The following is an 89,128-nucleotide window of genomic DNA, read 5'->3' on the forward strand; positions in this document are numbered from 1 at the left end:
GCCATGCTGGCAGGCTGGTTGCATGGCACGAGCAGTCGAGCAGAAGGTGGTGCGGCGCTGACGGTTGCCGGGGCGACGGCGGGGGCGTGATGGTTCCCGTCTGTCTGAAACCGCGTCGGCTCGCCTGGGAGGGGGGACGGAGGATGGCTGGCGGAGGACCCGCCGGGGGGGGCGGCGGGTGCCCTACAGCCGCCGTCGTGGGGGCAAAGCCGAGCGGCGGGTGCCGTTGCGGGGCGCACCGTGCGGGCTCGCCGGCTCGCCGAAATCCGTTTTGCGGTAGCGCCGAGGTAGCGCCGAACCGTTTTCGCTCCCCGCGCCGCCCGTCGCCGGCGGTGCGGAATCGCCTTGTTTTCCCGAGTGAAACCGCGAATCGGGGCGGTGGGATTCGAACCCACGACCTCCTGGTCCCAAACCAGGCGCGCTAGCCAGACTGCGCCACGCCCCGAACTGCCAAGAGTCTACCCGTTCAGGCCGGCAACGCGACCGGGCTGCCCGCTCGACACCCGCCGCCCGCGACGGCGCCCCGCCGCCTTGGTCGCCGCGATCACCGCGCGAGCTGGTCGAGGAGGCGCTGGAACTCGGCGTGGCTCGAGAACGGGACGACGATCCGCCCAGCCCCCTTGCCGTTGACGTGGACCACCACCTTCACACCCAGCGCCCGGCGGAGTTGTTGCTCGACCGCCGCGACCTGCGCGGGGCGACGCGTCGCCGGGCGGCCGGGGCGGCGCGGGGCGGGAGCGCTCGAAGCGATGCCGCGCGAGCCGTCGCGCTCGCCGGCGTCGGACGGCTCGTAGAGCGGCGCGTCGTCGAGGACCTCGGTCATGTCGTCGGCCTGTTCCTCGCGACGGAGGAGCTCCTGGACCTCGGATTCGACGACGCGGACGCTCAAACCCTCGGCCGCGACCCGGGCGGCGAGACGGTCCTGCTCGGCTTCGTCGCCGAGCGGCAACAGTGCCCGGGCGTGGCCCATCGACAGTTCGCCGCGACGGAGCCGCTGCTGGACCCCGGCGGGGAGGTCGAGGAGCCGGATCAGATTGGCGACGGTCGAGCGATCGATCGAGAGCCGCTTGGCGAGCTCCTCCTGGGTGCAGTTCCAGGCGGCCAGGTAGCTGCGGAAACTCGCCGCCTTCTCCAGTGCGTCGAGGTCGCGGCGCTGGAGATTCTCGACGATCGCGATCTCAGCCATCTGCCGGTCGTCGACGTCGAGGAGCCGGGCGGGGATCTTCTCCCATCCCAGCCGGCGCGCGGCCGCGAGACGGCGCTGGCCGGCGATGAGTTGGTAGCGCTCGCCACGGGACCGGACGACGATCGGCTGCACCAGCCCGTGGGAACGGAGGCTGTCGGCCAGTTCGGCAAGGGCCGCGTCGTCGATCGTCGTCCGCGGCTGCCAGGGATTCGGGTCGACCAGCGCGATCGCCACTTCGTCGAGCGGTGCGGCGGCCGCCGCCTCTTCGAGCTCCGCAGGGGAATGGAGAAACAGCCGGGCAGCCGTCGCCCCGAGGCCGGGGACGGGGGCGGGAGTGGGGGCCTCGACGGCAGCGACGGCACCGGTGCCGACAGCGACCGGTGGCCGTTCCACGCCGGCGCGCCCGAGGAGCGCTTCGAGCCCGCGGCCGAGTCGTCGTTCCTTATTCACAGTCACGTACCTCCATGCACAGTTCGGTGTAGGCCCGGGCACCACGCGACCGCGGGGCGTGATCGATGACGCTACGGCCGTGGCTCGGCGCTTCCGCCACGGCGACGTCGCGCGGGATCACCGTCTCGAAGACGATCTCGCCGAAAAAGTCGCGCACGTCGTCTTCGACCTCGGCGGTGAGCTCGAGGGAGGCGTCGTGCATGGTGAGGACGATGCCGCTGAACCGCAGCCGCCCGGGGCGCTCCGCCATCACGTCGCGGATCACCTCGATCATCTGCGTCAGCCCTTCGAGGGCGAAGTACTCGCACTGGATCGGCATCAACACCTCGGTGGCCCCGGCGAGCGCGGTGCGCGTCAGTTCGCCGACCGACGGCGGGCAGTCGACGAGGCAGTAATCCCAGTGGTTGAGTCCGTGGGCGAGATGGCGCTCGAGGACGGCGGCGCCTGCCCGGGCCCGCGCGGCGATCCGCTCGACATCGCGCACCGCGCGGCTCCCCGGCACGATCGCCAGTCCTGGCACGGCGGTGGCCAGCACGCTTTCCGCGAGCGGGGCCTCGGCCACGAGGGGATGCTCGGCGGCCGGTGCGATCCCCAAGCCCGTCGTGGCGTTGCACTGCGGGTCGAGATCGACCAGCAACGTGCGGAGGCCGCCGCGGGCGAGAGCGACTGCCAGGTTGGAGGCGGTGGTCGTCTTGCCCACGCCCCCCTTCTGATTAGCCACGCAGAGAATCCGTCCCACGCCGTCGATCCCCGGTGCCGCGCCGCACGACGGGCGCAAGCGGTGTATCGGCTTCCTGCCGCACGACCCTCACGACCGGGCGCACGACCGCGCCAACCGGCGCGGTGGGAAAGGTCCGCCGGCGAGGAAAGCGTCACCGCATCCCACGCGCCGGTTTCACGTGAAACCGGCACGCCTTCTCCAGGCTGCCTGTTTCATGTGAAACTCCTGGCTTGCCGGATCGACCGCGCTCACTCCAGCGCGTGAAACACCATCCCGCTGGCGAGCTTGGGATAGAAGTAAGTGCTCTTGGCCGGCATCCGTTCGCCGGTCTCGCTGACCAGCCGGATGTCGTCGACGGTAGCCGGCATCACCAACGCCCCCAGGGGGTAGCGGCCGGTCCCCAGGCCCTCGACCACCTCGCGGACGAGATGGACGTAGGTCGGTGTAGCGATCGCCGGTGCAGCCAGAAGGTCGCCGATCACGAGGCGATGGAGGATCGAGACCCCCAGGGAGCGCCACGCCGGTCCATGGTCGGCGGCGACGGCATCCATCCGCCGCTGGCCGGCCGGGGTGATCCGGGCGAGCGTCCAGGCCTGGTCGCCGGCCGTGTACAGGCCGAGCGTGCCCTGGTCTCCGTCGACCTCGATCCGCGACCAGAGGGCATCGGCCGCGGCGGGGCCGTGGCCGGCCGGCTCGGTGGTGAAACAGTCGCCGAGACGGGAGCGGAGCGTGGCCGCGTCGGCGACCGCAGGCTCGACGAACAGCCGGTGGGTGGGGAGGACCACGAGCCCCGGATCACTCATCCCGACGAGCATCATCAGGACGTAATTGGCCGGATGGTGGTCGGGGAGCGGCGCCCCGGAGTGGCTCGCCGCCCAGGCGGCAGCGACCTCGTCGCGGTAGTTGCAGGCGGTTTCGTAGCGGTGGTGGCCGTCGGCGATGAACACCGGCCGGCCCGCCATCAGCCCCGCCACCCGGGTCGCGACCGCCTCGTCGGTGAGTGGCCACATCCTCCCCGAGACACCGAGGTGGTCGACCGCCTCGAGGGGCGGCTGGCCGGCGACGGCACCGTCGAGCAGGGCCTGGACCTCCCCGCCCGGATCGGGGTAGAGGCCGAAGACCTGCGACAGGTTCGTCCGGCAGGCGCGGGTGAGGAGGAGGCGGTCCTGCTTCGGGCCCGACATCGTCTCCTCATGGGGATGAATGCTCCCGCTGCCGAAGCGCTCGAGCCGGATGCGGGCCATCACGCCGCGGCGGACGTGCGTCTGCCCCTCGACGGTGAACTGCTGGTGGTAGACGTAGAGGGCCGCCGCCGGCTCCTCCATGATCACCCCCTGCTCGCGCCACGAGCGGAGGAACCGGGCGGCGCGGGAGTATTTGTTGGTGGTGGCGCCGTCTCCCGGCTCTTCGCGGTTGAGCTCGAGGCGGATGACGTTGGCCGGGTGCTGCTCATAGAGCCGCGTCTGCAGGGCACCGTCGATGACGTCGTACGGCGGAGCGATCACCAGCGACAGACTGCCGACGTGCTTGGGGTCGTAGCGGAGGCCGCGGAACGGGGCGACGACGGGCATGGAGGGTCGATCCTCGGAGTGACGGGTTTCGGGACGCCGCGCGGGTGAGTGTAGCAGCGGCGGGCGGCGCCCCGTTCCACGGGAAACGGGCGCTGCAACGTGGCCGACAGGGGGCGGGAAAACGACGACGGAGGCGACGCCTTCGTCGCCTCCGTCGGTTGTCGAGTCGTCCGCCGGGCGGCCCGGAATCCGGGCCGCGAAAGCCGCCGGCTCAGTAGCGGTAATACTCGGGCTTGAACGGCCCCTCGACCGGCACGTGGAGGTACTCGGCCTGCTCTGCAGTGAGCTTGGTGAGCTTGACCCCGAGTTTGTCGAGGTGGAGGCGAGCCACCTCCTCGTCGAGCTTCTTGGGGAGACGGTGAACGCCGATCTCGTACTTGTCGGTCTCCGTCCAGAGAGCGATTTGGGCGAGGACCTGGTTGGTGAAACTGGTGCTCATCACGAACGACGGGTGCCCGGTGGCACAGCCGAGGTTCACCAGCCGACCCTCGGCCAGCACGATCACCGACCGGCCCGAGGGGAGCGTGTAGCGGTCGACCTGGGGCTTGATCTCGATTTTCTTGACCCCCTTGGTGTTCTCGAGCCAGGCGACGTCGATCTCGAGGTCGAAGTGGCCGATGTTGCAGACGATCGCGTCGTCCGGCATTTTCGCCAGATGATCGCCACGGATCACGTCGCGGCAGCCGGTGGCGGTGACGAAGATCTGGCCGCGGGAGGCGGCCTCGTCCATCGTCGTCACCTCGTAGCCCTCCATCGCCGCCTGCAGGGCGTTGATCGGGTCGATCTCGGTGATGATCACCCGGGCCCCGAGAGCCTTCAGCGAGTGGGCGCTGCCCTTGCCGACGTCGCCATATCCACAGACCACGACGACCTTGCCGGCGACCATCACGTCGGTCGCCCGCTTGATGCCGTCGGCGAGGCTCTCACGGCAGCCGTAGAGGTTGTCGAACTTGCTCTTGGTGCAGGAGTCGTTGATGTTGATCGCCGGCAGTTTGAGCTCGCCGTTCTCGTGCATCTGGTAGAGGCGGTGAACCCCCGTGGTCGTCTCCTCGGAGAGACCGCGGATCCCGCCGATCAGTTCCGGATACTTGTTGTGAACCATCGCGGTCAGGTCACCGCCGTCGTCGAGGATCATGTTGAGCGGCTCGCCGTTGGGGAAGAACAGCGTCTGCTCGATGCACCAGTCGAACTCCTCATTGGTCATTCCCTTCCAGGCGTAGACCGGGAACCCCGCCTTGGCGATCGCGGCGGCGGCGTGATCCTGGGTGGAAAAGATGTTGCAGCTGCTCCAGGTCACCTCGGCTCCCAGCTCGCGGAGGGTCTCGATGAGCACCGCGGTCTGGATCGTCATGTGAAGGCAACCGGCGATCCGTGCTCCCGCCAGCGGCTTGCTGCGGCCGTACTTCTGCCGCAGCGCGATCAGGCCCGGCATCTCGTTCTCCGCCAGCATGATTTCCTTGCGGCCCCACTCCGCGAGAGCGAGGTCGGCGACTTTGTAGGGAAGGCGGGTTTCGACGTGGGCCACAGGGAAACTCCTGAAAGGCGGGAGGAAAGGCAGAAGAAAAAGGGGCGGCACCGACAGCAGACCGTGCATCAAGTGACCGGCCGCCGGATGCGGCCGACGGCGACCCGGGAAACCGTTGGCGTTTCCCACGGTCGCCTGAGTGGACACAGGCCACGGTGGGCTTTGTCCACGGACGAACAAGAGATCTTAGCCGTCCGGCAGTCCCTGCAAAGGGCACCGCGATCCCCTCTGCCGACCGGGTCAGCGCCCGGCGAAGGCCGTCCGGGCGGCGGCGACGAACCGCTCCATCGCCACGCGGTCCTTCCGGCCTGGCGCCGATTCGACGCCACTGGCGACGTCCACGGCGACCGCGCCGCTATTCCGGATGGCGGTCGCCACGGTGTCGGGGCGTAGTCCCCCTGCCAAGCCGACCGGCACCGGCAGCCCGCCGGCATCGCGCAGCGCCAGCCAGTCGACAGTCCGCCCCGTGCCGCCGAGCGTCGCGGCGGTGGCCGGGCCGGCCGGTGCGGCGTCGATCAACATCAGCACCGGCGCGTGGCCCAGTGCGTCGGCCCGCGCCAGCCACTCGCGCGCGGGGTCGAGGGCATCCGGCCCGGCACCGGGCGCGAAATGGACCGCGCGGATCACCGGCAGCTCGGCCAGTGCCGCGCAGGTCTCGGGAGGATCGGCGAGCGTGGGATCGGCCGCCGGCCACCGGCCGTGGAGTTGGACGGCGTCGAGCCCGACGGCGGCGACGCATCGACGGATCTCCGCCGCGGTCGCGCCGACGAACACGCCGACGCGCAGCATGTCCGGGGGGACGGCTGCGGCAATGTCGCTGGCGCGCTCGATCGACAGGCAGCGAGGCGACCCGACGACGAAGTTGAGGCCGATCGCGTCGGCCCCGGCCGCCGCCGCGTCCTTGGCGTCGGCGGCGCGGGTGATGCCGCAGATCTTCACTCGGAATGGTGCGGATCGCTCGCTGCTCATCGCTCTCGGGGGTCAGCGTCGCTGCCGGCGGCGTGACCGGCAGAACCGGCAGCATCGCCACCAGCGGCAGTCTACCCCGGCCCCCGGGCCGATCGTTCAGGTCCGCTGCGGCGGGAGTGCTCCGGCGGCCGACAAAGGATGTGGGGCGGCGAGGTACGCCGCCGTCCCCCCGGGAGACGAACCGAGCCGATGCACCAGCGACGCCACCCTTCGAGCCGCCCGTTTCTCGCCGCCCCGCGAACGGCGTTTTACCACCCGGCGCGGCAGATCGACGCCGCCCTCACCGGGCTCGAGCGCGGGGTGCGACGGGCCGAGGGGGTCGGCCTCGTCGTCGGACCTCCAGGCACTGGAAAGTCGTTGCTCCTGCTGGCGCTGGCCGACAACCTCGCCGAAGATTTCGCCGTCGCATTGTCGTGCGGTGCGCGGATCTGCACGCGGCGCGCCCTCTGGCAGGCGATCCTGTCGGGAATCGGCGAACCGTTTCGTGGGATCGACGAGGGGGAGCTGCGTCTGGCCGTCGTCGAGCGGGTGCGCGGCCTGGCAGCGACCGGCGCGGGGCTCGTGATCCTCGTCGACGAGGCCCACACGCTGCCGCTCCGGCTGCTCGAAGAGCTCCGCCTGCTGACGACGATCCCGACGCCGCTCCCTGCCGTGCACCTGGTGCTCGCCGGAACCGTGGCCCTCGAGGAGCGGCTCGCCAATCCGCGGCTGGAGAGCCTCGCGCAGCGGATCGGCGGTCGGTTCACGCTCGAGGCGCTGGACCATGCCGAGACGTGTGCGTACGTCCGGACGCAGATGAAGGCCGCCACGCGGCAGTGGGAGACGGTGTTCGCCGCCGGGTGCGACGATGTCGTCTTTCAGGTGACCGATGGTGTGCCCCGGCTGATCAATCAGGTGTGCGACCTGGCGCTGGTCCGGGTCGCCGACGAGGGACGGGCCCGGGTGCTGCCGGCCGACATCGAATCGGCGTGGGCCGACATCCAGCGTCTGCCCGTTCCCCACGGGCGGCGCCTGGCGGCGCCGTCGGTCGTCGAGCGACCCGACGACGAGGGGGAGATCGAGTTCGGCGTGCTCGACGGGGCGGTCTCCGCGCCGCTGGTGGAACCGCCGGTGATGGTGCCGGGCCCCCCGGTCGCCGCACTGCCCGGGGCCGATCCCTGGGCGGGGCCCGACGTCGAGTTCGTCACCGAAATGCATTCCGATCCGTTCGCTTCCTGTTTCGCCGGGGACGACGCCGAGGTGGAGCGGATCGTCCGCGACGGGCCCCAGGGATTCACCGGTCACGGCTCCGTCGCCAGCGACGAGGGCCGGCGTCTGGCGACCACCCTCGCCCGGCTCGATCACCAGGAGGCCGGATCCCCCCCGGTGGCGACGGTCACGGCCGACGACGGCGACGAGGCGGACGATGGCGACGACGGACTGATGGTGATCGAGGAGGATGTCGTCCCCCAGCCGAGTCCGGTCCGGGCGGGCCGCTACCGCGACCTGTTCGCACGCTTGCGCCGCGGAGGAGGCTGACGGCCGGGCTCGTTCCGGCGACAATCGGCAGGCGATGAGTCAGCCCACCCCGTTGCCCGACCCGCTCCCCGGCGACGACCGGTCTACCCCTGCCTGGCCTCCGGGGCGCGTCCTCGCCGTCGCCGCCACCTACAACGAATCGGCCAACCTCGCCACGCTCGTCAGGCGCGTCCTCGCGGCCGATCCGGCGATCCAACTCCTCGTCGTCGACGACGACTCCCCCGACGGCACCGGTCGCAGTGCCCTGTCGCTGGCGGAGACCGAGCCGCGGTTCCACGTTCTCGTCCGCCGCGGACGGCGTGGACTCGGCGGCGCGATCGTCGAGGGTTTCGGCGAGGCACGGCGGCAGGGGTTCGAGATCGCCGTCAACCTCGACGCCGATCTCAGCCATGATCCCGACGACATTCCCCGGCTGCTGGCTGCTCTCGAGCCACCTGGCGGTCGCCCGGCCGACGTGGCGCTCGGGTCGCGCCGCTTGGCGGGGGGCGCGATCGAGGGCTGGCCGTGGCGCCGCCACCTGACGCATCGGCTCGTCTGCTGGTTCACGCGGTGGGTGATCGGCGTCCCGGCGCGTGACGGCTCGACCGGATTCCGGGCCGTGCGGCTCGACACCTTCGCGCGCCTCCGCGGCGACTTGCCCACCGGGTACGCGTTTTTCGAGCACCTCCTCTGGGAGATCCACCGCATTGGCGGCCGGATCGTCGAGGTGCCGATCACGTTCGTCGAGCGCCAGCGCGGCAGCAGCAAGGTTCGCCCGGGCGTGATGGCCGAGGGGGCGCGCGACCTGCTCCGCATCGCCTGGGCCCGGTGGCGGTCGTAGCCGAGCGGGCCCCGGCGGCAGCGCTCCCGGTCGCGTCGCCACCGGCTCAACGCGGCGTCGACAGCGGCAGCGACGTCGCCCCGGGCAGCGGCGGGGGGCCGAGAGTCGGCGACGGCGGCGCCATCGTCGGCGACACCGGACCCCCCTTGGCGGGGCGCTCCGCCGGCGGCGCGCCGGCCTCCGGTCTGGCTGCCGGGATGGGCAGGCCGACCGCCGACTGCGTCTTTGCCAGCTCCTCGCGGATTGTCGCCAGGTTCTTCTTGGCTTCCTCGTAATCGGGTTTGATCGACAGCGCGCGCTGCAGGCTGGCGATCGCGCCCTTGGCGTCGCCGCTGCGGTGGAGCGCGAAGGCATAGTTGTTGTAGAGCGTCGGATCGTCGGGCCACTGCTGGAGCATCTTCGCGAACACCTGCTTCGCCTCGTCGACACGCCCCGACTGCATGCAGGTCATGGCGAGGTTGTTCTGGAAAACGATGATTTGCGGCTGGATATCGGCCGCCTTGCGGAACTCGGCCAGGGCCTCGTCGATCCGACCCTTCGAGGCGAGGGCATTGCCGTAGTTGTTGTGTGTCTCGGCGAGATCGGGGCGGAGCCGCTTCGACTCGGAAAAGTGGAAGAACGCCTCGTCGAGCTTGCCCTGGGAATATTTCCGGGCGCCGAGTCGGCTGTTGGCCTGCCAGCAGCCGCAGTGGGTCAGCCGGCAGGGGACGGCGTGGCGGAGCAGCGTGTAGGTCCACATCGGCTCCTCGTCGGACCAGACGAACGAGTAGCGGAACGACCCGATCGCCAGGATGCCGACCAGCGCGGCAGCGCCACCCGCCGCCGCCAGCCGCTCACGCGGCTCGAGCTGGTGTGCCCAGGCGGTGGCAGCGGCCGCGGCGAGCATCAGCGGGCCGATCATCGGAGCGTAGACGAAGTGGTCGGCCACCCAGGTGATCCGCATGTAGGAGATCGTGATGAAGCCGAGGATCGGCAGCAGCATCAGCACGAAGAACCCGATGGCGAAAAGCACGTGGCGACCCCACGTCTGCCGGTTCACCCAGCACCACGCCGCCAGGCCGGCGAACACCGGCAGGGGGAGGAAGTGCCAGAGCTTCGGGACGTCGATCTCCCAACGCGGGTAGATCGGCATCAGGCCGTAGGGCAGGAACACCTTGCCGAGGTAGAAGGGCACCGCCAGCGACGCCATCGCCAGCCGTGACCAGAACCCGCCGACGAGGATCGTCTCGGCGCCGATGGCGCGGCCGTGCTGGAAGTAGATCGTGATCAGCCCGTAGACCAGCGAGATGAGGAAGTAGGGAGCTGTCCGGACGAGGTCGGCCAGGCCGATCCAGTTCCGTTTCCACCACACGTAGAGGAGCAGCGTTGGCGGCAGCATCACGACCGACGTCTTGGCGAACATCGCCATCAGGAAGCAGACGAGCGAAATCGCGTAGTCGACCCACCAGCCAAGCCGCGCGGTGGCGCCGTCGGCGCCGGTGACACGGTCGTCGGCGCGGACGAAGTGGATTGCCGCCAGGAGCATGAACGGCAGCGAGAGGACGTTCTTCAGCTCCGACACCCAGGTGACCGATTCGACGGCGAGCGGATGGACGGCGAACAGCAGCGCGGCGAACCAGCCACCCGGGAGCCGCATCACCGTCATCAACCGCCACAGCATCAGCGCCCCGATGGCGTGGAGCGCGGTGTTGACGACGTGGTATCCGGCGCTGTCGGGACCGAACAGGTGCCACTGCATCCAGAAGCCGGTCTGGGTCAGCGGCCAGTAGTCGGTTTCGCCGAAGGCGCACGGCGCCGGCGGTGGCGGGGGGGGGCCGTAGCCGAGCCAGTGCAACCCCTGGGCCGTCATCGCCTCGAACGCGTCGCCGACAGGGCTGACCCAGATCTTCCTGAACGAGAATGGCCCCTGGGTGATCGGGTTTTGCGTCACCGCCTGGTCGTCGTCCCACAGCCACGTGCCCTTGGTGGCCGGGGAGTAGCACCAGCCGCACAGCAGGACGACGGCGAGCACCTTGAGCACCGGCATCAGCCAGCGGTCGATCACCGCATCGCCGCTCGGCGCGGCGGAGCGGAGCGGGCGCGGCGTCCCCGGACGGACATCAGCGGGTGGACCGGGACGGTGACGACTGGGGAAGCTCATGGTGGACGCCGGGCGGTGAGGACGACGGGACGGCAGGCACGACCCGCCCGACCGCTCCGGGATCCTAACGGAGGGGGGACGGCGAATGAAGCGGCACCGGCGGTTTGGGGATCCTGGCGTGGACAGCCGTGGATCGCCGGTCGCTACGGTGCCGCCCTGCGGCGGGCGAGAAGTCGTTTCAGCTCGTCGGCGTGGGGCCGCTCCATCGCCTTCACCGCGACGCGCCCGTCGGGGTCGGTAAGTTTGGGATTCACCTCGAGAGCCCGGTCGAGGTGGGCGAACGCCTCGTCGGTCCGCCCCCGTTCGGCGACGATCAGTGCCAAGGTCGCCCACACATCGCCGAAGCCGCCACCGGTCAATTCGACCGCCCGCCGCGCCGCCGCTTCGGCCTCCTGAAGCCGGCCGGCCTCGCGGAGCGCTTCTGAGCTCCCGGCCGACGCGGTGAACGACAGCGGATTCTTGCGGGCCGTGTCGGTCCACAGCGCGAGCGAATCACGCCAGACCGTCTGTCGGGAGATGCAGGCCGCGCCGAGGACGACTGCCAGCCCCGCGAGGATCCGCGCGGCGTGGCCGCGCCACCGGGGACGACGCGCCAGCCACGGCGCGTCGAGTGCCACTCCGACGGCGAGGGCGAGGCCGGCGACGGGGAGATAGAGGTAGCGGTCGGCGGCGGGGCGGTAGATGGGGACGAGGTTGGCGACCGAGAGCAGCGGCACGACGACGAGCGTCGCGGCGATCGCGAATCGTCGATCGGCGCGGATCGCCACGACACCCGCGATGGCGGCCACGGCGTCGATGACCAGGGCCACGGGCAGGGGGAGGTGGGCGAGCGAATGGAGGCCGTAGTCGGCGCAGAGATTCACCGGAAGGACGACGAGTTGTGCGTAGAGGGCGAGGATCCGCGGTTCGATCAGCAGCGCCGCCGCCAGTGAACCCCCCGGGTAGCTCGGCCGTGCCTCGAAGATCTTCGACGGGTTCGGCTCGAGGACGAATCGTGCGGCCAGGAACGCCACGACCACCGCTGCCGCCCCACCCCCGGCCAGTTTCCAGAACGCGCCGCGGTCGTCGCGCCGCAGGGCGAGCCAGGCGACGGCGATCACTGCCGGTGCGGCGATTCCTGATTCCTTGCTGCCGATCGCCAGCAGTGCGCAGCCGATGCAGCCGAGCGCCCGCCAGACGTCGGGGAGGCCCGGGGCTGACCGGTGCCCGAGTGCGAGCGACAGGCCGGTCAGCGTGAACAGGGCGACGAGGATGTCCTCGCGGTAGCTCGGTTCGCAGACCGCCTCGGTGACCAGTGGATGGACGGCGAACAGCAGCGGAGCGACCACGCCCGCGGCCAGCGGCAGCGCCGGGGCCAGTTGCCGCAGGAGCCGCCAGACGAGGACCACGTCGAGGGCGTGGAGCAGCACGCTGGTGAGGTGGTACCCGAACGGCTCGCGCCCCCACAGTGTCGCGTCGAGCATCAACGACGCGAGGTTCACCGGGCGATTGAAGTCGAGGACGTCGAGCGCGAGCGTCTGGAACGACAGCACCGGCACCCAATTGGCCGGATCGAACAGAAACGAGTCGGTCAGGATCTGCATCCGCGAGTCGTAGACCAGCTCGGCCGACAGTGTCGGCCAGAACACCGCCACGGTCACCACGGCGAGGCCGAGGGCCTCGAGCCAGGGGCGGCGGGCGGGTGCGGAGGGCGGTGCCGCGCCCTGCCTGACTCGGTTCGGGAGCGCGACGGAACGGGGCACAAGGTCACCGGGAAAGCTGGCGGAAGCGGCGGGAACACCCGAGCCCCAAACTACAGCCGGAGGGCGGGCTCTGCGACGGAGAACCGTGGCGGCCGGCCACGCCCTCTCGAGGGCCGCCTTGCGGGCAGCGGCGGCCCGAGGCAGGGCGGACCGACGAGCCGTCGGGCCGCAACGCTGTCGCGGTGCCTGCAGAGCATCCTGCCGCCATGCGGTAAGACACTTCCAGGGAGGGGCTCGGCAAGCTACCTTCGGTCGCACATCGGCCGGGCCGAGGCCTGGCACGATTCGGAAGGTCCGGTATTCTCCGCTCCGTCGGACCGCCACTCGAAGGCACGGAATGAAGGCCGCCACGATCCGGATGGTCGACGCCTGGTTGGGGATCCCCGCCTGCGCCGTGCTGACGGCGTGGCGCCGGTTGTTCGGCAGCCGCCGCCCCGCCGGCCCGGTGAAGCGAATCCTGTTCTTCAAGCTTCTCGAGCAGGGGGCGACGGTCCTCGCCTACCCCTCGCTCCGCGCCGCGATCGACCGCGTCGGGGCGGAGAACGTGTTCTTCATCGTCCTCGCCGAGAACCAGCCGATCCTCGATCTTCTCGGGATCATCCGTCCCGAGAACGTGATCACGATCCCCAAGGGGGGTGCGGTGGCGACGTTCGTCGCCCTGTGGCGGGCGCTGTGGCGCGTCCGTGGCGAGCGGATCGACTCGATCGTCGATTTCGAGTTCTTCGCCCGATCGTCGGCGGTGTTCGCCTACCTCGCCGGGGCGCGGCGTCGGGTGGGTTACCACCGCTTCCAGGGCGGGGGGCCGTGGCGCGGCGACTTGATGACGCACCGGCTCGTCTACTCGCCGCACGTCCACTCGCTGCGGGCGATGCGGGTGATGGTCGAGGCCTTGTGGATGGATCCCGACCGGCTGCCGACGCTCGACCTCGACCAGTTCGCGTTCGACGAGTCGCTGCCGCTGCTGGCGCCGGCGGCTGCCGACGTCGCCGCGGTCCGTGAGACGATCGCGCGGGCCACCGGTGGCGTCCAGCCCCCGCGGCTGGTGCTCCTCAACGCCAACACCAGCGACCGTGACCTGGTCCCGCTGCGGCGCTGGGATCCCGAGCGCTACGCCGCCCTGGCGCGGCGCCTGCTCGCCACGCACGACGACGTGTTCATCGCGTTCACCGGCGCGCCGTCGGAGGCGGCTGAGGTCGAGCCGTTGGTGCGCGAGCTGGCGCATCCGCGCTGCTTCTCGATGGCCGGCAAGACGACCATGCGGCAGTTGCTCGTGCTCTACTCGTTGGCCGAGGTGATGGTCACCAACGACAGCGGCCCCGCCCATTTCGCGGCCGTCACCGGGGTCGACGTCGTCACGCTGTTCGGTCCGGAGACGCCCACGCTGTGGGCGCCCCTCGGCCCGCGCAGCCACGTCATCTGGCTGGCCCTGCCCTGCAGCCCCTGCCTCAGCGCCTACAACAACCGCCTCTCGATCGACTGTCGGGAGAACGTCTGCATGAAGGGCATCGGCGTCGAGCGCGTGTTCGACACGGTGCGCGGCATCCTCGCGGCACGGGCCCCCGCCCCGGCCGGGAACTGACGGCAGCACGATGGCGACCTCCGCCGGCGTCCGGTTTCCCGCCGCCGTGTTCCTCGACCGCGACGGCACGCTCATCGAAGACCGCCACTACCTCGCCGATCCGGCCGGCGTGGCGATCCTTCCCGGCGTGCCCGAGGCGCTCGGCCGGCTCCGCGCCGGCGGCTCGCGGCTGTTCCTGTTCACCAACCAGTCGGGGGTGGGGCGGGGTTACTTCACGCTCGCCGACGTCGCCGCGGTGAACGCCCGGATGGTCGAGCTGCTCGGCCTCGGAGCCGACCCGTTCACCGCGGTGTGCATCGCACCGGAGCGACCCGACGAGCCGTCGGTGTACCGTAAGCCTTCGCCGCGTTTCATCACCGAGATGCTCGCCCGCCACGCGCTCGATCCGACGGCGGCGTGGATGATCGGCGATGCACCGAGCGACTGGGAGGCGGGGATCGCCGCCGGGATTCGCGCGGCGGCGATCGTGGCTGATCCCGCCGCAGACCGCCACCGCGCCCGCCGGGAGGAGCTCGGCGTCGCCGCCCATCCCGGCCTGCTCGACTGGTTGCAGGCGGTCGTTCGCTGAGCGGGCCGCGCCGTCTGCGGCTGCACGATCAGGGGGTTTCAGGGGCCGGTCCGTCGCCGTCGGCGCGGAGGACGATGCAGGCCAGATCACCGGTCGAGTTGCGGAGCGGCGCGGCGGTGTAGCCGAGCTCGACGAGCGCCTCTTCGAGGCCCCGGCCGCGGTCGGGGAAACCGTTGCGGTTGACGTAGATCGCCGCGAAGCCGAGACGCCTCAGTTCATCGACGGCCGCCCGGGCGTTGCCCCGGTTGATGCGGATCACCCCCGCCTGCTGGTCGATCGTCGCCCCCTCGAAGAGCTTCGCCTGGAGCGCCGGCTGCCACTTCTCGCGCTCCCGGCCCTTCATCGAGCCGAACGAATAGCGGAGGTTTTTGGTGAACAGGTAGGGGCGGAAGTGGTCGTACGGCGGCACGCCGGGGATCGGTGCTTCGGGAAAGTCCATCACGGGTAGCTGGAACACCATCGCCCCGGGAGGTAGCGCCGCCTCCATCGTGGCGGCAAACTCACGGTCGCCATCGACGGCGCGGGTGATCACGGATGCTTCCTCGGCGGTCGGTGCCCGGGGAATCTGGTCCGCGACGATCACCAGGCAGGTCACCGCGGCCGCAGCAAGCACGCGCCAGTCTGCCGTGTCACCGGATGGCCCTCGGGACGCAGTCCGTTGCCGTGCTGACAAAGCTCGCGCCGCCCACAACAGCGTGATCGCCAGGATCACGACGCTGTATCGGCAGCCGCCGCGGAACATCGTGAAACCGGTCGTGGCTGCGAACAGTGCATTCAGACCGCCGGTGGTGAACATCAGCACCAACCACAGGACCTGCCAGGCCTCCATCGGCACCTGCTTCTCGCGGCCGCTGACCATGTCGCGGACGGCGGTGGCGACCAGCGCGACCAGGCAGGCCAGGCCGACGATCCCCTGGTATGACGCCCCCTCGTCGAGCAGTGGGGCGACCTGGCGGTGGGCCGTGGCGAAGTTCGCCAGCGCGTCCCAGCGGTGTGTCAGCGGCGGGATGAACAGGTCCTTGACCTTCAGCCCGTAGATCTCGAGCCACTTGTATTCACGGACCAACGCCCCGCTGTTGGAACCGTTGGCGAGCCTGTAGGTCCAGGTGTCGACGTTCATCAGGGCGAAAGCGAGCGCCGCCGCCCCGATCACCGCCAGGGCGGCCAGCAGCGGTGGCCACCGCCGGGTGCGGAGAAACTGCAAGCCGGCGCCGAGGAGGGTGAGTTGGCACAAGGCATTGGTGAAGTAGGGGTTGTGGAGGCCGGTCAGGAATCCGATCCCACAGGCGACCCAGAACCGCCGCGACCCGGGGGCGATACCCGGCTCCGTCGACACCCAGCGCCACACGGGGAGGAACAGCGGCACCTGCCAGACCCAGGCGCAGGTGATGTGGTACGGCGACTGGGCGAAGATGAACGGGCAGACGCCGAAGGCGAGGGCTGCCGTGAACGCCCATGGCAGGGTGCAGTCCGAGACCCGGGCGACGGCGTAGAACACCAGCGCCGCGAGGACATGGCCCGCGACCATCGCCAGGTTGAGTCCGGCGAACAGTCCGAACAGCCGGGCGAGCAGGCCGAACACGGCGACCTGCAATTCCTCGACCAGCGGCCAGTCGTTCCAGTTGGCCGCGTGAGGAGCACCGAGATCTGCCGCCTGCTTCCAGGCCAGCGGCCACCACTCCCCGTTGGCCGCCATCTTCATCATGGCCAGGGCATGGATGACGTCCGATTTCTCCGGTTCGAGATACGCGGTCGGTCGCGACAGTGCCCCCGCCGACCAGACGCCGTTTGCCGAACACCATGCGATGCCGACGATGAAGATCAGGAGGGCGAACGGCCCCCACGTCAGCAGCGAGTTCTCGGCTCGATTGTTCGCCATGGCTGCAGGTCTGCCCATACGTCATTCAGGAAATGATGGACCGGGAGCGTAACGCACGTCAGCGCCACAGTCGTTCGATCCCGTCGGCGACATGTGCCGCAAACCGAATCGAGCAGGTCTAGCTCGGCGACACGGCGTTGAGCACGTGCATCGATCGCTCATCCCCTTCGAGCACGAAGTCCATTTCAAGCTTGCGGGTGCGGGTGACGAATAGTCGGGCCCGAATGCCGGAGCGGCCCCAGCGGCGGTGGTTTTCCACGCGCACGCCCTCCGCCATTCGGCGGCGAGCGCCACGAGGTGGACCCGGTCGTACTTTGCGAGATCTTCCCGGGCAAGCCGGCGAAAATCGAAGCCGGCAGCCGCTCGAGTCCCGCTGGGCAGCGTTTCCGCCTCGGGTAAACCGGGCTTTGACCGAGTCGGCGGTGGAGTAGATTTCCAAGTGAAAGACGCCAGAGTTGTGGCCGCTGGCTTGGTGGCCGCCGGCCAACTCGCTCACCAGCTCCGTGTCCGATGCGTCATGGTGACGGTAGCGCAAGTCGCTGGCGACGGTAATCCCGAAGATGCTGCCACCCACGACATGATGAACGGTGCTGCCGGTTCGTACGACTGGAACTTAACACAACCCGGAGAACGGCCGCGATGGGCGTGGAAATCGACCTGCTTGTGAATTATCCCCGGCCCGACCGAGACGTCGCGGCCCGGGCCGCGGCGAAGACGGAGGAGGACCGCGCCATCGCCCGGCGCTTCGACCGGGAGTTCTTCGACGGCGACCGGCGGACGGGCTACGGCGGATTCTCCTACAATCCCCGATTCTGGCAGCCGACGGTCCCGGTGTTCCAGCGGCATTTCGGGCTGACCGGCGATTCGTCGATCCTCGACGTGGGCTGCGCCAAGGGATTCATGATGCACGATTTTGCGGAGTTGATCCCCGGCATCACCGTCAAGGGGATCGACGTCTCGACCTATGCCGTTGAGAACGCGATCCCGTCCATGCGGTCCCATGTGCAGGTGGCCGACGCGCGGGCGCTCCCCTTCGCCGACCGGTCCTTCGACGTGGTGATCTCGATCAACACCATCCATAACCTGGAGATCGACGGCGTGAAGCAGGCGCTCCAGGAGATCCAGCGGGTGCAGCGCCGCGGCGCCTTCATCACGGTCGATGCCTGGCGCGACGCCGCCGAAAAGGAGCGGATGGACGCCTGGAACCTGACCGCGAAGACCATCCTCTCCGTTTCCGGCTGGCAGGCCCTGTTCGCGGAGGTCGGCTACACCGGGGACTACTTCTGGTTCATCCCATGACGCCAACGGTCTCCGGCCAGGACGTGCCTCGCGAGGCGTTGCTCCGGTCAATGAAGCGGTTGCGGCGCCTCGAGGAGGCGATCGCCGAACGGTATCCCGAGGGCCGGATGCGGTGCCCGGTGCACCTGTCCATCGGCCAGGAGGCGGTCAGCGCCGCCGTCGGCCTGGCGTTGCATCCGGAAGATCTGGCCGTGAGCGGGCACCGCGCGCACACGCACTACCTCGCCAAGGGCGGGTCGATGCCCCGCCTGGTCGCCGAGATCTACGGCAAGCAATCCGGGTGCAGTCGCGGCAAGGGCGGATCCATGCACCTCGTCGACGAGGCGGCGGGATTCAAGGGAAGCACAGCGATCGTCGGCGGCACGATCCCCGTGGGCACGGGTCTGGGGCTGTCGCTGGCGACGCGCGGCTCGCCACAGGTGGCCTGCGTATTCTTCGGCGACGCGGCCGTCGAAGAAGGCGTATTCTTTGAGTCGGTCAACTTCGCGGCCATCCGGCGCCTTCCCGTGCTCTACCTGTGCGAAAATAACTTCTACTCGGTCTACTCCCCGCTCCGCGTGCGGCAGCCGGAGGGGAGGCGAATCCACGAGATGGTCGCGGGGCTCGGCCTGTCGGCCGCGTACGGCGACGGCAACGACCCCGAACTGGTCTACCAGATGACGGGAGATGCCCTGGCATCCATCCGGTCCGGCGCAGGCCCGGTGTTCCTCGAGTTCACGACCTATCGCTACCGCGAGCACTGCGGCCCGAATTTCGATAACGACCTGGGCTACCGCACCGAGGCCGAGTTCCTCGAGCGGCGGTCGGCCGATCCGGTGGAGACCTACGAAATGCGACTGCTCGAGTCGGGAGTCGTGACGCGGGAGTCGTTGGCCACCATGGACGCGGCCATTGCGGCGGAGGTGGCTGACGCCTTTGCCTTCGCGGAAGCGTCGCCGTTTCCCGACCGGTCCGAGGCCTTCAGCGACCTGTACGTGGGGGAGGACGGCGCGTGACGCGGGTGCGCAGCTATGCGGCGGCGATCGCCGAGGCCACCGCCATCGCCATGGAGATCGACGAGCGGATCCTCTGTTTCGGTCTCGGCGTGGATGATCCCAAGCGGATTTTCGGGACCACCGCAGGGCTCGTGGAACGGTTCGGGCCCCGCCGCGTGTTCGACATGCCGACCTCGGAAGCGGCCATGACGGGGGTGGCGATCGGCGCGTCGCTCGACGGCGCCCGCTGCCTGATGACGCACCAGCGGCTCGATTTCTTCCTGCTCACGCTCGACCAGATCGTCAATAACGCGGCGAAATGGCGGTACATGTTCGGGGGCCAGGCCGCGCCGGTGAGGATCGTGGTGCGGCTCATCCTGGGCCGGGGATGGGGGCAGGGGCCGACGCACTCGCAGAACCTGCAGGCGTGGTTCGCCCACATTCCGGGACTGAAGGTGGTCATGCCGGCCTCCCCGGCCGATGCCAAGGGCCTGCTCTTGTCGGCGCTCTTCGACGACAATCCGGTGCTCTTCCTGGAGCATCGCTGGTTGCACCAGATGCAGGGGGAACTTCCCGAGGGGGACCACCGGGTGCCGATCGGGAAGGCCGCCGTGGTGGCGGAAGGCAGCGACCTGACGATCGTCACGATGTCCTCCATGACCGTCGAAACGCTGCACGCGTTGCCTGCCCTGCAGGAGGCTGGTATCTCGGCCGAGGTGATCGATCTGCGGTCGATCCGGCCGCTCGACCTCGACACAGTGCTGGCCTCGGTGCGGAAGACCGGTCGGCTGCTCGCCGTGGATACGGCGAGCCCGGTGTGCTCGGTGGCCAGCGAGATCGTGGCCACGGCGGCCTGCGAATGCTTCGACCGGCTCGAGGGGCCGCCGCGGCGGCTGGCATTGCCCGACTTTCCGGTGCCGACGAGCCCGGCCCTGACCGACGGCTTCTATCCGCGGGCGGAGCAGATTGCCGTGGCCGCGGCCGGGATGCTCGGCCGCACGGTGGACGTCGCGGAGATCGTCGCCTCGCGGACGTCGCCGCACGACGTGCCGGGCGATTGGTTCAAGGGGCCGTTCTAAGGAGCATTTTCGATGACCGCTGAAGGACTTATAGAGGCTTCAGAGACGCTCGGTTCAATGCTCACGGCGCTGCCGGACATGATGGCCATGCACGCGCCCGGAACGCCGACCTATCAGTTCCTCAATGTGGTGGCACGGCACGCGGTTGCCCGGGCATTTTCGTCGGTCGATCCGCCGGCGGTAGAGTTTGGCGAGTTCGGCCGCATCGTGTTCCCGTTTCGCCGCATGGGTGCGATCACGTCGCTTGACCTGTTCGGCCTGGACGAACTGGTGATTTTCGGGTTTTACCTGCGTCAGCGTGGCCGATACCGGAGGGTACTCGACGTCGGTGCCAACGTTGGGCTGCATTCGCTGCTACTGTCCCGCTGCGGTTTCGAGGTGAATTGCTTCGAGCCCGATCCCCTGACGTGCGCTGCGCTGCGGCGCACCCTGTCCGCGAACGACTGTCGGACGGTGCATGTGCATGAGGCGGCAGTCTCGTCGCAGACGGGGACCACGGAGTTCGTCCGGGTGTTGGGCAATACGACTGGCAGCCACGTCGCGGGCGCAAAGAAGCAACCGTATGGCGACCTCGAGCGGCTGGTCGTCAAGACCGTCGCGATCGGCGAACTCCTGGCGGATGTCGACTTCATGAAGCTCGACGCTGAGGGTCACGAGGCCGACATACTCTGCTGCACGACCGCGCAGCACTGGGCCGGCACGGAGGCGATCGTGGAGATCGGAAGCCCCGAGAACGCGGTGGCCGTCCATCGACACATGACGGGGCTTGGTGTAAGCCTGTTCGCGCAGCAGCGGGGCTGGCATCGCGTCGATACTGTCGCGGACATGCCACGGTCCTACCACGACGGCTCCGTCTTCATCTCGAACAACAAGGTCATGCCATGGTAAATTGCATCCCAGAGGTGTTCATCGCGGGTGCCAATGCTGACATCGGCAATGCACTGCTAAGGAACTTCGCAGCCGACGGATGGCGCGTGGGCGGCACATATCGAAACACAAGCCCAGAACTGACAGGAGCGCCAGACTCCGCAGAACCCTTCTTCATCGCCTGCGATTTTTCGCTGCCCGGATTCGCGGGCGAAGTCGCTGAACGTTATACGTCAGCGGGCCGCGAGTGGGACGTCTTCATTTCGGCGGTCGGCACGATGCTGCCTGTCGGACCCTTCATGGAGACACCGTTCGCCGACTGGGAGCAAGGGCTGCGGGTCAATCTGTTGTCACAGCTCGAGTTGGTCCACAGCCTCTATCCGTACCGCCGTCCCGACAAAGTCGCGCATGTGGTCTTGCTGGCCGGTGGCGGCACAAACGGCCCGTTTCGCAACTACTCCGCCTACTGTCTGTCGAAGATCGGCCTGATCAAGGCCTGCGAACTGCTCGACGACGAGTGCGCTGACCTGAATGCGTTCATTGTGGGCCCGGGCTGGGTGCGGACGAAGATTCACGCCGAGACGCTCGTGAGCGGTGCTCGCGCAGGGGAGAATCAGGCGCGGACGCGCGACTTCCTCGACTCGGGCGATTCGGGAACGGCCCACGACGTCATCTATCGGTGCATCCGGTGGGGCATCGAGGCCGGGCGGGAGGTCGCCGGAGGCCGCAACTTTTCGGTGGTTCACGACCCGTGGAGAGAGGCCGGATTCTCAGCACGATTGAAGGCCGATGGTAATCTCTGCAAACTGCGGAGGAGTAATCCACAGTGATCGTTCGAAAGCGAGGCCGGCGTCCGGGAGTCATCGCATGAAGCTTTCCGACTACGTTGCCGCGTTCCTCGCCCAACAGGGCATCCGACACGCCTTCGCCATCGCTGGCGGAGCCTGCCTGCATCTGATCGACTCAATCGCCGCCCGCACCGACATCGCCTACGTGTGTCCGCATCACGAACAGGCGGCGGCGATGGCCGCGGACGCATATTCCCGCGTCTCGGAGCGGCCTGGGGTGGCTATCACGACGAGCGGCCCCGGAGCGACGAATCTGATCACGGGCATTTGTTGTGCCTACTACGATTCCGTGCCGGTACTCTTCATCACCGGCCAGGTCGCGACGTTTCGCCTCAAGCAGGACACGGGCGTGCGGCAGTTCGGCTTCCAAGAGACCGACATCGTCGGCATGTGTCGTTCCGTGACCAAGTATGCCGTGATGGTGGAGGATCCGCTGAGGATTCGCTACGAACTCGAAAAGGCGGTGGCCCTGGCCACCTCGGGCCGGCCCGGGCCGGTACTGGTCGATATCCCGGACGACCTGCAGCGTCGCGACATCGACCCGGGAACGTTGGAAGGTTACTCGCCGCCACCGCCGGCTTCTTCGTCGGCCAACCATGCCGGTCAGGCCCGGGAGGCGCTTGCGTTGCTACGCCGTGCCCGCAGGCCGATCGTGATCCTCGGCTGGGGTATCCATCTCGCGAATGCCGCTGCGGATGCGGTGACCTTCTTGCGCCTTAGCGGGCTGCCCGTCGTGCCAACCTGGGGGGCCATCGATCTCGTCGCCCACACGCCGGACAACTTCGTCGGCACCTTTGGGCTACATGGAACGCGATACGGCAACTTCGCGGTGCAAAACTCCGACTGCATCCTGGCGATCGGTACCAGGCTCGATACCCACGAAACGGGAAGCCCTTTGAGCAGCTTCGCGCGCGAGGCTCGGAAAATCATCGTTGACATCGACCGCGCTGAACTCACCAAGTTCCCGAGATTCGGAATGCCGGTCGATCTACCCATCGAGGCGGACGCCGGAGATTTCCTCCGCGCCCTGTCGTTGGAACTCCCGCAGGCAGAAATGCCCGACATCACGCCATGGCGGCTGCAGATCGCCGAATGGCAGAGGGAGTTCGAAATCTGTCCTGCTAGCAACTTTAACGAGCCCACGCCGAACCCCTATGCAGCGATCAAGGCCCTTTCACGGGCCGCGGCCGCCGATGGCACCGTCGTGATCGACACGGGCTGCGTGATCGCATGGTTCATGCAGGCCTGGGAGCCACGGCCTGGTCAGCGGATATTCAGCGCCCTCAACAACACACCCATGGGATACGCGCTTCCCGGCGCAATCGGCGCTAGCTTCGCGCTCGATCGTGCGACGGTACTCTGCCTGATCGGCGACGGCGGGTTGATGATGAACATTCAGGAACTCGCGACCATCATGCACCACGCCCTACCAATCAAGATCATCGTGTTCAACAACCGTGGATACAGCATGATCCAGCAGACACAGGATCAGTGGCTTGGATCCCGCTACCATGCTTCCTCGAAGGACGGCGGGTTGTCGTTTCCAGACTTCGTCGAGGTTGCAAGAGCGCATGGTATCCCGGCCGCGAGAATAGACAGGAGTGTGACGATGCCCGACGTAATAGCTCAGGCCCTGGCCCACGACGGGCCGTTCCTTTGTGATCTGACACTTGATCCGGCTGAGCGGGTGGTTCCGCAGGTCGTGTACGGACGGCCAATCGAGGATGCGGGGCCCTTGCTGAGTCGAGACCTGTTTCTGCGAAACATGCTTGTGAAGCCGCTTGATATCTCTCTGCTGGGTGAGTGACATGCGTGGTGTCGTTCTTACACGTCCGGGAGGCGACCTCGAGATTGCGACCGATCTCGAATTTCCGGAGCCTATGCATGGCCAGGTAAGCGTGCAGGTGGCGTTCAGCGGGGTGTGCCACAGCCAGCTCATGGAGGCCCGCGGGCTGCGCGGCGAGGATCGCTACGTGCCCCACCTGCTCGGACACGAGGGCACTGGTGTAGTCCGAGCGATCGGCTCCGGCGTAACAAAGGTAGCGGCCGGCGACCGGGTGGTGCTGACCTGGATCAAAGGCGAAGGATTGGACGTCGGCGGCGGCCGTTACGGCTGGAATGGACGCCGCGTCAATGCCGGCGCGGTGACGACGTTCAACGAGGTGGCCGTTGTCGCCGAGAATCGGGTCGTACGGCTGCCGGCCGGCGTTCCCATGGATGTTGGTGTGCTCCTCGGCTGCGCGTTGCCGACGGGTGCGGGTGTCGTCTGCAATACCCTCCAGCCGGAGCCAGGGCGAACGCTGGTCGTTTACGGCCTAGGTGGCGTGGGTATTTGCGCGCTGGCGGCTGCGAGTCGTTACGGCCTGAAGCGACTGATCGCTGTCGATGTCGAGCCGGGCAAGCTGTCATTAGCGCATGATTTCGGAGCGACCGACGTCATTGACGCGTCCCGCGAGGAGCCGGTCGAGGTCATTCGCGGGCTCACTGACGGGCGGGGCGCGGACTACGCTGTGGAGGCGGCCGGCGGCACCGCAACCATCGAGCGCGCGTTCTCATCGGTTTGTGATGATGGCGGCCGATGCGTGTTCGCCTCCCATCCGCCCGCAGGGAAGCGAATCTGCCTCGATCCGCACGCATTGATTCGAGGCCGCCGGATTGAGGGCAGTTGGGGCGGGGGGTGCTTGCCCGACCGGGACATCCCACTCCTGGCAAGCCTGTGCCTCGACCCCGGGCTGCCCTTCCGTTCGCTGGTCCGCGACCGATACCCGCTTGCCGAGGTAAACCGGGCGCTCGCCGACCTCGAGACACGTCGGGCCATGCGGCCGCTTCTGGTGGTCGCCCCCGAGCTAGAGTAAAGGTTCACATAACGCGATGCGGCCGCTTCGCGAACTCCCTACGACGGGCGAACTTGATCTCGTAGACGAGTCGCAGGTAGGAGCGCACCACCTCTGTGAGGTTGCGGAGTGACAGTGACGTGCTCCCCGCGAGCCCCTTCTGCATGTACCCTGCCACCTCGTAATAGCTAGCACCCGAGCAGAGCAACTTGATCGTCGCCTCGACCACGATGCTGAAGCGATTCGCTCGCAAATTGATACGGCGGAGCCTGTCCGTGGGATAGACGCACGGGCCATTAATGTACTGCACGTAGATACCGAACGTGATCATGTAGATCGCCCCGAAGATCAGGGAGATCACGTTCCGCGCGACTCCCCTCGCCTCCTTGTTTACGAAGTAGCTCAACACCATATCGGCCCGGTAGGCGTTCTTGAACAGGGCGCAGAGCAGGTCGAGTGAGATGTCGTTGTCACCTGGAACGATGAGAAAACGGTCGCACGTGGCGATCGCCAAGGCATCGCGAAAGCCGGTGCCCAACCCCTGGTTGGTCGCGTGCTCGACCACCGTCACGTTTGCCATGCGGCTGGCAAAATCGGCGGCGATCGCGCCGGTTGCATCTCGGCTGCCGTCGTTCACGATGATGATCTGCAGGTCCGTGCAGCCGGCCCTGCCGGCCGCGGCCATGACGGTGTCTACGGTCGCCGCCAAATTGGCGGCCTCGTTGAACGCCGGAATGAACACAGAAATCACGCTCCTGCCCCCAGCATGACCCGCTTGGCCAAGCGGAACAGTTTGGCGACGTAGAGCATCCGCCTGCGCCCGGTGTAATAGCGGCCATCCTCGTACGTCAGTTGGCCGCTGCGGGTAAGCCGCCCGAGTCGGATGTCGAGGATCTTGGCGGCGTCGTAGAACTGTAGGATCTCGGGCTCGCTAAGTGGTCCGCGGGCGGCGAGCTCCTGCAAGATCCTGATGCGGACGGACGCCTCGGGGATGTGGACGAGGTGGAAGAAGACATATGAGGCGGATGCATAGGTGAGAAATGCGGCCGCAACGGTCGCAGCCCTTTCGGTGGCAGGCAGGGCTGATCCGCAGACGACCGACGCCATGATGAACGCCACGCAACCGAGGACGAAACTGCCGGCCAGGCTGCGGACGATGCTCGTGCAAAGGCGGGTACGGAGCAGGATCACGTTGGTCGCTACGTTGACGACGAACGCAATCCATGGAAACGCCGGCAGATACCAGCCGCAGGAAAGCATGAAGAGACTTCTCTCCTGTCAGCCGGCCAAGCCCCGGCGGCCTACAAGGCGGTGGTACGACAAGAATCCGTGGAGGAACTTTCGGCCTCTGGCCGTAATCCGCAGCCGCCCATCAGCACGTTCCACCAGGCCATCAAGTTCAAGGCCCCGAGCGCGATTAAGCACGAACTTATCATCGTTGATGATGGCGGCCAGATCGTCCCGGCTGGCCCCGTCACCACCCCGCTCGTCAACGCACGTCACGATCAGTGAGGAGGGGCTCTCGGATTCCAAGGCAGGCAACGATATCAGATAACTGGCCACCATGGTGCAAAAAAGGAGCCAAGCCGCGGTCAAGTCTGCGGCGGCCGGGGCAGGGCAACGCGCGCGCGCTGCCCAGACACCGACCGCTGCTCCTAGGAGCGCCGCGAGCGGCACCAGCCGCGCCGGACTACGCGGCCGCAGCATGCGCCAAGCGGCCACATGGATGGCGACGGTCGCCAGCAGGCCGATAATCGGGGCAAGGAGCGAAAACACGGCGCGAAGTGTCCCTTACAACTTATGAACGTAGTCTGCGGGAATCATCCGCAGCCGGTCGAGGTTGATCTTCATCCAGTCGATCGTTTCACCGATTACGTCGGCCACCGTGAGCTTCGGCTCCCAGCCGAACTCGCCGCGGGCCTTCGTGCAGTCGAGCAGATAGGCCGGATCCTGGGCGAGCCGCGGCGGCGTGGACTCGACGGCGTCGTCGAACCGTGCCCCGAGCTGCCGGCAGATCTCCTCGACGACCTCGCGGATCGTCTGGTTGGTGCCGGTGGCGAGGTGGTAGACGTCGCCGGCGATCCCCCGACGGGCCACGGCGAGCGTGCCCCGGGCGACGTCGGCCATGTGGATGAAGGAGCGGACGCTCGTGCCACCCCCTTCGAGCTTGAGCCGGCGCCCCGTGAGGATGCAGAACACCGTCCGGGGGATGATCCGGTACAGCGGCTGTCCTGGCCCGCAGACGTTGGCCGCCCGCGTGAACGCGACGGGGAAGCCGTAGGCCTTCCGGTAGGCCTGGAGGTTCATGTCGCAGGCCGCCTTCGACACGGCGTAGGGGGTGCTCGGGTTGAACGGCGCCGTTTCCTTCACCAGGCCGCTCGTGCTGCCGTAGACCTCGGGGGTAGAGATCTGGACGAACTTCTTGAGAAACTCGGCCTTCTTCAGCCGGTCGACCAGCCGGGCCGTGGCGACGACGTTGGTCTGGTACCAGTGCTCGGGATGGTCCCAGCTCTGGGCGACCATGCTCTGTGCGGCGAAGTTGATGACGTAGTCCGGCCGGGCCGCGTCGATCACGGCGCCGATGCCCTCGAGATCACGGTTGAAATCGAGGGCGTGGAACGTGAACCACTCGTGCGGTGCCCACCGGTAGGGGAGGAGCGCTTCGTCGGGCTCCGCGGAGCGGCTGATCCCGATCACCCGTGCGCCGTCGGCGAGCGCCTCGGCCACGAAGGTGGCGCCGGAGAACGAGTTGCTCCCGAGGACGACGAAGGTTTCGGACGGCGGGGCCATGGGCTCACTTCAGGTGGATGGCCTTCATCGTCTTGATGTTGGAATACCTGGTGTCGGTCATCGAGTCGGGGAGCTTGCCGGCCTTGAAGGCCCGGATCAGGTCGCGGGCCCCGTCTTCGACGGTGTGCCGCGGCGTAAAGCCGAGCACCCGGCGGATCTTGTCGGAGTTGATCCGGTAGGAGCGGATATCGTCCGACGGGGTGGTGACGATCTCGATCTCCCCCTTCTCCGGCATCTCCTCGCGGACCACGTTCCGCACCACCTCGGCCGTCTCGGCGACGGAATAATTCTGGTAGCCGGCGTTGAAAATCTGGCCGGCGATCGTGTCGTCGGGCGCCTCGAGGAGGAGGCAGTACAGGTCGACCATGTCCTGCATGTGGAGGTTGGGCCGCATCTGCACGCCGCCGAACACCGTGATCCGGCCGTTGTTGACCGCGTGATTGGTGAGGATGTTGACCGTCAGGTCGAGTCGCTGGCGTGGCGAGTAGCCGCAGATCGTCGCCGGTCGCACGGCGACCGTGGTGAACGACGGCGCTTGCTCGGCCAGCAGCAGCGGCTCACAGGCGGCCTTGTACTTGTTGTAGAGCGACACCGGTACCAGCGCGTGCTCTTCGGTGACCTGAGGCGAGTCGCTGACGCCGTAGACGCTCCCCGAGGAGGCGAAGACGAACCGGCGGACCCCCGCCGCCTTCGCCGCCTTCACGGTCGGGCCGAAGGAGTCGAGATTCACCGACTTGGAAAGGTCGGGGTCGAGTTCGACGCTCGGGTCGTTGGAGATGCAGGCCAGGTGGATGACCGCATCAACGCCGCGGACGGCCCGCTGCACCGCTTCGTCATCGCGGACGTCGCCCGCGATGATCTCGAGCCGCGGATGGCCAGCGACGGCCGCCAGGGCCTCCGCACCGTAGATGAACAGATCGAACACACGGACGCGGTAGTCGAGCTCGAGGAGCCGCGGCACGAGCACCGCCCCCACGTATCCCGCGCCGCCGATCACCGCCACGCTGTCGAAACGCCGTGCCACGTACGCGCACTCCCGTCGCCGCGGATCAGTTCTTGAGCAACGACTCGATCTGCCGTGTTAGCGCCACGCGGTCGATCGGGTCGCGGTTGGCCACGCTCGCCACCGCCAGCGCGCCGGCGGCGTTTCCCGCCAAGCCGACGACCTCGAGCGGCGCGTTCTGGACCGCCACGAGCGCCGACACCGAGAGAAAGGCGTCGCCGGCTCCGATCCGGTCGACGACCTTCCCCGCCACCGCCGGAATCTCGATCGGGCTGCCGAAGCGCTCGCTGCACAGGCAGCCGTGCCGGCCGCGGGTCACGGCCAGCCGGCGGCAGCCGAGCGCTCCCTGGACTTCCCGGGCGAGCTGCCGGATGTCGCCGTGCCGGTCACGGGCCTCGATGCGGATCTCGTTCTCGGTGGCGGTCATGTAGTCCGCGGCCGGATACTTGGAGAGGGCGTGGTGGCCGAGATTCCCGGCGTTGCACTGGGCGTTGACCGCCAGGAAGCGGGCCTGCTCCCGGATCAACCGCCGCGTCCGCTCGCCGAGCATGGCGTGGCCGAAGTCGATGACGATCACCAAATCGTAGCCGGGAATCTCCCGCTCCAGCAGCCGGCAGACCTCGTCCTCCTCGGCGGCGGAGGGTGCCGCGTCGTTGATCTCGTAGATCTCGAGGAGCTTGAGAAAGAAGTAGTGCTCGACGAGCCGTTGCTTGAGGATCGTCGGCGAGTCGCGGCGCGTGATGAACGTCGGCCGGACGTTGGGCCGGAGCTTCTCGGCGATGAACGCGGCGTGCGACGGGCTGTCGCCGATCTGGGCGATCACGCCGACCTCGTTGCAAAATCCGGCGACGTGGTTGGCGGCGGCGAGGATGCCCCCGGCGAAGCGCTCGGCGGACTGCCGCCTCACGACCATCGTCGGCTCCTTCGACGACTTCCCGATCGCCTCACAGTACACGTACTCGTCGATGATCGGCTCGCCGACGAGCAGCACGCGGAGGCCGCGGGCGCGCTCGAGGTAGCCGAGCACCTCGTCGGCCGGATGGCGCTGCGAGAATCCCGCCAGGTACGACTGCACCTCCGGCGCGAGCGTGCTCATGTGGCGGTTGATGAGCCGCGTCGAGCTGAAGACGTCGCCGGCGGTGAAGACGATCCGCCCGCCGACTGCCACGACCGCCCGCTCCTCGTCGTTGATCTTGCCGGTCACGTCCTTGGACATGTCGGCGTAGTCGGGGCCTTTGACGTAGCAATCGGGGCGGATCAGGGCGATCGCCTCGACGGCCGTCGGGTGCGGGTTGATCGCGACGAAGTCGACACACTCCAGGCCGGCGATGACCTCGGCGCGGAGCTGCTCGGGGAAGGCCGGACGGTGGGGACCCTTGTTGACGAACCGGTCCGTCGTGAGGGTCACCACGAGCACGTCGCCGAGGGCCTTCGCCTCTTCGAAGTAGCGGAGGTGGCCGACGTGGAGCAGGTCGAAGACGCCGTGGCAGTGGACCACGCGCTGGCCGGCCTTGCGGCAGGAATCGAGGACACGGGCCAGTTCGTCCAGACTCTTGTGTTTGCCCGACTGCTTCATCTATGGTCGCCGGCAGTGGTCACCGGCAGGGCCGGAGTGAGGCAGGGATTGCAGGGAACGGACCCGATTCGTTTGTATTGCACCACAGGCCGATTGCAAGCCGGCACCCGTGGCGCCGTGCCCGGTCGGTCCGCCTGCCGCGGACCGAGGGGTGGGAAGTCCCGCCGCCCCCGACACCTCCCAGGATCGAGCGATGGCCAACCGCAAACCCTGCATCGGCGTGCTCACCGGCGGCGGCGATTGCCCCGGGCTCAACGCCGTGATCCGCGCGGTGGTCAAATCGGCGACCCGCCTGGGATATGACTGCGTCGGCTTTCTGCGCGGCTACGAAGGACTCGTCGATCCGGTCAGCTACATGCCGCTCGACCGGCAGAACACGTCGGAGATCCTCCTCCGCGGCGGGACGATCCTCGGCTCCACCAACAAGGGCCGGTTCACGGCGCTGGTCGGGCACGGCGAGCGGGTCCGCATCGACCCTGACCTTCTCGCCCAGGCCGGCGACACGCTCCGCCGGCTCCGCGTCAGCGGCCTGATCTGCGTCGGCGGCGACGGCTCGCTGGCGATCGCCCAGCAGCTCTTCGAGCACGGATTGCCCGTCGTCGGGGTTCCGAAGACGATCGACAACGACCTCGGCGCGACCGCGTTCACGTTCGGCTTCGACTCGGCGGTGGCCACGGCGACCGACGCCCTCGACCGGCTCCACACCACCGCCGCCAGCCACGAACGGGTGATGGTCCTCGAGGTGATGGGGCGCCACGCCGGCTGGATCGCCCTCCACGCCGGCATTGCCGGCGGCGGCGACGTGATTCTGATCCCCGAAATTCCCTGGACGTTCGAGGCGGTCTGCGCGCATGTTTCGGCGCGCGAGGCGGAGGGAAGGCGGTCGACGCTGATCGTCGTCGCCGAGGGGGCGGCGCTCCCCGACGGCGGTCTCGTCCACGAGGCGACTGCCGACGCCCAGCGCCAGGTGAAACTCGGCGGGATCGGCCAGCGCGTGGCCGCGGAACTCGGCGCTCGGCTCGACCGCGAGGTCCGCGCCGTCGTCCTCGGCCACCTTCAGCGCGGCGGCACGCCGACGCCGTTCGACCGCCTCCTTGCCACGCAGTTCGGCGCCCATGCGGTGGGCTTGGTACACGACGGGCGGTTCGGAGAGATGGTCCGCTACCGGCCGCCACACATCGAGGGGGTGCCGATCGCCACCGCGATCCACGAATTGTCGGTCGTCGATGCCGCGAGCTCGGCGGTGCGCGCCGCCCGCGCGCTGGGGGTGAGCTTCGGCGATGGCGTCGCGGCGACGGAGACGGCTGCTCGCGGCACCGCCGCGCGTGGCTGACCGGCCTGCGGCAGGCTACAACTGTCGGCTTCGCGGGGTGGAATCGGCCGCCGGTTCAGCCGGCAGCCCCCGGCGGAGGCGAGGCAGTGGAGGCGAGCATGTCGGAGTCGCGACGGGCGGCGGGGCGGGTGGCGAGCGTGATGCATGAGGAGCGGGTTTTCCCGCCGCCGGCGGAGTTCTCGCGCCGTGCCCGGATCGGCAGCCTCGCGGACTACAGGCGGCTGTACGACGAGGCAGCCGCCGATCCCGGGGCGTTTTGGGATGCACGGGCCCGCGAACTGCCGTGGATCACTCCCTACGGCCGGGTCCTCGACTGGCGTCCACCCCACGCGCGGTGGTTCGTCGACGGCAGGATCAACGCCTCCGCGGTGTGCCTCGACCGCCATGTCGCGGCCGGGCGCGGTGGCAAGACGGCGCTGGTCTGGGTCGGGGAGCCGACCGGCGAGCGCTGCGTGATGACCTACGCCGACCTGCTCGCCGAGGTCTGCCGGCTCGCTGCCGGTCTCCGCAGCCTCGGGGTGGGACCTGGGCAGGTGGTCTCGATCTACATGCCGATGACCCCGGAACTTGTGATCGCGATGCTCGCCTGCGCCCGGATCGGCGCGGTCCACTCGGTGATCTTCGGAGGGTTCTCCAGCGAGGCGATCGCCGACCGCAACCAGGACGCCGCGGCAGTGGCGGTGATCACCGCCGACGGTGGCTGGCGGCGCGGGGCGCAGCTCCCCCTCAAGGCCAACGTCGACCGTGCCCTCGCGTCCCCTCACCACCCGCCGACGACGGTCAAGCACGTCATCGTCCTCGAGCGGACGGGCCAGGCGGTGGAGATGGTGCCCGGCCGCGACGTCTGGTGGCACGATCTCGTCTCCAGCCAGCCGACCGACCTGCCGCCGGCCGCGATGGATTCCGAGGATCCACTGTTCATCCTCTACACCAGCGGCTCGACCGGGAAGCCGAAGGGAATCAAGCACACGACCGCCGGCTACGTGCTGTGGGCGAAGACGACCGCCGAGTGGGTCTTCGACCTCCGTGATGACGATCTGTTCTGGTGCACCGCCGACTGCGGCTGGATCACCGGCCACAGCTACGTGACCTACGGCCCGCTGGCGGCTGGGGCGAGCATCCTGATCTACGAGGGGGCGCCCAACGCACCCCACGAAGGACGCTTCTGGGAGATCGTCGAACAGGAGCGGCCGACGATCTTCTACACCGCGCCGACGGCGATCCGCTCGTTCATGAAATGGGGGCTCCAGCACGTCGAGGGGCGCGATCTCTCCAGCCTCCGCCTGCTCGGCAGCGTCGGCGAAGGGATCAATCCCGAGGCCTGGATGTGGTACCACGAGAAGATCGGTGGCGGCCGCTGCCCGATCGTCGACACCTGGTGGCAGACCGAGACGGGCGGGATCATGATGAGCCCCTTGCCCGGCTGCACGCCGACCAAACCGGGCAGCTGCACGCTCCCCCTCCCCGGCGTCGTACCGCAGATCGTCGATGCCGCGGGCGACGCCATCGAGCAGGGCGAGGGGGGGTGGTTGGTGATCACCAAGCCCTGGCCCGGCATGCTCCGCGGCATCTGGGGCGACGAGGCGCGGTTCGTCGACACCTACTGGTCCAAGGTGCCCGGAAAATACCTCGCCGGCGACAACGCGCGGCAGGATGCCGACGGCTACTACTGGATCATGGGGCGGATCGACGACGTCCTCAATGTCGCCGGGCACCGGCTGTCGACGATCGAGATCGAGAGCGCCCTGGTCAGCCACCCTGCCGTGGCCGAGGCGGCGGCGGTCGGCCGGCCTCACGACGTCAAGGGGGAGGCGGTCGCGGTGTTCGTGACGCTGCGGTCGGGAAACCCCGACGATTCCCTCAAAGACGCGCTCCGCAAGCACGTCCGCCAGCAGATCGGGGCCTTGGCGGTGCCCGACGACATCCGCTTCACTTCCTCATTGCCGAAGACGCGCAGCGGCAAGATCATGCGCCGTCTCCTCCGCGATATCGCCGCCGGCCGTGAGACGGTCGGAGACACGACGACGCTCGAGGATTACACGGTCCTGGCGAACCTCCGCAGCAACGACGAATAACACACGGTGGCCGGCCACTGGATGCGGCCGGAGGAGCGCCGGGCTTCCCTCGCGCTCTGCCTCGCGGTCGGTACGCAAACGAAAAAAGGTCGGGCCGGCTCGCGCCGGCCCGACCCCTTCGATTCATCGCGTCAGCGTTCGTCGCCGCCGCATCTGGTCGACGGTATTCAGACGCCCAGCGCCTTGAGGACCTCGACCATCGGATTGACGACCGGGCCGAGGATCTCGCCCACGCCCGGGATCGCCATCACCTTCTCGATCAGCCCAGTCAGGCTGCCCATCCCCTTGCCGACCGTCTCCTTGACCGCCGCCCGACCGGCGTCGGGCAGGGCCGCCGTCCGATCCTTGATCGACGTCAGCGTGGGGAGGAGATCCTTGAGGGTCGGGACGATCGACTCGGCCGACGCCGCGTCGGTCACGCCGCCGAGGGTCGTGGTGAGGCTGCCGAACAGGCCGGTGAGGTCCTCGCCGATCTTGACCGCGTCGCCGAGGTTGGCGGGCAGTTCCAGGCCGCTGTCGGCCGGCTTGACCTCGATCTCGCGGGCCGGCTCGACCGAAAGCGGCATCTGCACGTTCGGGGCCGCCATCTGGTTCCCGGCTGGCTTGTTGGCGCTGTTGTTCAGGTACCACCAGGCGCCCAGGCCCACCAGCGGCAGAAGCAACAGCGGGAGCCATGCCGGGAAGCCCGACCCGGTCGGCTCCGGCTCACGACGGGTCTGCGAGTGGGAGTGTGAGTGGTCGACGTGAGTCGAACGCCGCTCCTCGCCCCGCCGCTCGTCGTGGTGGCCACCGCCGGCGACGGCGCCGGTCGCGGCACTGACGAAGTCACCCAGCGACAGCCCCTTGGGCAACGCACCGGTGATGTTCGAGGCCTGCGACGACAGCAGGCTCTGCACGCCGCGGGCGTCGATCTTTCCACCCTTGAACGAGCTGGCCACCTGCCCGAGGACGACCGGGGCCAGATACGTCAGCAGCGTCTTGGTCATTCCGGGCTTCATGCCGAGGAACGAGGCCAAGGCGTTGACCAGCATCGAGGTGCCGGCATTGCCGAACAGCGAACCGAGCAGGCTGCCGCCCATGTCGGCGGCGCGGCTGGCATTCGATCCACCGAACAGGCCGGCGAGGTTGCCGAGCATGCCCATGTCGAGGCCGCCGAGCGCCGAGGCGATCTGCCCCGCACCGTTGTCCGTCGACGCCAGCTTGGAGAGCCCGCTGAGCAGCGCCGGTACGGCTGCGGCTGTTGCCGACTTGGTCTGCCGGCTGTCGGCGCCAATCAGCGAGCCGAGGCTGCCGAGGACGGCGTCGTTGGACAGTTGGCCCGTGATCATCTCAACCAGATTCATTTGCAGCTCCAGAAGCAGAAGAAAAAACGCCGCCCGCCGATCAAGCGGTGAACGGTCATGAAAACCGTGTACCGATCCCTCTCTCAGGGATCCGTTGTCTTACCCCCTTTTTCGGGTCGCCACAAGCAGCCCGCGGAACCGTTTCGGCCGCTGAAAAGAGCTGACGGACGGGGCGATTGTGCGGGCAGGACGACTGGCTGAAGGCACCCGTTGCAGACCATGGAAACCCTTGGCGTTTCCCGCGGTCGCCCGAGTGGACAAAGGCCAGGGAGGGCTTTGTCCACGGACAGCTAGACTGCGAGACATGACCGACCGCCGCACGCCGCCGGGCCCCGAATTGCTCTCCCCGGCCGGGGACCACGACTGCGTGGCGGCCGCCGTCGAAAATGGTGCCGATGCCGTCTATTTCGGCCTCGATGTCGGGTTCAATGCCCGAGCCCGGGCGACCAATTTCACGCTCGAGGAGCTGCCCCGGCTCGTTTCCGACCTCCACCGCCGCGGGGTTCGCGGCTACGTCACGCTCAACACCCTGGTGTTCCAGGCGGAGCTCGCCGACGTGGCGCGGGTGGCGGCAGCCGTCGCCGCCGCAGAGGTCGACGCGGTGCTCGTCCAGGACGTCGGCGCCGCGCGGCTGATGAAGGTCGTCTGCCCCGAGCTGCCCCTCCACGCTTCGACCCAGATGACGCTCTCGAGCGCCGAGACGATGGTCCTCGCCCGGCAGTTGGGGATCGAGCGCGTGGTGGTGCCGCGTGAATTGTCGGTGGCGGAAATCGCGCAGATCGCGGCGGCGACCGATCTCGAGCTCGAGGTCTTCGTCCACGGCGCGCTGTGCGTGGCGTGGTCGGGGCAGTGCCTGACGAGCGAATCGCTCGGCGGGCGGAGCGCCAACCGTGGCCAGTGCGCCCAGGCCTGCCGGCTCCCCTACGAGCTGGTCTGCGACGGCCGTCCGGTCGACCTCGGCGCCCAGCGGTATCTGCTCTCGCCGCAGGATCTCGCTGCCCACGCGCTGGTGCCCGATCTGATCCGCGCCGGAGTGGCGAGCCTCAAGATCGAGGGGCGGCTGAAGTCACCCGAGTACGTGGCCGCGATCACCCGTCACTACCGTTCAGCGATCGACGCCGCCGTCGCCGAGCGGCCCGCGCCGCTCGACGCAGCCGCGCGCGAGGAGATGGAGATGGTCTTCTCGCGCGGGCTGTCCACGGGATGGCTCGGCGGCACCGACCACAAGCGGCTGGTGCCCGCCACCAGTAGCGCCAAGCGTGGGCTGCGCGTGGGAACGGTGACCGCGACGCGGCGCGGACGCGTCGAGGTGGAGCTCTCGGGGAGCCTGCAGCGCGGCGACGGCGTCGCGTTTGGCGGTGTCGCCGACGATCCGTCCGGCGGGCCCGGTGGGCCGCAAGGGGGCCGGATCTACGAAGTCTTCGCCGCCGGGGAATCGGTCGGCGGCGCGGTTGCCGCCGGGCGGGTGGAGCTGGCCTTCGGCCGCGACGCCGTCGACGTCAACGCCGTGGCACCCGGACAGGCGGTCTGGAAGACCGACGACCCACGGCTCAGCGCACGGCTGCGCGAGACCTTCGCCGGGCGAACGCCGCGCCGCCGCCGGGCCCTCGACCTGACCGTCCGGGCGGTGGTCGGCGAGCCCCTTGCGGTGACGGCCAGGGTGGCGGGCTCCCCTGGGGCTGTGACGGTGACGGCAGACGATCCCCTCGAGCCAGCGCGGCGCCACGCGCTCGACACCGCCGTGCTCGGGGAGCAGTTCGGCCGTCTCGGCGGAACGGCTTACCGTCTCGAATCGATCGCGGCCGAGATCGTCGGCGCGCCGATGGTGCCGTTGAGCGTGCTGGGGAAAGTCCGTCACGCGCTGGTCGCCAAGCTCGACGCTGCCTCCACCGACCGGGCACCGCGGGCGATCGACATTGATGCGGGAATAACGCTCGTCGCCGCGGTGGCCGACCGGTCCGCCGCCGCGCCCACCACGCTCCACATCCTCTGCCGGTCCGTCGAACAGGTCGAGGCGGCGGTCGGCCTCGGGGTCGCCGACCTGTACGCCGAGTTCGCCGACATCCGGCGCTACGCCGATGCCGTCCGGATCGCGCGTGCCTCGGGGGCGCGGCTGTTCACCGCCACGCCGCGGATCCACAAGCCGGGGGAGACCGGGATCTTCGCGCTCCTCGAGCGCCAGCGTCCCGACGGCATCCTGGCGCGGAACGCCGCCGCCCTCGACCACTTCCACGCCCGCGGCGTGCCGGTGGTCGGCGACTTCTCGCTCAACGTCACCAACGCCCTGTCCGCCGGGCAGTTCCTCGCCGCCGGCTGCCGCCGGGTGACCGCCGCCTACGACTGCGACCGCGAACAGCTCCTCGCCCTCGCCGAAGCCGTGCCCGGCGGGGCGCTCGAGGTGGTGATCCACCAGCGGATGCCGCTGTTCCACATGGAGCACTGCGTGTTCTGCGCGGTGCTCTCGCCGGGGACCGACAAGACCAACTGCGGCCGGCCGTGCGACGACCATGTCGTCCACCTCCGCGACCGAATCGGGGTCGAGCATCCGCTCACCGCCGACGTCGGCTGCCGCAACACGCTCTACAATGCCGTCCCCCAGACCGGCGCCGAGGTCGTCGCGCGGCTGCGCGCGGTCGGGGTCCGCGACCTCCGCGTCGAGGTGCTCGCCGAGTCGGCTGCCGAGGTCGCGACCGTCGTCTCCGCCTATCGCGGGTTGCTCGCCGGCACGCTCGACGCCCGCACCGTCCGCACGCGCCTCGGAGCGATGAACCGCGTCGGCGTCACGACCGGCACGCTCGAAACCCGGCGCGACCCGCTGGCGATCGTGTGACGACGCTGGCGGAGCGCGATCATGCCCTCCCCGACGGCGCCCAGCGGGCCCGTGGGCTCAGGTGCTCTTCGCGTCGATCGCCACCGGTGCGCCCGGCCGGACGTCGACCTCGATGCCCGACGTCGCCGGATCCTCGAGCTTCTTCGGCACCGCGCGGAACGTGCCCTCCAGTTCGCGCATCGACACCGGTTGACCGCCGCCCCCGCCGCGCGCCTTCTCGGCAGCGGCTGCCATCCCGGCGTACATCGATGTCTGCACGGCGACGCGGTAACGGCCGGGCGGGATCGCGTACAGCCGGAACGACCCGTCCTTCTGGATCGTCCCCGAATGCGCCTCCCCGCCCCCGGCCGGGGTGAGCACGACCATCCCCATCTCGAGCGCCGTCCCGTCGAGCCGCGCGGTGCCGGTGGTGTCGATCCCGACCGTGGCCTGACCCCCACACCCGACGAGCGCGACGAGCAGCCAGAAGGCGGCGGCGGGACGGGCGAGTCCCCACACGACGGGGAGCCCAGTCGGACGGTCGCGCATCATTCCAGCTCCAGGGAGGACCGATCCTTCGGCAGGATCGCGGCGTTCCAGGCCGTCTGGTCGACGTTGACGTTGACCGCCCGGGTGCTGCCGTCCCCCATCCCGCAGAGCACGACGCCCGGAGAGTGCCCGATCGCCCGGGTCTCCGACCAGAGGCACTGGCTGCGCTGTGGCGTCGCCAGGGGGAGGAAGAACGACCGGTAGTTGGGGTCGTTCTGGTTGCTCGTGTAGCCGACGTTGATCCGTGCGAACACCGGCCAGTAGCGGTCGTCGGCGGGGTGGCCCCAGGCGTTGCCGAAGGTGTCGGTGTTGTTGGGCTGCGGGGCCGGACCACACCCCATCCGCCGCTCCGCCAGGAAGATCGTCTTGCTCGTGCCGTCGATCACCGAGGCCATCGTCTTCTGGCCGTGGGTGTTGTGCCAGTTCCAGATGTCGCCAGGGACGTTCTCCGGCCGGCCGAACACCTGGAAGTTGCAGCCATAGCTGCAGAGGGCGACGTCGACCGGATTCCGCCACATCCATCCGGCCGAGAAGCCGCCCGCGTGAATCGACGAGGTGGCGCTGGCGTCGTTGGGTGCGACGAGCGTCGGGATCACGACGCTCATCGCGGCGCGGGTGGCGTCGATCTGCCCGAGGCCGCTCCCCTTCCAGTTGGAGATCGCGTTGGGGAGTTGCCCCTCCTCGAAGTAGGGCGTCAGGCAGAAGAAGAACGTGCCGTCGCTCTTGGTGTAGCCGCCGGTATACGTCGGGCTGCTCCACCAGAAGGCGACCGCCGGCGGGAAGCACTTCATCGCGTCGTGGGCGTTGTGGGTGGCCAGGCCGATCTGCTTGAGGTTGTTGAGGCTCTGCGACCGCCGTGCCGCCTCGCGCGCCGCCTGCACCGCCGGCAGGAGGAGGCCGACGAGCGTGCCGATGATCGCGATCACGACGAGGAGTTCGACGAGCGTGAACCCGCGGCGGCGTGAGGCCGGGAGCAGGACGGTGGATCCGGTCATGGAGTGGGCTCCGACGAAGGTCGGGAAACGGATGATCGGCGGCCCGGGCAGGCTGTGCACCGACGGGTCTCGCCGCACGGTCCGATTCTGGGCAGCCCTGCAGGCGGGGTCAACGCCACGGGCACCAGAAGGGCCGGCGGCGCGAGCCCGCCCCGCGGCCCGCCGGCGCGGTACCGGTCACCAGTAGATGTACTGGAGGAACCGCTCCCGGTCGGGCTGGGGGAGGTCGTCGAGGCGGCGCACGACCCAGCGGTTTTCCTCGGTATCGACGAGCATCTTCCCTTCGGCGCCGAACTCGACGGCCTGGCTCTGCGTCCAGCGCGTCGTGAACCGGCGCCGACCGACGTCGGTTTCGACGTCGAAGTCGAGGTAGCCGTGGCCGAGGCGTACGGCGTGGATGCGGCTGATCTCGCGGATCAGCGCCCGGCGGCGGAGCGCCGCATCGATCACCGCGCGGTCGGCCGCGGGCCAGTCGGCGAGGTCGCGGATCATCCCCAGCTCGATCTCGTCGCCGTTCTCGTACCAGCCGCGCACCGACAGCCAGGCCTGGGGCCACGACGCCGGAAAGGTGCGGACGATGAACGCCGCCGCCGCCAAGGCCGTGCCCTCCTCGAGGAGCACGATCCGGTCGTGATCGCCGCGCTGGAAGCGGTGCCGGGCCGGGTCGAGCCAGCGGATTCCCGTCGTCCGTCGGGGCGCCGGCTCCGCGGCCGGCTCGTCGCGCGGCGTGTCCTTTTCCTGCTCGGCGAGCAGCGTGTCGACCGTCGGCTGCTTGGTGACCTGCGTCTGGATGCGCACCAGCCGGGCGTAGATCCCGTCGCGGGCGAGCAATTCGGCGTGGGTTCCCTGCTCCACCAGCCGGCCGCGGTCGAAGGCGAGGATCCGGTCGGCGTTGCGCAGCGTCGACAGCCGGTGGGCGATGGCGATCGTCGTCCGGCCGCGGACGAGCTCCGCGAGCGCTTCCTGGATCGCCTTCTCGGCCTCGGCGTCGATGTTGCTGGTGGCCTCGTCGAGGACGAGGATCCGCGGGTCGTAGAGCAGCGTCCGCGCGATCGAAAGCCGCTGCTTCTCCCCCCCCGACAGTCCCGCGCCGTGCTCGCCGAGGAGCGTCTCGTAGGCCAGCGGCTGGCGGCAGAGGAAGTCGTGGGCCCCGGCCGCCTTGGCCGCCTCGAGCCCCTGCTCGATCGTCGCGCCGGGGCGCCCGTAGGAGAGGTTCTTCCAGATCGTGCCGCGGAACAGGAACGAGTCCTGGAACACGATCCCGAGGCGCTCGCGCAGCTGCCGCGTCGACAGCTTCCGGACGTCGATCCCGTCGATCGTGATCGCCCCCTCCTGCACGTCGTGGAACCGTCCCAGCAGGTTGACCAGCGTCGTCTTTCCCGACCCCGAACGGCCGACGATCCCGACCATCTCGCCGGGGGCGACGGTAAAGCTCACGTCGCGGAGGACCGGCTGGTTGCGGTCGTAGCCGAAGGTCACGCCGGAGAAGCCGAGCTCGCCGCGCACCTCCGGCCACGGCGCCGGATCCGTGGCGTCGGGGATCGTCACCGGCGTGTCGAGCAATTCGAGGACGCGCTGGCTGCCGGAGAGGAAGCTCGTCAGCCAGGTGGTGAAGTTCGAGAGCGCCCCCAGCGGCGCGTAGAACATCGCCAGGTAGGCGAGGAACGCGATCAGCTGGCCGAGCGACATCTTCGCGCCGATCACGTCGAGGCCGCCGACGTACCAGACGATCAGCCCGCCGAGGCTGAACACGATCTGCATCGTCGCCGAGTAGGTGGAGTTGGTGCGCTCGACCCACAGCCGCCAGTCGGAGAGGTGATCGCTGGCCTGCTGGAACCGCTCGCGCTCCCTCGGCTCCTGGGCGAAGGCCTTGACGACGCGGATCCCCGACAGCATCCCCGACAACGCCGCCATCTGCTTGCTCGACGCGTCCCACAGCCGGTAGTGGCGCGGGTAGACGTGCCGCCAGAAGATCCACGAGCCGAGGATCACCAGGGGCACCGGGATCAGCGTGAACAGCGCCAGCTTCGGGTTGATCCACACGAGCATCGCGCCGACGCCGACGAGCTGCACGATCTGGAGGAGGAAGCCTCCGGTGATCTGGTGCATCAGGCCGTGGAGGACCTCGCTGTCGTGGGCCACGCGGCTGATCATCGAGCCGACCTGGTGGCGGTCGTAGTAGGCGATCGCGAGGTTCTGCAGCTTGTCGACCATCTCGCGGCGCAGGGATCCGGCCAGCCCGGTGCCGATCGTCGTCGCCAGCCGCCCCTTGAGAACGCCGACCACCGAGAGCACGATCCGCGAAAACGCCAGTGCCAGCACGACCACGAGCAGCGCGGTACGGAAGTCGGCCGGGGAGGTCGTCGCGCCGTCGGCAGCGCGCGCCGCGGCGCTGCCGGTGAGGACGTCGTCGACCATGTATTGCTGGAGCTTGGGCGGCACAAGCTCCGCGACCACGCCGAGGAGCGTCAGCAGGCACAGCGCGATGGCGCCGCCCCGGTGGGGTGCGAGGATCGCGGCGACGCGCGCGAGGATCCTCCCCTTCTGCATGCAGCGCGGGCAGGATTCCTCGCGGACGGTCAGCCGCAGCGAGCACGACGGGCAGCGCGGCGGATCGAGCGGCCCATCGATCACGATCGGACCGACGATCGCCGGCGGGGCGTCGCCCTCGGTGGGGGCGGCTTCGCGCGCCAGTTCGAGGGCCCGCGACACCTTGTGGAACCGGGTCGCCAGCGCGTTGGAAAACCGGATCAGGTCGATCCAGCCGCCGTCGGCCTTCACCTGGAGCGTGCCGCCGCCGACGCCGGCGCTGGTCCGCACCTGCTCGACCTCCGGCCAGGGGACGAAGCGCACGAGCCGGGCCGCCGGGGAGGCGCCGGCGTATTCGCCGGCCGCCGGGGGGGCATCGGCGACGACCGAGAGGTGGTCGGCGGTGACGACGAGCCATTCCCGGTCGGGGGTGCCGTCGAGGGCGACGTTGCTGTCGACCGCGATGAGCACCGGGCGGTTGTCGAGCCCGGCGGCGTGCAGGCAGCGTTCGACGGCGGCGGGCGGGGGGGGGAGCGGGCTGCCCGCCGGCAGGGGCGCTGGCCCGTCGGCCGCCGGGGCGTTAGGCTCGTCGCGCTTCGTGACGGTGCGGATGGCGGCTTCCTTTCCTGACTTCCGGCGGAGTATTCCCATGGCTTACGCGGCGACTGGAGCGGCGGTTCGGCGGGTGGCGCTCGGTGTGGCGATCCTGGCCGCGGCGGCGGCCCGGGCCGACGAGCCCGGCTTCGAGCCGCTGTTCGACGGCAAGAGCCTCGCCGGCTGGAAGGTCAACGAGAACCCCCAAAGCTGGAAGGTCGAGGGGGGCGAGATCGTCTGCCACGGCCCGCGCAGTCACTTGTTTTACGTCGGTGCCGACGCCGCCAAGCCGGCCGAGTTCAAGAACTTCCACTTCAAGGCCGAGGTGATGACCCGGCCGGGGGCCAACTCGGGGATCTTTTTCCACACCAAGTTCCAGCCGGAGGGCTGGCCGGCGGCGGGCTACGAGATGCAGGTCAACAACTCCCAGGGGGATCCGGTGCGAACCGGGAGCATCTACAACGTGGTCAAGAATTTCACCGCGCCGGCCAAGGACGACGTCTGGTTCACCGAGGAGGTGGTCGTCAAGGACAAGCAGATCACGGTCCTCGTCGACGGCAAGGTGCTGTTCGAGTACGTCGAGCCCGACGGGGTGACCGGGACCCGCAAGCTCTCGGCCGGGACCTTCGCGCTGCAGGCCCACGATCCGGGCAGCGAGGTCCACTACCGCAACATCCGCGTCAAGCGGCTGCCGTAGGCGGCGGCGTCGGGCGTCCGCGGGATCGGGCCGGAGCCGACGGTGCGGCCCCCGCCAGCGCGGCGGCCGGGGCGGGGTGGATGGGGAGACGGCGGAGGGGGCGGAAACCAGGGTTGTTCGCCGGCGGCGAAAACCGTACGGTGCCCCGGTGGCGATGCTCGCCCCGCGGCGCCGCCGCGCCGGTCGCCGTGACCGGCGGCAAGGGCCGCGGTTTCCTCCGCGACGGGTGACCCCATGGTCGGTTCCGCGCACGCCTCCTCCACGCTCCCCCTCGGCATCCGCGACGACATCACGCAGTGCATCGGCCGCACGCCGCTGGTGCGCCTCCGCCGCGTCACCGAGGGCTGCCACGCCACGGTCGTCGGCAAGATCGAGAACATGAACCCGCTGTGGAGCGTGAAGGACCGGATCGCCTGCGCGATGATCGACGCCGGCGAACGCGAGGGGCGGATCGGCCCCGACACCGTGATCATCGAGCCGACCAGTGGCAACACCGGCATCGGCCTGGCCTATGTCTGCGCCGCGCGCGGCTACACGCTCCGCGTGACGATGCCGGAGAGCATGAGCCTCGAGCGCCGGCGGATGCTCAAGGCGCTCGGCGCGGAGCTGGTCCTCACGCCGGCGGCCGAGGGGATGCCGGGCGCCGTGCGCCACGCCGAGGACATCAGCCGGACCAGCGAACGCTACTTCATGCCGCAGCAATTCAAGAACCCGGCCAACCCCGAGATCCACCGGCGCACGACCGCCGAGGAGATCTGGGCCGACACCGCCGGGATGGTCGACATCCTCGTTTGCGGCGTCGGCACCGGCGGCACGATCACCGGCTGCGGCGAGGTGCTCAAGGCGAAGAAGCCGGGGCTCAAGGTGGTGGCGGTCGAGCCGGCCAACAGCCCGGTGATCTCGCAGAAGCTCGCCGGCGAGCCGATCAAGCCCGGGCGGCACACGATCCAGGGGATCGGAGCCGGGTTCATTCCCGAGATCCTCAACCTCTCGATCATCGACGAGGTAGTGAAGGTCGACGACGAAGACGCGATGGAGACCGCCCGTCAGATGGCCAAGCGCGAGGGGTTGATGTGCGGGATCAGCTGCGGGGCCGCCGCCTGGGCGGCGCTGCAGGTCGCCCGACGCCCGGAGAACTCCGGGAAGATGGTCGTCGTCGTCCTTCCCGACCTCGGCGAGCGCTACCTGTCGACGCGGCTGTTTCCCGAGTGAGCCGGCCGGTCAGGCCGGCGGGGCGTCGCCCAGTTCGAGCTTGAGGCGCCGCGGCATCCCGATCCGGCCGAACATCCCCACGCTCCCCTTGGGGAGCCCGAGGAACTCGAGCTGCTCGAACCATCCCGGCACCTCGGCGCCCAGCTTGCCGACGGCCGTGCCGCGGAGATCGAGGCGCCGCAGCCCCTTGAGCTCCTTGAGCTGGAGCAGGCCGGTGTCGGTGAGCGTGCCGCCGGCGAGGTCGAGCGTGTGGAGGTCCTTGAGCGACTCGGCTCGGAAGCCGACGAGCACCGCGAAGGCGTCATCGGCCTTCGGCCCGCGGAGCGTGATCCGGACGAGTTTGTCGGCGACGTGTCCGAAATCCTCGCCGAAGCTCTTCCGCAGCCAGTCGGTCTCCTCCATCTCGATCTCGCCGCCGCGTTCGATCGTCTCGGCGGCCACGTCCTGCTGCTGTGAATAGATCTCCACCTTCGACGCCAGCCACTCGAGCTTCGAGGCCTTGAATTTCACATACTCGTTGGCCTCCTCGTAGGCCTTCTGCAGCCGGATGAACGCCGCCGGATCACCGCCACGGTCGGGGTGGGCCGCCATCGCCCGGGCGAGGTAGGCCTGCTTGACGTCCTCGGCCGTCACCGGGGGGAGGAGACCGAGGATCGTCAGGCACGCCGGATGGTTGGGATCGGTGCCCCGCTGCGGACGGCCGTCGGCGCTCTTCTCGGTGGACATGGCGCGGGTACCTGGGGGAACTGGGGGAACGACGGGGTGGAGCGTATCGCACGAACCCAGGGTCGCCAACGTGGGTCGTTCCCGGTCGACTACGCCGCCGCGGTTCGCCTTGATCGCGTTTCCTCCGCGGCCTATCGTCGCGGTCGATGATCGGGGCCGCACCCGCGGTCTCCGCGGCGGCCATCGCGCCGGCACGACGCCGGGGAGCGGGCCGCGGGATCTGCTCGCGCGACGTGCCAGGGAGGGCGACCGTCATGCCAGGGGGAGAGTCGTCGGGTTTCGGATCGCGGTCGCTTGCCGCGTTGTCCGAGAATCAACGTGACCGCGCGACCGGCCGCTGGCGCCGGCCGTGGCTCCGCGAGGCCCTCGTGGCACTGGCGGTGATCGCCGCCGCCATCGGGTGGCGCGCGACGACCGGCGACAGCCGTGCCGTCGCCAAACCGCCGCGGCCTGCCGAGCCGGCCCCGGTCTCCCGACCGGCCGACGAACTGGTGGCGTTGGTCAACGGCGCCGAGATCCGGCGCGGGCAACTGGCGGCCGAATGCCTCGCGCGCCACGGGCGTTCCGTGCTCGATTCGCTCGTCAACAAGCGGATCATCTCCCAGGCGTGCCGGCAGCACGGGATCGTCGTCTCAGCCGCCGACGTCGATGCCGAGATCGACACGCTCACCCGCCGCTTCAACGTGCCGCGTGCCAAGTGGATCGAGATGATCGGCCGGGAGCGCGGTGTCACGCCACGGCAGTACGCCGACGAGATCGTCTGGCCGATGCTCGCCCTCCGCCGCCTCGCCGCCGGGGCGGCCGATCCGACCGCCGAGGAGATCGCCGACCTGTACGACAACCAATTCGGTCCGGCCGTCAAGGCGCGGATCATCGTCGCCGGGTCGGCGGCGGAGGCGGAATCGCTCCGCCGCCGCGCGCTGGCGGCCCCCGACGAATTCGGGGCCCTCGCCCGGCAGCACTCCGTCGACGTCGGCAGCGCCAGCGCCAACGGCTGGGTCCAGCCGGTGCGCCGGAACTCCGGCGAACCACGCTTCGAGGCGGTGGTGTTCGGGCTCGCCGAGGGGCAGATCTCCGACGTCGTCCAGGTGGCCGACCAGTTCATCGTCGTCAAGTGCGAGGGCCACCTGCCGGCCGCCGACGTCAAGCTCGCCGACGTCCGCGACCAGCTCGCCGCCGAGCTCGCCGAGCGCAAGAGCCGGGAGTCGGCGACGACGGTCTTCCGGTCGCTGCGCGACGCCGCCACCGTCGTCGACGGCCTGGCCGATGCCCGGGCGGCTGGCGGTGCCGCGGCGCTGGTCAACGGCGAGCCGATCCCGTTCGACGAGGTCCAGGCCGTCTGCCTCGAGCGCCACGGCACCGACGTCCTCGAGGTGCTCGTCTCGCGCACGCTCCTCAAGCAGGCCCTCGACCGCGGCGGAGTTTCCATCGCCCAGGCCGACGTCGATGCGGAGATCGCCCGGGCCGCCGAGCTGATGGGGTTCCGCACCGCCGCGGGCGAACCCGACGTGGCGGCGTGGCTCGACAAGGCGACGCGGGATCAGGGGGTGCCGCTGCAGCACTACCTCGAGGACATCGTCCAACCGACCGTCGCGCTCAAGAAGCTCGTCGGCACGGTCCCGGTGACGCGCGAGGACCTCGACCGTGCGTTCGAGGCCACGTTCGGCCGTCGCGCCCGCTGCCGGATGATCGTCCTCGACAGCCAACGGCGGGCACAGGAAGTCTGGCAATTGGCCCGCCAGCAGCCGACCGCGGAGCGGATCGGGGACCTCGCCGAGCGTTACTCGGTCGATCAGGCGAGCCGCGGACTGCGGGGCGAGGTGCCGCCGATCCAGCGCTTCGGTGGGCAGCCGGCGCTCGAGCGCGAGGTGTTCGGTCTCCAGGCCGGCGAGCTGTCGGGCGTGGTGCAGATTGCCGACCGCTTCCTGGTGATCTACTGCGAGGGCTTCACCGAGCCAGCGCCGGTGACGTTCGAGGAGGTCCGCAACGAACTCTACGACGACATCCACGAGAAGAAACAGCGGATCGAGATGGCGCGGATGTTCACCCACCTCCGTGAATCGGCGGCGATCGACAATCATCTTGCGGGCACGAGCCAGTCGCCCACGGCGGCTCCCGCCGGCGCCGTGATCCCCGCGACCGCCGGGGTGCCCGCCGAAGCCCCGACGCCGCGCGCCGGCAGCCGGCGCGGCACCGCATCCGGCGACGGCGTCGTCCCGGCGTCGCTCGAAGCGCCGCCGGGAGCTCGGGGCGTTGGCCGCTGAGCGGGCTCGGTGGGTGACGGGGGCCGCCGGCTGTAGAATCGGCGGCGACCGAGGAACCCATCCCGATGACGACCCCCGCCGACCTGCAACCGCCCATTGACGCCGCCGACGAGGCCGATCGCTCGACCGCCACCGCCGACGGCCCCACCGATCTGGCCGCCGACCGCGGTCCCGGCACGGCGCCGCCGCAGTTTCGCCTCGCCGATCGCGTGGCGAGCCTGCCCCCGTACCTGTTCGCGCGGATCAATCAGCTCACCTACCAGCGCCGCCGGGCCGGCCACGACATCATCGACATGAGCATGGGCAATCCGTCGGATGCCCCGAGCCACGCGGTGATCGACAAGCTCGCCGAGGCGGCCGCCGACCCGCGGAACCACGGCTATTCGCCCGCGCTGGGAATCATGAGCCTCCGCCGCGAGGTCGCGTCGCGGTATCTGAAGAAGTGGGGGGTGCGGCTCGATCCGGAGTCGCAGGTGATCGGTACGCTCGGGTCGAAGGAGGGGTTCGGCCACCTCTGCCTGGCGACGATCGGGCCCGGCGACGGCGTCGTCGTGCCGGCCCCCTCCTACCCGGCGCACGTCTACGGCGTCGCCCTCGCCGGCGGCACGGCGCACCTCTTCGACACCACCGACCCGTCCCGCTACCTCGCCGACATCGCCCGCGCCGCCGAGACGGTGCGGCCGAAGATGGTGATCGTCAATTTCCCCCACAACCCGACCGCCACGGTCGTCGGCCCCGACTTTTACCGCGAGGTGGTTCGCCTGGCGCTCCGGCACGGCTTCATGGTCGTCTCCGACCTCGCCTACGCCGACGTCACCTTCGACGGATACTCGAGCCCGAGCATCCTCGCCGTCGATGGCGGCGACCGCGTCGCGGTCGAGTTCACGACGATGAGCAAGGGGTTCAACATGGCCGGCTGGCGCGTCGGCTTCTGCGCCGGCAACCGCGAGATCGTCAAGGCACTGGGCACGATCAAGACCTACTACGACTACGGCATGTTCCGGCCGATCCAGATCGCCGCCATCGTCGCCCTCCGGCATGGCGAGGCCGACGTCGAGGCCCAGGCGAAGATTTACGAGCGGCGCCGCGACGTGCTCTGCGAGGGGCTGGCCCGGATCGGCTGGCCGGTCGCCGTGCCGAAGGCCTCGATGTTCGTCTGGGCGCGGATGCCGGAGTCGCTCACCAGCCGGATGTCGAGCATGGATTTCGCCGCCAAACTCCTCGAGGAGGCCGACGTGGCCGTCAGCCCCGGTGCCGGTTTCGGCGTTGCCGGGGAGGGGCACGTGCGGATGGCCCTGATCGAGAACGAAAGCCGGATCCGCCAGGCGGTGCGGCAGATCGGCCGCTCCCTGGCGGCCGATCTGCGCCCGTCGTTGACCGGCTGACGAGAGCTTGTCGCTCAGCCCAATTCCGGGAGGGTCGCCTCCGCGGCGGCGGCCTCGCGCAGCTTCTCGAGAGCTTTGGCCTCGATCTGCCGGACGCGCTCCTTCGTCACCCCCAGTGCCGAGCCGACCTCCTTGAGGGTCTGTGGCTCGTGGCTGTGATCGAGACCATAGCGGCGGATGATGATCGTCTGCTCGCGGGAATCGAGCCGGTCGAGGAATCGCCCCACCTGGCGGAGCCGGTCGCTCTCGACGAGCCGCGACTGGTGCTCGTCGGCGCGGGTGTCGGCGGCGGTTTGGAGAAGGTCCATGTCGGCGGCGCGGAACCGCTCCCGCCGCCGATGCTCGTCCGGAATCGTCCGGGCGAAGTTCTTCATGATCGCCCACGAGGCGTAGGTGCTGAACTTGTTGCCGCGGGCGTAATCGAACTTCTCGACCGCCTTGATCAGCGACATGTTCCCGTCGCTGACGAGGTCGAAGAAGCTGTCGCCCGACGACACCCGCCGCTTGGCGATCGACACCACGAGGCGGAGATTGGACCGGACGAGACGGTTCTTCAGCGTCACCACTTCCTCGTACAGGCGCTCGATCTGGTCCATCAGGCGGCCGCTGGGACGCTGCGGATCGAGTTGGGAGCGGAGCTCGCTCGCCTTGTACTTGAGGTAGTTGAACTTGCGGAACAGCCACACCTCCTGCTCGCGCGTCAGCAGCGGGACCTCGTAGAGGCTCGCCAGGTAGGCCGGTAGGCCCGACGGGCGGCGGACACGGCGCGTGGCATCGTCGAGCCCGGGGAACGGCTGGTTCACGACCTCCTCGGCACTGCGCCGGGCGAACAGCGCGTTGGGGATGTAGTCGAGCGGCAGCTTGAGCACCTGCTCGCAACGCTGGGCGAGGATGATCCGGTAGATGCCGGCCCGGCTGCGATGGTAGCGCTGGGCGATCGAGTCGACCGATTCACCGCCGAGGTGGAGCTGGTAGATCCGCACGCAGACTTCGGGTCGGAGGTTGCCGTCGACCGCCGGAAAGACCTCGGCACCGGGGTGCTCGCGGTCGTGCTGCTTGATCGTGTAGCGGATCGTCTCGACGCTGCGGTTGAGCCGCCGCGCGATCCGCCGGTGGATCTCGGCGGGGGTCGCACCGAGACCCGCCAACCGCCGCGCCCAGGCGATGATCCGCGCGTGTTCGTCGACGGAGAGTTGGCTGAAACGCGTGCCGCGCTCGACCCGCAGCGGGTTGTCGGCCACGAACCGATCGACAGTCGTGGGACGGAAGCCGACCCGGCGCCGCCCGCCGAGTTCGATCGTCTCCGGGACCAGTCCGTGCGTCCGCCACCGTGAGATCGTCTTGGTGGAGACGTTGAACCGTCGCGCGACGTCCTCGATCGACAGCAGCGCGGCAGAGTCGCCCCGCGTCTGTTCGGCCGGGAGGGCCACGGTGGCATGCCGTTGGCCGTCGTCACCCTGATCGAACTGATCGAACTGATCGAACTGGTCGAACTGGTCGAACTGGTCGAGATCGTGGCCGACGGTCAGCCCCGGCGCCGCACCGGCGCCCGAGAGATTCCGTTCAGCCTCGAGAAACCGGACAAGAGAATCGTCTGCTGTCGAGCGCATGGCATTCCTCCAGGTCCGGCGATCCCTCGCCGGGGGGTGGGTCGGAGCGGCCCCTGATGGCCCCGACACCGTCATCGCGGAGAAACCGTCGACGTCGTCACCGACGCATCGGAGGGCGTTCGCGGCACGGACCCGCAGGTCGATGTGGCCGCCGATCGCTCGTCCGGAAAATCGCGGGAGTCATCCCTGACACCCGTCTGCCCCGTCACGGGTCGCCAAAGTTATACGCCCATGGGCCCGAAATGTTCTGCCGCTCGGAGGGTGATCTTGACTTTTTTCCTGGCGCGGCTCCGCGGCCCCCTTCTTGCCCCGATCATCTGCTCTGAAGTTGAACCACTGCAGTGGTTTAGGACGAGGCCCTGAATGCGCCTGAGACACCTTCCCGACCGAGACGATCAAAGAGTCCGTTCGGTTTGGGAAGGCTGGGTCGATGGACACTTTGGCCGACCTTCGGCCGAAGACCTCCCGAACGGCCCGGCGGGAGGCGGTCCGCGGCTTGACTGATAGGGAAACCTGTGGGATTCTGCGAGGTTCTCAGGGACGAGTCCATCGGTCTCCGGCATTTGCCTCGACGCGTCAGCCGGTGATTCAGGACCGTTGATGATCGCCTCCGTGAGGTGGCGTTCGCGATCCTGCCGATGTGGATGATCCGGGCTGACGTCGGCTCCCGGCCCTGTCGGCAGGGCCGCGGTGTCTGGGTTGCGACCGGCGCGGGATTCCTGCGGCGTGTTCGTAGCTGGCCTCGAGTGGCAGCTTCGGGTGTGCGGCACCGCGGACGAGACGCGGTGGGTGGGACAAAACGAGTCGTGCCCCGCGGGCTCGTGCCGTCATGCGGCCGGTAACGGCCGTCGGCAGGCGCGGGTTTCATTGGTCGACGGAGTCAGCAGCCATCGAGAAGCAGCATCGCATCAACGAACAGATCCGGATCTCGCCGATCCGGGTGATCTCGGCAGAGGGGGCCCAGCTGGGCATCATCTCCACCGACGAGGCGATGGCCCGGGCCCGCGAGGCGGGCCTCGATCTGGTCGAGGTGGCACCCAACGAGAAGCCGCCCGTCTGCCGGATCATGGATTTCGGCAAGTTCAAGTACCAACAAAAGAAGAAACAGCACCGCACCCACGTCCACCAGACGAAGATCAAGGAAATCCGGCTTCGGCCCAAGACCGGCGACCACGACATCGAGTTCAAGGTCAACCAGGCCCGCGGATTTCTCCAGCACAAGGACAAAGTGATCGTGTCGGTCGTGTTCCGTGGACGCGAGTTGGCCCACATCGACGAGGGGCAGCGGGTGATGCGCAACATCCTCGAACAACTCGATCCTGTCGGGAAGGTCGAGTCGCCGCCCCAGCAGATGGGACGCCGGCTCGTTTGCACGCTCACCCCCCGTTGACAGCTGCCGCACAACGTTTCGAGTCACCCCGTTTTTCCGGAGAGTCGGCCGATGCCCAAGCAGAAGACGCACAAGGGGGTACGGAAGCGCTTCCGTCTCACCGCCAACGGCAAGGTGAAGCACCGCCGTGCCGGCACGAGCCACCTCCAGGTGAGGCTGACGGCGAAGCGGCGGCGGAATCTCCGCGGCACCGGTGTTCTCGCCTCGGTCGACACGCCGAAGATCGTGGCGGCCCTCGGCAAATACAGCTACTGATCCGCCGCGCCGTTCGGCGCCGACCATTCCCGGGGCGTTCCCCGCGGCCGGCGGCGAGTGTCATTCCCCAACCGATCCCCGTCGTGTAGCCTCTCCTCTCCAGAAACAGACCACCTCCGGGTTCATCCCGGAACGATTCCGGAAATCCGAGCCATGCGCACCAAGAGCGTCGTGCCCCGTCTGCGGGCCAAGAAGCGGCTGTTCAAGCGGGTCAAGGGTTCGGTCGGCGGACGTCGGCGCCTCCTCCGCACCGCCAAGGAATCGATCATCCGTTCCGGCGTCTTCGCCCGCCGCGACCGGCGGCGGCGGAAGCGCGATTTCCGGCGACTGTGGATCGTGCGGATCAATGCCGCGGTGCGGCAGCGTGGCATCCGCTACAGCCAGTTCATCGCCGGTCTCGAGAAGTGCGGCTGCGAGCTCGATCGGCGGACGCTCGCCGAGATGGCGGTGCTCGATCCGACCGGATTCGACGCCGTGGTCGAGCGGGTCCGTGCGGCACTCGATTTGCCGGCTCCCGCGGGCGCTGCCTGAGTTCCGGCGGCGATGGGCCCGGCGTCGGCCGCCGGCGATGTCGGAGCTGACGGCCACGGTCGTGGGCTCGCTTCAGGTCGGCCGTGGTCGCTCCCGGTGGACTGACCCGGTGGTCGTTGCCCCCACGGGAAAGGATGCTCAGTCGCGTGGCTGACGTGTCGCTCGACGAATTGATCGGGGAGATCGGCCGCTGCCGCAGCGCTGCCGAGGACCTCCTGGGCAACGCCGCCGATGCCGCCGCCGTCGAGCGCGCCCGTGTGGAACTGCTCGGCGCCCGCAGCGGCCGGCTCAAGGCGATCCAGAAGTCGCTTTCCGCAGTCGATCCGTCACAGCGGCGCGATGCAGGGAGGCACTTTAACGAACTCAAGGACTGGCTCGCCGCCGCACTGGCCGCGGCCCAGGAGCGGGTCGCGGCACGGCCGGAGCGGGTGGTGCCGATCGACGTCACGCTCCCCGGCGCGGCAGCGCCGCTCGGCCACGTCCACCCGATCACGCAGACGATCCGGCGCGTCGAGGAGATCATGGCGCGGCTCGGTTTCGAAAGCGTCGACGGGCCGGAGGTCGAGGACCAGTGGCACAACTTCGACGCGCTGGCGATCCCACCGGAGCACCCCGCCCGCGATCCGCTGGACAACTTCTTCCTCGCCGTCGCACGGGGCGCCGAGCCGCTGCTGCTGCGCTCCCAGACGAGCACCGTGCAGATCCGGGTGATGGAACGGCGCCGACCACCCCTGCGGATCGTCTCGCTGGGACGGGTCTACCGCCCCGACACCGCCGATGCGACCCACTACCCGATGTTCCATCAGGTCGAGGGGCTGCTGGTCGAGCCGGGGGCGACGATGGCCCATCTCAAGACCACCCTCCGCCTCCTCGCCGTCGGGTTTCTCGGGCCGGGAGTCCGGGTCAGGTTCCGCCCGTCGTTCTTCCCGTTCACCGAGCCGAGCGTCGAGGTCGACATGGAATGGGGCGGCCGCTGGGTGGAAATGGGGGGCGCCGGAATGGTCGATCCGGCGGTCCTCGCCGCCGTCGGACTCGACCCGGAGACCATCTCGGGATTCGCCTTCGGTCTGGGGGTCGAGCGGATCGCCGCGCGGCGCCACGGCGTGGCCGACATCCGCGACTTCTACCGCAACGACGTCCGCTTCCTGCGCCAATTCTGAGCCTGCAGCGGTTGCCGCCCCGACGCCCTCCCGCCCGCCCGGCGGGGATGACGATTCTCAGGAGCCCCCGATGCTCGTCTCCCGTGCCTGGCTGTCCGATTACGTGCGGCTCGACGAACCGGCCGCGGCGCTCGCCGAGCGGCTGCTGATGGCCGGCCTCAATCTCGAGGCGCTCCACGGCTCGGGCGACGACGCGGTCATCGAACTGGAGGTGACGAGCAACCGGCCGGACTGTCTCGGTCACGTCGGTGTCGCACGCGAGTTGGCGGTCCTCCTCGACCGGCCTCTCCACCTGCCCGACCCGCGCCCCGCGGAGACCGGCCCGCCGTCAGGTCTGACGGTCGCGATCGACGACGCCACGCTCTGCCCCTGCTACACCGCCCGCGTGATCCGTGGCGTGCGCGTCGGGCCGAGCCCCGACTGGCTCCAGTCGCGGTTGCGCGCGATCGGTGTCGAGCCGGTCAACAACGTCGTCGACGTCACCAACTACGTCCTCTTCGAATGCGGTCAACCGCTCCATGCCTTCGACCTCCGTGCTCTCCATGGCGCCCGGATCACCGTGCGCCGGGCCCGTGACGGCGAGGCGTTCACGGCGCTCAACCACCGCGACTACCGCCTCACCACCGCGATGGGCGTGATCGCCGACGAGCGCGGGCCGGTGGCGCTGGCGGGAGTGATGGGGGGGGTGGGAACGGAGATCTGCCCGGCGACGGTCGACGTGCTCCTGGAATCGGCGCAGTTCGCCCCGCTGGCGGTCCGCGCCGCGGCCCGCGGTCTGGTGCTCTCCAGCCCGTCGTCGTACCGCTTCGAGCGCGGACCCGATCCCGCCGCGGTCGACTGGGCGAGCCGCCGGGCCTGCGCGTTGATCCTCGAGCTGGCCGGCGGCGTTCTCGCCGCCGGGGTCGCCACCGCGGGCACACTCCACGCGCCCCAGGCGACGATCCCCCTGCGCGCCGGGCGGGCCGCCGAGGTCCTCGGGATCGAGATCGACCAGCAGCGGCAGCGGCGGATCCTCGGCGGCCTCGGGTTCGTCGAGGCCGCACCGCCTTCGTCGCCGGCGCGCTGGCGGGCCCCCTCCTGGCGGCGTGATTGCACCCGCGAGATCGACCTGGTCGAGGAGATCGGCCGGATCGAGGGCTATGCGGCGATCCCCGACTCGATGCCGCTGGCGACACGCCCGGTGGAGGTCGCCCCGCGGACGCGGATCGTGCGGGTGGCGACCGACTGCCTGGCGGCGATCGGATTGTGCGAGGCGCTGACCCGCAGCGTCGTGCCGGCGACCGCGGAAGAGGCAGGCAGCCCGTGGACGACCAGCCCGGCCCTGGTGATCACGCCGGCGCTGGTGCGCGGCGCCGATCGGCTGCGGAGGTCGCTCGTTCCGAGCCTGCTCGAGGCCCGGGCGGGCAACGAAGCGGTCAGCGCCGGTCCGGCGGATCTGTTCGAGGTGGCCCATGCATATCTCGCCGACGACGCCGGCGGCCGGTCGGCCGAGGAAGGCCCCGTCGACGAGCCGTTGCTCGTGGCGCTGGTGAGGAGCGGGGACTTCACCGCCGCCAAGGGGGCGGTCGATACGCTCCTGCGGCGGCTCCGGATCGGCCCCTGGGACGGCACCGCCGGCCATGCCGGTGTGGAGTGGCGCCCGGCGGATCTCGGACCGTTCACGGCGGGGCGAGCGGCCGAGATTTTCCTCCACCGGCCGGGCCACCCGGCTGAGCGGATCGGCGTCGCTGGCGAGGTCGCCGCCTCCGAGCGGACGCGGCTGTCGCTATCCGCGCCGGTGGCGGCCGCCGAGGTGCGGCTCGACCGGCTCGAGTTCGCCCTCGGCGAGGAGGTGGTGCTCGTGCCGACGAGCGACTCTCCGGTCGTGCTCCGCGACGTCAACCTCGTCGTCGGCCGCGCCGTACCTTGGGGGACGGTGTCCCGGCTGATCACCGCCGCCGGCGGCGCGCTGCTCGAGCGCTGCGAGCTGGTGCAGGTCTGGGAGGATGCCGAGCGCCTCGGCACCGACCGCAAGAGCTTCGTGGTCTCGCTCGCCCTCCGCCCCCGATCGGGGAGCATCTCGGGCGACGAGGCCAACACCGCCGTCGGCCGGATCGTCGAAGCCTGCACCGCCGGTGTCGGGGCGGAACTGCGGCGGTAGCCGTCCGGTCCGCCCGGTCAGCGGTCGGCGTAGACGCGGGTCACCTCTTCCTTGGTGATCGGCGCCGGTTGGTCGTCGGTGGTGAGCTGAATCTGGACGCGCTGGTCGCCGGGCCGACGGCCGCGGATCCGCACCCTGTAGACCGCTTCCTCGGCCGGTGCCAGCCGGGTCAACGGCTCGAACGTGATCGCCAGGTTGTCGAGCCGGTACGGCACCGGGCCCTTGGCCGCCACCGGCTCCACGTCGCCGAGCAGTGTGGCGACGAGGCGGACGCCGCTGGCCGCCTTGGTGCCCTGGTTGGAGACGCGGACGACGTATTCGGTGAGCCCGCCGACCTCGATCGGATCCTCGCTGTCGGTGACCTCGAAGGACAGTGCCGCCAGGCCTTCGACCTCGATGACGTGGACCGCCTGGTCGGCGAGTCCGCCTGTGGCCCGCGCTGCCGCGACGATCTTCTGCGGCCCCAGTTCCACCGGCATCACCACCAGCTCGACACCGCCGGTCTCGGCCGCCGGCAGTTCCTCGAGGTTCCACAGCACGCGGTGGGAGCGCTCGTCGTAATAGCCGGCGTTGTTGGTGCGGACGAACTTCAGACCGGCAGGCAGTTGGGCGACCAGCTCGACATCGCGCGCCGGCGCCGTGCCGGCGTTGTGCATCGACAGCAGGCAGGTGGCGGGGCGCTGCAGGTAGCGCCGCGCGGGGATCTCGGCGGCGACTTCGAGCGTGGGCGCGGTGACCTCGAGACGGACCGGGGTGACGACCTCGAGCGCGCCGTCGGCACGGGCGACGAGTTGGAGACTGTGAACACCGGGGCCGGTGGTGCCAAGCTCGAGGTCGATCGACCGCGACTGCCCCGGGGCGAGGCGGCCGACGTCGAATTCCAGTTCGCGGCCGGCCGGATGGGCCAACCCCTCGGGCACGACCCCCTCGAGGACCACGCCGGTGGCGGTGCCGGTGCCCGGATTGCTGACGGTGATCGCCAGTGGGAGGCTGCCGCCGACGAGCACCGGCTCGGTCGGCCGCGCCTCGAGGACCAGCGCGGGCTTGGTGGCCCGCGCCCGAACGGCCGCCTCGGCACGGAACGTCACGCTCGCCAAGCTGCCGATCTCCCCTTCGAGCGTCGGCATCAGCTCGACGGCGACGCGGACCTGCGACCCGGGAGGAAGCGTTCCGATCCGCCATACGAGGTCGCCGGTCGTGGCATCGGCCCCGGGGCTGGCCGGGGGGCTGGTCGCGACGAGCGTCGTTCCGTAGGGCACCGTGTCGTGAACGACGACGTCCTGCGCGACGGCGGCGCCGACGTTGCGCACGAGGATTTCGTAGCGGCATGCCTGGCCGACCTGCACCTCGCGTGGGCCGCGCTTCTCGAGCGTGAGTTGCGGTGTCTGCACCCCCTCGAGCTGCTTGGGGCCGGGGCGCCCCTGTCCGGCCGTGACCGTGCGCGACGCCCCTGGCATCGTCGGTGTCGCAGGGATGCCGACGGAAGGCTGCATGCCGGGCAGCGGGGAGGGAACGTTCGCGGTGCCGAGCGGGGGCGCGGCCGCGAACGGCGATCCGGCCGGGTTGCCGCTCACCGGTCCCGATCCGGGTGGCTGCCCGCCGAATTGCGGCGGGAGCGCGTCGATCGGAATCGGGGCGTCGGGATCGTCGAGGCCGATTGCCGCCTGCGGCGGTGCCACGGGAGACGACGGCGCGGGCGCCAGGGGAGCTGGCACCGCCGGTCGGAGCGATGGTTGCCGTCCCACCGCCGCGCCCGGTCCGGCCACAGGGGCCGGCTCCCCAACGGGCAGATCGCCGGAGCCGGTCAGCGGCGCCGGGGGATCGTCAACAGGCAGTTCGTCTACCCCGGGCGCGACCGGTTCCTCGTCTGTCGCCGGACCGTCAGCGAGAGCGGCGCTGGTCGTGATCGCGATCGGCACTGGCGCCAGGGGAGCGGGGGGGTCGCTTACGGGCTCCGTCCGCGGCCACGGCGGTGGCGCCGCCGATCGATCGTCGGAGGCCGCCGAAAACCGCGACAAAGGACGCTCAGAGCGGGTGTCGAGCGGCGCGGGCGGGTTTGCCATCGGAGCCGCCGCGGCGGCGACTTCATCCGGAACGGCATCCAGCGACCGAGCGTCGCTCGGGGGTTCGAGGAGCTCCGGCGCCGCGGGTGGGTCGAACGACGGCGGCGGAGGCACGGGGGCCGCGGTCAGGTCGGGAACGGCGTCGACGACGACCGGCGCGGCCGGTTGGCCCGACTCTCCCCGCGCGGTCGGCCGGAGGCCGGCGACCGTCCACAGGGTGAGAGCACCACCACACAGGCCGGCGGTCGCACCGAGCAGGTAGGGCCAGCCCAGGCTCCGTGGCCGCACGACGAGCAGCTGTCGTGACGGACGGTCGGCCATCGTCGATCCTCCCTGCGGACACCGGCTTTCGTGCGGCGGAAGGGAATACCAAAGCTGACGGGGCCGGGAGAAGGGCAACCGGGGTGACGGTCAGCCGAGACCTGGAAGGCCATGGAGCCGGAAGTGGAACTTGCCCAGCCTGCCACCGTAGTTGCCGGCGGAGATGGCGACGAGGTCGTTGCCGGCGGCGGCGATGATTCCCGCCGCCATCGCGGCAGCGACGGCCTGCTCGTCGCGGCCGTCGATCACGATCTCCAACGCGCAACAGGCCTCGGGGTGCAGCTCGGTCCGCACCCGCCCCACCAACCCCGGGCAGAATGCTTCGTTGGAACTGGCGCGGAGGGCGCCAGACCGCGACCCGACCTTGCTTCCCGACCGCACGACGCCGCCGGGAAACGGCGTGATCACACCGGGCAGCGCGGCGATCGCGGCGACTGCCCGGCGGGCCGCGGCGAGCGTGGCGGGGGCCGAGCGCCCCTGGAGGATGAGATTGCCTCCGCCGACCCCCTTCTCGATACCGGCGCTGTCCTCGACGACGAACTCGCCGTCCATCACCGGCACGCGCCAGTATCGCCGTCCGGCGATCACCTTCGTCTTCTCGAAGCCGTCACCGAAGTAGCGCACGTGGGCCCCGAGGGGGCGCCGTTCCTCCGCCGCGGGCAACCCGTCGTACACCGACACGGTCGGGCAGGTAAGGAGACATTGTCCGGTCCGGTTGGCGACCGCCCGGCCGACGTCGTCGGCGGTGAACGCGAACAGCATGATCGCCACACCGGGCCGGCCATCGGGCGTGGCATCCGATGCGAGCGGCGATTCGGCACCGACTTCGGCGTCGCAGCCGAGGACGCTCGTGCCGTAGCCGCAGACGGCGGCCGTGGCGGCGGCAAGCCAGTGGTCGTCGGCAGCGGTCACCACCAGGCGCGCGTACCGGAGGCGGAACGCCTCGGCGAAGGTGTCGGCGATCGCGGTGCCGGCGATGTCCACGGGACGGCGCGTCTCCACGGGAAAATGATCGGCTGGGAGTGAGCGGGGGGCGGTCGGCGGCCGAGCCGGCGCGGCTCTGGCGACGACCGGGGACGGCGCCGAGCCGGGACAATTCCACAGCAAACCGATTGCCCTGCCAACTTCCGATGGACTCGCGACGCGCCGGCGTGTCACACTGGGGGGTGGACTGACCTGCCCGTGCCGTTCCGGCGTGAGCCCGGCCCATGCCCTGGGTCGGCACACGCCGCGGCCCCTGTGCGGTGACGGGCCCCGTTCCCCGAGTTCGTCTTCCCGTCCGGAGTGAGCCATGAACGCTCTCCACGATCGTCGTTCGGCCCGGTTCCTCGTCGCGCTGACGAGCCTTGTCGCCGCCTGCCCGCTCGTGGTGTCGGCGTCGGGGCGTGCCGACGATGCCCTCATGACGGGGGTGGCGATGGTCCCGGCGGACGCCGCCTTCCTCTCGGCCACGCTCCGCCTCCGCGAGCAGGTCGAGAAGGTGCTGGCGAGCAACGCCTTCGCGTCGGTGAAGCGGCTTCCCGCCGTCGAGCGCGCCCTCGACGCGCTGGAGGAGCAGAAGATCCAGCCCGGCAGCCCGCTGTCGATGGCGGCGACGTTTCTCGAGCTACCGGAGAACAAGCAGGCCGTCGCCGTCCTCACCGACATGGTCTCGAGCGACGTGTTCCTCTACGGCGAACCGTCGTGCATCGCGCTCCTCGACCTGTTCCAGAAGGTGAACCGGGCCCAGCAGGCGGCCGGGTTCCTCGAGATGGGGCGCGCGACCGGGGATGGGGACGGCGCCGCCGTCGGCGGGCGATCGGCGATCGTGCCGGTGCGCCGCCAGCTGCCCGACACGGTCGATCCCGACCTGTCGCGGCTCCAGGCGCGGTTGATCGCCCAGACGCTCGTCGACAATGTCGAGTCGATCGTGGTGCCCGACCTCGTCTGGGGCTTCAAGATCACCGACGCCGCGGCCGCCAAGACCCAGATCGAGCGGCTCCGGGTGATGCTGAATCTCGTGACCCAGGGAAATCCCGATCTCGCCAAGGCGGTGTCGCGGAAGAAGGTCCGCGACGGCGAGCTGATGACGATCACGGTCGACGGGGCAATGATCCCCTGGGGCGAGTTCGTGGCGGGAATGATCGACGATCTCGACGTCGACGGCTTCGAGGCGGTGCTCGAGCGGCTCCAGGACCTCGACCTGGTGGTGGCCCTGGGCCTCGTCGGCGATCGCGTGATCCTCTCGCTGGGTGACTCGGCCGACCATCTCGACAAGCTCGCCACGCCGGGCGACGGCAAGGGCTTGGTGAGCGTGCCGGCCCTCGCGCCGCTCCGCGAGCACCGCAGCCGGCCGATCACCGCGATCAGCTACGCCAGCGAGGCGCTCAACAAACTGCAGATGGGGTCGACCGCCGACATCGAGCAGTTGGCCGAGTTGAGCGAGCAGGCCGCGCAGCGTGCCGGGCTGTCGGACGAGGCGGCGGCGGAAGCGCGGCGGATCCTCGACAAGGCCGCGGCCGCCATGCGCCGGCAGATGCCGATCGCCGGGCCGACGATGGGCTATTCGTTCATGACCGACTCGGGCTACGAGGGCTACGACTGGAACTGGTCGAAGAATCTTCCGTACGACGGGTCGAAGCGTCTCGACCTCACCTCCCACGTCGGCGGCGCCCCGCTGGCGGCGTGGGTGATCCGCGGCCGTACCGATGCCGCCCAGTTCGAGGAGTTGGTCTCCGTCGGCGGTCTGGCGATGTCGTTCCTCCGGCGCCACGTCCTGCCGCGGGTCGCCGGGGACGATCGCGACAAGGCCGAGGCATTCGACGAACGGCTCGCGCCGCTGGCGGCGAAGGCGACCGAAATCCTCCGCAAGAAGATCCTTCCGGCCACCGCCGACGGCCAGCTGGGGCTGGTGATCGACGACAAGGGACGCACGAAGCGCGTTTCGGAAGCGCTGCCGGCGTCGGCCGATCCGCTGCCGCTGGTCGAGCCGGCGATCGCCATCCGGCTCACCGACGCGGCCCTGTTCCGCGAGGGGCTCAGCGACCTGTTTTCGCTGGCCGACGAACTGGTCGAGCAGATCCGCGCGGTCGACCCGGGCGCGGTGCCCTCCGGCTACCGGATTCCGGAGCCGGAGAAGACCAAGGTTCCGGGGGGGAGCGTGTGGTCGTTCCGCCTCCGCGGCGCCGGGCTCGACGAGCAGATCCAGCCGTCGATCGGAGTCGGCGACGAGGTCGCCGTCCTCAGCTTCGTGCCCAAGCAGGCGGCACGGATCGTGGCCGGGGCACCGCTCGAGACGGGCTCCCAGTTGACGAAATACGAGGAGCCGCTCGCCTCGGCCGCGGCCCTCGACGTCGCCGGGTTGATCGACCTCGTCGAGCCGTGGCTGGTGTACGCGGCACGGTATGGATCGGTGCAGCAGGCGGAGGGGGAGGTCGACGCCGATCGGGTGCTGTCGGTGGACGACGAGAACCCCCAAGCGCGCGACATCCTCGGCCAGGTCAAGGTCGTGCTCGAGGCACTCCGTTCGATCCGTGTCGCGGTGGCCGAGACGCGCGTCACTCCCGAGGCCACGGTGACACGGTGGCGCAACGTGATCCGCGATCAGCCCTCGGGGCTGTGAGGCTCGCGGGCCGACCGATCGCAGGTGACGTCGCTTCCATCGCTCCCGGCCCATGGTCGCGTTGGAAATGGCCTCGGGCAGGAGGCGCGGAGAAGGATGTCGCCTTCGATCATCTCCACCGATTCGATCTCGAGCCCGGCGACATCGCGGATCGAGGCCGACGGGTCGGCGGCGGGAGCGTCGGTGACGAACACCCAGGCCTCGTCGACGAGACCGGCTTCGAAGGCCTCGTGGAGCAGCTGAGCGCCCCCTTCCATCAGCACGTTGGTGCAACGCCGGCGTCCCAGTTCGGCGAGGACTTCGGCCAGTCGCGCGCCTGGCGACGAGGTCGTCCCCACCCCGACGTCGGCGCCGGCGGCGCGGAGGGCAGCGACCCAGGCCGGATCGGCCGCGGCCGAGGTCACCACCAGCACAGGTGCCTCGGCCACGGTGGCCACCAGCCGTGAGGTGAGTGGAAGCCGCCCGCGGCCGTCGAGGACGACACGCAGCGGCGTCCGTGGCCCCGCGGGGCGGGCGGTGAGCAGCGGATCATCGGCCAGCGCCGTCCCGCTGCCGACGACGATCGCGTCGACCTCACCCCGGAGTCGGTGAACGAGTGCCCGCGACCCCGCCGACGACAGCCACCGCCGGCCCGGCGGAGAGGCGAGCCCGCCACTGGCGCCTGTCGCCCACTTGGCGATCACCCACGGCCGGCGGCGGAGGAGGAGCGTGCGGTAGGGGCCCGTAAGAGCCAGCGCCGCCGCCTCGCCGAGGCCGGTTTCGACGGCGATCCCGGCGGCGGCCAGCCGCGCGAGCCCCTTGCCCCCGACGAGCGGATGGGGGTCGACGGTGGCGGCCACGACGCGACGGATCCCGGCGGCGAGGATCGCGTCGGTGCACGGCGGAGTCTTGCCGTGGTGGCAGCAGGGCTCGAGCGTGACATACAGCGTGCCACCCCGCGCCTGCGTGCCGGCCCTCGCCAGCGCCACGACCTCGGCATGCGGCCCGCCGTAGCGGGCGTGCCACCCCTCGCCGACGTACCGCGGCACGGCGGCGTCCGCCACCACCGCGCCGACCATCGGATTGGGTTCGACCAGTCCGCGGCCCTGCCGTGCCAGTTCGACGGCACGCTGCATCGCGGCGGCGTCGAAGGGCGAGAAGCCCATCACCCGGGCGTCCAGATTTTCTTCTTCTCTCCCGGCGCGGCGGCCGCCTCGCCGCCGGGGGTCCAGATGCCGGTGGCAGCGGCAGGTGCCTGGGCCGCGGCGGGCGGAGCCGCTGGCGCCGGGCGGCGCCCCGGGGCCGGTGGCCGGCCGGCGGCCATGCCGGGGATGTCGACCCCCGCCTCCATCAGCACCTCCGCGAGGGCCCCGAGCACGCGCTGGTCGCTGCCATGATCGCGCCGCAGGTGGTCGAGGAGGCGCACGACCTCGGTCTGATCGCCACGCTCGATCCGGACGCGCAGCTCGGCGACGTCGAGCATCCCGTCGCCCATCGACAATTGGCGGGCGATGGCGCGCAGTTCGCCGAGGAGTTCCAGGCGGCCGACGGTCGACGGTGTGCGCTCCTCGAGGATGCTGAGGGCCTCCCAGCGGTCTTCGGGAGCCGCGTCGGGGCGGGCGGCGAGCGCCGTCGCGGCCCGCTCGGTGGCCTGCTCGAAGCCGGCGTCGGCGGCGGTGAACAGCAAGCCCCGCAGGTCGTCGAGCGGCATGTCGGCGAGGCGCAGCCGGTGCCAACGGGCCGGCGGCACGTCGACGAACGACCCGTCGGCGGCGATCTCGGAGGGCACGGGCAGGCCGAGCACCGCGCGGATCCGGCTCCAGGCGCCGGCAGCGTCGCCGCGCCGCGCCGTCGCCTCGCCCTCGCTGACCAGGGCTTCCACCCGCCGCCGCCCCTCGGCATCGGCCAGCGCTTCGCGCGGGATGCGGCCGAGTAGTTCGGGGAGGGGGGTGTCGGGCCAGAGGCTGACCAGTCGGTTCCACGCCGCCTCGCGCTGCTCGGCGACCAGCGTCTCGAACACCGTCGGCGCGCCGGGCGCCGGTGCGGCCGGCGGCGTCGCCGGGGGCACGACCCGGTACTGCGCGGCGACCAGCCACGTCGTCGGGCTGACCACCGGCAAGGAAACGCCTTCGGGGTTGCGCGGCGTGAACGTGCAGCCGAGCAGTGCCTGGACCGCGGGCGCGGCGGCGGCGAGGTCGGGGGCGAATCCCTGGAGAACGGCCTCGGCCTCGCGGTCGGTCTGCCGCCCGAAGATCATCAGCGTCCCCAGGAGCCGCGACGGCGCGCCGGCCGCGGCCGCGTCGAACACGCGCCACACCGACCGGGGTGGTGCCGCACCGCGCGAGACCCACTCCGTGCGATCGACGGCCGCCGGCTCGCAGTGGCCGTCGTGACGGATCCGGTCCTCGAGAAGGTCGAGGTCGGGGCACCCCTCGCGCGACAGTTCGGCGGCCCAACGCTCCAGTCGGATCGTCGGCGACCGCTCCGGATTGGCCTCGGTCTCCAGGGCGATCGCCCGGCCGGTCGCCTCGACGGCCGCGTCGCCGTCGCCACCCGGAAGCTTGGCGACCGAAAGCCAGGCCTCGGCGGCCTCGTAGGGCCGGGCCAGCGCCTCACAGAGGATGGCGACGTTGGTGAACACGGCCGGATGGTCGGTGGCCACGCCCCGGAGGCTGCGGAACGTGGTCAGCGCCTTGCCGAGCCGCCAGTCCTGGGCCGCCTTGAGCGCGGTGTCGAACTCGAACCGCCACGGCGAGTCGGCGGGAGTCGGCGCCAGCGGCATCCGCGCGCGGAGCGCGGGCGGCACGCCGGCACTGCCGACCACCATCGCCAGCATCCGCCGATCTTCGGCACTGCCCAGGCCGGTTTCCTCGAGCCACTCGACGATCGACTGCGCGCAGCCGGGGTGGCCCGCCTGGGCCATGGCCTGCACGAGGGTGGCCGCGATCCGGACGAGATCGGTGGGGGGCTCCTTGCCGGCGGCCTCGCGGGCCCGATCGAACAGCGCCGCCGCTTCGGGAGAGGCACCGGCGATGGCGGCGCTGATCGCGGCGTAGCCGAGGGCGACGGGATTCTCGGGATGGGCTTCGAGAAACGCCCGGCTGGCGGCGGCGGCGCCGGCGAAGTCGCGCGCCGCCAGATCGAGCCGTGTCCTTGCCGCCAGCAGGCAGGCACGCCCGGGGTGGTCGGCATCGAGCGCGCGGACCCGCTCGCGTGCCGCCGCGAGCTGGTCTCCCTCGACGAGACGCTCGATCTGCTCGAGGTCGCCGACGAGCTCGGCACAGCAGAACTTGAGCTTCTTGCCCGTCCCTCCGGGGCAGGGCGAGTAGGGATCGAGCGGCATCGGGCGGGATCTCCGGAAACGGGCGTCCGGCCCGCGCCGGACGATGGCTTGAATGTACCAGAGGGTGCGGCGCCGCTCCGGCGTCTCCCGGGGATCCCGGGGGACCAGCAGGAGCCAGGCCAGACCGCGGTGGCGCTCGCCGAGGGGATACACTTGGCCGCGCTCCGCGCCGCCGCACTCGGGCAAACGTCGGCGGGCCGGTGCGGTTTCTCCCCGTTCCCGCCATGCGCCAGCCGCGGATCATCGTCATCGACGCAGCGGGGCCGGCGGCGCTCCCCTACGCCCGTCTGGTCGCCCGGCTCCAGCCCCTCGAGCTGCGGATCGAGACGAACGTCGATGCCGCGCTGGAGGCGGTGGCGCGCGATTCGTGGGATCTCGCGGTCGTCACGGCCCGCGACGCCCTCCCCGCGGCGCGGTTGCTGGAGAGCGTGCGTGCGGCCGATCCCCAACTCCCGGTGGTGGTCATCGATTCCGAGCCGGCGGTGGCGACGGCGCGGAAGTGTCTCCAGGCGGGAGCCACCGATTATCTCGAATTGGCCCGTGTCGATGCCGAGCTCGAGGGGGCGCTGGGGCGCCTCCGGGAGGCGGCACGCCGCCAGGCGAGGGGCGAAACGCTGCGCCGTGCGGTCGAGCGTCCCTATTCGTTCGAGGAGTTCATCGGCGAAAGCGCGCCGATGCGGCAGGTGTATGCCCTCATCGAGCGCGTCGCCGCCAGTTCGATCGACGTCCTCGTCAGCGGCGAGACCGGCACCGGCAAGGAACTGGTGGCCCGCGCGATCCACAGACGCAGCCGGCGGGCGGCCGGTCCGTTCGTGCCGGTCGACTGCGGGGCGATCCCCGACACGCTCCTCGAGAGCGAGTTGTTCGGCCACGAGCGCGGGGCGTTCACCGGCGCCGACGCGCGGCGGATTGGCCTGGTGGAGTGCGCCGACGGCGGCACGCTGCTCCTCGACGAGGTCGGGGAGCTGCCGCCGGCGCTCCAGGCCAAGCTGCTCCGCGTGCTCCAGGAACGGCGCGTCCGCCGGGTCGGCGCGCGGCAGGAGACCGCGGTCGACGTCCGCGTGGTCGCGGCGACGTCACGGCCGCTCGACGCGATGGTCGAGCGCGGCCAGTTCCGCCGGGATCTCTTCTTCCGGATCAACGTCGTCCGCGTCGACCTGCCGCCGCTCCGGGCGCGCGGCGACGACATCGGCCTCTTGGCCGAGGCCTTCGCCAGCCGCGCCGCCCACGAGGCGGGGCGGCCGGTGCCGGGGCTGTCGGCCGACGCCTACCAGGTGCTCCGGAGCTACTCCTGGCCGGGTAACGTCCGGGAGCTGTCCAACGTCATCCGCCGCGCCGTGGCGATGGCGACGGGGCCGCTGGCCGGCGTCGACGACCTCCCCGACGAGCTCGTCGCCGCGGCCGGTCGCGGTGCCGAGCCGGAGGGAGCGACGGGATTCTTCGCGCAGCGTGCCGAGCACGTCGCCCGGTTCGAGCGGCAGTTCCTCGTCGAATTGCTGTCGCGCCACGTCGGCGACGTCGCCGCCGCGGCACGCGAGGCCCGGCTGCCGCGCGGCACGCTGTACCGCCTCTTGAAGGCGCACGGCCTCGACGGGGCGTCGTTCCGCCGGCCGGCGGCTGGGCCACCGGGCTGACCGTCGGCAGGCGCGGGGGCACTCCGCCTTCCGGCGACCGCGCTCAGCCGCCGGGAGCCTTGCGGTTCCAGGTGCGCCCTTCCTTGTAGCGGTTGCAACGCTCGACGAGCTCGGCGTTGGTGGTCGTCGCGATCACCCGGTCGAGGGCCTTGGTGAACTCCTCCTTGTTGCCGTCGCGCAGCTGCTGGTGGTGGGCCAGCTCGACCACGCTCAGGCAGGCGGATTCGGCGAGCGCGGGCTGGTCGAGGTAGGGCACCACGAATCGCAGGGTGTCGACGGTGCGGATCGCGTTGGCTCGCTCCAGCACGCGGCGCCGGTCCTCGTCGCGCCGGCAGAGGTCCATCGTCCGCCGCAGCAACTCGAGCTTCTGTTTGTCGTCGAGGGTGTTGTTGGGGAGCGGCGCGATGCGGATCAGCGTCCCGAGGAGCACGTCGCGCTCCTTCTCGTCGCCGGTGGCCGCGAGCAGCTCGAGGAGCCGGTCCTTGACGGTGGCGTCGGGCCAGCGCGACAGCGCTTCCAGCCCGACCGCCCGCTGCGCCGGGTCGGCGAGGAGGCGATCGACGACGCCCCGGGCCTCCGGACCGCCGATGCGGCCGAGGACTCCCACCAGCTGCCGCCGGGCGTCGGGCACGGCGCCGGCGAACTGGCCGAGGAACGCCTCCGCGGCCCGCTGGCGGTCGCGTCCGGCCGTGCACACCGCGACCAGCGCCCGCTCCGCCTCGTCGCGCTGCTGCCCGGCAGTGCTGCGGAGCAGGCCCCGGACCATCGTGGGGACCTCCGCCGCCGTGCCGAGCTGGCCGAGGGCGCGCAGCGCCGCACCGCGCAGCGCCTCGTCGTCACCGGAGGCGTCGCCGGCCAGATCGGGCGCGGCCGCCGTCACCCGCCGGGCGGCGAGGATCTCGATCAATGCCAGCCGCGTGTCGCGCGGCGCTCCGCGGGCTGCGGCCAACAGTGCCGCGGTCGCTCCGGGCCCGTCGACGAGAAGCAGACCGCGCCGCGCGGCATCGGCCTCGGGACCACCGGCACCGAGCCGGCCGACGAGCAGCGGCACGTCGTCGCCCCCCGCCAGTGCCGCCACCGTGACGAGCGCCCCGGCCCGGATCGCGGGGTCGGAGGCGGCTTCGGCCAGGCTCCTGACCCCCGGCAGCGCGGCCGGGTCGCCGCGGTCCGCCAGCGCCGCCAGCAGCGCCGGCTGACACGCCGCCTCCAGGCCCGGAAGCAGCGTCTCGGCGAGGCGGATGCTGGCGGCCTCGCCGCGCAAGCCGTCGCGGACGCGCTCGAGGCCGACGGCGCGGAGATCGGGGTCGGTGGAGCGCACCAATTCGGCGACGGCAGCGAAGGCCTCGTCGGCCCACGCCGCCATGGGGGCGACCGCCGCCCAGGCCCCGGCGACGACGGCCGCGACGGCGATCCGACCACGAAGGGAAACCAGCAGCGGCATCGGGATGCCTCCGGAAAGCGGGGGAACGACGGGAAGCGCCGGTGAAACTCAGGTGCGGTCGAGGCAGGCGAGCCGGCCGCGCGTGGCGGCGATCCGCAGGGCCCGGTCGCGGTGGCTGGTCGGCGTCGGGCCGACCCCGGCGGCGATCGCGTCGTAGATGCCGCGTGCCTGCGTCCGCTCGCCGCGCGCGAGAAATGCGTCGGCACAGGCGAGGCGGGCGTCGAGGATCGCCGCGTCGGCAGGTCCGGGCTTTGCCGCCGCCAGCGCGGCGGCGGCCTCCGGCGAGGCCAACCGCCCCAGCCCCTCGGCAGCGGCGATCGCCAGCGCCGGTTCGGCGTTGAGCAAGTCGGCCAACAACGGCACGCAGCCGGCGTCGCCACGGCCGACCAGCGACGAGACGACGCCGATCCGTCGCTGGCCCGTGGTCGTCGCCAGCGCCGCGCGGAGGGCCGCGCCGGCCTCGGGGGCATCGATCCGCTCCAGCGCGAACCGGGCCATGTGCGACTGGTGCGGATCGTCGAGGAGCCTGGCCAGTCCGGGCACGCTCGCCGCCGAGCCGATCACGGCCAGGCGCCTGCAGACGTATTCCTTGGCCGCCCGCGACGCAGTGCCGGCGAGCACGCCGAGCAGGCGCCGTTCGAGGTCGGCCCGCAGCGCCTCTCCGCCGTGGGTGGCGACGACCGCTTCGTCGATCGTCGCCAGGGGGCCGGGATCGGCGCCCCAGTCGAATGCCGTCAGCGCCGCCAGCGCTGCATCGAGACGGCTGGAATCGAAGGCCATCGGAAGTCCTCCGGGGAATGTCGGGCGGGGAGCAGAAACGGCGCCGGCGACGGTCTCAGACGATCCACGGCTCGCGCCGCGCCCGGTCGACGAGCCGGTCGGCCCCGGCGTCGTCACGGAAGCGCTCCGCGGCGCGATCCCAGACCAGCGACCGTTCGAGCCGGTAGGCGATCGCCACCAGGTGTGGCGCGGTCATCGTGTTGACGGCCAGTTCGATGTCGCGGAACGGGCGCTGGCGCGTCTTCACGCAGTCGATGAAGTCGCCGTAGATCCCCCCCTGGCCACGGTAACCGGGCACCGCCTTGGGAGCCCGTGGCGTGCCGTCGCCGACGATCTGGATCGCGCCACCGTGGGCGACGCTGGCCTGCGGCCGAAGGGCTTGCGGGCGGTTGTGGTGGATCTCGACGCCATTGGGATAGGTGAGCGACACGTAGGCCGCGTCGCGGCCGTCGGCCGAGCGCGGGTGGTAGGTGACCTTCTCGGGCTGCAGTTCGCGGAGGTCGGCAGCGAAGATCGCGCCGCCGAAGTGGTGGGCTCCCCAGTCGGTGAGGCTGCCGCCCGAGTAGTCGACGTAGCTTCGCCAGCTGTTGCCGCCGGTCCCGAAGTTGCCGTCGCAGCGGCCGGGGTGATAGGGCTCCCAGGGGGCGGGCCCGAGCCACAGGTCCCAGTCGATGTCGGGCGGGGTGTCCTGCGCGGGGAGATAGCAGGCCTGCGACGGGCCGCCGACGGAGATGTCGAGCGACCGGATCGCGCCGATCTCGCCGGCCCAGCACGGATCGACGATGTCGTGGTAGTCGTCGAACACACGCTGGCTGCCCCCCGAGACGACCCGGCCGTAGCGCCGCGCCGCGGCGATCATCAGTGGGCCCTCGCGGAGGGTGAGCGTCTCCGGTTTTTGGAGGTAGACGTCCTTGCCGGCGCGGCAGGCGGCGATCGTCATGATCGCGTGCCAGTGGTCGGGGGTGGCGATGTGCACCGCGTCGATGTCGTCGCGGGCGAGCAGGTCGCGGAAGTCGACGTAGGCGGCGCAGTCGGGGGTGCCGTAGCGCTGGTCGACGCGCTCCTTCCCCTTCTCGCGGAACGTCTTGCGCACGTCGCAGACGGCGACGTACTGGACGTCGGGGCGACCGAGGAACGCCCCCTGGTCACCCGAGCCCATGTTGCCGATCCCGATCCCCCCGATCACGATCCGGTCGCTGGCCGGTGGCGTCTTCGCGTCGCCGAGGGCCCGCGAGGTGATCACGTAGGGGGCGGCCGCGGCCGCAGCCGACGCCCCGAGAAACCCGCGGCGGCGCACCTGCCGGCCGGGCACCGCGCCGCCGAGCGCCGCGTCGACGATCCGCTTCATCGCTGTTCCCCCCTCTGTGCCAAGCGTGGCCGGCAAACGTCCCCGGACCCGGGCAGATGGTAGGCCGCGCCGCCCGGAAACTCAACGCACTTCCGGCCTGCGTCAGCGCGGCACCCCGTCGGCGGCGCGCGGCCGCGGCAGGATCCAGACGTTGCGGTAGCGCGTCGGGCTGCCGTGGTCCTGGAGAAACAGCGGCCCGGCGCCGGTCGCGAGCAGGCGCTTCTCGACTGCGCGCAGGTGGTCGGTGACACCGTGGCGGTAGGGGATGTAGGGGGAGCGCGGCAGCGTGAACTCGACGCCGTCCTGCACCTTGCGGCCGTTGAGCCAGGCGGTGATCGTGCCGGCGCGAGTGACCTTGCCGGAGGCGTCGCGGCGCGGGGCGACGAAGCGGATGTCGTAAACCTGCCACTGGCCGGTGGGACGGGCGGCGTTCACCAGCGGCCGCGCGAAGCGGTACAAGCTCCCCTCGTCCTGGTCGGTCGGCGGCTCGACGCCGTGGGAGTCGTAGATCTGCATCTCGAAGTGGCCGTGGATGTAGAGGCCGCTGTTGCCGTGGGCCTTGGGATCGGTCATGAACTCGGCGTGGATGTCGGCGTCCTCGAACTCGGCGACGGAGTGGACGTGGTTGGCGTGCCCGGCCGACGTTCCCACCATCAACGCTCCGTCGGCGAGCTTCCAGTCGATCGGCCCCCCGGCCATTCCCACCAGCGCCGGCGCCGGTGCGCCGGGCGCCGTCGGATCGGCGGGGACGACCACGATCGCGCCGGGCGGCGCGGCCACGGGGAGCGGTTCCTGGACCGGTGTGAAGCCGATCGCGTCGTCGCGCCGTCTGCCGAGCACCTCGCGGTCGGCGAGGTCGGCGAAGCGCTGCCAGTCCTCCTCGAGCAGGTCGTGGCCGCCGCTGCGCACGTGGTAGCCGACGCGCCGGCCGATCGGGGTGTCGAGCGGCGGGTACTCCGCGGTGCCGAGCCCCGTGAGGCCGAACAGCGACCAGGCCGGCTCGGCGGCGACCGCGGCGAGGAACTCGCCGCGCGGATCGGCCCAGCGGTCTTCGACGGCGCTGGCGACGGCGAGCGGCCGGGGGGCCGTCATCGCCAGGAGCGTGTGCTGGTCGCAGGGCATCTCGGTCTCGCGGTCGGCGTAGTGGGCGAACCGCGGCGCGAACCAGTGGGGGAAGCGCTGCGTGATCACTGCCACCGTCTCGCCGAAATTGCGCCGTTCGAGCGCCGCCCCGCCGCAGCCTGAATTGTTGGAGACCACCATCGCGAACCGCTCGTCGCAGGCACCGGCCCACAGCGCCGTCTTCCCCAGGCGGGAGTGGCCGATGACGATCACCTTGGCCGGGTCGACCTCCGGGAGCGTCACGAGCCAGTCGAGGATCCGCGACAGGCCCCACGCCCAGGCGCCAATCGCCCCCGGTTCGTCGGGGGGCAGGGGGCCGGTCGTCGGCCGGCCGAGCGACAGCATCACGCTGTCGGGGCGGCCGTCGGCGCGGTCGGGGAAGATGTCGCCGCAGTAGGCGGTCGCCAGGCCGTAGCCGCGCTTCACCATCGCCGCCACGGGGAAGCGGCGTGCCTGGCTGCCGCGCGACTTCTCGGTGGCGCGGTTGTCCTCCACACCGCCGTCCTTGTCGGCGGGGATCCAGGCGGTGGACAGGCGGACGGCGGGGTCGGTCGTCTCCGCATGGTTGCCGCGGAAGTTGAGGCCGAGGAACAGCGTTACGCGCGCGTCGAGCTTCGGCAGGTAGAGGAGGACGTCGACGACCTTGGCGGCGTCGCCGGGGCCGAGACGCAGCCGGGCCTGGATCCGGCGGGCGGACGTGCCGTCGGGAAGGACGATGTCGGCCCGCTCCACGGCGCCGACCGGCTCGACCGGCACCGCCGGCAGGCGATGGCCGTAGACATGCTGCTCCAGGATCCGCAACTGGTGCGGCCGTGCGCCTGTCTTCCAGGTCTCGGCGTTCGTCGCGAGGCTGCCATCGGCGCCGGCGAGGACCGGCGGCAGCGTGTACGTGCGGACGGCGGTCTCGTCGTAGTTCGGCTCGGCGGCGACGATCAGGCGGGTGGCCGCGAGCAACACGAGCAGGATCGGGGTCGAGCGGCCGATCGCAGCGATGGTCATGGTGTGTTCCCCCGTGGACGGCCGCCATCTTCGCCGCCCCACGGGCGGCTGCAAACCCGGGTGTCAGCGCGGCGCGACAGGCGCCTCAGCGGCGCGACAGGCCCATTCCCCCGGCCAGGCAGGCCGTTTTTTGTGGGTGGGGATCGTCCGGGGAAGCGGCTCGTTCCACCGCTGTGACGCCCTGGCTACGGCGGAACGCAAAACCGCGGCGAAATCCATTTGCCGGCGGACGGCACGGAAACTGCCTGTCATGGGTGTGGCGGTCCGTCGCCGCGATCGACAGGCCGCCGCGTATTCCGGCCCGTCGCTGCCGCAGTTCCTCACCAGACAAGGAGCAGGTGCCATGAAGAAGATCGAAGCCATCATCCGTCATTTCAAGCTCGAGGAAGTGAAGGACGCCCTCAACGCCCACGGCGTCAAGGGGATGACCGTCACCGAGGTCCGCGGCTTCGGCCGGCAGAAAGGGCACACCGAGACCTACCGCGGCGCCGAGTACTCGGTCGACTTCCTCCCCAAGGTCAAGATCGAGGTCGTCGTCGGCAACGAGGAGGCGCAGGCGGTGATCAACAAGATCATCCAGACGGCGCGGACCGGCCAGGTCGGCGACGGCAAGATCTTCGTCACCGACCTCGCCGAGGTTGTCCGGATCCGTACCGGCGAGACGGCCGGTGCGGCGATCTGACGGGCACACGCCTGGGGGGCGAGCCAACGCGTGCACGTGCCGCGCGGCGGCTCGTCCTCCGGGCGTGCCGCCGGCTCACGACTTCAGCGGCCGCGTCATCTCGACCGGCACGACCCACTGCCGGTACTGCTCGGGAGTCACGTAGCCCAGTGCGACCGCGGCGGCTTCCAGGCTCGTCCCCTCCTTGTGCGCCTTCTTGGCGATCGAGGCCGCCTTCTCGTAGCCGATGTGGGTGTTGAGGGCGGTGACGAGCATCAGCGAGTCGTCGAGGTGGTGTTTGATCCGGGCGAGGTTGGGCTCGATCCCTTCGGCGCAGTGGACCCGCATCGAGTCGCAGGCGTCGGCCAGCAATTCGGCGCTCTCGAGCACGTTGTGGATCATCACCGGCTTGTAGACGTTGAGCTGGAAATTGCCCTGCCCACCGGCGAAGGCGACGGCCGCGTCGTTGCCGAACACCTGGGCGCAGACCATCGTCAGCGCCTCGCACTGCGTCGGGTTGACCTTGCCCGGCATGATCGAGCTCCCCGGCTCGTTCTCCGGGATCGTGATCTCGCCGATCCCGCAGCGCGGTCCGCTGGCGAGCCAACGGATGTCGTTGGCGATCTTGTAGAGGGCCATCGCCAGGCCGCGCTCGGCGGCGCTGGAATCGATCAGTGCGTCGTGGGCCGACAGGGCCGCGAACTTGTTGGCCGCCGACACGAACGGGTGGCCGGTCTCTCGCGCGATGAACGCCGCCGCCACGTCGCCGAAGCGCGGGTGGGCGTTGAGGCCGGTGCCGACCGCCGTGCCGCCGATCGCCAGGGAATGGAGCCCGGGCAGGCTCCGTTCGAGCACCGCGATCCGGTCGTCGAGCTGGGCCCGCCAGCTCGAGATCTCCTGGCCGAGCGTGATCGGCGTGGCGTCCTGGAGGTGCGTGCGGCCGATCTTGACCAGGTCGGCGTGCTGCGTCTCGAGGCGGAGGAAGACATCGCGGAGCTGCCGCACGGCCGGCAGCAGCCGGCCGTGGATCACCTCGACCGCGGCGACGTGCATCGCCGTCGGGAAGGTGTCGTTCGACGACTGGCCGCGGTTGACGTCGTCATTGGGGTGGACCGGCTTCTTCGAGCCCATCGTGCCGCCGGCCATCTCGATCGCCCGGTTGGAGATCACCTCGTTGGCGTTCATGTTCGACTGCGTCCCGCTGCCGGTCTGGAAGACGACCAGCGGAAAGTGGTCGTCGAGCTTCCCGGCGATCACCTCGTCGGCGGCGCGGACGATCAGGTTCACCGTCGCCGTCGGGAGCTGGCCGAGCTCGCCGTTGGCCAGCGCCGCCGCCTTCTTGAGGACCCCCAGCGCCCGGATCACCGGCCGCCCCCAGCGGAACCGATCGACGCCGATGCGGAAGTTTTCCCGCGAGCGCTCGGTCTGCGCCCCCCAGTAGCGGTCGGCGGACACCTCGATCGTGCCCATGCTGTCGGATTCGGTACGGGTCGCGGAGCTGGCCATCGGCTGGATTCCCGGGGTGAGAAAACGGCGGAGCCCGCGATTGTCGGCCGCCGGGGCCGATCTGCAACTGACGGGCTGGCCCGCAGAGCGTCAGCGCACGAGCAACCGCCGCGCCGGCTTGTCGGTCGCTTGCGGTGCCGCGGCCGTCGCCGGCGCCGGGGCGGCCGTCGGAGGGGAGGCCAGGGCGAAGGCCAGCCAGCCGTCGGTGACCGCCAGATGGGCAACCGGCATCCCGGCGAGCTTCGGATGATCCTGAACCTGCGGCGGCACCAGCGCGATCGGCCTCTCCTTCGGAAACACTTTCCCGAAGATCGTCCGCAGCGCGATCTCGATCCGCCCCTGATGGCCGGGCCCGGAGAGCTGCACCGGTCCCTCGCGGTCGAGGAACAACTGCATCGCGCCGGCGCGCGGGCGGTAGGCGACCTGGACGACGACGTCGTACCAGTCGCGGCGGCCGCTCTCGATCGCGTCGAGCGCCATCCGCAGGTGGACCAGACCGTCGCGGAAGCCGACACGGAGCGGCTGGCTCGCGGCGAATGCCACCGTCACCCCCTCGGGGAGGTCGTCGGGAAGCTGCGGCTCACGCCCCACCTTCTCGGCCAGCAAACGGAACAGGTCCTCGAGCGCCAGCCGGCGGCCGGCCAGGCCGAAGCGGTCGAACGCGTTGTTGAGCGCCGACTCGTGGAGTTGGAGGGCGAACAGGGCGTCGTCCGGGCCGCGCGGCCGCGGCGTGTGGGCGGCGAGCTGGCCGGCGGCGGCGAGGCGGAGGCGGAGCGTCGCCAGATCGGCCGTGGTCTCCATCCCCACCGGCGTCGGCTCGAGGCCGAGCTTCACCAGCGGCGTCCACACCTTGCCGCGAATCCGCTGCGAGGCGTCGACGAACTGCTGCTCCGCCTTGCGGTCGACCTCGCGGCAGGCCTGGGAGACGATCTTGTCGACGACCTCGCGGTTGGCCTCGGGGAGATTGTCGTCGTGCTGGTTGCGGGCCATCGTCCGCACCAGCCCGCGCATCAGCGGCACCGAGTCGAAGCTCGTCTCGATCCCCGCCAGCTGCGAGCGGTTGCTGGCGACCCCGTGCGCGGCACCGAACAGGAGCCCGGTCGACGACAGCTTCACCGGCTTGTGGACCGTGAACGCGCTGACGCCGCGCGACGAGAGCGCCACCGGCCCGGACTCGGTGACCGTCTGCGACTCGACGTGGCCGCGGACCTCGATGTCGAACGACAGCTCGTCGGGATCGGGCACGAACCGCAGCCCCGTGGTCCGTTCCACCGTGCGGCGGCCGCGGACCTGACGGCCGAGGATCGTGTCGTCGACCACGCCGCGGTCGACCTCCGCGTCGGGGAGGAGGCGCTCGACGAGGCTGCGATGGACGGCGACGCGGAGGTTGGCGGCGGCGTAGTGGTCGCGGGCGGCGGCGGCCAGCCGGCGCGGTTCGTCGTGGGACAGGCCGGCGAGCGTGGCGAGGGCGAGGCTCGCCGTCTGGCCGTCGACCGGCGACTGCGTCGCCTCGAAGCGTTCGAGGGCGTCGAGGAGCCGCTCGGTCTCCGCCTCGCAGCGCTCGGCCTCGCCAGGCGCCAGGCCCGTCGCCTGGCGCACCAGTGCCGCCGCCCGCCAGACCGTCGCGCGCCGCGAGACCGCCAGCGCCGCCCGGCGCAGTGCCGCCGCCCGGGTCGGATCGGAGAGCGTGTCGGCGACGCGGAGGCCGGCCGCCGGCGCTTCGCCGAGGAGCGCCAGTGGCTCGGCGGCGAGCGCGTCGGCGGGGCCGGCCGTGGCGGCGACGAGATCGAGAGACGAGCGCGTGTCGTCGACCCATTCGACGACCGGCTCGGCGGCTTCCTCGCGGACGAGAGCGAGCTGCGCGTGGAGCGCGACGGGACGTGGCCAGCCGCCGGGGTCGGGGAGGCCGTCGCTCACTCGAGGCTCCGTCGCGGTGCTGCTTCGCAGCGCGGCGAGGCGGTCCGACAGAGTGCGCTCCGCCGCGCGGAGGCGCTCGCCGAGACGGATGCCGACCGCCAACGGCGCTGGCACCGGTGCGCTCGCCACGCCGTCACGCCCTCCGCGCGCGCCGGTGATCCACGCGGCGACCGGTCCGCGCCGCGGCGTTCCCTCGGCCGGCTCGGCGACGGCACCCTGGGCGGGGGCGGCGACGGTCCCGGGAAGCGGGAGCGGCGTTGGCGCGCCCGCCTTGGGCTCCGCCGCAGGCTTGACGAACTGCACGGCACGGACTGCCCGATCGATGCGGCGCGGGCGGGCAGCGGCGCTGCTGGCCGGCGCGGGTGTCTGCGGCGGCGTGGCGCTGGCACCGGCCGCCGCGGAAGGCTGATCGGGGAGCGCCGGGGCCGCCGGCAGCGTGACGGTCGGCGCGGTCTGCCGTTCGGGCTGGAGGAGCGCCGGGCCGGTCGCCGGGCGCGGAGCTGGGGTCGTGAACGGCAGCGCCGCCGCCATCCTCGCCAGACTGCCCGTGGTGCGCGGCCAGAGATGGGGAAGGGGGACGAGTGCCGAGCGCGCTGTGAGGGTCGTGCCAGTGGGCGCCCCGCGACCATCGCGCAGGAAGGGCTCGGCCGTCGGCTCCCGGCCACGGGAGGCGACGCCGACCAGCGCGACCAGCGCCGCACAGACGCCGGACGCGACGATGCGACGGGAAAACGTGACGCGCATGCCGAAGAAACCCGACCGGGGGGAGGGGACTCCGCCGGCGCTGACTCCACCCGCCGCCGCCACCCCGAGAGAAATCGTCATCCGGCCGACGGGAATCGTGCCGCCGTGCCCACGCCGGCCGGGGCACCCCCGGCGGGAGAATCCACTACGACTTTGCCGACGGCGCGGATCTGCCGGTCAGACAAGACGGGCGGAGTAGGGGCTTTCGAGCGCGGCGCTCCAGGCATCGACGAGCGTCGGCAGGTGGGCGTTGTGATCGACCGCCGCGATTGCATCGAGCGTGTGCTGGAGGCAGGCGGCCGCCTCGTCTGTGGCGCCGTTCCAGGCGGCGACCGCCCGGGCCAGGTCGGGCGTCGGCCCGCCCTCGGCCGTCACGCTCGACCGCAGCGCGGACCGGTAGAAGTCGACCGCGGCCTCGAAGAGGAGCTTGAGTCGCTGACGGCGCGGGGCGGCGTCCTTGCCGGCGGCTTCGGCGGCCGCGAGCGTCTCACGCGCCAGTTCGACGCCCGGCAGCGGCCGCCGCCCGAGCAGGTCGACGATCCTGCACCGGGTGTCGGCGAGCGCTGGGTCGGCCAACTCGCAACCCCGGGCGACGCTGCCCCCGGAGCGGCTGGCGATCTCGGCGAGCACCTCGTCGGCGACGGTGGCCACGCGCCCCTCGTCGCGGAGCCGGCGGAGCAGCGCGGCGACCGTCGCGTCGGGGAGCGGGGCGAACCGGACGATCTGGCATCGCGAGCGGATCGTCGGCAGTTGCCGTTCGACCGTGCTGCCCACGAGGATCACGACGGCGCCGGGGGGGGGCTCCTCGAGCGTCTTCAGCAGGCAGTTGGCCCCCTCGACGGCGAGGTGGTCGGCGTCGAGGAGGATCGCCACCCGGCGCGGCCCGACGATCGGCTTGAGGAGCAGGCGCCAGCAGAGGCCGTCGCGCATCCGATGCTCGTCGTCGCCGATCAACGACTCGAGCGGAATCGTCGCCTTGTCCTCCGGTTTGCGGACGACGTCGATGTCGGGATGGCTGCCGGCATCGGCCTGCACGCACGACGGGCAGACGCCGCAGGGCACGAGCCCGGCCGCGCACGACCGGCACTGGAGAGCCTTGGCCAGTGCCAGGGCGAACCGCTCCTTGCCGATGCCGGCCGGACCGACCAACAGGTACGCGCCGCCGATCCGCCCGGCCGTAGCCGCGGCGGCCAGCCGCGCGACGACGGCGTCGTGCCCCTCGATCCCCTGCCAGCTCATTGGCGCTCCGGCACGGGACTGCCGCTCCGGGCCCGTTCCGCTCCCGCCGTGCCGCTGCCGAACCGCTCCGTGATCACCGAGCGGATGGCGGCGGTGACGGCGTCCGGTGGCCGCCGGGCGTCGACGACGGCGAACCGGTCCGGATCGCGACGGGCTTCCGCGGCGTACCCGGCCACGAGCCTGGCGCGATAGTCCTCGCCGCGCGACTCGAGCTTGTCGAGCGGGCGCGTGAGCCGGGCGCGGGCCGTGGCGGCGTCGATCGCGAGGAGCACGACGAGGTCGGGCTCGAGGCCGCCGGTCGCGACCGCACCGACGCGGCGCACGACCTCCGCATCGAGGCCGCCGGCGTGCCCCTGGTAGACGACGTTGGCGGGGAGGAACCTGTCCGACACGACCCACGTGCCCGCCGCCAGCGCAGGACGCACGACCTCGGCGACGAGCTGTGCCCGGGCCGCCATGTACAGCAGCATCTCGGCCGTCGGCGCGACGGCGATGCCGGTGTCGTCGAGAAGGATCCGGCGGATCGCGTCGCCGGTGGCGGTCGACCCGGGGTCGCGGCAGGCGACGACCCGGCGCCCCGTGCGGCGCAGCCACTCGACGAGCGCCGGAAGCTGCGACGACTTCCCCGCGCCGTCGATCCCCTCGAGCACGATGAACCGGCCTGGTTCGTCCATGGCGTCGGCCATCCTATCAGGTGATTTTCCGATCGCCCGATGGCTCGTCGAGCAGCCTGGCGATCGCCAGGGGATCGGCCGGGTCGAGGGCGACGACCCGGGTCACGGTGTCGCGCGCGAGCGTTTTCCGCCCGCCGCGGACGAGGCAATGGACGAGCCCCTTGGCGGCCTCGAAGAACGGCCGGTTGCCGGGGAGCGCGTGGGGCAACGGCCGGGCTTCGCCCGCCGCGTCGAGCGCGCGAAACACCAGTTCGCAGCCGCGGCCGAAGTGGCCGCGCGCGAGGCGCAGATCCCCCTCCCCCAGCGCGATCAAGCCGAGGTGGACGTGGGCGTCGAGGAAATCGGGGCACTCCGACAGCAGCCAGACGAGCTCCTCGCGGGCGATCTCCTCCTCGCCGGCATCGAGCATCGCCTCGACCTCCTCGAGGTCCTCGCGCCGTCGGCGGGCGCAGCGCGGGTGGACGAGCTCATACGCCAGCCCGGTGGGCAGGTCACGGCGCGCGAGGCGCAGGCCGTCGGTGGGGCGTCGTCGCTTGCGGGACTCGTCGGGCATCGGGCGATCGTGGGGGAAGCACCCGGCGCGCGGAGCGCGGGCCGGCTGCCATCCAGACTACACTCCGCGCCCCGGCGACCGACGGTGCCGGGGCAGGAGCGGGCCGATGGGGCGAAGGACCGGTGCGCGAGCGGGGGGCGATGGCCTCGAGGCGCGAGCGATCGCCGCGGTGCGGCGGGCGCTTCTGCGCTGGTACGCCCGCACGGCCCGCGACCTCCCCTGGCGCCGGGCCCCCGACCCGTACCGCGTCTGGGTCAGTGAGACGATGCTCCAGCAGACGCAGGTCGAGCGCGTCTGCGACGCCTTCGGGCGGTTTCTCGACAGCTTTCCCACGGTCGCGGCATTGGCCGCCGCCGAAGAGTCGGCGGTGCTCCGCGCCTGGGAGGGGCTCGGCTACTACCGCCGCGCCCGCCAGTTGCACGCGGCGGCGCGGGTCGTCGTCGCCGAGCACGGCGGCCGCCTGCCGGAGGACGACGGGGCGCTGCGCCGCCTCCCCGGGATCGGTCGCTACACCGCCGGAGCGATCCGCTCGATCGCGTTGGGGCAGCCAGCGCCGATCGTCGAGGCCAATTCGCGCCGCGTTCTCGCACGCCTCGCCGGACACCGGGCGGAGGTCGGCGGCGCGGCCGACGAGCCGCTGTGGCAGGTGGCGGCGCGGCTCGTGCCCCCGCAGGGGGCCGGGGCGTTCAACCAGGCGCTGATGGACCTCGGGGCGACCGTCTGCACGCCCCGGGCCCCGCGCTGCACGCGCTGTCCGCTGCTCGGTCACTGCCGAGCCCACGCCGGCGGGCTGACCGGCTCGATCCCGCGCCTGCCGCGCCCCCGGGCCGCAGAGGTCCGCGAGGAGACGGCGCTCGTGATCCGCCACGCCGAGCACGTCCTCGTCGAGCAGCGACGGCCCGGCGAATGGTGGGAGGGGTTGTGGGACTTTCCCCGGCTTCCCGCCAGCGGCCTGGCGGGGCTGCGCCCGGGACGGCCGCACGAGATCGGCCGGATCGTCTACACCGTGACCCACCATCGGATCACGCTGCGCGTCGTCGTCAGGCGCGCCGCGCGGCGAACCAGGCTGGCCCCGCCGAGGGCCTGGGTGAGCGTCGCCGACCTCGCCGGTCTGGCGCTCTCGTCACCCGGGCGGAGGATCGCGCGGATGCTCGCCGACGACGGCACGGAGCCGCCGCCGCGCCGCCGCTCTCGCTACGTCCCCGCGCCCGGCACGACCAGTTCCAGCGCCCGCGAAAAGAAGCGCGCGTAGTGCTCCCAAAAGACGATGTTGCAACCCCAGTGGGGCGCCGGGTCGGAGGTGTAGCAGAGGATCCGCCCCGCCCCCTCGCGCCCGAGGACGAGCAGCGGGTCGCCGGTCTCGGCGAGGTCGATGAGCCGCTCGGCCGTGGGCTTCACCCGGACCTGGTTGTAGCCGAGGATCGGTGGGCAGCCGTCGAGGTCGATGCCGGCGAAGCGCCGCGTGCCCGCCGCCGTCGCCCGCGGATGGTAGCCCTCGGTGCTCTCGACGAGGTCCTCGTGGTCGAGGCAGGTCACCGGCATCACGTCCTTGAGCAGCGTCCGCCCCCAGCCCCCCTTTCCCTGCTCGCCAGTGAACGAGTACCAACCGCCGAGGAGCATCAATCCCTTCCCCGCGCGGACCGCCTCGATCGTGAGCCGCATCCGGTCGGGGAACGTGAGCACCGCCTTGCCGAACTTCTCCCGGTCGAAGAAGTGGGGCGCCAGCTGGAACAGTTTCCCCTCGACGTCGCTGAACACGATGACGTCGTGGTCGGCGAGGATCCGTTCGTAGGCCCCGGGGGGGAGTTTGTAGAAGTCCCACGACGGCACGCTCGCGACAGCGTGTCCGCCGGCTTCGAGGGCCTCCTTGAGCCAGGTGCCGTAGTTGAAGATCTCGACCCCCTTCATCGCGTTCTGGAAGGGGCTTTCGGCGAACCACGGGCCGGTGAGGACGGCCCAGTCGCCGACGTAATAGACCTTGGCCATCGGATGCTCCTCGTCGCGGATCCGGGAATGGGCACAGTCCCCGCGGCGGGGGAGGATAGCCCGGCGGAGCGGAAAACCCCATCCCGGCCGCCCCGCGCCGCGAAACCGGCGGCGGTGCGTAACGCCCCGGCCCGATTCCCGTCCTAGACTTCGGGATCCCCTGCACCGGTCTGGAGAACCATCATGCGCGCCTGTGCCTACCGGCTCGCGGTCGGCTCCTGCCTCGCCCTCCTCGCCGTCCCGGCGACCGCCGCCGAGGTGGAACTGCCCGTCGAGCGAATCGTCCTGTTCACCTCGGGAGTCGGCCACTTCCAGCACGCCGGCCGGGTCGACGGCGACGCGACGGTCGAGATGAGCTTCAAGGCCGACGGCATCAACGACCTTCTCAAGAGCCTCGTCCTCGAGGATCTCGACGGCGGCACGCCCGCCGCGGTGAGCTACGCCTCGCGCGACCCGGTCATCAAGACGCTCGGCACGTTCGCCGTCGACCTCACCGACCAGCCGTCGATCGGCAAGCTGCTGTCGCGCCTCCGCGGCGAGATGGTCGAGATCGACGCTGCGGCGCCGGCTGCCGGCACGATCGTCGGCGTCGAAGTCCGGAAGACGACCGACGCCGAGGGCACCGTGGCCGAGAAGGAGTTTCTCACGATCCTCGCCCAGGACGGCCTGCGCACCGTGGCGCTGGAAGGGATCACGCGGATCAAGCTCGTCGACCCACGGCTCCAAGCGGAGCTGGAGAAGGCGCTGGCCGTGCTGGCGCTAGCGCACGACAACGAGCGCAAGAGCGTGCAGGTGTCGTTCCGCGGCCAGGGCGCGCGGCGCGTGCGCGTCGGCTACGTCCACGAGGCACCGGTGTGGAAGACGAGCTACCGGCTCGTCCTCGGCGAGGGGGGCGACGGCAAGCGTGCCGCCGGCACCGAGCGCGAGGCCCCGGCCGCCAAGGCACTCCTCCAGGGGTGGGCGATCGTCGAGAACACCACCGACCACGACTGGAAGGACGTTCGCGTCGAACTGGTCAGTGGCCGGCCGATCTCGTTCGTGATGGACCTCTACCAGCCGCTGTTCCTCCGCCGCCCCGTCGTGCAGCCGGAGCTCTACGCGACGCTCGCGCCGCAGCTCTACGGCCGCAACCTCGCCGCCGCGCCCGAGACGGAGCAAGTGGAGCGGAAGGCCGGGCGGACGACGCGCAGAGCAGAGCTGGCCGACGTCGCTCCCGCGGCCCGCGCCATGGGGGGCATGCCGGGATACGTGCAGGCCGCCGCACCGGCCCCCGATTTCGACGGCATCGCCTCCGTCCAGGGCATCGCCGACGGCGAGAGCCTCGGGAACCTGTTCCGCTACCGGGTCGCGGAGCCGGTGTCGCTGCAGCGGCAGCGGTCGGCGCTGTTGCCGATCGTCGCCGAGGAGGTGGCCGTGGAGCGGCTGGCGATCTACGACGAGCGTGTGCTGGCGAAGCATCCGTTGGCGGGAGTGCGGCTGAAAAACACCACCGCGCTCGACCTGATGCAGGGCCCGATCACGGTCTACGACCAGGCCGCCTACGCCGGCGATGCCCGGATCGACGACCTCGCCGCCGGCGCCGAGCGGCTCCTCAGCTACGCCGTCGCGCTCGACGTCGAGGTCGCGCCCCGACTCGAGGGGCGCCCCGAGGAGATCACGCGCGTCAGGCTGGTCCGTGGCACGCTGGCGGTGACGCGGAAACTGGCGCGGGCGAAATCATTCGCGATCACCAACGACGGCGCCGAACCGGTGAACCTCCTCGTCGAGCATCCGCTCGAATCCGGCTGGAACGTCGTCTCCCCGCGCCCCGCCGAAACGACCCGCGACCGCCACCGGTTCGCCGTCGCCGTCCCCGCGGCGGGCGCGGCGGAGCTGACGGTCGTCGAGGAGATGCCGCTCGAGGAGAGCTTCGCCGTGACCGGCCTCGGCGAGGATCTGCTCCTGGTCTACGCCCGGGCCGCGAAGACGTCGCCCCGGATCCGCGAGGCGCTCGCCGAGGTGATCCGCCGCCGCCAGGCGCTCGCCGAGCTCGACCGCGAGCAGCAATCCCGCCAGCAGGAGATCGCCGCGATCGGCGAGGAGCAGGCGCGGATCCGCGGCAACATGGAGCGGCTCGAGCGCGGCAGCGAGCTGTATGTCCGCTACGTCAAGAAATTCGAGGAGCAGGAAACGCGCATCGAGACGCTGCGCGGTGAGATCTCCCGGTTCGCCGAGCAGGCGGCGACGGCACGGCGCGAATTGGAGGAGTTCGTCGCCGCCTTGGAGCTAGAATGAAGGCGGAAGCCGCGGGATGGCCGCGGTGGATCGTGCCGCAGGAACACCCTCATGCCCCGGCAGCCGGCGGGCCGATCGACCGTGGTGCAGTGTGCCCTCGTCGCCCTCGCCTTCGTCGTCCCGGTCCGTGGAAGGGGTGATTCCCCGGACTTCGCCGCCGTCCGCCCGCTCCTCGAGCGGTACTGCTTCGACTGCCACACCGGCGACAACGCCGACGGCGGGATGCAGCTCGACACCAGGCGGGCCGAACTGGCCAACTCGACCGACCGAGGGGCGTGGCAGAAGGTTCTCCGGCAACTGCAGGGTAGCGTGATGCCGCCGGCCGACGCGGCGCAGCCCACCGCCGACGAGCGGGCGCTTCTCGAAGCCTGGATCCGCGAGGCCGCGCTCCGCCCCGACTGCTCGCGTGGCGAGCGGCCCGGGAGGGTCACGCTCCGCCGGCTCAACCGCGCCGAGTACGACAACACGATCCGCGACCTGCTCGGCATCGACATCCACCCCGCCGCCGAGTTTCCCAGCGACGACGTCGGCTACGGCTTCGACAGCATCGGCGACGTCCTTTCGATGCCCCCCGTCCTCCTCGAGCGGGCGCTGCAGGCGGCGGAGCGTGTCGCCAAGGCATCGATCGCCTCGGGCGACGTCGACGCGGCGCCCCAGCAGACGGCGAAGGGGGGCGTGCTTCCCTCGCACGGCGAGATCGGCGAGACGCTGCGCTTTGACGGCACGGGAGACTACATCCTCCGCGTCCACGCCTGGGGGGACCAGGCCGGCGACGAACCGGTGAAGATGGCCCTCCGCCTCGACGGCGGCGATGTCGAGACGTTCGAGGTCCGGGCCACGGCGCGGAAGCCGCGCGACTACGAGGTGACACGGCGTGTCGAACGGGGCGAGCACCGTGTCGCCGCCGCGTTCCTCAACGACTACTACAACCCCGAGGCCCCCGACCCGCGCCGCCGCGACCGCAACCTCCACGTCGGCGCGATCACCGTCATCGGTCCGATCGGCACCCTTCCCGATCCGCTCCCCGAGCCCCACCGCCGGTTCTTCAGCGTGCCGGTCGATCCCGCCGCCGACCGCGACGCGCAGCGTGAACGGGCGCGGAAGATCCTGCTCCCGGTCGTGTCGCGGGCCTACCGGCGGCCGGCCGCTGAGGCGGAGCTGGAGCGGATCGTGGCGGTCTACGACGGCGCCCGCGACCGCGGCGAATCGATCGAGCGGGCGATGCAGGTGGCCCTGGCGGCGGTCCTCGTCAGCCCGTCGTTCCTGTTCCGCATCGAGAAGGATCCGCCGCCGGGCGCGGTGCGCGACCTCGACGACTACGAGCTGGCCAGCCGGCTGTCGTACTTCCTCTGGAGCAGCATGCCCGACCGCGAGCTCCTCGCAGCCGCCCACCGCGGCGAGGTTCACACCCCCGAGCAGCTCGTCGCCCAGGCGCGGCGGATGCTCGCCGACGACAAGGCCCGGGCCCTGGTCGACAATTTCGCCGGGCAGTGGCTCCAACTGCGCTCCCTCGACACGTTTTCCCCCGACCGCGTCCGCTTTCCGGGGTTCGACGACGACCTGCGGCGCTCGATGCGCCGCGAGACGGAGGAGTTCTTCTGGCGGATCGTCCGCGAAGACCGGAGCGTCGTCGAGTTCCTCGACGCCGACTGGTCGATCCTCGACGAGCGGCTCGCGCGGCACTACGGCATCGAGGGGATCGCCGGCGGGGAGTTTCGCACGGTGGCCGTCGACCGGGGCACGCGCGGGGGGCTCCTCGGCCAGGCGAGCATCCTCGCCGTCACCAGCAACCCGACGCGCACCAGCCCCGTGAAGCGCGGCAAGTGGATCCTCGAGAACTTGTTCGCCGCGCCCCCGCCCGCGCCGCCGCCGAACGTCCCCGAGCTCAAGGACGCCGGCGCCCAGCTCACCGGCACGCTTCGCCAGCGGATGGAGCAGCACCGCGCCGATCCGTCCTGCGCGTCGTGCCACAAGCTCATGGACCCGCTCGGCTTCGGCCTCGAGAACTACGACGCCATCGGACACTGGCGTACCGAAGACGCCGGGGTGGCGATCGACGCCGGCGGTGAAACCCCCGACGGCAGCCGGTTCACCGGTCCGGCGGAGCTGCGCGGGATCCTCCTCGCCCGGCAGGACGAGTTCCGCCGCTGCCTGGCCGAAAAGCTCCTCACCTACGCCCTCGGCCGGGGTCTCGAGTGGTACGACGCCTGTGCCGTCGAGCGGATCGCCGCCGGGACCGCTGCCGGCGGCGACCGGTTCTCGGCCCTGGTCGCCGAAATCGTCACCAGCCCCGCTTTCCGCCAGCGTGAAGGGGTGGAGAGCCGATGAGGAATCGGTGAGCGGAGACTGGTAGACTTTTGCCGCCGCCCGTTCCCCTGCCCGTGTCCCGCCGGAGTCCTGCCATGAGCCTCCCGGTCCTGTCCCGTCGAACGGTGCTCCGCGGGCTGGGGACGTCGCTCGCCCTCCCCCTCCTCGACTGCATGCGGCCAGCCTCGGCAGCGGCTACCGGTGCCGGGGCCCCTGTGCGGATGGCGTTTCTCTACGTCCCCAACGGCGTCCACATGCAGGACTGGACCCCGGCGACGACGGGGGGCGACTTTCCCCTGTCGTGCATCCTCGAGCCGCTTTCCGACCTGCGGGGGAAGTTCTCGATCCACACCGGTCTGGCCCACGACAAGGCCAAGGCCAACGGCGACGGCCCTGGCGACCATGCCCGTGCCCTGGCGACGTTCCTCACCGGCACGCAGGCCCGCAAGACCGCCGGTGCCGATATCCGCGCCGGCGTCTCGATCGATCAGCTCGCCGCCCACCATCTCGGCAAGCGGACGCGCTTTCCGTCGCTCGAGATCGGCACCGAGGGGGGCGGTCAGTCGGGGAGCTGTGACTCCGGCTACAGCTGCGTCTACTCGGCCAACATCGCCTGGCGCAACGAGACGCAGTCGGTGCCCAAGGAGAGCAACCCGCGGTTGATCTTCGAGCGCCTGTTCGCCGGCGGCCGCCCCGGCGAGTCGGCCGAGGCCCGCGCCCGGCGCGAGCAGCACGAGCTCTCGATCCTCGACTTCGTCCAGGACGAGGCCAAGGCCCTCGAACGCCGCGTTGGCGGGGCCGACCGCCGCAAGCTCGACGAGTATTTCAGCGCCGTCCGCGAGGTCGAGCGGCGGATCGAGGCGGCCGCCAGCGCGGCGAGCGAGACGGCGCTGGGGATGGCCCGCCCCGAAGGCGTTCCCGACAGCTACCAGGACCACATCCGCCTCCTCGGCGACCTCCTGGTGCTGTCGTTCCAGACCGACGCCACGCGCGTGTCGACGTTCGTGTTCGCCAACGAGGGGAGCAACCGCAGCTACGCCTTCATGGGCGTGCCCGAGGGGCACCACGACCTCTCCCACCACGGCAACGATCCCGGCAAGCAGGACAAGATCCGGCGGATCAACTACTTCCACGTCGAGCAGCTCGCCTACCTGCTGCGGCGGCTCGACGCGGTCCAGGAAGGGGACGGCACGCTCCTCGACCACTCGATGCTGCTCTACGGCAGCGGCATCGGCGACGGCAACCGCCACAACCACAACGACCTGCCGATCCTCCTCGCCGGCGGTGCCGGGGGAGCGGTCAAGCAGGGGGTCCACGTCGTCCACCCGACCGACACGCCGCTGACCAACCTGTTCCTCGGCATGCTCGACGCCGTCGGCTGCCATGCCGAACGCCTCGGCGACAGCACGGGGCGGATCAACGTCGGCTGAGCAGCGGTCACCGCGGGCCGGGCGGGCACCAGCGCTCGATCCAGCCGAACACCTCTTCGTGCCAGCGGCGCGCGTTGGCCGGCTTGTTCACCCAGTGCCCCTCGTCGGGGAAGTTCACGAACCGGCTCTCCACTCCCTGGCGCTGCAGCGCCGCGAACAGCTCGTGCCCCTGCCCGACCGGGCAGCGGAAATCGAGGTCGTTGTGGATCACGAGGAACGGCGTCTTGTGCCGCGCCAACTCGCCGGCGCGGGCATGCGGGCTGAGCTCGCGGTAGCGCCCCGGCTGCTCCCAGGGGAGCCCGCCGTGGTCGTTTTCGTCGAACCACAATTCGTCGGTCGTCCCCCACATGCTGTCGAAGTTCCAGACCGAGCAGTGGCTGACGATGCAGCGGAACCGGGGGGCGACGTCGTTGACTGCGAACCAATTCATCATGTAGCCACCGAAGCTCGCCCCGGCGGTGGCGATCCGGTCGGGATCGACGAACGGCAGTGCCACCGTGGCGTCGAGGCCGGCGACGAGATCGCGGTAGCACTTCCCCCCCCAGTCGCCGGTGATCTCGTCGACGAATGCCTGACCGAATCCGGTCGAGCCGCGCGGGTTGGGCATCAGGACCACGTAGCCGCGCGCCGCCCAGAGTTGGGCGTTCCAGCGCCAGCCCCAGGAATCCTCCCACGCCCCCTGCGGTCCGCCGTGGACGAGGTACGCCACCGGCCACTTCCGCGCCGGATCGAATCCCGGTGGCTCGAGGAGCCACATGTGCATCGTCGCTCCCCCCTCGACGGGCACACGCAGCGCGCGCGGCCGGCGTAGCTCCAGGCCGCCAAGTGCCGCCTCGTTGGCCCGGCTCACCGGCACCCGCGGCACCTCGGTGCCGCCGTCGAGCGCGGCGACGGTGTAGACCTCCGCCGGCGCGTCGAGCCGTGTGACCAACAGCGCCGCCCCGCGCCCTGCCGTCGACAGTGCCGTCGGCATCCCCGGCCAGCGGCGGTCGACGTCGGTCGGCCGCCCGTCGGGAAACGCCCGCCCCAGGGCTGCCGTGCCGTCGACCTCGTGGAGGAAGACGACCATTGGCCGCCCCCCCGCGTCGCTCGCCCAGGCGATCTCGCCGGTCGAAACGTCGACCGCGGAGGTGAGGTTTCGCGGTGGGCCGGCGAGCGTGCCGTCGGGATTGGCGTCGGCGACGACGACGTCCCATTTGTCGGCCTCGTACCCGGGCCGTCGCTGGGCACGCCAGGCGAGCCACCGGCCGTCGGGGCTGTAGCGCGGGGAATTGTCGGCGGCAGGATTGGGGGGTGTGATCCGCTCCCAGTCCACGGTCGGGGCGTCGACCGCCACGCGGCACAGGTCATGGTCGGTGCTCCACGCCTCACCGGTCGCCGGCACGGCGGTGAACACGAGGTGCCGTGAATCGGGGCTGAAACAGTGGTCGTCGGCCACGGCGAACGTCTTGCTCGTCGGGGCCGCGTCGCGGTCGCCAGGGGTGACGTCACGGCAACCGGCGCCGCTGGCATCGATCACGAACAGGTGGCGGCGTTTGTCCTCCACGTAGGAGTCCCAGTGGCGGAAGAAGAGCCGCGTGAACGTCCGCGCCTTGACCGGGTCGGCCGCCAGCGCCCGCTCGCGCGCCGCGTTGAGCGAGTCGCTCTCGGCGAACGGCAGCTGGCTGTACT

Annotated in this window: 65 protein-coding genes and 1 tRNA gene; 31 read left to right on the plus strand and 35 right to left on the minus strand. The window is 70.6% G+C overall.

Annotated elements, in window-relative coordinates:
* Positions 1-370 precede the first annotated feature (370 nt).
* The 6 genes from FJ309_06695 to FJ309_06720 all read right to left on the minus strand — a co-directional run bounded on the left by FJ309_06695 (position 371) and on the right by FJ309_06720 (position 6,422).
* Positions 371-445: transfer RNA gene (locus FJ309_06695), tRNA-Pro, on the minus strand.
* 99 nt (positions 446-544) lie between these two features.
* Complete coding sequence (locus FJ309_06700; protein MBM3954285.1) at positions 545-1,699, minus strand: ParB/RepB/Spo0J family partition protein; 1,155 nt, start codon at positions 1,697-1,699, stop codon at positions 545-547.
* A complete protein-coding gene (locus tag FJ309_06705) occupies positions 1,629-2,375 on the minus strand; it encodes a ParA family protein (GenBank protein ID MBM3954286.1) in 747 nt (248 codons plus the stop codon). Before FJ309_06705 ends, FJ309_06700 begins: the two co-directional genes overlap by 71 nt.
* 230 nt (positions 2,376-2,605) lie before the next feature.
* Positions 2,606-3,928 (minus strand): DUF1015 domain-containing protein, encoded by a 1,323-nt coding sequence (locus FJ309_06710; protein MBM3954287.1) that lies wholly within the window; start codon positions 3,926-3,928, stop codon positions 2,606-2,608.
* Positions 3,929-4,139: 211 nt separating this feature from the next.
* Positions 4,140-5,453 (minus strand): adenosylhomocysteinase, encoded by a 1,314-nt coding sequence (locus FJ309_06715; GenBank protein ID MBM3954288.1) that lies wholly within the window; start codon positions 5,451-5,453, stop codon positions 4,140-4,142.
* Positions 5,454-5,693: 240 nt separating this feature from the next.
* Positions 5,694-6,422 (minus strand): phosphoribosylanthranilate isomerase, encoded by a 729-nt coding sequence (locus FJ309_06720; GenBank protein ID MBM3954289.1) that lies wholly within the window; start codon positions 6,420-6,422, stop codon positions 5,694-5,696.
* Between the two features lie 138 nt (positions 6,423-6,560).
* Here FJ309_06720 and FJ309_06725 point away from each other — a divergent pair, with 138 nt between their 5' ends.
* The gene (locus FJ309_06725) at positions 6,561-7,940 is read left to right on the plus strand and encodes an AAA family ATPase (protein ID MBM3954290.1); all 1,380 of its coding nucleotides are present in this window, start codon (positions 6,561-6,563) and stop codon (positions 7,938-7,940) included.
* Entirely contained in the window at positions 7,861-8,760 is a 900-nt protein-coding gene (locus tag FJ309_06730) for a glycosyltransferase (protein ID MBM3954291.1), read from the plus strand. Before FJ309_06725 ends, FJ309_06730 begins: the two co-directional genes overlap by 80 nt.
* Before the next feature lie 46 nt (positions 8,761-8,806).
* Here the strand turns inward: FJ309_06730 and FJ309_06735 are convergent, their stop codons facing one another.
* Both FJ309_06735 and FJ309_06740 read right to left on the minus strand, forming a co-directional pair.
* Positions 8,807-10,900, minus strand: a complete 2,094-nt coding sequence (locus FJ309_06735) for a tetratricopeptide repeat protein (protein MBM3954292.1) — start codon at positions 10,898-10,900, stop codon at positions 8,807-8,809.
* Between the two features lie 143 nt (positions 10,901-11,043).
* The gene (locus FJ309_06740; GenBank protein ID MBM3954293.1) at positions 11,044-12,642 is read right to left on the minus strand and encodes a hypothetical protein; all 1,599 of its coding nucleotides are present in this window, start codon (positions 12,640-12,642) and stop codon (positions 11,044-11,046) included.
* A 337-nt stretch (positions 12,643-12,979) separates the two neighbouring features.
* Between FJ309_06740 and FJ309_06745 the strand changes: the two genes are divergently transcribed.
* Both FJ309_06745 and FJ309_06750 read left to right on the plus strand, forming a co-directional pair.
* Positions 12,980-14,221: a glycosyltransferase family 9 protein gene (locus tag FJ309_06745; GenBank protein ID MBM3954294.1), complete on the plus strand. Its 1,242-nt coding sequence runs from the start codon at positions 12,980-12,982 to the stop codon at positions 14,219-14,221.
* Positions 14,222-14,231: 10 nt separating this feature from the next.
* Positions 14,232-14,789, plus strand: a complete 558-nt coding sequence (locus FJ309_06750; GenBank protein MBM3954295.1) for an HAD-IIIA family hydrolase — start codon at positions 14,232-14,234, stop codon at positions 14,787-14,789.
* Positions 14,790-14,817: 28 nt separating this feature from the next.
* Here the strand turns inward: FJ309_06750 and FJ309_06755 are convergent, their stop codons facing one another.
* The gene (locus FJ309_06755; protein ID MBM3954296.1) at positions 14,818-16,668 is read right to left on the minus strand and encodes a hypothetical protein; all 1,851 of its coding nucleotides are present in this window, start codon (positions 16,666-16,668) and stop codon (positions 14,818-14,820) included.
* A 639-nt stretch (positions 16,669-17,307) separates the two neighbouring features.
* Here FJ309_06755 and FJ309_06760 point away from each other — a divergent pair.
* From FJ309_06760 to FJ309_06790, 7 genes are read left to right on the plus strand one after another with little or no spacing between them, the layout of a single operon-like run.
* Positions 17,308-17,967: a class I SAM-dependent methyltransferase gene (locus tag FJ309_06760; GenBank protein ID MBM3954297.1), complete on the plus strand. Its 660-nt coding sequence runs from the start codon at positions 17,308-17,310 to the stop codon at positions 17,965-17,967.
* Positions 17,964-18,962, plus strand: a complete 999-nt coding sequence (locus FJ309_06765; protein ID MBM3954298.1) for a thiamine pyrophosphate-dependent dehydrogenase E1 component subunit alpha — start codon at positions 17,964-17,966, stop codon at positions 18,960-18,962. The genes FJ309_06760 and FJ309_06765 overlap by 4 nt, the downstream gene beginning before the upstream one ends.
* A 50-nt stretch (positions 18,963-19,012) precedes the next feature.
* Positions 19,013-20,020: an alpha-ketoacid dehydrogenase subunit beta gene (locus FJ309_06770; GenBank protein ID MBM3954299.1), complete on the plus strand. Its 1,008-nt coding sequence runs from the start codon at positions 19,013-19,015 to the stop codon at positions 20,018-20,020.
* A gap of 12 nt (positions 20,021-20,032) precedes the next feature.
* On the plus strand, positions 20,033-20,908 hold the full coding sequence (locus tag FJ309_06775) for an FkbM family methyltransferase (protein ID MBM3954300.1): 876 nt from the start codon (positions 20,033-20,035) through the stop codon (positions 20,906-20,908).
* On the plus strand, positions 20,902-21,717 hold the full coding sequence (locus FJ309_06780; protein MBM3954301.1) for an SDR family oxidoreductase: 816 nt from the start codon (positions 20,902-20,904) through the stop codon (positions 21,715-21,717). The genes FJ309_06775 and FJ309_06780 overlap by 7 nt, the downstream gene beginning before the upstream one ends.
* The gene (locus FJ309_06785) at positions 21,677-23,542 is read left to right on the plus strand and encodes a thiamine pyrophosphate-binding protein (protein ID MBM3954302.1); all 1,866 of its coding nucleotides are present in this window, start codon (positions 21,677-21,679) and stop codon (positions 23,540-23,542) included. Before FJ309_06780 ends, FJ309_06785 begins: the two co-directional genes overlap by 41 nt.
* Before the next feature lies 1 nt (position 23,543).
* Positions 23,544-24,590 (plus strand): zinc-binding dehydrogenase, encoded by a 1,047-nt coding sequence (locus FJ309_06790; protein ID MBM3954303.1) that lies wholly within the window; start codon positions 23,544-23,546, stop codon positions 24,588-24,590.
* Positions 24,591-24,594: 4 nt separating this feature from the next.
* On the opposite strand, the gene FJ309_06795 is transcribed toward FJ309_06790, so the two are convergent.
* Both FJ309_06795 and FJ309_06800 read right to left on the minus strand, forming a co-directional pair.
* Entirely contained in the window at positions 24,595-25,320 is a 726-nt protein-coding gene (locus FJ309_06795; protein MBM3954304.1) for a glycosyltransferase family 2 protein, read from the minus strand.
* On the minus strand, positions 25,317-25,829 hold the full coding sequence (locus tag FJ309_06800) for a hypothetical protein (GenBank protein MBM3954305.1): 513 nt from the start codon (positions 25,827-25,829) through the stop codon (positions 25,317-25,319). Before FJ309_06800 ends, FJ309_06795 begins: the two co-directional genes overlap by 4 nt.
* 69 nt (positions 25,830-25,898) lie before the next feature.
* On the opposite strand from FJ309_06800, the gene FJ309_06805 reads away from it, so the two are divergent.
* The gene (locus FJ309_06805) at positions 25,899-26,081 is read left to right on the plus strand and encodes a hypothetical protein (protein MBM3954306.1); all 183 of its coding nucleotides are present in this window, start codon (positions 25,899-25,901) and stop codon (positions 26,079-26,081) included.
* A 279-nt stretch (positions 26,082-26,360) separates the two neighbouring features.
* Here FJ309_06805 and FJ309_06810 read toward each other — a convergent pair whose 3' ends face one another.
* From FJ309_06810 to FJ309_06820, 3 genes are read right to left on the minus strand one after another with little or no spacing between them, the layout of a single operon-like run.
* A complete protein-coding gene (locus FJ309_06810) occupies positions 26,361-27,359 on the minus strand; it encodes an NAD-dependent epimerase/dehydratase family protein (protein MBM3954307.1) in 999 nt (332 codons plus the stop codon).
* Between the two features lie 4 nt (positions 27,360-27,363).
* The gene (locus FJ309_06815; protein ID MBM3954308.1) at positions 27,364-28,383 is read right to left on the minus strand and encodes an NAD-dependent epimerase/dehydratase family protein; all 1,020 of its coding nucleotides are present in this window, start codon (positions 28,381-28,383) and stop codon (positions 27,364-27,366) included.
* 25 nt (positions 28,384-28,408) lie between these two features.
* On the minus strand, positions 28,409-29,938 hold the full coding sequence (locus FJ309_06820) for an adenylyltransferase/cytidyltransferase family protein (GenBank protein ID MBM3954309.1): 1,530 nt from the start codon (positions 29,936-29,938) through the stop codon (positions 28,409-28,411).
* Positions 29,939-30,131: 193 nt separating this feature from the next.
* On the opposite strand from FJ309_06820, the gene FJ309_06825 reads away from it, so the two are divergent.
* Positions 30,132-31,271: a 6-phosphofructokinase gene (locus tag FJ309_06825; protein ID MBM3954310.1), complete on the plus strand. Its 1,140-nt coding sequence runs from the start codon at positions 30,132-30,134 to the stop codon at positions 31,269-31,271.
* 98 nt (positions 31,272-31,369) lie between these two features.
* Positions 31,370-33,346: an acetate--CoA ligase gene (acs, locus tag FJ309_06830; protein ID MBM3954311.1), complete on the plus strand. Its 1,977-nt coding sequence runs from the start codon at positions 31,370-31,372 to the stop codon at positions 33,344-33,346.
* Between the two features lie 167 nt (positions 33,347-33,513).
* Here the strand turns inward: acs and FJ309_06835 are convergent, their stop codons facing one another.
* Entirely contained in the window at positions 33,514-34,689 is a 1,176-nt protein-coding gene (locus FJ309_06835) for a DUF937 domain-containing protein (GenBank protein ID MBM3954312.1), read from the minus strand.
* Between the two features lie 304 nt (positions 34,690-34,993).
* On the opposite strand from FJ309_06835, the gene FJ309_06840 reads away from it, so the two are divergent.
* On the plus strand, positions 34,994-37,519 hold the full coding sequence (locus FJ309_06840; protein MBM3954313.1) for a U32 family peptidase: 2,526 nt from the start codon (positions 34,994-34,996) through the stop codon (positions 37,517-37,519).
* Between the two features lie 57 nt (positions 37,520-37,576).
* Here FJ309_06840 and FJ309_06845 read toward each other — a convergent pair whose 3' ends face one another.
* The 3 genes from FJ309_06845 to FJ309_06855 all read right to left on the minus strand — a co-directional run bounded on the left by FJ309_06845 (position 37,577) and on the right by FJ309_06855 (position 42,222).
* Complete coding sequence (locus FJ309_06845) at positions 37,577-38,047, minus strand: carboxypeptidase regulatory-like domain-containing protein (protein MBM3954314.1); 471 nt, start codon at positions 38,045-38,047, stop codon at positions 37,577-37,579.
* Complete coding sequence (locus FJ309_06850; protein ID MBM3954315.1) at positions 38,047-39,042, minus strand: DUF1559 domain-containing protein; 996 nt, start codon at positions 39,040-39,042, stop codon at positions 38,047-38,049. Before FJ309_06850 ends, FJ309_06845 begins: the two co-directional genes overlap by 1 nt.
* Before the next feature lie 177 nt (positions 39,043-39,219).
* Positions 39,220-42,222, minus strand: a complete 3,003-nt coding sequence (locus FJ309_06855; GenBank protein MBM3954316.1) for a DUF1854 domain-containing protein — start codon at positions 42,220-42,222, stop codon at positions 39,220-39,222.
* Between FJ309_06855 and FJ309_06860 the strand changes: the two genes are divergently transcribed.
* Positions 42,221-42,862 (plus strand): DUF1080 domain-containing protein, encoded by a 642-nt coding sequence (locus tag FJ309_06860; GenBank protein ID MBM3954317.1) that lies wholly within the window; start codon positions 42,221-42,223, stop codon positions 42,860-42,862. The genes FJ309_06855 and FJ309_06860 overlap by 2 nt on opposite strands.
* 234 nt (positions 42,863-43,096) lie before the next feature.
* Positions 43,097-44,074: a cysteine synthase A gene (gene cysK / locus FJ309_06865; protein ID MBM3954318.1), complete on the plus strand. Its 978-nt coding sequence runs from the start codon at positions 43,097-43,099 to the stop codon at positions 44,072-44,074.
* A gap of 9 nt (positions 44,075-44,083) precedes the next feature.
* Here cysK and FJ309_06870 read toward each other — a convergent pair whose 3' ends face one another.
* Positions 44,084-44,800 carry a J domain-containing protein gene (locus tag FJ309_06870; protein MBM3954319.1) on the minus strand — a complete coding sequence of 239 codons (717 nt, stop codon included), beginning with the start codon at positions 44,798-44,800 and terminating at the stop codon, positions 44,084-44,086.
* 146 nt (positions 44,801-44,946) lie between these two features.
* Here FJ309_06870 and FJ309_06875 point away from each other — a divergent pair, with 146 nt between their 5' ends.
* Together FJ309_06875 and FJ309_06880 are read left to right on the plus strand one after the other, a co-directional pair.
* A complete protein-coding gene (locus FJ309_06875) occupies positions 44,947-47,064 on the plus strand; it encodes a peptidylprolyl isomerase (protein ID MBM3954320.1) in 2,118 nt (705 codons plus the stop codon).
* A gap of 65 nt (positions 47,065-47,129) precedes the next feature.
* Positions 47,130-48,449 carry an aminotransferase class I/II-fold pyridoxal phosphate-dependent enzyme gene (locus FJ309_06880; GenBank protein MBM3954321.1) on the plus strand — a complete coding sequence of 440 codons (1,320 nt, stop codon included), beginning with the start codon at positions 47,130-47,132 and terminating at the stop codon, positions 48,447-48,449.
* A 14-nt stretch (positions 48,450-48,463) separates the two neighbouring features.
* On the opposite strand, the gene FJ309_06885 is transcribed toward FJ309_06880, so the two are convergent.
* The gene (locus FJ309_06885) at positions 48,464-50,134 is read right to left on the minus strand and encodes a sigma-70 family RNA polymerase sigma factor (protein MBM3954322.1); all 1,671 of its coding nucleotides are present in this window, start codon (positions 50,132-50,134) and stop codon (positions 48,464-48,466) included.
* Positions 50,135-50,888: 754 nt separating this feature from the next.
* Here FJ309_06885 and FJ309_06890 point away from each other — a divergent pair.
* The 5 genes from FJ309_06890 to pheT all read left to right on the plus strand — a co-directional run bounded on the left by FJ309_06890 (position 50,889) and on the right by pheT (position 55,535).
* The gene (locus tag FJ309_06890; protein MBM3954323.1) at positions 50,889-51,449 is read left to right on the plus strand and encodes a translation initiation factor IF-3; all 561 of its coding nucleotides are present in this window, start codon (positions 50,889-50,891) and stop codon (positions 51,447-51,449) included.
* A 51-nt stretch (positions 51,450-51,500) separates the two neighbouring features.
* The gene (gene rpmI / locus FJ309_06895; protein MBM3954324.1) at positions 51,501-51,704 is read left to right on the plus strand and encodes a 50S ribosomal protein L35; all 204 of its coding nucleotides are present in this window, start codon (positions 51,501-51,503) and stop codon (positions 51,702-51,704) included.
* Positions 51,705-51,857: 153 nt separating this feature from the next.
* On the plus strand, positions 51,858-52,235 hold the full coding sequence (rplT, locus tag FJ309_06900) for a 50S ribosomal protein L20 (GenBank protein MBM3954325.1): 378 nt from the start codon (positions 51,858-51,860) through the stop codon (positions 52,233-52,235).
* 134 nt (positions 52,236-52,369) lie between these two features.
* The gene (gene pheS / locus FJ309_06905) at positions 52,370-53,395 is read left to right on the plus strand and encodes a phenylalanine--tRNA ligase subunit alpha (protein MBM3954326.1); all 1,026 of its coding nucleotides are present in this window, start codon (positions 52,370-52,372) and stop codon (positions 53,393-53,395) included.
* Positions 53,396-53,465: 70 nt separating this feature from the next.
* The gene (gene pheT, locus FJ309_06910; protein ID MBM3954327.1) at positions 53,466-55,535 is read left to right on the plus strand and encodes a phenylalanine--tRNA ligase subunit beta; all 2,070 of its coding nucleotides are present in this window, start codon (positions 53,466-53,468) and stop codon (positions 55,533-55,535) included.
* Between the two features lie 17 nt (positions 55,536-55,552).
* Here pheT and FJ309_06915 read toward each other — a convergent pair whose 3' ends face one another.
* Positions 55,553-57,919 carry a DUF11 domain-containing protein gene (locus FJ309_06915; GenBank protein MBM3954328.1) on the minus strand — a complete coding sequence of 789 codons (2,367 nt, stop codon included), beginning with the start codon at positions 57,917-57,919 and terminating at the stop codon, positions 55,553-55,555.
* Positions 57,920-58,009: 90 nt separating this feature from the next.
* Positions 58,010-59,212 carry a formylmethanofuran--tetrahydromethanopterin N-formyltransferase gene (gene fhcD, locus FJ309_06920; GenBank protein ID MBM3954329.1) on the minus strand — a complete coding sequence of 401 codons (1,203 nt, stop codon included), beginning with the start codon at positions 59,210-59,212 and terminating at the stop codon, positions 58,010-58,012.
* Between fhcD and FJ309_06925 the strand changes: the two genes are divergently transcribed.
* Positions 59,211-61,520 (plus strand): hypothetical protein, encoded by a 2,310-nt coding sequence (locus tag FJ309_06925; protein ID MBM3954330.1) that lies wholly within the window; start codon positions 59,211-59,213, stop codon positions 61,518-61,520. The genes fhcD and FJ309_06925 overlap by 2 nt on opposite strands.
* Here FJ309_06925 and ribD read toward each other — a convergent pair.
* Positions 61,502-62,635 carry a bifunctional diaminohydroxyphosphoribosylaminopyrimidine deaminase/5-amino-6-(5-phosphoribosylamino)uracil reductase RibD gene (gene ribD, locus FJ309_06930; GenBank protein ID MBM3954331.1) on the minus strand — a complete coding sequence of 378 codons (1,134 nt, stop codon included), beginning with the start codon at positions 62,633-62,635 and terminating at the stop codon, positions 61,502-61,504. The genes FJ309_06925 and ribD overlap by 19 nt on opposite strands.
* 29 nt (positions 62,636-62,664) lie before the next feature.
* A complete protein-coding gene (locus FJ309_06935) occupies positions 62,665-64,842 on the minus strand; it encodes a hypothetical protein (GenBank protein MBM3954332.1) in 2,178 nt (725 codons plus the stop codon).
* A 224-nt stretch (positions 64,843-65,066) separates the two neighbouring features.
* Here FJ309_06935 and FJ309_06940 point away from each other — a divergent pair, with 224 nt between their 5' ends.
* Entirely contained in the window at positions 65,067-66,476 is a 1,410-nt protein-coding gene (locus FJ309_06940; GenBank protein MBM3954333.1) for a sigma-54-dependent Fis family transcriptional regulator, read from the plus strand.
* A gap of 43 nt (positions 66,477-66,519) precedes the next feature.
* Here FJ309_06940 and FJ309_06945 read toward each other — a convergent pair whose 3' ends face one another.
* From FJ309_06945 to FJ309_06960, 4 genes are all read right to left on the minus strand, one after another.
* Positions 66,520-67,917 (minus strand): hypothetical protein, encoded by a 1,398-nt coding sequence (locus tag FJ309_06945; protein ID MBM3954334.1) that lies wholly within the window; start codon positions 67,915-67,917, stop codon positions 66,520-66,522.
* 48 nt (positions 67,918-67,965) lie between these two features.
* A complete protein-coding gene (locus tag FJ309_06950; GenBank protein MBM3954335.1) occupies positions 67,966-68,697 on the minus strand; it encodes a hypothetical protein in 732 nt (243 codons plus the stop codon).
* Positions 68,698-68,752: 55 nt separating this feature from the next.
* Positions 68,753-70,045, minus strand: a complete 1,293-nt coding sequence (locus FJ309_06955; GenBank protein ID MBM3954336.1) for a Gfo/Idh/MocA family oxidoreductase — start codon at positions 70,043-70,045, stop codon at positions 68,753-68,755.
* A gap of 102 nt (positions 70,046-70,147) precedes the next feature.
* Positions 70,148-72,166, minus strand: a complete 2,019-nt coding sequence (locus FJ309_06960) for a DUF1080 domain-containing protein (protein ID MBM3954337.1) — start codon at positions 72,164-72,166, stop codon at positions 70,148-70,150.
* A 343-nt stretch (positions 72,167-72,509) separates the two neighbouring features.
* Between FJ309_06960 and FJ309_06965 the strand changes: the two genes are divergently transcribed.
* Positions 72,510-72,848, plus strand: coding sequence for a P-II family nitrogen regulator (locus FJ309_06965; protein ID MBM3954338.1), 339 nt, complete (start codon positions 72,510-72,512; stop codon positions 72,846-72,848).
* Between the two features lie 75 nt (positions 72,849-72,923).
* On the opposite strand, the gene fumC is transcribed toward FJ309_06965, so the two are convergent.
* The 5 genes from fumC to FJ309_06990 form a co-directional block, all read right to left on the minus strand.
* Positions 72,924-74,333: a class II fumarate hydratase gene (gene fumC / locus FJ309_06970; protein ID MBM3954339.1), complete on the minus strand. Its 1,410-nt coding sequence runs from the start codon at positions 74,331-74,333 to the stop codon at positions 72,924-72,926.
* Between the two features lie 90 nt (positions 74,334-74,423).
* Positions 74,424-77,075 (minus strand): hypothetical protein, encoded by a 2,652-nt coding sequence (locus FJ309_06975; GenBank protein ID MBM3954340.1) that lies wholly within the window; start codon positions 77,073-77,075, stop codon positions 74,424-74,426.
* 96 nt (positions 77,076-77,171) lie between these two features.
* Positions 77,172-78,233 (minus strand): AAA family ATPase, encoded by a 1,062-nt coding sequence (locus tag FJ309_06980; GenBank protein MBM3954341.1) that lies wholly within the window; start codon positions 78,231-78,233, stop codon positions 77,172-77,174.
* Positions 78,230-78,886: a dTMP kinase gene (gene tmk / locus FJ309_06985; GenBank protein ID MBM3954342.1), complete on the minus strand. Its 657-nt coding sequence runs from the start codon at positions 78,884-78,886 to the stop codon at positions 78,230-78,232. The genes FJ309_06980 and tmk overlap by 4 nt, the downstream gene beginning before the upstream one ends.
* A gap of 37 nt (positions 78,887-78,923) precedes the next feature.
* Complete coding sequence (locus FJ309_06990; GenBank protein ID MBM3954343.1) at positions 78,924-79,460, minus strand: hypothetical protein; 537 nt, start codon at positions 79,458-79,460, stop codon at positions 78,924-78,926.
* Between the two features lie 106 nt (positions 79,461-79,566).
* Here FJ309_06990 and mutY point away from each other — a divergent pair, with 106 nt between their 5' ends.
* Positions 79,567-80,712 carry an A/G-specific adenine glycosylase gene (gene mutY / locus FJ309_06995; protein ID MBM3954344.1) on the plus strand — a complete coding sequence of 382 codons (1,146 nt, stop codon included), beginning with the start codon at positions 79,567-79,569 and terminating at the stop codon, positions 80,710-80,712.
* On the opposite strand, the gene FJ309_07000 is transcribed toward mutY, so the two are convergent.
* Entirely contained in the window at positions 80,655-81,446 is a 792-nt protein-coding gene (locus FJ309_07000; GenBank protein MBM3954345.1) for a hypothetical protein, read from the minus strand. The two genes, mutY and FJ309_07000, sit on opposite strands and share 58 nt — an antisense overlap.
* Positions 81,447-81,629: 183 nt before the next feature.
* On the opposite strand from FJ309_07000, the gene FJ309_07005 reads away from it, so the two are divergent.
* From FJ309_07005 to FJ309_07015, 3 genes are all read left to right on the plus strand, one after another.
* Positions 81,630-83,720, plus strand: a complete 2,091-nt coding sequence (locus FJ309_07005) for a hypothetical protein (GenBank protein MBM3954346.1) — start codon at positions 81,630-81,632, stop codon at positions 83,718-83,720.
* A gap of 51 nt (positions 83,721-83,771) precedes the next feature.
* The gene (locus tag FJ309_07010) at positions 83,772-86,048 is read left to right on the plus strand and encodes a DUF1592 domain-containing protein (GenBank protein MBM3954347.1); all 2,277 of its coding nucleotides are present in this window, start codon (positions 83,772-83,774) and stop codon (positions 86,046-86,048) included.
* A 74-nt stretch (positions 86,049-86,122) separates the two neighbouring features.
* Entirely contained in the window at positions 86,123-87,457 is a 1,335-nt protein-coding gene (locus tag FJ309_07015) for a DUF1552 domain-containing protein (protein ID MBM3954348.1), read from the plus strand.
* A 7-nt stretch (positions 87,458-87,464) separates the two neighbouring features.
* Here FJ309_07015 and FJ309_07020 read toward each other — a convergent pair.
* On the minus strand, positions 87,465-89,128 hold a 1,664-nt coding region (locus tag FJ309_07020; protein ID MBM3954349.1), incomplete at its 5' end, for a S9 family peptidase.

This window comes from Planctomycetota bacterium, from assembly GCA_016872555.1.
Classification (GTDB): Bacteria; Planctomycetota; Planctomycetia; order Pirellulales; family UBA1268; genus F1-20-MAGs016.

Bases quoted from the DNA above. Each gene is read 5' to 3' on its own strand.
- FJ309_06710 (MBM3954287.1), bottom strand. From the start codon at position 3,928: ATGCCCGTCGTCGCCCCGTTCCGCGGCCTCCGCTACGACCCCAAGCAC.
- FJ309_06720 (MBM3954289.1), bottom strand. From the start codon at position 6,422: ATGAGCAGCGAGCGATCCGCACCATTCCGAGTGAAGATCTGCGGCATC.
- FJ309_06725 (MBM3954290.1), top strand. From the start codon at position 6,561: ATGTGGGGCGGCGAGGTACGCCGCCGTCCCCCCGGGAGACGAACCGAG.
- FJ309_06730 (MBM3954291.1), top strand. From the start codon at position 7,861: ATGTCGTCCCCCAGCCGAGTCCGGTCCGGGCGGGCCGCTACCGCGACC.
- FJ309_06735 (MBM3954292.1), bottom strand. From the start codon at position 10,900: ATGAGCTTCCCCAGTCGTCACCGTCCCGGTCCACCCGCTGATGTCCGT.
- FJ309_06745 (MBM3954294.1), top strand. From the start codon at position 12,980: ATGAAGGCCGCCACGATCCGGATGGTCGACGCCTGGTTGGGGATCCCC.
- FJ309_06750 (MBM3954295.1), top strand. From the start codon at position 14,232: ATGGCGACCTCCGCCGGCGTCCGGTTTCCCGCCGCCGTGTTCCTCGAC.
- FJ309_06755 (MBM3954296.1), bottom strand. From the start codon at position 16,668: ATGGCGAACAATCGAGCCGAGAACTCGCTGCTGACGTGGGGGCCGTTC.
- FJ309_06760 (MBM3954297.1), top strand. From the start codon at position 17,308: ATGGGCGTGGAAATCGACCTGCTTGTGAATTATCCCCGGCCCGACCGA.
- FJ309_06765 (MBM3954298.1), top strand. From the start codon at position 17,964: ATGACGCCAACGGTCTCCGGCCAGGACGTGCCTCGCGAGGCGTTGCTC.
- FJ309_06770 (MBM3954299.1), top strand. From the start codon at position 19,013: ATGGAGATCGACGAGCGGATCCTCTGTTTCGGTCTCGGCGTGGATGAT.
- FJ309_06775 (MBM3954300.1), top strand. From the start codon at position 20,033: ATGACCGCTGAAGGACTTATAGAGGCTTCAGAGACGCTCGGTTCAATG.
- FJ309_06780 (MBM3954301.1), top strand. From the start codon at position 20,902: ATGGTAAATTGCATCCCAGAGGTGTTCATCGCGGGTGCCAATGCTGAC.
- FJ309_06785 (MBM3954302.1), top strand. From the start codon at position 21,677: ATGGTAATCTCTGCAAACTGCGGAGGAGTAATCCACAGTGATCGTTCG.
- FJ309_06790 (MBM3954303.1), top strand. From the start codon at position 23,544: ATGCGTGGTGTCGTTCTTACACGTCCGGGAGGCGACCTCGAGATTGCG.
- FJ309_06800 (MBM3954305.1), bottom strand. From the start codon at position 25,829: ATGCTTTCCTGCGGCTGGTATCTGCCGGCGTTTCCATGGATTGCGTTC.
- FJ309_06810 (MBM3954307.1), bottom strand. From the start codon at position 27,359: ATGGCCCCGCCGTCCGAAACCTTCGTCGTCCTCGGGAGCAACTCGTTC.
- FJ309_06820 (MBM3954309.1), bottom strand. From the start codon at position 29,938: ATGAAGCAGTCGGGCAAACACAAGAGTCTGGACGAACTGGCCCGTGTC.
- FJ309_06825 (MBM3954310.1), top strand. From the start codon at position 30,132: ATGGCCAACCGCAAACCCTGCATCGGCGTGCTCACCGGCGGCGGCGAT.
- acs (MBM3954311.1), top strand. From the start codon at position 31,370: ATGTCGGAGTCGCGACGGGCGGCGGGGCGGGTGGCGAGCGTGATGCAT.
- FJ309_06835 (MBM3954312.1), bottom strand. From the start codon at position 34,689: ATGAATCTGGTTGAGATGATCACGGGCCAACTGTCCAACGACGCCGTC.
- FJ309_06840 (MBM3954313.1), top strand. From the start codon at position 34,994: ATGACCGACCGCCGCACGCCGCCGGGCCCCGAATTGCTCTCCCCGGCC.
- FJ309_06845 (MBM3954314.1), bottom strand. From the start codon at position 38,047: ATGCGCGACCGTCCGACTGGGCTCCCCGTCGTGTGGGGACTCGCCCGT.
- FJ309_06850 (MBM3954315.1), bottom strand. From the start codon at position 39,042: ATGACCGGATCCACCGTCCTGCTCCCGGCCTCACGCCGCCGCGGGTTC.
- FJ309_06860 (MBM3954317.1), top strand. From the start codon at position 42,221: ATGGCTTACGCGGCGACTGGAGCGGCGGTTCGGCGGGTGGCGCTCGGT.
- FJ309_06855 (MBM3954316.1), bottom strand. From the start codon at position 42,222: ATGGGAATACTCCGCCGGAAGTCAGGAAAGGAAGCCGCCATCCGCACC.
- cysK (MBM3954318.1), top strand. From the start codon at position 43,097: ATGGTCGGTTCCGCGCACGCCTCCTCCACGCTCCCCCTCGGCATCCGC.
- FJ309_06870 (MBM3954319.1), bottom strand. From the start codon at position 44,800: ATGTCCACCGAGAAGAGCGCCGACGGCCGTCCGCAGCGGGGCACCGAT.
- FJ309_06875 (MBM3954320.1), top strand. From the start codon at position 44,947: ATGATCGGGGCCGCACCCGCGGTCTCCGCGGCGGCCATCGCGCCGGCA.
- FJ309_06880 (MBM3954321.1), top strand. From the start codon at position 47,130: ATGACGACCCCCGCCGACCTGCAACCGCCCATTGACGCCGCCGACGAG.
- FJ309_06885 (MBM3954322.1), bottom strand. From the start codon at position 50,134: ATGACGGTGTCGGGGCCATCAGGGGCCGCTCCGACCCACCCCCCGGCG.
- FJ309_06890 (MBM3954323.1), top strand. From the start codon at position 50,889: ATGCGGCCGGTAACGGCCGTCGGCAGGCGCGGGTTTCATTGGTCGACG.
- rpmI (MBM3954324.1), top strand. From the start codon at position 51,501: ATGCCCAAGCAGAAGACGCACAAGGGGGTACGGAAGCGCTTCCGTCTC.
- rplT (MBM3954325.1), top strand. From the start codon at position 51,858: ATGCGCACCAAGAGCGTCGTGCCCCGTCTGCGGGCCAAGAAGCGGCTG.
- pheS (MBM3954326.1), top strand. From the start codon at position 52,370: ATGCTCAGTCGCGTGGCTGACGTGTCGCTCGACGAATTGATCGGGGAG.
- pheT (MBM3954327.1), top strand. From the start codon at position 53,466: ATGCTCGTCTCCCGTGCCTGGCTGTCCGATTACGTGCGGCTCGACGAA.
- FJ309_06915 (MBM3954328.1), bottom strand. From the start codon at position 57,919: ATGGCCGACCGTCCGTCACGACAGCTGCTCGTCGTGCGGCCACGGAGC.
- FJ309_06925 (MBM3954330.1), top strand. From the start codon at position 59,211: ATGAACGCTCTCCACGATCGTCGTTCGGCCCGGTTCCTCGTCGCGCTG.
- fhcD (MBM3954329.1), bottom strand. From the start codon at position 59,212: ATGGCTCACTCCGGACGGGAAGACGAACTCGGGGAACGGGGCCCGTCA.
- ribD (MBM3954331.1), bottom strand. From the start codon at position 62,635: ATGCAGCGTGCCGTCGAACTGGCACGGCAGGGCCGCGGACTGGTCGAA.
- FJ309_06935 (MBM3954332.1), bottom strand. From the start codon at position 64,842: ATGCCGCTCGATCCCTACTCGCCCTGCCCCGGAGGGACGGGCAAGAAG.
- FJ309_06940 (MBM3954333.1), top strand. From the start codon at position 65,067: ATGCGCCAGCCGCGGATCATCGTCATCGACGCAGCGGGGCCGGCGGCG.
- FJ309_06945 (MBM3954334.1), bottom strand. From the start codon at position 67,917: ATGCCGCTGCTGGTTTCCCTTCGTGGTCGGATCGCCGTCGCGGCCGTC.
- FJ309_06950 (MBM3954335.1), bottom strand. From the start codon at position 68,697: ATGGCCTTCGATTCCAGCCGTCTCGATGCAGCGCTGGCGGCGCTGACG.
- FJ309_06955 (MBM3954336.1), bottom strand. From the start codon at position 70,045: ATGAAGCGGATCGTCGACGCGGCGCTCGGCGGCGCGGTGCCCGGCCGG.
- FJ309_06960 (MBM3954337.1), bottom strand. From the start codon at position 72,166: ATGACCATCGCTGCGATCGGCCGCTCGACCCCGATCCTGCTCGTGTTG.
- FJ309_06965 (MBM3954338.1), top strand. From the start codon at position 72,510: ATGAAGAAGATCGAAGCCATCATCCGTCATTTCAAGCTCGAGGAAGTG.
- fumC (MBM3954339.1), bottom strand. From the start codon at position 74,333: ATGGCCAGCTCCGCGACCCGTACCGAATCCGACAGCATGGGCACGATC.
- FJ309_06975 (MBM3954340.1), bottom strand. From the start codon at position 77,075: ATGACGATTTCTCTCGGGGTGGCGGCGGCGGGTGGAGTCAGCGCCGGC.
- FJ309_06980 (MBM3954341.1), bottom strand. From the start codon at position 78,233: ATGAGCTGGCAGGGGATCGAGGGGCACGACGCCGTCGTCGCGCGGCTG.
- FJ309_06990 (MBM3954343.1), bottom strand. From the start codon at position 79,460: ATGCCCGACGAGTCCCGCAAGCGACGACGCCCCACCGACGGCCTGCGC.
- mutY (MBM3954344.1), top strand. From the start codon at position 79,567: ATGGGGCGAAGGACCGGTGCGCGAGCGGGGGGCGATGGCCTCGAGGCG.
- FJ309_07000 (MBM3954345.1), bottom strand. From the start codon at position 81,446: ATGGCCAAGGTCTATTACGTCGGCGACTGGGCCGTCCTCACCGGCCCG.
- FJ309_07005 (MBM3954346.1), top strand. From the start codon at position 81,630: ATGCGCGCCTGTGCCTACCGGCTCGCGGTCGGCTCCTGCCTCGCCCTC.
- FJ309_07010 (MBM3954347.1), top strand. From the start codon at position 83,772: ATGCCCCGGCAGCCGGCGGGCCGATCGACCGTGGTGCAGTGTGCCCTC.
- FJ309_07015 (MBM3954348.1), top strand. From the start codon at position 86,123: ATGAGCCTCCCGGTCCTGTCCCGTCGAACGGTGCTCCGCGGGCTGGGG.